Source organism: Dakarella massiliensis, from assembly GCF_001182045.1.
Lineage (GTDB): Bacteria > Pseudomonadota > Gammaproteobacteria > Burkholderiales > Burkholderiaceae_F > Mesosutterella > Mesosutterella massiliensis.
This window is the reverse complement of sequence record NZ_CVTY01000006.1, coordinates 345,180-460,522: the sequence shown is the minus strand read 5'-3', so window position 1 is coordinate 460,522 and position 115,343 is coordinate 345,180. Positions and strand designations below refer to the sequence as shown.

At 54.7% G+C, this 115,343-nt stretch carries 100 protein-coding genes, 2 pseudogenes, 1 CRISPR repeat array and 1 riboswitch (2 of these 104 cut by a window edge); of the genes and pseudogenes, 58 read left to right on the top strand and 44 right to left on the bottom strand.

What is annotated here, in order from left to right; all coding sequences use genetic code 11:
• The 6 genes from BN1936_RS05890 to BN1936_RS05865 form a co-directional block, all read left to right on the top strand.
• On the top strand, nucleotides 1-380 hold the 3' portion of the coding sequence (locus BN1936_RS05890; RefSeq protein WP_049686867.1) for a LysR family transcriptional regulator. 292 nt of this gene lie to the left of the window's left edge; only the last 380 of its 672 coding nucleotides appear in the window; its start codon lies off the left edge, out of view; its stop codon occupies nucleotides 378-380.
• A gap of 22 nt (nucleotides 381-402) precedes the next feature.
• Nucleotides 403-654: a LysR substrate-binding domain-containing protein gene (locus BN1936_RS11835; protein ID WP_049686866.1), complete on the top strand. Its 252-nt coding sequence runs from the start codon at nucleotides 403-405 to the stop codon at nucleotides 652-654.
• Nucleotides 655-852: 198 nt separating this feature from the next.
• Complete coding sequence (locus BN1936_RS05880; RefSeq protein WP_049686865.1) at nucleotides 853-1,347, top strand: GNAT family N-acetyltransferase; 495 nt, start codon at nucleotides 853-855, stop codon at nucleotides 1,345-1,347.
• A gap of 544 nt (nucleotides 1,348-1,891) precedes the next feature.
• Nucleotides 1,892-2,401: a hypothetical protein gene (locus BN1936_RS05875; protein ID WP_022444775.1), complete on the top strand. Its 510-nt coding sequence runs from the start codon at nucleotides 1,892-1,894 to the stop codon at nucleotides 2,399-2,401.
• A 189-nt stretch (nucleotides 2,402-2,590) separates the two neighbouring features.
• Nucleotides 2,591-3,262 carry a type 1 glutamine amidotransferase gene (locus BN1936_RS05870; RefSeq protein ID WP_022444774.1) on the top strand — a complete coding sequence of 224 codons (672 nt, stop codon included), beginning with the start codon at nucleotides 2,591-2,593 and terminating at the stop codon, nucleotides 3,260-3,262.
• A gap of 121 nt (nucleotides 3,263-3,383) precedes the next feature.
• Nucleotides 3,384-3,656 (top strand): DUF1902 domain-containing protein, encoded by a 273-nt coding sequence (locus BN1936_RS05865; RefSeq protein WP_022444773.1) that lies wholly within the window; start codon nucleotides 3,384-3,386, stop codon nucleotides 3,654-3,656.
• Nucleotides 3,657-3,766: 110 nt separating this feature from the next.
• Here the strand turns inward: BN1936_RS05865 and brnQ are convergent, their stop codons facing one another.
• A complete protein-coding gene (gene brnQ, locus BN1936_RS05860) occupies nucleotides 3,767-5,098 on the bottom strand; it encodes a branched-chain amino acid transport system II carrier protein (protein WP_022444772.1) in 1,332 nt (443 codons plus the stop codon).
• A gap of 592 nt (nucleotides 5,099-5,690) precedes the next feature.
• Here brnQ and BN1936_RS05855 point away from each other — a divergent pair.
• From BN1936_RS05855 to BN1936_RS05840, 4 genes are all read left to right on the top strand, one after another.
• Nucleotides 5,691-6,188 carry a MarR family winged helix-turn-helix transcriptional regulator gene (locus tag BN1936_RS05855; protein ID WP_022444771.1) on the top strand — a complete coding sequence of 166 codons (498 nt, stop codon included), beginning with the start codon at nucleotides 5,691-5,693 and terminating at the stop codon, nucleotides 6,186-6,188.
• A gap of 197 nt (nucleotides 6,189-6,385) precedes the next feature.
• Nucleotides 6,386-6,997, top strand: coding sequence for a helix-turn-helix domain-containing protein (locus tag BN1936_RS05850; protein WP_049686864.1), 612 nt, complete (start codon nucleotides 6,386-6,388; stop codon nucleotides 6,995-6,997).
• A gap of 422 nt (nucleotides 6,998-7,419) precedes the next feature.
• Nucleotides 7,420-8,838 (top strand): hypothetical protein, encoded by a 1,419-nt coding sequence (locus tag BN1936_RS05845; RefSeq protein WP_049686863.1) that lies wholly within the window; start codon nucleotides 7,420-7,422, stop codon nucleotides 8,836-8,838.
• A 245-nt stretch (nucleotides 8,839-9,083) separates the two neighbouring features.
• Entirely contained in the window at nucleotides 9,084-10,292 is a 1,209-nt protein-coding gene (locus BN1936_RS05840; RefSeq protein WP_049686862.1) for a restriction endonuclease, read from the top strand.
• Between the two features lie 54 nt (nucleotides 10,293-10,346).
• On the opposite strand, the gene BN1936_RS05835 is transcribed toward BN1936_RS05840, so the two are convergent.
• From BN1936_RS05835 to purB, 3 genes are all read right to left on the bottom strand, one after another.
• On the bottom strand, nucleotides 10,347-11,075 hold the full coding sequence (locus BN1936_RS05835) for a GntR family transcriptional regulator (RefSeq protein ID WP_049686861.1): 729 nt from the start codon (nucleotides 11,073-11,075) through the stop codon (nucleotides 10,347-10,349).
• Nucleotides 11,076-11,233: 158 nt separating this feature from the next.
• Nucleotides 11,234-12,658 (bottom strand): DASS family sodium-coupled anion symporter, encoded by a 1,425-nt coding sequence (locus BN1936_RS05830; RefSeq protein WP_022444766.1) that lies wholly within the window; start codon nucleotides 12,656-12,658, stop codon nucleotides 11,234-11,236.
• A 129-nt stretch (nucleotides 12,659-12,787) separates the two neighbouring features.
• Nucleotides 12,788-14,146 carry an adenylosuccinate lyase gene (purB, locus tag BN1936_RS05825; protein WP_049686860.1) on the bottom strand — a complete coding sequence of 453 codons (1,359 nt, stop codon included), beginning with the start codon at nucleotides 14,144-14,146 and terminating at the stop codon, nucleotides 12,788-12,790.
• A gap of 547 nt (nucleotides 14,147-14,693) precedes the next feature.
• On the opposite strand from purB, the gene cas3 reads away from it, so the two are divergent.
• Genes cas3 through cas2e form a run of 7 tightly spaced genes read left to right on the top strand, consistent with a single transcriptional unit; the run spans nucleotide 14,694 to nucleotide 22,983 of the window.
• Nucleotides 14,694-17,342 carry a CRISPR-associated helicase Cas3' gene (cas3, locus tag BN1936_RS05820; protein ID WP_082164489.1) on the top strand — a complete coding sequence of 883 codons (2,649 nt, stop codon included), beginning with the start codon at nucleotides 14,694-14,696 and terminating at the stop codon, nucleotides 17,340-17,342.
• A gap of 5 nt (nucleotides 17,343-17,347) precedes the next feature.
• The gene (casA, locus tag BN1936_RS05815) at nucleotides 17,348-19,366 is read left to right on the top strand and encodes a type I-E CRISPR-associated protein Cse1/CasA (protein ID WP_187367753.1); all 2,019 of its coding nucleotides are present in this window, start codon (nucleotides 17,348-17,350) and stop codon (nucleotides 19,364-19,366) included.
• A 3-nt stretch (nucleotides 19,367-19,369) separates the two neighbouring features.
• On the top strand, nucleotides 19,370-19,999 hold the full coding sequence (gene cas6e / locus BN1936_RS11285; RefSeq protein WP_022444762.1) for a type I-E CRISPR-associated protein Cas6/Cse3/CasE: 630 nt from the start codon (nucleotides 19,370-19,372) through the stop codon (nucleotides 19,997-19,999).
• A gap of 10 nt (nucleotides 20,000-20,009) precedes the next feature.
• Entirely contained in the window at nucleotides 20,010-21,119 is a 1,110-nt protein-coding gene (gene cas7e / locus BN1936_RS05805; protein ID WP_022444761.1) for a type I-E CRISPR-associated protein Cas7/Cse4/CasC, read from the top strand.
• Between the two features lie 10 nt (nucleotides 21,120-21,129).
• Nucleotides 21,130-21,840 carry a type I-E CRISPR-associated protein Cas5/CasD gene (gene cas5e, locus BN1936_RS05800; RefSeq protein ID WP_022444760.1) on the top strand — a complete coding sequence of 237 codons (711 nt, stop codon included), beginning with the start codon at nucleotides 21,130-21,132 and terminating at the stop codon, nucleotides 21,838-21,840.
• Between the two features lie 4 nt (nucleotides 21,841-21,844).
• On the top strand, nucleotides 21,845-22,702 hold the full coding sequence (gene cas1e / locus BN1936_RS05795) for a type I-E CRISPR-associated endonuclease Cas1e (protein ID WP_049686856.1): 858 nt from the start codon (nucleotides 21,845-21,847) through the stop codon (nucleotides 22,700-22,702).
• Nucleotides 22,699-22,983: a type I-E CRISPR-associated endoribonuclease Cas2e gene (gene cas2e / locus BN1936_RS05790; protein WP_022444758.1), complete on the top strand. Its 285-nt coding sequence runs from the start codon at nucleotides 22,699-22,701 to the stop codon at nucleotides 22,981-22,983. The genes cas1e and cas2e overlap by 4 nt, the downstream gene beginning before the upstream one ends.
• A gap of 89 nt (nucleotides 22,984-23,072) precedes the next feature.
• Nucleotides 23,073-26,889: a CRISPR direct-repeat array (repeat unit 28 nt; unit sequence CTTTTCTCTGCCTACGCAGAGGTGTTTC).
• A 443-nt stretch (nucleotides 26,890-27,332) separates the two neighbouring features.
• Here cas2e and BN1936_RS05785 read toward each other — a convergent pair.
• The 5 genes from BN1936_RS05785 to BN1936_RS05770 form a co-directional block, all read right to left on the bottom strand.
• Nucleotides 27,333-28,346, bottom strand: a complete 1,014-nt coding sequence (locus BN1936_RS05785) for a hypothetical protein (RefSeq protein WP_049686855.1) — start codon at nucleotides 28,344-28,346, stop codon at nucleotides 27,333-27,335.
• Nucleotides 28,347-28,510: 164 nt separating this feature from the next.
• The gene (locus tag BN1936_RS05780; protein ID WP_187367752.1) at nucleotides 28,511-29,821 is read right to left on the bottom strand and encodes a ferric reductase-like transmembrane domain-containing protein; all 1,311 of its coding nucleotides are present in this window, start codon (nucleotides 29,819-29,821) and stop codon (nucleotides 28,511-28,513) included.
• A 231-nt stretch (nucleotides 29,822-30,052) separates the two neighbouring features.
• Nucleotides 30,053-30,700, bottom strand: coding sequence for an aldo/keto reductase (locus tag BN1936_RS05775; protein ID WP_198290750.1), 648 nt, complete (start codon nucleotides 30,698-30,700; stop codon nucleotides 30,053-30,055).
• The gene (locus tag BN1936_RS11580; protein WP_022444877.1) at nucleotides 30,630-30,896 is read right to left on the bottom strand and encodes an aldo/keto reductase; all 267 of its coding nucleotides are present in this window, start codon (nucleotides 30,894-30,896) and stop codon (nucleotides 30,630-30,632) included. The genes BN1936_RS05775 and BN1936_RS11580 overlap by 71 nt, the downstream gene beginning before the upstream one ends.
• 21 nt (nucleotides 30,897-30,917) lie before the next feature.
• Nucleotides 30,918-31,769, bottom strand: a complete 852-nt coding sequence (locus tag BN1936_RS05770; protein WP_049686853.1) for an aldo/keto reductase — start codon at nucleotides 31,767-31,769, stop codon at nucleotides 30,918-30,920.
• Between the two features lie 252 nt (nucleotides 31,770-32,021).
• Here BN1936_RS05770 and BN1936_RS05765 point away from each other — a divergent pair, with 252 nt between their 5' ends.
• Together BN1936_RS05765 and BN1936_RS05760 are read left to right on the top strand one after the other, a co-directional pair.
• A complete protein-coding gene (locus BN1936_RS05765) occupies nucleotides 32,022-32,933 on the top strand; it encodes a LysR family transcriptional regulator (RefSeq protein ID WP_049686852.1) in 912 nt (303 codons plus the stop codon).
• Nucleotides 32,934-33,193: 260 nt separating this feature from the next.
• Entirely contained in the window at nucleotides 33,194-34,744 is a 1,551-nt protein-coding gene (locus tag BN1936_RS05760) for a C69 family dipeptidase (protein ID WP_232422072.1), read from the top strand.
• A 324-nt stretch (nucleotides 34,745-35,068) separates the two neighbouring features.
• Here BN1936_RS05760 and BN1936_RS05755 read toward each other — a convergent pair whose 3' ends face one another.
• From BN1936_RS05755 to BN1936_RS05735, 5 genes are all read right to left on the bottom strand, one after another.
• On the bottom strand, nucleotides 35,069-36,247 hold the full coding sequence (locus BN1936_RS05755; protein ID WP_022444873.1) for an iron-containing alcohol dehydrogenase: 1,179 nt from the start codon (nucleotides 36,245-36,247) through the stop codon (nucleotides 35,069-35,071).
• A gap of 358 nt (nucleotides 36,248-36,605) precedes the next feature.
• Nucleotides 36,606-37,784 (bottom strand): iron-containing alcohol dehydrogenase, encoded by a 1,179-nt coding sequence (locus tag BN1936_RS05750; RefSeq protein WP_232422071.1) that lies wholly within the window; start codon nucleotides 37,782-37,784, stop codon nucleotides 36,606-36,608.
• 211 nt (nucleotides 37,785-37,995) lie between these two features.
• The gene (locus BN1936_RS05745; protein ID WP_232422070.1) at nucleotides 37,996-39,177 is read right to left on the bottom strand and encodes an iron-containing alcohol dehydrogenase; all 1,182 of its coding nucleotides are present in this window, start codon (nucleotides 39,175-39,177) and stop codon (nucleotides 37,996-37,998) included.
• A 424-nt stretch (nucleotides 39,178-39,601) separates the two neighbouring features.
• The gene (locus tag BN1936_RS05740; RefSeq protein WP_232422069.1) at nucleotides 39,602-40,780 is read right to left on the bottom strand and encodes an iron-containing alcohol dehydrogenase; all 1,179 of its coding nucleotides are present in this window, start codon (nucleotides 40,778-40,780) and stop codon (nucleotides 39,602-39,604) included.
• A 365-nt stretch (nucleotides 40,781-41,145) separates the two neighbouring features.
• Entirely contained in the window at nucleotides 41,146-42,318 is a 1,173-nt protein-coding gene (locus BN1936_RS05735) for an iron-containing alcohol dehydrogenase (protein WP_022444867.1), read from the bottom strand.
• A gap of 714 nt (nucleotides 42,319-43,032) precedes the next feature.
• On the opposite strand from BN1936_RS05735, the gene BN1936_RS05730 reads away from it, so the two are divergent.
• Nucleotides 43,033-43,959, top strand: coding sequence for a DMT family transporter (locus BN1936_RS05730; protein WP_022444866.1), 927 nt, complete (start codon nucleotides 43,033-43,035; stop codon nucleotides 43,957-43,959).
• Here the strand turns inward: BN1936_RS05730 and BN1936_RS05725 are convergent.
• Nucleotides 43,956-44,909 (bottom strand): LysR family transcriptional regulator, encoded by a 954-nt coding sequence (locus BN1936_RS05725; RefSeq protein ID WP_022444865.1) that lies wholly within the window; start codon nucleotides 44,907-44,909, stop codon nucleotides 43,956-43,958. The genes BN1936_RS05730 and BN1936_RS05725 overlap by 4 nt on opposite strands.
• 173 nt (nucleotides 44,910-45,082) lie before the next feature.
• Here BN1936_RS05725 and BN1936_RS05720 point away from each other — a divergent pair, with 173 nt between their 5' ends.
• From BN1936_RS05720 to BN1936_RS05705, 4 genes are all read left to right on the top strand, one after another.
• Nucleotides 45,083-45,748: a thioredoxin domain-containing protein gene (locus tag BN1936_RS05720; RefSeq protein WP_022444864.1), complete on the top strand. Its 666-nt coding sequence runs from the start codon at nucleotides 45,083-45,085 to the stop codon at nucleotides 45,746-45,748.
• Nucleotides 45,749-45,842: 94 nt separating this feature from the next.
• Nucleotides 45,843-47,684 carry an arylsulfatase gene (locus BN1936_RS05715; RefSeq protein ID WP_022444863.1) on the top strand — a complete coding sequence of 614 codons (1,842 nt, stop codon included), beginning with the start codon at nucleotides 45,843-45,845 and terminating at the stop codon, nucleotides 47,682-47,684.
• A gap of 95 nt (nucleotides 47,685-47,779) precedes the next feature.
• A complete protein-coding gene (dsbI, locus tag BN1936_RS05710) occupies nucleotides 47,780-48,451 on the top strand; it encodes a protein-disulfide oxidoreductase DsbI (protein WP_022444862.1) in 672 nt (223 codons plus the stop codon).
• 219 nt (nucleotides 48,452-48,670) lie between these two features.
• A complete protein-coding gene (locus BN1936_RS05705) occupies nucleotides 48,671-49,666 on the top strand; it encodes an alpha/beta fold hydrolase (RefSeq protein WP_198290749.1) in 996 nt (331 codons plus the stop codon).
• Between the two features lie 92 nt (nucleotides 49,667-49,758).
• Here the strand turns inward: BN1936_RS05705 and BN1936_RS05700 are convergent, their stop codons facing one another.
• From BN1936_RS05700 to BN1936_RS05660, 10 genes are all read right to left on the bottom strand, one after another.
• Nucleotides 49,759-50,508 (bottom strand): HIRAN domain-containing protein, encoded by a 750-nt coding sequence (locus BN1936_RS05700; protein ID WP_022444860.1) that lies wholly within the window; start codon nucleotides 50,506-50,508, stop codon nucleotides 49,759-49,761.
• A 19-nt stretch (nucleotides 50,509-50,527) separates the two neighbouring features.
• The gene (locus tag BN1936_RS05695; RefSeq protein WP_022444859.1) at nucleotides 50,528-50,731 is read right to left on the bottom strand and encodes a hypothetical protein; all 204 of its coding nucleotides are present in this window, start codon (nucleotides 50,729-50,731) and stop codon (nucleotides 50,528-50,530) included.
• 25 nt (nucleotides 50,732-50,756) lie between these two features.
• Nucleotides 50,757-51,080, bottom strand: a complete 324-nt coding sequence (locus tag BN1936_RS05690) for a hypothetical protein (RefSeq protein WP_022444858.1) — start codon at nucleotides 51,078-51,080, stop codon at nucleotides 50,757-50,759.
• 450 nt (nucleotides 51,081-51,530) lie between these two features.
• Nucleotides 51,531-52,913, bottom strand: a complete 1,383-nt coding sequence (locus BN1936_RS05685; protein WP_022444857.1) for a DUF2142 domain-containing protein — start codon at nucleotides 52,911-52,913, stop codon at nucleotides 51,531-51,533.
• Nucleotides 52,914-52,979: 66 nt separating this feature from the next.
• Nucleotides 52,980-53,180 (bottom strand): hypothetical protein, encoded by a 201-nt coding sequence (locus BN1936_RS11930; protein WP_407919251.1) that lies wholly within the window; start codon nucleotides 53,178-53,180, stop codon nucleotides 52,980-52,982.
• Entirely contained in the window at nucleotides 53,177-54,235 is a 1,059-nt protein-coding gene (locus BN1936_RS05680; RefSeq protein WP_325058612.1) for a glycosyltransferase family 2 protein, read from the bottom strand. Before BN1936_RS05680 ends, BN1936_RS11930 begins: the two co-directional genes overlap by 4 nt.
• Nucleotides 54,236-54,917: 682 nt before the next feature.
• The gene (locus tag BN1936_RS05675; protein WP_022444855.1) at nucleotides 54,918-56,807 is read right to left on the bottom strand and encodes a rhamnan synthesis F family protein; all 1,890 of its coding nucleotides are present in this window, start codon (nucleotides 56,805-56,807) and stop codon (nucleotides 54,918-54,920) included.
• 130 nt (nucleotides 56,808-56,937) lie between these two features.
• Nucleotides 56,938-57,273, bottom strand: a complete 336-nt coding sequence (locus BN1936_RS05670) for a hypothetical protein (protein WP_022444854.1) — start codon at nucleotides 57,271-57,273, stop codon at nucleotides 56,938-56,940.
• Nucleotides 57,274-57,646: 373 nt separating this feature from the next.
• Nucleotides 57,647-58,105 (bottom strand): peroxiredoxin, encoded by a 459-nt coding sequence (locus BN1936_RS05665; protein WP_022444853.1) that lies wholly within the window; start codon nucleotides 58,103-58,105, stop codon nucleotides 57,647-57,649.
• Nucleotides 58,106-58,269: 164 nt separating this feature from the next.
• The gene (locus tag BN1936_RS05660; RefSeq protein ID WP_049686850.1) at nucleotides 58,270-58,458 is read right to left on the bottom strand and encodes a hypothetical protein; all 189 of its coding nucleotides are present in this window, start codon (nucleotides 58,456-58,458) and stop codon (nucleotides 58,270-58,272) included.
• A 396-nt stretch (nucleotides 58,459-58,854) separates the two neighbouring features.
• Between BN1936_RS05660 and BN1936_RS05655 the strand changes: the two genes are divergently transcribed.
• The 4 genes from BN1936_RS05655 to BN1936_RS05640 all read left to right on the top strand — a co-directional run bounded on the left by BN1936_RS05655 (nucleotide 58,855) and on the right by BN1936_RS05640 (nucleotide 65,874).
• Nucleotides 58,855-61,371, top strand: a complete 2,517-nt coding sequence (locus BN1936_RS05655) for a ribonucleoside-diphosphate reductase subunit alpha (protein ID WP_022444852.1) — start codon at nucleotides 58,855-58,857, stop codon at nucleotides 61,369-61,371.
• Between the two features lie 17 nt (nucleotides 61,372-61,388).
• Nucleotides 61,389-62,426 carry a ribonucleotide-diphosphate reductase subunit beta gene (locus BN1936_RS05650; RefSeq protein WP_022444851.1) on the top strand — a complete coding sequence of 346 codons (1,038 nt, stop codon included), beginning with the start codon at nucleotides 61,389-61,391 and terminating at the stop codon, nucleotides 62,424-62,426.
• A gap of 337 nt (nucleotides 62,427-62,763) precedes the next feature.
• Nucleotides 62,764-63,888, top strand: coding sequence for a putative lipopolysaccharide heptosyltransferase III (gene rfaQ / locus BN1936_RS05645; protein WP_049686849.1), 1,125 nt, complete (start codon nucleotides 62,764-62,766; stop codon nucleotides 63,886-63,888).
• 309 nt (nucleotides 63,889-64,197) lie between these two features.
• Nucleotides 64,198-65,874 (top strand): LTA synthase family protein, encoded by a 1,677-nt coding sequence (locus tag BN1936_RS05640; RefSeq protein WP_049686848.1) that lies wholly within the window; start codon nucleotides 64,198-64,200, stop codon nucleotides 65,872-65,874.
• A 112-nt stretch (nucleotides 65,875-65,986) separates the two neighbouring features.
• Here BN1936_RS05640 and BN1936_RS11925 read toward each other — a convergent pair whose 3' ends face one another.
• The 7 genes and pseudogenes from BN1936_RS11925 to BN1936_RS05610 all read right to left on the bottom strand — a co-directional run bounded on the left by BN1936_RS11925 (nucleotide 65,987) and on the right by BN1936_RS05610 (nucleotide 72,822).
• Nucleotides 65,987-68,026 (bottom strand): glycosyltransferase, encoded by a 2,040-nt coding sequence (locus BN1936_RS11925; RefSeq protein WP_407919250.1) that lies wholly within the window; start codon nucleotides 68,024-68,026, stop codon nucleotides 65,987-65,989.
• A 120-nt stretch (nucleotides 68,027-68,146) separates the two neighbouring features.
• Nucleotides 68,147-68,425: pseudogene (locus BN1936_RS11920) on the bottom strand (glycosyltransferase); the annotation flags it as partial.
• A gap of 12 nt (nucleotides 68,426-68,437) precedes the next feature.
• Nucleotides 68,438-68,842 carry a glycosyl transferase family 2 gene (locus tag BN1936_RS05630; protein WP_022444844.1) on the bottom strand — a complete coding sequence of 135 codons (405 nt, stop codon included), beginning with the start codon at nucleotides 68,840-68,842 and terminating at the stop codon, nucleotides 68,438-68,440.
• A gap of 355 nt (nucleotides 68,843-69,197) precedes the next feature.
• Nucleotides 69,198-71,105, bottom strand: a complete 1,908-nt coding sequence (locus BN1936_RS05625; protein ID WP_049686846.1) for a tetratricopeptide repeat protein — start codon at nucleotides 71,103-71,105, stop codon at nucleotides 69,198-69,200.
• A gap of 5 nt (nucleotides 71,106-71,110) precedes the next feature.
• A complete protein-coding gene (locus BN1936_RS05620; RefSeq protein WP_022444841.1) occupies nucleotides 71,111-71,791 on the bottom strand; it encodes a hypothetical protein in 681 nt (226 codons plus the stop codon).
• Complete coding sequence (locus BN1936_RS05615) at nucleotides 71,788-72,027, bottom strand: SHOCT domain-containing protein (RefSeq protein WP_053101826.1); 240 nt, start codon at nucleotides 72,025-72,027, stop codon at nucleotides 71,788-71,790. Before BN1936_RS05615 ends, BN1936_RS05620 begins: the two co-directional genes overlap by 4 nt.
• A gap of 24 nt (nucleotides 72,028-72,051) precedes the next feature.
• Nucleotides 72,052-72,822 carry an SPFH domain-containing protein gene (locus BN1936_RS05610; RefSeq protein ID WP_049686960.1) on the bottom strand — a complete coding sequence of 257 codons (771 nt, stop codon included), beginning with the start codon at nucleotides 72,820-72,822 and terminating at the stop codon, nucleotides 72,052-72,054.
• Between the two features lie 1,016 nt (nucleotides 72,823-73,838).
• Between BN1936_RS05610 and BN1936_RS05605 the strand changes: the two genes are divergently transcribed.
• The 7 genes from BN1936_RS05605 to BN1936_RS05580 all read left to right on the top strand — a co-directional run bounded on the left by BN1936_RS05605 (nucleotide 73,839) and on the right by BN1936_RS05580 (nucleotide 78,653).
• A complete protein-coding gene (locus tag BN1936_RS05605; protein WP_049686845.1) occupies nucleotides 73,839-74,756 on the top strand; it encodes a fumarate hydratase in 918 nt (305 codons plus the stop codon).
• 2 nt (nucleotides 74,757-74,758) lie between these two features.
• The gene (locus BN1936_RS05600) at nucleotides 74,759-75,352 is read left to right on the top strand and encodes a FumA C-terminus/TtdB family hydratase beta subunit (RefSeq protein WP_022444838.1); all 594 of its coding nucleotides are present in this window, start codon (nucleotides 74,759-74,761) and stop codon (nucleotides 75,350-75,352) included.
• Between the two features lie 123 nt (nucleotides 75,353-75,475).
• On the top strand, nucleotides 75,476-76,207 hold the full coding sequence (locus BN1936_RS05595; RefSeq protein WP_022444837.1) for a FadR/GntR family transcriptional regulator: 732 nt from the start codon (nucleotides 75,476-75,478) through the stop codon (nucleotides 76,205-76,207).
• Nucleotides 76,208-76,305: 98 nt separating this feature from the next.
• Complete coding sequence (locus BN1936_RS05590; protein WP_022444836.1) at nucleotides 76,306-77,421, top strand: cation diffusion facilitator family transporter; 1,116 nt, start codon at nucleotides 76,306-76,308, stop codon at nucleotides 77,419-77,421.
• Nucleotides 77,422-77,585: 164 nt separating this feature from the next.
• On the top strand, nucleotides 77,586-77,768 hold the full coding sequence (locus BN1936_RS05585) for a hypothetical protein (RefSeq protein ID WP_022444835.1): 183 nt from the start codon (nucleotides 77,586-77,588) through the stop codon (nucleotides 77,766-77,768).
• 258 nt (nucleotides 77,769-78,026) lie between these two features.
• Entirely contained in the window at nucleotides 78,027-78,152 is a 126-nt protein-coding gene (locus tag BN1936_RS11820) for a hypothetical protein (protein WP_022444834.1), read from the top strand.
• Nucleotides 78,153-78,371: 219 nt separating this feature from the next.
• The gene (locus BN1936_RS05580; RefSeq protein WP_022444833.1) at nucleotides 78,372-78,653 is read left to right on the top strand and encodes a helix-turn-helix transcriptional regulator; all 282 of its coding nucleotides are present in this window, start codon (nucleotides 78,372-78,374) and stop codon (nucleotides 78,651-78,653) included.
• 293 nt (nucleotides 78,654-78,946) lie between these two features.
• Here BN1936_RS05580 and BN1936_RS05575 read toward each other — a convergent pair whose 3' ends face one another.
• Both BN1936_RS05575 and BN1936_RS11460 read right to left on the bottom strand, forming a co-directional pair.
• Nucleotides 78,947-79,204, bottom strand: a complete 258-nt coding sequence (locus BN1936_RS05575) for a hypothetical protein (protein WP_022444832.1) — start codon at nucleotides 79,202-79,204, stop codon at nucleotides 78,947-78,949.
• 53 nt (nucleotides 79,205-79,257) lie between these two features.
• Nucleotides 79,258-79,446 (bottom strand): hypothetical protein, encoded by a 189-nt coding sequence (locus BN1936_RS11460; RefSeq protein WP_148521187.1) that lies wholly within the window; start codon nucleotides 79,444-79,446, stop codon nucleotides 79,258-79,260.
• Nucleotides 79,447-80,219: 773 nt separating this feature from the next.
• Between BN1936_RS11460 and BN1936_RS05565 the strand changes: the two genes are divergently transcribed.
• Nucleotides 80,220-81,110, top strand: coding sequence for a DMT family transporter (locus tag BN1936_RS05565; protein WP_022444830.1), 891 nt, complete (start codon nucleotides 80,220-80,222; stop codon nucleotides 81,108-81,110).
• A gap of 140 nt (nucleotides 81,111-81,250) precedes the next feature.
• On the opposite strand, the gene BN1936_RS05560 is transcribed toward BN1936_RS05565, so the two are convergent.
• Nucleotides 81,251-82,390, bottom strand: a complete 1,140-nt coding sequence (locus tag BN1936_RS05560) for a porin (RefSeq protein WP_022444829.1) — start codon at nucleotides 82,388-82,390, stop codon at nucleotides 81,251-81,253.
• Nucleotides 82,391-82,513: 123 nt separating this feature from the next.
• Entirely contained in the window at nucleotides 82,514-84,454 is a 1,941-nt protein-coding gene (locus BN1936_RS05555) for a flavocytochrome c (RefSeq protein WP_086936877.1), read from the bottom strand.
• Between the two features lie 154 nt (nucleotides 84,455-84,608).
• Here BN1936_RS05555 and BN1936_RS05550 point away from each other — a divergent pair, with 154 nt between their 5' ends.
• Nucleotides 84,609-85,622 (top strand): LysR family transcriptional regulator, encoded by a 1,014-nt coding sequence (locus BN1936_RS05550; protein WP_053101822.1) that lies wholly within the window; start codon nucleotides 84,609-84,611, stop codon nucleotides 85,620-85,622.
• Nucleotides 85,623-85,690: 68 nt separating this feature from the next.
• Here the strand turns inward: BN1936_RS05550 and BN1936_RS05545 are convergent, their stop codons facing one another.
• The gene (locus BN1936_RS05545) at nucleotides 85,691-86,674 is read right to left on the bottom strand and encodes an alpha/beta hydrolase (RefSeq protein ID WP_022444341.1); all 984 of its coding nucleotides are present in this window, start codon (nucleotides 86,672-86,674) and stop codon (nucleotides 85,691-85,693) included.
• Nucleotides 86,675-87,496: 822 nt separating this feature from the next.
• Here BN1936_RS05545 and leuE point away from each other — a divergent pair.
• Both leuE and BN1936_RS05535 read left to right on the top strand, forming a co-directional pair.
• On the top strand, nucleotides 87,497-88,135 hold the full coding sequence (gene leuE, locus BN1936_RS05540; protein ID WP_022444342.1) for a leucine efflux protein LeuE: 639 nt from the start codon (nucleotides 87,497-87,499) through the stop codon (nucleotides 88,133-88,135).
• A gap of 210 nt (nucleotides 88,136-88,345) precedes the next feature.
• Nucleotides 88,346-88,777, top strand: a complete 432-nt coding sequence (locus BN1936_RS05535) for a hypothetical protein (protein WP_022444343.1) — start codon at nucleotides 88,346-88,348, stop codon at nucleotides 88,775-88,777.
• 92 nt (nucleotides 88,778-88,869) lie between these two features.
• Here BN1936_RS05535 and BN1936_RS05530 read toward each other — a convergent pair whose 3' ends face one another.
• Complete coding sequence (locus BN1936_RS05530) at nucleotides 88,870-89,505, bottom strand: LysE family translocator (protein ID WP_049686842.1); 636 nt, start codon at nucleotides 89,503-89,505, stop codon at nucleotides 88,870-88,872.
• A gap of 383 nt (nucleotides 89,506-89,888) precedes the next feature.
• Between BN1936_RS05530 and BN1936_RS05525 the strand changes: the two genes are divergently transcribed.
• From BN1936_RS05525 to BN1936_RS05505, 5 genes are read left to right on the top strand one after another with little or no spacing between them, the layout of a single operon-like run.
• Nucleotides 89,889-90,662: a DUF4198 domain-containing protein gene (locus BN1936_RS05525; RefSeq protein ID WP_022444345.1), complete on the top strand. Its 774-nt coding sequence runs from the start codon at nucleotides 89,889-89,891 to the stop codon at nucleotides 90,660-90,662.
• Between the two features lie 39 nt (nucleotides 90,663-90,701).
• Complete coding sequence (cbiM, locus tag BN1936_RS05520) at nucleotides 90,702-91,355, top strand: cobalt transporter CbiM (RefSeq protein WP_049686841.1); 654 nt, start codon at nucleotides 90,702-90,704, stop codon at nucleotides 91,353-91,355.
• Between the two features lie 59 nt (nucleotides 91,356-91,414).
• Nucleotides 91,415-92,176, top strand: a complete 762-nt coding sequence (locus BN1936_RS05515; RefSeq protein WP_049686840.1) for a hypothetical protein — start codon at nucleotides 91,415-91,417, stop codon at nucleotides 92,174-92,176.
• Entirely contained in the window at nucleotides 92,173-92,931 is a 759-nt protein-coding gene (cbiQ, locus tag BN1936_RS05510; RefSeq protein WP_049686839.1) for a cobalt ECF transporter T component CbiQ, read from the top strand. The genes BN1936_RS05515 and cbiQ overlap by 4 nt, the downstream gene beginning before the upstream one ends.
• A 43-nt stretch (nucleotides 92,932-92,974) precedes the next feature.
• Nucleotides 92,975-93,739, top strand: coding sequence for an energy-coupling factor ABC transporter ATP-binding protein (locus BN1936_RS05505; RefSeq protein ID WP_049686838.1), 765 nt, complete (start codon nucleotides 92,975-92,977; stop codon nucleotides 93,737-93,739).
• A gap of 70 nt (nucleotides 93,740-93,809) precedes the next feature.
• Here BN1936_RS05505 and BN1936_RS05500 read toward each other — a convergent pair whose 3' ends face one another.
• Nucleotides 93,810-94,733 carry a LysR family transcriptional regulator gene (locus BN1936_RS05500; RefSeq protein ID WP_148521186.1) on the bottom strand — a complete coding sequence of 308 codons (924 nt, stop codon included), beginning with the start codon at nucleotides 94,731-94,733 and terminating at the stop codon, nucleotides 93,810-93,812.
• Nucleotides 94,734-95,037: 304 nt separating this feature from the next.
• On the opposite strand from BN1936_RS05500, the gene BN1936_RS05495 reads away from it, so the two are divergent.
• The 6 genes and pseudogenes from BN1936_RS05495 to BN1936_RS05470 all read left to right on the top strand — a co-directional run bounded on the left by BN1936_RS05495 (nucleotide 95,038) and on the right by BN1936_RS05470 (nucleotide 101,839).
• Nucleotides 95,038-96,291: an MBL fold metallo-hydrolase gene (locus BN1936_RS05495; RefSeq protein ID WP_049686836.1), complete on the top strand. Its 1,254-nt coding sequence runs from the start codon at nucleotides 95,038-95,040 to the stop codon at nucleotides 96,289-96,291.
• A gap of 110 nt (nucleotides 96,292-96,401) precedes the next feature.
• A complete protein-coding gene (locus BN1936_RS05490; RefSeq protein ID WP_198290748.1) occupies nucleotides 96,402-97,052 on the top strand; it encodes a DUF2238 domain-containing protein in 651 nt (216 codons plus the stop codon).
• A gap of 48 nt (nucleotides 97,053-97,100) precedes the next feature.
• Nucleotides 97,101-97,218: riboswitch (TPP riboswitch) on the top strand.
• Nucleotides 97,219-97,419: 201 nt separating this feature from the next.
• Nucleotides 97,420-99,210 (top strand): annotated as a pseudogene (thiC, locus tag BN1936_RS05485) (phosphomethylpyrimidine synthase ThiC); the annotation flags it as partial.
• Nucleotides 99,211-99,531: 321 nt separating this feature from the next.
• Complete coding sequence (locus tag BN1936_RS05480; RefSeq protein WP_049686835.1) at nucleotides 99,532-99,777, top strand: AbrB/MazE/SpoVT family DNA-binding domain-containing protein; 246 nt, start codon at nucleotides 99,532-99,534, stop codon at nucleotides 99,775-99,777.
• A gap of 596 nt (nucleotides 99,778-100,373) precedes the next feature.
• A complete protein-coding gene (locus BN1936_RS05475; protein WP_022444355.1) occupies nucleotides 100,374-101,189 on the top strand; it encodes a hypothetical protein in 816 nt (271 codons plus the stop codon).
• Nucleotides 101,190-101,209: 20 nt separating this feature from the next.
• A complete protein-coding gene (locus BN1936_RS05470; RefSeq protein WP_022444356.1) occupies nucleotides 101,210-101,839 on the top strand; it encodes a hypothetical protein in 630 nt (209 codons plus the stop codon).
• Nucleotides 101,840-102,120: 281 nt separating this feature from the next.
• Here BN1936_RS05470 and BN1936_RS05465 read toward each other — a convergent pair whose 3' ends face one another.
• Entirely contained in the window at nucleotides 102,121-103,296 is a 1,176-nt protein-coding gene (locus BN1936_RS05465; protein WP_022444357.1) for an HNH endonuclease domain-containing protein, read from the bottom strand.
• Between the two features lie 75 nt (nucleotides 103,297-103,371).
• Nucleotides 103,372-103,830 carry a Panacea domain-containing protein gene (locus BN1936_RS05460; protein ID WP_022444358.1) on the bottom strand — a complete coding sequence of 153 codons (459 nt, stop codon included), beginning with the start codon at nucleotides 103,828-103,830 and terminating at the stop codon, nucleotides 103,372-103,374.
• 288 nt (nucleotides 103,831-104,118) lie between these two features.
• Here BN1936_RS05460 and BN1936_RS05455 point away from each other — a divergent pair, with 288 nt between their 5' ends.
• From BN1936_RS05455 to rhuM, 6 genes are all read left to right on the top strand, one after another.
• Entirely contained in the window at nucleotides 104,119-105,906 is a 1,788-nt protein-coding gene (locus tag BN1936_RS05455; protein ID WP_053101818.1) for a flavocytochrome c, read from the top strand.
• Nucleotides 105,907-106,068: 162 nt separating this feature from the next.
• Nucleotides 106,069-106,458, top strand: coding sequence for a hypothetical protein (locus tag BN1936_RS05450; RefSeq protein ID WP_022444360.1), 390 nt, complete (start codon nucleotides 106,069-106,071; stop codon nucleotides 106,456-106,458).
• Between the two features lie 421 nt (nucleotides 106,459-106,879).
• On the top strand, nucleotides 106,880-108,511 hold the full coding sequence (locus tag BN1936_RS05445; RefSeq protein ID WP_232422068.1) for a molybdopterin-dependent oxidoreductase: 1,632 nt from the start codon (nucleotides 106,880-106,882) through the stop codon (nucleotides 108,509-108,511).
• A gap of 27 nt (nucleotides 108,512-108,538) precedes the next feature.
• Nucleotides 108,539-109,270, top strand: a complete 732-nt coding sequence (locus BN1936_RS11720) for a molybdopterin dinucleotide binding domain-containing protein (RefSeq protein WP_232422067.1) — start codon at nucleotides 108,539-108,541, stop codon at nucleotides 109,268-109,270.
• Between the two features lie 14 nt (nucleotides 109,271-109,284).
• The gene (locus tag BN1936_RS05440) at nucleotides 109,285-109,863 is read left to right on the top strand and encodes a DMSO/selenate family reductase complex B subunit (RefSeq protein ID WP_022444363.1); all 579 of its coding nucleotides are present in this window, start codon (nucleotides 109,285-109,287) and stop codon (nucleotides 109,861-109,863) included.
• A gap of 217 nt (nucleotides 109,864-110,080) precedes the next feature.
• Nucleotides 110,081-111,010, top strand: a complete 930-nt coding sequence (gene rhuM / locus BN1936_RS05435) for a RhuM family protein (RefSeq protein WP_049686834.1) — start codon at nucleotides 110,081-110,083, stop codon at nucleotides 111,008-111,010.
• Here rhuM and BN1936_RS05430 read toward each other — a convergent pair.
• The gene (locus tag BN1936_RS05430) at nucleotides 111,007-111,423 is read right to left on the bottom strand and encodes an HIT family protein (protein ID WP_022444365.1); all 417 of its coding nucleotides are present in this window, start codon (nucleotides 111,421-111,423) and stop codon (nucleotides 111,007-111,009) included. The genes rhuM and BN1936_RS05430 overlap by 4 nt on opposite strands.
• A gap of 157 nt (nucleotides 111,424-111,580) precedes the next feature.
• Nucleotides 111,581-113,041 (bottom strand): aminotransferase-like domain-containing protein, encoded by a 1,461-nt coding sequence (locus BN1936_RS05425; protein ID WP_049686833.1) that lies wholly within the window; start codon nucleotides 113,039-113,041, stop codon nucleotides 111,581-111,583.
• A 144-nt stretch (nucleotides 113,042-113,185) separates the two neighbouring features.
• Between BN1936_RS05425 and BN1936_RS05420 the strand changes: the two genes are divergently transcribed.
• A complete protein-coding gene (locus BN1936_RS05420) occupies nucleotides 113,186-113,842 on the top strand; it encodes a pyridoxamine 5'-phosphate oxidase family protein (protein WP_022444367.1) in 657 nt (218 codons plus the stop codon).
• Between the two features lie 187 nt (nucleotides 113,843-114,029).
• On the opposite strand, the gene BN1936_RS05415 is transcribed toward BN1936_RS05420, so the two are convergent.
• Nucleotides 114,030-114,458, bottom strand: a complete 429-nt coding sequence (locus BN1936_RS05415) for a TM2 domain-containing protein (protein WP_198290747.1) — start codon at nucleotides 114,456-114,458, stop codon at nucleotides 114,030-114,032.
• A 727-nt stretch (nucleotides 114,459-115,185) separates the two neighbouring features.
• Here BN1936_RS05415 and BN1936_RS05410 point away from each other — a divergent pair.
• On the top strand, nucleotides 115,186-115,343 hold the beginning of the coding sequence (locus BN1936_RS05410; protein ID WP_022444369.1) for a helix-turn-helix domain-containing protein. It continues 739 nt past the right edge of the window; 158 of the gene's 897 nt are visible here — the first part of the coding sequence; its start codon is at nucleotides 115,186-115,188; the stop codon falls past the right edge of the window.

The following is a 115,343-nucleotide window of genomic DNA, read 5'->3' as shown; positions in this document are numbered from 1 at the left end:
GCAGCGTGTCCTTTGGCCAGACGTATCTCGCGGGGGCGCTCAAGCGGTTCCTCGCCGAGTTCCCCTCAATCAATATGGAACTCACGCTTCTCGACCGCCCGGCGCATCTCCTCACTGACAACATCGACCTCGCGCTTGAAGTCACGAACACCCCGGAGCCAGGACTCATCGCGCGCCGGCTCACGTCCTGCGGGTCGCTCCTCTGCGCCGCCCCGGCGTTTCTCGCGGACCGGCCGCCCGTCACGGCTCACGTCCTGCGGGTCGCTCCTCTGCGCCGCCCCGGCGTTTCTCGCGGACCGGCCGCCCGTCACCGCCCCGGCGGAGCTCGAGCGCTTCCCGACGCTCGTCAGCACCCGGTTCGGGAGCCGGTGGAAGTTTGAGCGGGAGGGCGAAAGTTCTGAAGTGGAAGTGAAGGGCCGGATCCGAACAAACGACACGCAGGTGATTCTGCGGGCGGCGCTCGACGGTCTCGGGATCGCGCTGCTTCCGGATCTCACGATTTCGGACCCGGTGGAAAAAGGGGAATTGACGACTCTCCTCCCCGATTGGAAAACGGAATCCGTCGGCATTTATGCCCTCTACGCGTCCCGCCGCTACCAGCTTCCGGCGGTCCGCGCCTTTATCGACTTCCTCGTCGCGGATATCCGGAAATAAGCGCTGTTCCAAATAACTCTTTTATGTCGCGGCGTTATGGTTAAAAGAGCATCCCCTCATTTTTATACAGACTCTCAGGGGTCGCCCGAATGCGTGACAGACTTTACCCGAAGAATTAACAAATTAACGCAACTATCTGATTCTCGAAGTCTATTATTGAAGGATTGAAGGTTTTTGAAGAGAAGGAGGGAGTCACCCATGCTGACACCGGTTCTGCTCTCGTCGCATCCCGAATACGTCGGAGCGGCGCGTACGCTTTATGAAGAATCGTTCCCGGAGTCGGAGCGTGTACCGTTTGAGGCTCTCATCCGAAGCTGCACGATGGACGGGCGCTTCTATGTCTTTACGGAAGGGAAAGAAGTGAAGGCGATGGCGGCGCTCGCCGTTGGTAAGACCATCATGTCGCTTGTCTACTTCGCGGTGGTGCCGGAAGCCCGGAATCACGGGGCGGGGTCTGAACTCCTCCGCTGGTTGCTATCGAAACGCGAAGGCCGCCGTCTCTTTATCGACGCCGAAGATCCGGAGCCGGGCGCTCCCGCGGACGATATCCGCGTGCGGCGGCTCGGGTTCTATAAGAGAAACGGCTTCACCTCCTGCGGCTTTGTCTCCGAGTGGAACGGCGGTCGCTATCAGATCTGGTCCGCGGGCGGCCTGATCACAAAGGAAGAGCATGACGCCTTCTGGGAGAAGTGAAGCTCGCGTAGCCCAATTCCAAAACCAAAGGCTTAAAAGCCGATCTCCCCTTCTGTGAATCAAAAAGCGGGGGCAGACTAAAGCCGCCGGATCATGGGAATTTTTTCCGTGATCCGGTTTTTTTCGTCCCGGTATCCCGTCCGACCCCCAAAAATACCCGAACGGGTGACGCCAAAACGGCTCGCCTTGCGGTACTATTTCGAAGGTTCCGGACGCGGGTCTTATTGCGAACAAAAGACACCTCTCTCCGGAAGACCGCGGGGGAAAGCCCAAGCGCTGTGGTTTTTCTTAAGAAACACGCATTTCCCGTGAATCCCCCGGCAGATAATAATGTTTAGCAGGCGGTCCATTGGATAAGGCGGGACCTCACAATTCCCCGATCCCCCTCATATATCCGCCTCACCCGCAGAGGAAAAGAAGAAGAAAAGCGGCCAGTCTATGGCAGCCCCCTCTTTTGATACCTAGAGAATTTAAGCAGGCCGCTCATCAAACCGCGGCCCGCCTGAAAACCTTTTGCAGTTCACTTTTTGCTGGAGCTATTGAAATGGCACTTCCCTACGACTGGGATATTGCAACAGTGGAAGAAGTTATGGAGTACTACGCGGATGTCGACGGTGTCGACCTCCCGAATCTCACCGATCGGCTGGGGGATGAAAACGCCCCGGTGCCGGTGCGCGTGGATAAGTTCCTCGACTATAACGGCACGTGGGTCGAGAAGAAGTACTACCCGGTGGAGGCCCTCAAAGTCCTCCTCTGGAAGGAACCGCTCGTCGCCGCGAGCGATCTCGAGAACTGGCTCGACATGCCGCGTGAAGAGATCGAGAAACTCCATAAGTACGAATTCTGCCGCCCGGTCGGCATCAATAAGAAGGGCGAATGGATTTTCGACGCGGACTACATGCTGAAGTGCAGGAAGGCCTGGAAGTCTGAGCAGGAGGGCGGTGACACGCGCGAGGCGCAGCAGATGACTGCCCGCCCGCGGGAAGCGGAATCGAACTGGTTCTCGCTTGACTTCAGGGCCCGCCCCTACGACTCCGTTCCGGAAGAAGCCTGATTCCTCGAAAGGCCTGAGGGATCCTGAAGGGGCAGTCTTTCGCTCTCCCCCTACCCTCAATTCTCCCTTTCAGACCGCCTCTCACGTCTTTCCGTGAGAGGCGCGCCGTGTCCTCACTCACGCCGCTCCCCGCGGTTAAGATGAGGCGAAACGCTTTTCTTTTCTCCCCCCGATAAAAAGAAATCGATCATGATCATTCATCTTCTGATTACGGACTGGTTTAAGGGTCTGCTCCCCGCGGATACCCCGACCCACGCGGATCTCTATAAGAACCTCTTCGCCCCCGTGGTGCCGGACGCCGAGTACAAGGTGTACGCCGCGATGGAAGGGGAGCTTCCCGATCTCACGAACCCGGAACCCGGGCTCTATGTGATCACCGGAAGCCAGGCCGGAGCCTATGAGACAGACGCCTGGATCGGAACGCTGCTGCAGTGGATCCGTGACGCGAAGACGGCCGGCATCGCGCTTTCGGGCGTCTGCTTCGGCGCTCAGGCGATCGGTCAGGCGCTTGGCGGCCGCGTGATCAAGCACCCGAACGGCTGGGGCCTCGGGCTCCGCAAGAGCCGCGTGGTCTCTGACCGCCTCCGGAAATACCTCCCGTCCGACACCCTGCTCCTCGCCGTTAACCATGGCGATCAGGTGGTGGAACTGCCGCCTGACGCTGAGCTCCTCTCGACAAGCGACTTCTGCGCGAACGACGCCTTCGCGATCGGCGACAAAATCCTCGCGTTCCAGGGACACCCGGAATTCACGATCGCGTACCTCGAATTCTTCCTCACAGTGGGTGTGAAGGGACAATCCCCGGAATTCGTGGAAAAGGTCCGCGAGAGCTTGAAGCTCGGGAAACCGCGGGTGAAATGATCGCCCGCATGATGGTGGATTCGGTGAAAGCGTAACGTTTAAGACCGCTTTCGTTCTGTCCCCAGACACGCCTTCGATCCTTAAAATCGAAGGCGTTTCGTTTGATTAAGGAACGATTTTTATGGAATATCGGGTTGGATCTGAAGGCTGGACCGCGGCCGCGAAAGCGGGGCTCCCCCTCATCTGTGAGGTCTCCGCGCGCTGGGATCCGGAAGCCGGTGTCTTTGTCGCTGAGAGCGAGGATTTCCTTCCGGCGTTCGCCTGCGTCGCTGAGTCTCCCACCTGGGAGGGACTCGGGAAAGAGCTCGACGCCGTTTTTTCGGACGCCCTCGAATCCGTTTTGGGATTCCAGCAGCCGCTTCCCCGCGTCACACCCCGCATCCGGGCCGCATGAAAAAGAACGGGGGCTCTCCCTTATTCTTTCCCCATAAACAGTTCGCCCCGGGGCGAATCGTTATTCAGGAGTCAGGCGGCACCGACATTTACCGCCTGAAAGCCTCTCTCTTACGCGGCAGCCTTCTTCTCCGGCACCGCGGCCTTCCAGATGAGGCCGATCACGAAACCGACAGCGGCGAACGGGATCCAGCCCATACCGAAGGTGTGGAGCGGAACGTAGGTCTGAAGCATCGTCTCAAAGGAGCCGAGGTTCACACCGGCGGTCTCAAGCAGGTTGATCGTCGCCATCACGAAGGTGAAAGCGATGGTCCAGGCGTACACGCACTGACGGCCGCCGAAGAACTTATCGAGGAAGATAAGGCAGATCAGCGCGACGAGCAGCGGGTAGATGAACATCAGGACCGGAATCGTGGACACGATGATGGTCTTAAGACCGAAGAGGCCGACGAGGTACGAGATCACGCAGAAGATCACGGCGTAGGTCTTGTAGGAGAAGTGGCCGAGGAGCCGCATGAAGTACGCGGCGCAGCAGGTCACGAGGCCGACCGAGGTCGAAAGGCACGCGAGGAGCACGATCACAGCGAGAATCGCGGCACCGAGGTTACCGAAGAGGATCTTCGCGGAACCCGCGAGCACCGGAGCGCCGGTTTCGAGAATACCGAGCTGCGTGACGGAATCCGCGCCGATCTTCGCGATGAAGATGTAGATGAAGGCGAGGAGCGCGACCGCGATCGAGCCGGAAAGCAGCACCTGCTTCATGATGGCTTTCGGCTGCGTCACGCCGCCCTCCTTCACAAAGCTGATCACGAGCGTCGCGAAGATGAAGGACGCGATGGCGTCAAGGGTGTTGTAGCCATCGAGAATACCCTGCATCACAGCGGTAACAGGCGTCGCGTAGTTCTTCGTCGGGGCCTGGGGAACACCAAGCGGGCTGATAAAGGACTGCACGATGAGAAGCAGAATAACAGCGAGAAGCGCGGGGGTCAGGATCTTGCCCACACGGTCAACAAGCTTCGAGGGCGTCGCCGCGAGCCAGTACGTGAGGAGGAAGAAGACGAGGAGGAAGATCGGAAGCGCGATATCAGGCGAAATCGACCCGAGGAAAGGCTTCACGGCGATCTCGAACGACACCGTGCCGGTACGGGGAGCTGCAAAGCAAGGTCCGATCGCGAGGTAGGAGACGACGGAGTAAAAGACGCCGTACCAGGGGTGAACGCGGCCCGCGGCCTCTTCAAGGTCCAGACACCCGGAGTAACCGAGCGCGGCGATCGAGATGAGGGGCAGACCCACACCCGTCACGCAGAAACCGAGCACGGCGTACCAGACGTTGACGCCGGCGTTCTGACCCATAGCAGCCGGGAAGATGAGGTTACCGGCACCGAAGAGGAGCGCGAAAAGCATGAGGCCGATCGCGATATATCTGTTATTGCTGTTTTCCATGGTTCACAGTCCGAAACCGTTCATCCGTTCCCCTTTGGTCAGGAGAACGCAGAAACAGTTCCTTTCTTTATCGAAAGAAATAAAAAGTTGCCATGCGGTGAGAAGGTTTTTCTCGCCGCCCGGACGGGATGGATTGAGGCACAGGCCGATGAGGCACCAGAAAAGCCACTGGCTTCACGGGGTAGGCGAAGCCATTCATCAGAGAGGATTTATGTCTCTCACCTTCCTGGTTTTCGCTCTCATGCGTCCTGTTTGTCGGCATGAACCGGCAGCGCCGATCGGGCGGCTGCCGAACGCGCGGCGGGTGAGCCGCGGTTATTTGATAGAGCTGGAAACTGAAGGCGGGTAGCCCCCGGGTTCCAAACTGAAGTCGGGATCGAGTGCAATTTGCATCCTTGTAATCAATAGTAACACGCGGAAAACGCCACTGCGTCGGGCGTAATCCCCTAAGTAAAGGAGAGGATAGGCGCTCAGACTCCAAAAGCCTCTCAGAAAACGGCGTCCCGCTGTACCATAGCTGTATACATTTATTGCCCCCCTGGCGGCCGGCGGCAGTGCCCTCCGGTCTCCGGGCTTCTCTGGACAGATCCCGATGGACGACGACATTTCCTTTATGAAGATTCTCGCGCAGGCGGAGCAGCTGATCCGCTTCGTGAATGATCTGATCGAGGGCGAGCTCACACGGAAAGGCGTGACCGATATCGCGCCGTGCACCGGGGACATTTTTTTCTACCTCTATGAGCACGGGAGCTGCACGCTCACCGAAATCGCGGAGCAGACGTCGCGCGCGAAGCCGACCGCCTCTCTCACGATGAAGGCGCTCGTGGGCCGCGGCTATATTGAGAAGCGGAAGTCGGAAGAAGATTCCCGCTGCTGCATGTTCTATCTCACGGAAAAAGGGCTCGCGCTCCAGCCGACCTTTGAGAAGATTCGCCGGAAACTGAACTGCCGGACGCGCTGCGGGCTGTCGCCTGAGGAAATCAGGACGCTTGAGACCCTTCTCAACAAGTCCTACATCACGCTCAGCACCCCGAAGCCCAAATGCAACTGCGGCTGCGACTGCGGCTGCAACGATCCGGATTCGCTCTGAGACGCCTCTTATATATAGAGAGTGACGATCTGAATACCCGGGGCCAGACGGCTCCGGTTTTTTTATGCCTCCGGTCACTTCACTCGCCCGCGGAAGGATCCGCCGCGCTTCCCTCACCGCTCTTCTCGCCCCCCGGATTGACGGAAGCGGGGCGGATCCTGATAATCGGAAAAACTCCTCACTTTCTCCAAACGTCTATGACTTCAGCAAAATCCTCAGTCACTATGCCGACCCAGGCCGAGGCGGATGCCGCCCGGGTGAATGAAGCGGTCGCCCGCCGGATCAAAGCGTACCGGAAGGAGAAGAAGCTGTCGCTTGATGAGCTTTCGCGCCGGGCGGACGTGAGCAAGGGAATGCTCGTTGAAATTGAGCGCTGCCGCGCGAACCCGAGCATCGCGCTCCTCTGCAGACTCGCGGCGGCCATGGGAGTCGCGGTCGCGGATTTCGTGAATGTCGACACGGGACCCGAGGTCCGCGTGATCGAGGGAAAAGATATCCCGGTGCTCTGGACCGGAGAAAAGGGCGGCACCTCGAGGCTTCTCGCCGGGTCCGCGGGTCCCGAGATGACAGAACTCTGGGCCTGGGAAATGAAGCCCGGGGAAAAATTTCAGGCGGACGCGCATTCAGCCGGGACGCTGGAGCTGCTTTACGTGGAATCCGGGACGCTTACGCTTGGGGTCGGAAGCGGGGTCTTTGAGGTCAAAGCCGGCAATTCCGCCTCCGCCCGAACGGATGTCCCCCACTTTTATGAGAACCGCGGGGACTCCCCCGTCACCTTCAAAATGGCGGTGCATGAGAAAGCCGCCTGAGACCCCGCTCCGCTTCCTCCAATCCGACCTGACGCTTCTGTCAGGTCTTTTTTTGATCTGAACTCAGATTGACGGTCATCAAAACGACCGGATAAAGCCATTCAGAACACGGCAAGACCGGGGTTCTCTTCCGGTTTTCCCCCTCTTTCCTCTCCGTCTCTTTGCGGGTTTTAAGGCGGAGTCCGCTCTTTCTTCTGCCTGAAAAGGGCAGATTCCTTTGATGAAAGTTAATATTTTGTTCTGATTAGGTCAATATAATTGACCTTCGATAACACTCAAGGTTATCCGCGCTCAATTCATATTCCGCTCCGGGAGGCCGTTTTTTCAGCGAGGCTGAGCCGGCCCCGGGAACCGGAAGGAGAACAACATAATGACCGAAATTCTACAGCCGGATGCTTCCGGCGTAAAAGGAGAGTCCCGCTATGACGACTGACAATCAGGAAGATCTCATGACGATAGGAGGCCATCCCTGGCCTCAGGTGGTCCGGTGGCTTCTCGCGCTTCTCGTCCTTTACACGATCGGAAGCGTTTTTATTTCGAATCCCTTCTCGCTTTTCGTCGACCGGACAACGCCGATCGATTACTCCCGCGCCATGTATTTCCACGGCATGGCGGTGGGGCTTGCCGGCATCACGTCACTCATTCTCGCGGAAGTTTTCACGCTTACCAAAACCTGCCGCAAAGTGATTCTCTTCTGCACGGTCGCCGCGGTTCTCATCGGCGTCACAGGGGGCGCTGTCAACCGCTCGATGGAAGAGACAAAGCTTTTTATCTGGTATCAGATCTTTTCCTTTTTCGCGCTTGACGCCATTCTGATCACGCTGACTTACGGCCTTCTCACGACAAAGGACACCGCGCTTCGCGGCACCCGCGCGTGGTACCTTGTGCTCGCCGCTGTCATCACAGGACTCATCGGAGCCCTGATCGGCGACCTCGCGGGCTTCATTCTTGACTTTGGGAAGTGGCCCGGCATCCAGGTCTGGTACGCGAACCTCATCGGCTATTCGCTTCAGGACTGGCAGGATAACCTCCTTCGCTCCCACTCTGACCTCATCGTGGTCGCGGTGATCGGGCTTCTCCTCTCCGTGATCGACTGGAAATACGGGCGTCACCTTGAAGGGACGGCCGCGCGGGTTCAGGCTTTCGGCGAGTGGCTCGCGATCGCGGGTCTCGCGATCCTCACGGTAATCATGGTGGTGAACGCCTTCGGGGGCGTCAATTGCCAGATTCCGCATATCTTCACGGAAAAGGGCTTCTACGCGCCCCGCGGGACGAGCGTCGCCGGCATCGATCTCGGTGACTTCACGATCGGCTCGCTCTTCTTCCCGGGCGGCATCCTCGTGCTCGGGGCCATTCTTTTCGGCAAGAAGGCCGCGGGCTTCAGCCTCAGCGCCGCGTCGAAGCGGACCCTTGCCGGGCTCTTCATCACCTGGTGCAGCATTCTCGTGACAGTGGGCGGCATGGGATTCCTCGAGGAATACCGGGCTGATCTCTATAACTCCGCGAAAGACGTGGTGCTTGGGAACTTCGGCTTCGCCTTCAAGATGCTGCATGTTGACGTGAGCCTCATGATGCTCCCCGCCCTGATGCTCGTGATGATTCTGTCGCAGCACTTCCTGAAAGACGCCGTGAATAAAACGGTGCAGACGCTCCTTCTCGTCTCTGTGATCCTCTGCTCCATCGGCTGCTTCGTCTACATGGTGGTGAACCCCTCGCTGCTGGGCCCCGGCTACTGGGTGATCGCGGCAGGATTCGTCTTCGTGATCGCCGCCATGGTGATGTTCTTTAAGAAAAGCGGCGCTCAGCTCGAAGAGTCGTTCCGGAAGGAATCCGTGAAGTAACGCTTCAGTTTCCGCATTGACAGGGGGAAGGGGATCGGCGTCAGGCATGACGTCGGTCCCCTTTTTTCTCAGTTCGGTTGTTCTTCTATATAGAAGGACATCGTTCCTGGTGTTCTTCCGGGCTTCTGTGGATTCGCAGCTAAAAACGCTGCTATTCTTTCTCTCATCCGCCCTTACCCCCGCGGCGCGGCCCGCGCCGCCTGCTTTACGAGGGAGTAAGGGCCTGACGTCCTGAGAGGTCCGGCATGGAAGTTCCCTATCAAGCGCTTGAAGAGAGCGATCTTTTTGTTGACTGCGTCTATAAGGCCGGTCCTTACCCGAATCTCGCGGGAGAGGTGATCACGAAGCTAGTTCCGGGGTGCCCAAATCTTGGAGGCTTCCGTAAGGTCTATAACCAGCGGACGAAGCGGATCGCTTATATCGTCCTTTACACCTCGATGTGTGAGCTCGCCTGGCCCGACTATCTCGATACCGAAACCGGTGTCCTCCGCTACTACGGCGACAACCGAAAGGCCGGGAGATCGCTTCTCGATACCAGGGGGAAGGGGAACCTCCTCCTTCAGGAAGTGTTCGGGAAGCTCCACGCGGGTGACCGGTCTGAGATTCCGCCTTTTCTTATCTTCAAGCGCCATGGCACGGGGCGCGATATGCGTTTCCTCGGCCTCGCCGCTCCAGGGGCTGCCGGGCGGCCGCCGGACCGGGATCTCACCGCTCACTGGAGAACCGTGGACGGTGAGCGGTTCCAGAATTACGAGGCGTACTTCACGATTCTTGATACCGGGAGTCAGCCTGTTTCCAAGGCGTGGCTTCGGGCTCTCTGGCACGGGGATCCGGATAGCCTCAGGCTCGCCCCGCGCGCCTGGCGGGATTTCGTTCGGGAAGGCCGCCCGGGGCTTCACCCGCTGAAGGCCCCAAGGCTTTCCGAATTCCCCTCTCCCTTTGATCAGCTGCAGAGTGACATGGAGGGGCTGCAGTGTCTCAGCCTCATCCGGGAACGCTTCAAAGATGATCCTCTGGGGTTCGAGCAGTGCGCGGCGGACCTCGTCTCGAAACTCGATCCTCACTTTGAAGGCTTCACCTTCAGCCGCGAGTGGCAGGACGGCGGCCGGGACACCGCGGGCCGCTATCGGATCACGACGGGCGGCACGGTTCACCCGGATGTCAGACTGAGCGCCGCGCTTGAAGCCCGGTGCTATGGGGCGGAAAAAGGGGTTGAAGTGTCTGAGATGACACGCCTGATTTCCCGAACGCAGCGGCGTGACCTCGGGGTCATGGTGACGACAGGCTACATTTCAGAACCCGCCTATCGGGAAGCGATCGACGGGAAGCATAAAATTCTGATTCTCACCGCCACTGATATCGCGCGGATTCTCCGGGATAGGGGGATCACGGCAAGCGGGGTGCCCGCATGGCTCGATTCCCTGACCGCCAAATATCATCGGATGTCGCTCTGACCCTCCCTTCGCATGAAGGGGATCAATCAGCTGGGGATTGCTTGAATCTGTCCGCTACTTCAACTCAATCGTGAGATTGAAGGCGTAGCGCTCGCCCGGGTGATAGCTCACGGTGATGAGGGTCACCTTCCCCTTCGGATCAAAGTAGCGCCGGAGAATCCGAAGCGCGGGCTCTCCTTCTTTCGCGTGAAGGGCTTCCGCGGGTTCCGCGGGGAGCTTTGTCGCCTCAATTGTCTGGCGCACCTCAGCGCACGTGTCCCCGTAAACCGACTGAATGAGTTCAATCATCAGGATATCGGGGTGAGCCGGGGCCTCGGTGACGAGTTCCTGCCGATCGCGGCTCACATATTCGCTCGTCCACGCGACCGGCGGTTCCCCTGCCCTTTCCCCTACGCGCACCATCGTGAAGCGGATCATCTTTTCACCCGGCACCGCGTGAATCCAATCAGCGCGCTCTTTGCTGATCACCACTTCCTCGATCTTGAGGATCCGGCGCTTGTTATTCGACGCGAGGCGGCCGAGATCCGAGAGCGTTGAGAGCCGCTGCCCGAAGCCCTGGGTGGATCCGCGGCTGATCACACGTGTCCCGACATGCGGCGTCCGGCGGATGAGACCGTGGCGCTCAAGTTGCGCGAGCGCCGCCCGCACCGTGAACCTAGAGACCCCTTCCCGCTTCATCAGTTCCATTTCGCCTGGAAGGAGAGTACCCACCGGATAGAGACCGCTCGCGATCGCGCGGGTCAGTTTATGAGCCAGTCTGTCCTTCAGCTGTACGCGAGTCATCGTCCCATCCTCTTTTCTAGTGTGCATAGGAAACCGGCCTCTATTGTAGTCGCGGAGAAGTACGGGTTTGTGAAAAAAACCGGAAGGAGCCTTTGCGGACTCCCTCCGGGAACAGAGAGAAACAGTAGAGAGTTAGTTTGGATTTCTGTCAGGTCTTCTTAGTAGAGGCCGATCAGCTTCCACCAGGCCATGCCGGTGATGAAGACGAGGAGGACGTTAAGCGTCACCACGCAGAAGTTGATCTTGTAGAAGCGCGGGCGCTCGAAGTAACCCTGACCGAAGTAGATCGGGCCCGGGCCGCCTGCGTATTCCGTGATGCCCCACATAAAGTTCGAGAAGATACCGAAGCAGACCGCGACCATCAGAGCCGGAGCGCCGCAGCCAATAGCCACCGCGCAGAACGGGACATACATGGCAGCCACGTGGCCGGAAGCGGTAGCGAAGATGTAATGAAGGTAGATGTAAGCGAAGCCGAGAACGATGAAGGCGATGAGCCAGTCCGTGCCGACAAGCTGCGCCGCGACCGTCGCGGACATCCACTTGATGAAGCCAAGCTTCGTGAGACCGCCAGCGAGAGAGATGATGACGCCGAACCAGATCACGGTGTCCCAGGCAGCCTTTTCAGAAAGGACGTCCTTCCACTTCACAGCGCCCGAAATCAGGAGGTAAGCCACCACGCCAAGGCCGATCGCGTTAGCGTCGTAACCCGTGAGCATCGTGGTTGCCCAGCCGACGAGGGCGAGGATGAAACCGACACCGACAAGCTTCTCCTGGTGCGTCAGAGCGCCAAGCTCACCGAGCATCTTCTTGCCGAGAGCCTTCGCTTCCGGAGTCTTCGTCATCGTGGGCTTCACGAGGAACTTCGTCACGTGCGGGAGAATCACAAAGCAGATGGCGGCGGGGAGCAGAGCGGCCCAGAGCCAGGTGCCCCAGCTGATATCCACACCGAGGCCTTCCTTCGCGAGGTGCGCGCAGAGCGGGTTCGCGGCCATACCGGTGAGGAACAGAGCGCCCGTGATCGGCGTGAACTGGAAGCACGTCATGATGAGGTAATCACCGATCTTTTTACCGGACTCACCCGGGGTGGAACCCATCACATCGTTAATGGACTTCGCGATCGGGAGAATGATGCCGCCGGAACGAGCCGTCACGGAAGGCATAGCCGGAGCCATCACGAGGTCAGCGCAGCCCAGCGAATACGCGATACCGGTGGAAGAACCGCCGAACTTCGAGAGCATCAGGTACGCGATACGGCGGCCAAGACCGGACTGGACGAAGCCGAGCGACAGAACGTACGCCGAGAAAATCATCCACACCGTGCCGGACGCGAGGCCGGAGAGTGACTGGCTGAGAGTCAGCGTGCCTGAGAAATAAGAGACCGCGAGCGCCGTCATCATCACAGCGCCGGATGGCATCGGGTTAGTCAGAATCGCGGCGATGGTGCCGAGGAAGATTCCGAGCATATGGATCGCCTTCGGGTTAAGACCCGCAGGCACCGGGAGGAACCAGATGATGATACCGACCGCGATCGGTACGATCCAGCGCCAGAGCTGGACTCCAGAGGTTGCAGAAGCTTTTGGCATGATTGTGTCCCCGCTTTGAACGGTGATCTTTGTAATGCAGTGATAGGCTGCTGAGGTGCTGCTTCGCCCCAGGCGGAAGAGGATCCCGCCTGAGGCGCGGCCCCGGAAGAATCCGGGGCGGAGAAGGAGTTAGGAGTTCGCCTTCGCACCGAACTCGGCTTCGACGCGGTCCACGAATTCGGGGGCGAGGCCGATGTAGGTGAGCGGGTTCAGCATGTGGTCGAGCTCATCCTCGGTGAACGCGGCTTCCACTTCAGGCGTACGCATCAGGACGTCCTTCAGCGGGATTTCCTTCTGATAGGCTTCCATACAGGCCTTGTAGACGATGGAGTGAGAGGTCAGGCGGCCAAGCTTCGTCGCGAGGTGCATCATCACGCATTCGCTCATCATCAGACCCTTCTGCAGGAAGAGGTTCTTCTCCATGTGCTCCGGATAGACGATCAGGTTCTCAAGGATGTACTTCGATTTCGCGAGAGCGCAGCCAAGGAGGTGGCAGGCGCGCGGGATGCCTTCCCACTCGGAGAGGAAGCAGCCCCAGTCGCGCTCAGCTTCGCTCACCATCGACTCGACGATCGACGGGGCGATCGAACGGACGTTGCGGCAGAGGGCGAGAACGTTTTCGCAGACAGCGGGGTTGCGCTTATGCGGCATCGTGGAGGAACCGACCTTACCCATGAAGAACGGTTCTTCGAGTTCCAGGACTTCAGTACGCTGCTCAGTCAGCACTTCGTGAATGATGCGGCCGATGGTGCCTGCGCAGATTGCCAGCGTGCTGACAAATTCAGCCTGATTATCACGCTGGACGTGCCAGGCGATCGTGGGGCAGCGGAGACCGAGGATCTCAAACATGCGCTTCTGGGTTTCCAGTCCCTTCTCAGGCTGAGAGGCGAGCGTGCCGACAGCGCCGGCCATTTCACCGACAAAGACTCGCGGAGCCATCTCTTCAAGACGGGTGATGTCGCGGCCGAGTTCGTCAGCCCAGACAGCAGCCTTGTAGCCGAAGGTGATCGGCACGGCGTGGACAACGTGCGTACGGCCGGCCATCGGGGTGGTGCGATACTTCTTCGCGAGAGCGAGACAGGCCTTCAGGCAGGCCTTCATGTCGCGGAGGATGACCTGATAGGCGTCGCGTTCGAGAAGGACCATGCCGGTGTCGACAATGTCCTGGCTCGTGGCGCCCCAGTGAACGAATTCACCGGCATGATCGGGAAGGACCGCCTTGAAAGCGCAGAGCAGCGGCACGATCGTGATCGAGGACTTATAGAATTCGCCGATCGAAGGGATATCAAGGAGTTCAGCCTTTGCGTATTCATTGATCACGTCAGCCTTATCCTTCGGGATAACGCCGAGCTCACCCTGAGCCTTGGCAAGAGCGGCTTCCGTGTCGAGCCACTTCTGGGCCCAGGACTCATCGCTCCAAATCTTGCGCATTTCGTCCGTGCTGAACATCGAACCATGGATCTGGCTATCAATTGCGGTAGACGGCATTTTTTGTCCTCTGTCTTACAAAGTTTAGGGGAGAAAAGCTGATCCTTTCAGCTGATCCCTTACCCGGTTATTTGGATGAGGACATTGTTCCGCTTTGTCTGGTTTCAGACCATGAAATCAGATATTTGAATTGACTTTAATCAATTTTTAACGATTGGTAGAATTTTTTAATTACTTTTAATCAATCATTTATAATTTTGTTCTGTTTTTAAAATACAAAAATAAATACCGTACAAATATCGTATTAATAGTTTTTGCGTGTATCCACGCTTGAATGATGCGATCTTAGTTTCCATGACCTCTAAAAATTTCCGTATTCCTTTGCCACAGTTTCATTCCCGAGCCGTTGTATCTTTTTGCGGACAGTGTATGTTGCTCTCTAATTTATAAACGCTAGCTCAATCGATTTCCACACGGCGAATTCGATAACAGAAACCAACGACCTAAACCATCACTCCTTACAGCCGGTCGTTTGCATTTTAATTACTGATATGATAATTTTAAGAGCGTTGGGAAATTTAAATTGAACACTAGAAGGTATATCTTCATGACTTCTTTTATTCGAGTTGCACCACCTGCCGAACAATGTCCGGCTAAAACCTGGATAGATGAGTCAGGGATCAACCGACTTGGCAGATCGGTTGCAGATCATTGTCTGATAGTTGGTACGATCGCCAAAGAGCTGCAAAAACTATTCCCGGAAACGATATCTTCAATCTTTCCATCCGGTTCTGCCCTTATCGCCGCATGCCACGACGTGGGAAAAATCTCCCCGACCTTTTTCCTTCGCCTTGAACTGATGGCGGGAATATCAGACGGCACTGTAAAGGAATTGCTGCAGGAAACCTCTTTCACCGATAATCCTGAAGCTATAAGACAGTATGAATCCGAGCGCTGGGGAGGACACCCGGGGGTCAGCTTTGTGACGATGATGGAACTGACTCACGATCATAACATTGCGACTGTGGTCGGACAGCATCACGGGTCTCTACCCAAGAAAGATCTGCAATGGCAGCGTGCCGATGATGAAGATTTTGGGGGCCCTCTTTGGGAAAAATCCCGCGAAAAATTTATCAATGAATGCGTGAACGAACTTAAAGAATCCTTTCCCGCCTCCATGACTACTGTGCAAAGGCAACTTGTGTCTGGCCTCACTACCGCGGCAGATTGGATTGGTTCGGGCTCAATTTTCGATAATCCAGAATCTCCATGGCAGCCTCTGATATCACAAGCTACCGCAGACGCAGGAATGAGTCCGGTAAGCATAAAGGGATCACTAACCTTTGGAGAAATTTTCAAAGATAACGACGGCACTCCTTATTCTCCTAATAAATTTCAGGAGGCTTTAGGCAAAGTCGCCAGTGAACCAGGTGTTTATATCCTTGAAGCGCCAATGGGATTAGGAAAGACTGAAGCCGCACTCTTCGCGGCTTACCTAGCTCTCTCTTCTGGTCATGCCCGTGGCATTTACTTTGCGCTGCCAACGCAACTCACCGCGAACAAGATCTACGAACGCTTCGCCAATTTTCTAAGCGCCGCTGCTCCGGACTCGGATCTCCCCGGACTTCTTCACGCTAATGCTGAGGATTTTTTTGAGCACCTTGATATGGGGGGTGGGGAGTTTACTCCGGGAAACAGCTGGTTCTCTGCAAAAAAGCGGGGACTTCTCGCACCTTTTGCGGTCGGTACTGTTGATCAGGCACTCCTTTCTGTGATGGCTGTGCGTCACAGTTTTGTACGGCTGTTCGGTCTTGCAGGCAAAGTCGTCGTAATCGATGAGGTTCATAGTTATGACGCCTACACTGGATTCCTTCTGAAGGAACTTATAAATGAACTAGCTGCCTTGAAGTGTACGGTTATCCTTCTCTCCGCAACTCTGACACGATCAAGCCGCCATCAGCTTCTTTTCCCTGAAAAAGCAAAATCATCAAGGGGGAGAAGAGAACTGTCAGAGGATGAACGGCAAGACTTCGGGTATCCGGTCATTTCTTATCGAAAAAATGGCACTGTGGGGCACATCTCGTTTCCTCCTCAGCCCGATTCAACTGTTTTTGTTTCATTGCATCACGAAGAACAAGGTGAACGGGACGCTATTGAGGAAGCACTAAAAAGGGCTGAAAACCATCAGCAGGTACTCTGGATAGAAAACGATGTCGCGACCAGTCAAAGAATTTACCGGTTGCTGGCAGCACGAGCGAAGGAAATTGGTGTGGACTGCGGGTTGCTTCACTCCCGATTTACACGGGGCGATCGACAAAACATTGAATCCGCATGGGTTCCCCGCTTAGGGAAATCAGGATGGGCTCACCGTCTTGATTGCGGCCGTATCCTGGTTGGCACCCAGATTCTTGAACAAAGCCTGGATATCGATGCTGATTTCATGGTATCCCGGATTGCGCCTATCGATCTGATTTTTCAGCGATCAGGCAGACTCTGGCGTCATCAAAAGACTCCTCGTTCTGATGCCGCTGTGCGTGAAATGTGGATACTTTCTCCCACACTTCAGGAAGCCCTGGAGAATCCTCGGCAGAACCTAGGATCTTCCGCGGCTGTCTATAGTCCTTATACGCTTTGCCGGACACTGGAAACTCTGGAACCTGTTTCTGAATTAGCAGTCCCCTCCGACATTCCCCGGCTGATGGAAGCCGCTTTGGGTGACAGACCCGAAACAGGCCTGTTTGGGAATCTGAAGAATGACCTTCTGTATGGGACTCCCAAATGCCCGGGTATTTATCGCCTGATTGAGGACGCTAGGAAAAATCTCAATAATCCTTGCACCTCAACGGAGGATGACTCAACTGCGCAGACCCGGCACTCAGAAATTCCCACTGTGGATATGCTTCTTATCCAAAACATAGCTACCGAGAATGGCAGAACGGTACTGACTCTCCTGAATGGAGAAAAAGTAACATTCCCCCATGAGCAGAAGGACTTTTCCAAATCCCAGTGGAAAAAAATCGCCTCTTCTTTGAGAAGCAGTTTTATTCACCTCTCAGTTACCCGTGCGAAAGGTTTTTCTATCAGTTTTGAAAAAGCCAAAGCATTCGGTTTCGGAAACTTCATCTACTTAGGCTCACCGAATTCCGAGAATCTTTTTATAGCTTTAATTGATCAATCCGGCACCGCTTTCAACCTGTCACGCGACTGCACGCAGTACTACGACTCGACGATTGGATGGTGCCTGGAAAAGGAGTAGCGCCAATGAGTTACAACTTGCTTGACGAGCCTTGGATTCCAGTTGCCGGTCATGAACCAGTCTCTCTGCAGGCGATTTTTTCTGACGAATCGCTCCGCCATTTAGGAGGAAATCCCGTTGAGAAAATTTCCGTAATGAATCTCCTGCTGGCGATTTCCCAGGCCGCGTGCACTCCGGATAATGAGGAGGAGTGGAGACAACTGGGAGCCGATCTGAAAAAATTTGGAGAACGATGTCTCTCTTACCTCAGATCACGCCGGGATCTTTTCGAATTATATGGGGATAAACCTTTTCTTCAGTTTCCCGCAATTAAACTGAAAATTTCGGAGCCGCAGAAAATCGGCGGTTTATACCCTCATATAGCGACAGGTAATACGACTGTTCTTACCCAAAGACAGTTGGATCATTCGTTTACCGATGCTGAAAAAGCTGTGGCACTGCTAGTGCAGATGAACTTCTCCTTAGGAGGAAAGCGGACTGATAACTCTTTTTCTCTGTCAGCCGGCTACAGCCTGAAAAAAACTTCTGCAAAACCAGGGTCGGGGGTCGGTTATAACGGTTTTCTTCACACCTATTGCTTCGGAAAATCCATTCTTGAAACAATTTGGATGAATACCTTTACCGAAGAGGAAATCGAAGATTCGAATCTTTTTCCTTCAGGCGTCGGTACGCCTCCCTGGGATGCCATGCCAAAGGGAGAGGATGATGAAATCGCTCAGGATTTAAAGGAATCTCTTGAGGGGCAGCTCCTCTCAATGAACCGATTCTGCCTGCTCGATAAAAACGGCATCTATATCACCGAAGGTATTGTCCTTAATGATGGCAGCGTTGATCCGTCAACCCTCCTGAAAAAGAACAAGAAAAATGTCTTCCGCTGTGAAGAGGTTCATCCAGAGAAGAGACCGTGGCGGGATCTGGTTGCTCTGACTTCATGCCTGGATTCTCAAAGTGACAACAACAGTATCTGCTGGCGTCTGAATCTCGCGCTTTCTAAGCTGGCGTACGCCCGTGAGAGCGTTGGCATCTGGTCCGGGGGGCTGCAGGTCACTTTCAGTATGGGAACTCAGAAAGTTTCTTCTACCAACGATTACGTGGAATCCGCTGTAGAGATTTATCCGCATGAGCGCTGGTTCAGAACCTATAAAACTGAATTCGCATATCTGGAAGAAATGGATAGGACACTTCAGAGAAGCGTCCGCGAGTACGTCATGCCTTATGGAAGCAGCTCAGGAGCCGGAAATTTAGCTGACGCGTCAAAACTCGCCGGGCGGGCCTCGCTTCTTTTCTGGGAACGTTGTGATCCTCTGAAGCAAAGAATCATCAACCTCTGCAGAAACAATGAATCTCCAAAACTGCGCTCCAGAATAGATGACATTGTTCTGGATATTTTCAATATCGTCTGCCCCAAAACGTCCAGCCGTCAACTACTGGATTGGGCAAGAGCGTATCCATCTGTCGGCCGTGCCCGCTGGGCGCGGTCCAGGAGTCCGAAAATGGAAGTTTTTATTTCCCGTATTCTTCAGATCATCAAGCAAAGCAAGGGAGACGCCGCCGCTTTGAGACGCGCGTTCAACCCCGCGACGCAGTATGAAGCCTGGCCGATTCTTATTCCTATCCTCACTCAGGAGAAAGTGGATCTAAAGAGCGACGAAAAAGACGCTTATTTCCTGGTCGCCGCCGCGCTTGCTCAAAGTAAGGTGGAAACCGATGGAAATCAGGATCTGGGCAAAGCGCTTGCTGTCTGTTTCGCTAATTCAGGAAACGGCGGGGAATCATCTCATTCTCCTGGAGCGCAGCGCCTTCAGAGGCTTCTCTCCTGTGACTCCCTGAGTGAGGCCTGCCGGGTGCTTCGGCCGATGCTTCATCTGATCCAGAGTCAAGGAAACGCACACCTTTCCTACTCTCAGCTCCTTGAGGATCTGCGGGATTTCCGTTTTGATACTGGAAGAGAACGGGTCAAGATGCAATGGGCGATTTCTTTCTATGGGAGATCGGCCGATTCCTCCAACGAAGAGGCTGTATAAGAAATGACGACAAAGTTTTATCTCAGCCTTCTTACGCTGAGTCCTATCGATCTCGCATGGAATCGAGTAACAGACCCTTACAGCCTGCACCGTATTATCTGTGGGCTTTTTGGATTGGGCGGTATCGAGAAAAAAGGATCTGCTCCCTCAGGCATTCAATGGCGACTCGCAGAAGGACATCGAGATCAGACACGTGTTCTGATTCTCTCTAAGGTGCCCCCATCGACCCCCATGTTTGGGAGTCTCGAAACCAAAGAACTGCCTGATGGATTTCTTGACAGTCGGTATTACCGATTCTATGTGAGAGTCAATCCGAGCATCTTCCACCACGTTTCCAGAAATGTGGAGCCTGTACGCGGAGATGAAAACATCATTCAGTGGTTCGCGGACCGTGCACCTCGCTGGGGTTTCTCAGTCGATCCGGGCGCTGTGGAAGTTACTTCAAAAAAGGTCGTGACTTTCAGAAAAGATAACAGCAAGGTCACGCTCTCACAAGCCGATCTTCGCGGCACGCTTGAGGTCACCGACAAAGACATTTTTTCTGAATCTTTTGCAAATGGAATTGGCCGCGGGAGAGCTTTCGGCTGCGGCCTATTACAGATTATTCCCGTTTCTCTCTCTTCTGAGGCTTAAGAGGCAAACTATGAAAAAGAATCCCTACACTGGCAAGATCGTTGAATACCATATTCTTCAGAGCTTTCCTGTTACGTGTCTGAACCGTGATGACGTTGGTTCCCCGAAAACAGCCCTGATTGGGGGTGTCCCCCGTTCCCGAGTCAGCTCTCAGTGCTGGAAGCGCCGCGTGAGAATGGATCTTCACTCTCTTCTTGACAATAACAACAACGATGCCGAACCCCAATTCCAGCTCGGTATTCGTACGAAACATATTTCGGATCTTGTCTCTGAAGCCTGCAAGAAACTGGGTGCGACTGATGAACAGGCTGCCGTCAGCGGCGACACCATTTCTCAGGCTCTGGCCAAAGACACGCTTGTGTTCATCAGCCCTGCAGAGTGCAACTCATTTGCCGAATATGCCAAAGAGAAAGGGTTTGACCTCCAGATTCCGGCAGGGAAAGAAGGGGCTAAAAAACTGAAGAGTATTACCCAGGAGCTTGTCAAGCTGTCGAAAAAGATTCTCGACAAAAACTTCAATGTGCTTGATATTGCGCTCTTTGGCCGCATGGTAGCCCAGGCACCTGAGATGGAGGTACAGGCAGCAGCCTCTTTCTCCCACGCTATTTCCACGCATAAATCTGTTCCCGAAATTGATTACTTCACGGCTCTTGATGACATGAGAAAACCTGAGGAACAGGGCAGCGCTCATCTTGGACCGATTGAATACAACTCAGCCACGTACTACCGCTATATCAGCCTGGACCTGGGACAGCTCGCGGACACATTCGGCATTGAAGAGGAATCTGACGAAGAAATGAAGAAAGCCGTTGAAATTTTCACGAAAGCTCTCTTCGTTGCCGTTCCCACAGCACGTCAGCACTCCTGTTCCGGTGCCAGTCCCTGGGACTATGCCAGAGTCTATGTCCGCAAAGGGCAGCGCTTGCAGGTGCCCTTTGAGACCCCTGTACGCTGCGATAACGGCTATTTGAATCCGAGCATCAAGGCATTGGACTCCTATCTTGATAAGAAGGAAAAAATGTGCGGATCGCTGTTTGGCAAAATCGCTGGTTTCGAGTGGGGAAAAAACGAGGATTATTCCATTGACGATCTGATCCACGGAATTCAGGCGGCCATCTAGGAGAGCGGTTATGAAAACTCTCTTGCTCTGGCTGGAAGGCCCATTGCAAAGCTGGGGGCACGACTCCCAGTTTGATCGGAGAGACACGCTTCCGTTTCCGACCTTATCCGGCATCTGCGGAATGCTTTGCGCAGCCCTAGGGGCTGGCGGACCCCAAACGGAACTGCTCTCCCGTCTTTCCAAAGCAAAATGGGAATGCCAGTCGTTCATACTGGATAAGAAAACGCCTTCGCCTATGCTCGTCGATTTTCAGGGAGTCGGAAATGGATATGACGGTAAGGACCCGTGGGAGAATCTTTTCATCCCAAAGACGGACGAAGGGAAAAAGCCCGCGATGGTGACGGGTTCCAAACTGACTTATCGGTTTTACCTGCAGTCGGCCGCGTTTTCTGTTTATCTGTCGTTTGACGATGAAGAACTCGCGAATACTCTTTTCAATGCTTTAAAGTCTCCTGTATGGGCGCTTTCCCTGGGACGGAAAAACTGTGTTCCTTCCGAGATTATTCCTCAGGGTTTATTTGACACGGCGGAAGAAGCAAAGAAAGAAGCGGTATCGCTAGCTGAAAGGAAAAATAGAAAACCTCAATTCACCGTTACTGAGGAGGAAGCTCCGGAAAAAGGAACTGTCATGCTCCTCAACGATGTACCAGTCTCCTTCGGTGTTATGAAGAAGTATCGTGACAGAGTGGTTACTGTGATTCCTGCAGCTCCCGAAGGTTAGTGCTATGGGAACTGGCCCCAGACTCTATGTCAAGATAACGAGAGACACGCTTCCAAGGGTAAAGGATAAGTATCCATTCCTATACCTGGAACATGGAAGACTCGCTATTGACGACAGCAGCGTGAAGTGGATCGATTCCGATGGAAACGTCGTGAGGATACCTATTGCTACAATCTGTTCGCTGTTTCTGGGGCCAGGCACCACTGTAACTCATGAGGCTATTAAGGTTCTCTCGGCTGCCAACTGTTCAGTGAGCTGGATGGGAGAAGATAGTCTTCTTTTTTATGCATTCGGTGATTCGCCGACTGCAGATACAAAAAATTTCCGCTTTCAAATGAAAGCGGCTGCTAATCCAACAACTCGTTTGTGTGTGGCAAAGAGAATGTTTCAGGATCGCTTTCCAGGAGAGGATCTGACAAACAGAAACCTCAGTGATCTGAGGGGTATGGAAGGCAGACGAGTCAAAGCCTTATACCTTGAAAAAGCCATATACTACCGGGTGGGATGGAGCGGTCGGTCTTTTGTCCCAAATCACTTTCAACTATCCAGTACAACGAATCAGATTCTTACCGTATGCAATGCAGCTCTATATGGGGTTACAGCATCTGTCATACATGCATTGGGATACTCCCCTCACATTGGTTTTGTGCATACCGGTTCACCATTACCATTTGTCTACGACATATCCGACCTATATAAAGCTGAGGTATCGATTGATCTAGCTTTTGCTCTGACACGGCAACTAAACGGAATATATGAAAGAGAAAAAGTTTCTGATGCTTTCAGACAAAGGGTGATTGATCTGGATCTCCTTAAACGGATGACGCTCGATATACCGCGATTATTGGGGAAGAACGAATGATCGTAGTGATTGCAAATAGTCTTCCTGACCGAATACGTGGAAGAATGAAATTGTGGTTTATTGAGCCGAAACCCAATGTCTTTGTTTCAGGCGTCACTGACCATGTAGCCGACAAGGTTGTGTCTTATCTTCTCGATAATTGCCCGTTAGAGTCCGGACTGCTGGTTTTTAAAAGCGTGGGCAAAACACCCTATTACAAGATTTTCAATCTGGGTTCCACCTCCAAAGAACTTATTACAATATCTGGAATTCAGCTTGTTATTGAAAAGAAAATCTCTTGAGTACGTTCTTTAACAATCTGGAATCATATGGTCTTTTTTTGATATACAAAATATTGATTTAATCATCAAAAAATATACCAAATGTCGGACTTTTCTCTGCCTACGCAGAGGTGTTTCTCTGGATATCCTGCGTGACAAAATTATTCCGGACTTTTCTCTGCCTACGCAGAGGTGTTTCTCGTTGGACGCTCAGCAAGGAACACATCCAGCTCTTTTCTCTGCCTACGCAGAGGTGTTTCCCGGTACGCTGGCTTTCGACGAAGAACGGTGTGCTTTTCTCTGCCTACGCAGAGGTGTTTCTACGGGGAAAAACGCTCAAGGGACTATCGGGTACTTTTCTCTGCCTACGCAGAGGTGTTTCTATCGGGGCGTATTTCCCACGGGGCAATCCCCGCTTTTCTCTGCCTACGCAGAGGTGTTTCCGTGAGAGACAGGGTTCAGGGCCGTTTTACCTTCTTTTCTCTGCCTACGCAGAGGTGTTTCTAGTCGCGTTCAAGCTCAAATTATTTTTCTACTCTTTTCTCTGCCTACGCAGAGGTGTTTCCGAGTTACCCGAAGACAGTTGTTAATGTGGCCGCTTTTCTCTGCCTACGCAGAGGTGTTTCCTATTTCTCCCGGTATGCGAGAAAGCTCCCGGACTTTTCTCTGCCTACGCAGAGGTGTTTCCTCCGTCCGGGTTCATAGCCAGCCAGAGAGCCGCTTTTCTCTGCCTACGCAGAGGTGTTTCCCGGAAAGAATTTACAAGATCAAGAGAGAAAATCTTTTCTCTGCCTACGCAGAGGTGTTTCCCTCTTTCCATCCTGTATAAATTTTTCCACCAACTTTTCTCTGCCTACGCAGAGGTGTTTCCAAAAATATCGACTTTTTTGCTTATGGCTATCCCCTTTTCTCTGCCTACGCAGAGGTGTTTCTTGCGGACGACACGGATTCCTCAGATCTCCAGAACTTTTCTCTGCCTACGCAGAGGTGTTTCTCCGTGGACGGCGCTTCCGTGTCTTTTGATACGCTTTTCTCTGCCTACGCAGAGGTGTTTCCGCCTGAGCCACATGGATCGGGCAACCGCGAATCTTTTCTCTGCCTACGCAGAGGTGTTTCCGCGGGATGAAAAATCAGGGATCAGATCCACCACTTTTCTCTGCCTACGCAGAGGTGTTTCCCATTTCCCGAGAAGAAGCCCGGCGGATCCTCTCTTTTCTCTGCCTACGCAGAGGTGTTTCCTGGGGGGGGTCTGTCCGGCCTGAGGTCATACGCTTTTCTCTGCCTACGCAGAGGTGTTTCTAAAGGTCTCTTGAAGGCTCAGGGGCTTGCTGACTTTTCTCTGCCTACGCAGAGGTGTTTCCCTTAAGCGTGCAGGCGACGCCGACACCGCTTCCTTTTCTCTGCCTACGCAGAGGTGTTTCCTGAGTGCAACCGCTCAGTTACAACAGCACCCACTTTTCTCTGCCTACGCAGAGGTGTTTCTCGCGATTAAAAGCAGGCAAGCCGATGTCATACCTTTTCTCTGCCTACGCAGAGGTGTTTCCCATCTATAGAGCCTCAGCCGGGCGACGAAGTGCTTTTCTCTGCCTACGCAGAGGTGTTTCCACGATGTACCGGAAGAACGACTCCTTTGGTGACTTTTCTCTGCCTACGCAGAGGTGTTTCTCCTCTACCCGCAGTGCAAGAGGTGCAAAGACTCTTTTCTCTGCCTACGCAGAGGTGTTTCCGTATACAGATCTTAAAGCTAAGGTCAAAGAAGCTTTTCTCTGCCTACGCAGAGGTGTTTCCCCCTCGCGACCTCACGGTTGTGGAGCTCGTCGCTTTTCTCTGCCTACGCAGAGGTGTTTCTCAGGCATTCGATCAGCCGATCACCCCACCAGGCTTTTCTCTGCCTACGCAGAGGTGTTTCTATGTCTAAAGGCTCTTTGATTCTTACTTTGGTTCTTTTCTCTGCCTACGCAGAGGTGTTTCTGATCCCAGAGCGAGATAGATAAACCTTTCGCCCTTTTCTCTGCCTACGCAGAGGTGTTTCTTGGAAAGGTCTGCCTACTCGGGAAAGATGTCCGCTTTTCTCTGCCTACGCAGAGGTGTTTCCAAAAATGCTAGCGTTTAGTGAATTCAAACCATCTTTTCTCTGCCTACGCAGAGGTGTTTCCATCCCTGGAGCTATCTGGTTAGCCATCCGGAGCTTTTCTCTGCCTACGCAGAGGTGTTTCCTTTGGCTGTGGACGCCCCGGCGGCTGTATTTTCTTTTCTCTGCCTACGCAGAGGTGTTTCCCAGACCGGGGAGTTTCTTGCCGCCGGCATAGACTTTTCTCTGCCTACGCAGAGGTGTTTCTATCGGCAGAGTTGATGGCTTTGTTCTGTTCAGCTTTTCTCTGCCTACGCAGAGGTGTTTCTCACCGCCTCCAGCTTCGGGATCATCGTTCCGATCTTTTCTCTGCCTACGCAGAGGTGTTTCTAGGCTCGAACGCCGTGGACTTCTACAAGATTCCTTTTCTCTGCCTACGCAGAGGTGTTTCTCATTGGAGACATCTTTTCTGAAACCCACCATGACTTTTCTCTGCCTACGCAGAGGTGTTTCTTCCTGACTCTTTATAAAGCCTATAAAGTTGGGCTTTTCTCTGCCTACGCAGAGGTGTTTCCCAGTACTACGGTCTGGATAAGAACGGTGTCATCTTTTCTCTGCCTACGCAGAGGTGTTTCTTATGCCCCGGCAACTTCATTTTGTGAAGAGTGCTTTTCTCTGCCTACGCAGAGGTGTTTCCTTGTTAGCCTGAGTAATATCCTGAGCTGCCCGCTTTTCTCTGCCTACGCAGAGGTGTTTCTTCTTGGGAAAGACGGTTTTGTCCGTTCAGTGCCTTTTCTCTGCCTACGCAGAGGTGTTTCTCGATCCCTGCCACTTCTTTGCGGCACTGATGTCTTTTCTCTGCCTACGCAGAGGTGTTTCTGCATATGACGCCAACCAAGGGGCGTCCAGGGGCTTTTCTCTGCCTACGCAGAGGTGTTTCCATGGCATTCTTAAAGGCGTAGCTCATTGCTTTCTTTTCTCTGCCTACGCAGAGGTGTTTCCCCTCACTTTCTCTGGGACGGTCACGGCGGCGGCTTTTCTCTGCCTACGCAGAGGTGTTTCTTCACTATGCCGCGTTGTGACTAGGCTCGCGCGCTTTTCTCTGCCTACGCAGAGGTGTTTCTAATCAGGTTCCCCGCCATATAGCCTCTGTCAGCTTTTCTCTGCCTACGCAGAGGTGTTTCCCTGATATGACGAGTCGCGGATTGAGGTCTGGCCTTTTCTCTGCCTACGCAGAGGTGTTTCTAGGTCTGTAAAAAAGCGCTCTCCATTCTGAAACTTTTCTCTGCCTACGCAGAGGTGTTTCCTTCCCAAGGCCGAGCGGGAGCGTGCGTGGAAGCTTTTCTCTGCCTACGCAGAGGTGTTTCCGTGCGTTCAGCAGGAACTTCACGCCATTCCATCTTTTCTCTGCCTACGCAGAGGTGTTTCTGCCAGGAGATGGGGGAGGAGTCTGTCGTAATGCTTTTCTCTGCCTACGCAGAGGTGTTTCTTGCCCTCCCGCAGTCCAGCTCGGCTTCCATCCACTTTTCTCTGCCTACGCAGAGGTGTTTCTCCACCATTGGCGCCCCGGCCTCGCTCAGCTCACTTTTCTCTGCCTACGCAGAGGTGTTTCCTGAGTGCAACCGCTCAGTTACAACAGCACCCACTTTTCTCTGCCTACGCAGAGGTGTTTCTCCACCATTGGCGCCCCGGCCTCGCTCAGCTCACTTTTCTCTGCCTACGCAGAGGTGTTTCTCGCTCTGGGGGACCATGCGTCCTCACGCGATGCTTTTCTCTGCCTACGCAGAGGTGTTTCCTGCCGGGCTACGTGGTACCGACGCGAGTTTTTCTTTTCTCTGCCTACGCAGAGGTGTTTCGTGGTCTCCGGATGTCAACGGACGGGAAGTGTTATCAAGAGCGATAAAATTTGACCAAGTAAATGAACCGACCCCTAAGCCAAGATCCTTCACAATCCTGAGGATCGCCGTGTCGGAACAGACCTTGGCGGCATAAAAGATTTCAGTATGGGGATGGCTGCTGAAAGCTTCCTGGATTTCTTGAATGTACCTTCCTATCTCTTGTTTCGAATGAACGTAGATAGGAGTTGGATTCCGATTTGCAAACCCATCGAAGTTCGCATCGTCAAAACAAAACTTTCCACTCCTCTCAGAAAACCGGCAGTCTTTTAAAAACAGGTCTTTCTTCAGTTCATTAAAGTTATGGATCACCGGGGCTGACATCCTGTTCTATCGGAACTGGTAAAAAATGGTCGGACGGGTTTCTAGAGCTTTATGTTGGGAACCGTTGACACGCGAAATTTCTACGGTGCCGGCTCAAGCGTCTCAATAATGAGGTTCTCAAGCTCCGATAGCCGCAGCTCCGGATCCGGCGTCTGCTCCGATGCCTGGAGGGCGTTCCGCACTGAATGCGTCGAACTCTTGATCACGAGAAGCCCCCAGCCGGGCAGCGACTCCCGCACAAAGTTCCTATAGGCGTCCTCAAACCCGGTCGGCACCGCGAGCCACCGGTAGTCGTACGGCGTCGCTTTCTCCGGTTCCTTCGCGAGGTAAAGCCCATCCGGGCGCTTCGGCTCAACGGAGATTCCGTGGAGCCTCAGGGCTCCGGTCTTTGTGCTCCGGTTCTCGATAATCACGCAGTCCACCGATCCGGCGGTCTCGGTCGACACTGGCTCGGTGCTCGAAATCACGCGGAACCGCGACCGCTTCGGGCGGCTCGCTCCGACAAGAAAGCCGCCTGAGTCCGCGGAGAGCGTGAGCACCGCCTCAAGCTTGAAACTGTTCTTCCGGTAGAACGCGGGCGGAATCCCCTTCTTCTTTTCCTCGGGGCGTTTTTTCTCGCGCGCCGCCTCGCTCTTCGCCTCTTTCACGGCTTTCCAGGCGTCGTTGAGATCGGCGCGCCGGATTTTCCCGTCGAGGATATCCGTCATCAGGCTGTCCGCGAACACCCAGTTCCCGTCACCCGCCAGGCGGTAGGCGAGCGCGATCGTGTTCGGGCTCGCCTCCACGGTCTCAATACTCGGGTGGCTGCGGCCGACCTGCGCCTCGCGCTTCAGATATTCCTCATAGTGACGCCCGGCCCCGAACCGCTTCCAGAGCTCGCTCGCGTGCATGCCGCTTTTTTTCGCCGCTTCCGCGAGCCAAAGCGTGTAGTTCTGAAACCCGCCGTTCCGCCAGAATTCTCCCTCGCGGATCCGTTTCAGGATCTGATAGGTGACACCCCAGTGATCGCGCGAACGTTTCAGCTCTTCTTCGAGCTTCAGGAGATTCGCGGCGTTTTCGGGTGACACCGCGTCCGGGGTCTCTTTTTCAGTCATTTCCAACTTTCTCCTTTGGCGGCAGAGCAAGGCTAATTGATCATTTTATAGGAGAAAACGCCCGGCAAACCGCCGCTTCCGACGAACCGCAGGCATAAAAAAACCGCCCGGGGAAGCGTGATTCCTTCAGGCGGCTGAGTACCGTTTATAAAAACGGAACCGGATTAATAGACTTCGCTTGTGAGATTCTCGGGGGCTCCCTTCCACGCTGCCTTGAAGGCCTTCGTGAGACCCGGGCGGCCGCAGACCGCGAGGGTCGCGGGGTGCTCAGCAAGAACCGTTTCGGGTTCCAGGTGATCGTGATTCTCGCCCGTCTCGTGAACCCGGAGATCAATACCGAGCTCGCGGCAAAGCGTCTCAACGCGTTCAAACCCGCCCTCAGACCGGTTCTTCACGGACCACCAGAGCGTGATCGAGGGAACGGGTTTCCCAGCCTCTTTATCCCGCTTCAGCTCTTCCATCCAGCCAAGGAACGGAGCGATACCAGCGCCGCCTGCGACCCACGCGGCGGTCTTCCCCGGAATGAACTTCGGGAAGAACGCGCCCCACGGGCCTTCGACATAAATCGTGTCACCAGCCTTCATCAACGCGAGGTTCTTCGTCCACTCACCCGCTTCCTTGATCCAGAAAGTGAGGAGGCCGGTCTTCTTATCCGCTCCCGCGACCGCGAACGGGTGAGAGTCTTCCTTGTCACCCGGGCGGGAGAGGTAAACAAAACGACCCGGTCCGATCGTGTCCGCGAGCTCCGTCTTCACGTCAAGCTGCAGAACGCCGCCGTCCGCCTTAATGGAGTCGAGCGCGCCATCGTAACGCATCGCGGAGCCCTTGCGGCCGCGGATGATGTTGACCGAGGCCCAGACGCCGAGGATCGCGGCGATCGTCGTGACCCAGCCAAGCGGCATCATGAGTTCGGTTTCCTTAAGCGTCCGCAGCGCGTGGAACGCAAGGAAGATATACATCCAGGCCCACATCAGATGCACCTTTTCCCACTTCGGCCACGAAATCTTCTTCTTCGCGTGCTTGATATCGCGCCAGATGACGGAAAGCATATAGAGCGAGACGAGAATGCCCGTGAGACCCGCGATCGGGTGCGAATACACCCAGACCCCGCTCCAGAACCCGTGAATCGCGTGCTCTTCCATCATCGGCACTTCAACGACCGGATAGAACGCGGTAATGATGTCGCGGACAAACGGAGCGAAGAAGTGAATGAACGCGAATCCGACCATCCACCAGCCAAGCGTCTTATGCGCCTGCATCAGTTTCCCAAGGGGCTCCCCTGCCACGCGCTCGATCCAGGACGGGCGCGCCGCGATCACGATCGCTTCCGTCATCAGGATCCATGTCACGACGCCTGAAATCACCCAGACCTGGTGCAGGACGTCGCGGCTCGTCAGCATGAAGGGGAAGAAATAAATCCCGATCAGGTAGGCGATTGCCGTGAGAATAAAAACAAAGAGATTGATGCGCAGCATGTTGTTATTCGTCTCCGGGGAAAAGAGACCTGAAATCATCGCTTCAGGTCTTTTTGAGAGCCCTAAGGCATTTTAAGTAGCTTTAAAATGCATTCAAAATACATCTTTTACCTGAACGCTATCTTAAATCAATCTTAATAGGTTGGTTTTGTATCGCGCTTAACAAAAAGCCCCGCCGGGAGCGTATCCGAGGCGAGGCTGTCACTATACCGACCGAACCCTAAGTGAAGCTTAACTGTAGGTCTCGATCAGCCACTTGATGAATTTCGGATCATCAAATGGAACGGTGCCGGCATCCGTTCGGTTGAGCCCCGCGATCGCTTTCATGTCGTCTTCTGAAAGCGTGAAGTCGAAAAGCTGGAAATTCTCTTCCATCCGGGCGCGGTGCGTTGACTTCGGGATCACGGCAATCCCGCGCTGCAGGAGCCACCGGAGCGCGACCTGCGCGACCGTTTTCCCGTGGGCTTCAGCGATCGAGGCGAGTGTCGGGTTCGTGAAGAAACCGTCCGCGGACTGCGCGAGCGGGCTCCACGCGGTGATCGGGATCGAGACCGAGTCGCAGAACGTCTGGAGTGCGTTCTGCTGCGTGAAGACGTTTGCCTGGACCTGCAGCATCGCGGGTTTCACGGTGTTCGAGAGCATGAGGTCGGTGATCCGCGCCGGATCAAAGTTCGAGAGCCCGATCGCACGGACCTTCCCGGCCGTCAAGGCGGTCTCCATCGCGCGCCACGTGCCGTAGTAGTCGCCGTAGTGCTGGTGAATGAGAAGGAGGTCAATGTAGTCGGTGCCGAGTTTCCGGAGGCTCTCATCAATCGACGCCGCGGCATTTTTTGTCGCCGGCGTTCGAGATCCAGACTTTCGTCGTGAGGAAGATCTCATCCCTCGGAATCCCGGACTTCGCGACCGCGGCCCCTACGTCCTCTTCGTTGTAGTAGGCCTGCGCCGTGTCGATCGCGCGGTAGCCAACGGCAAGGGCGTCAGACACGCACCGCTCCGTTTCTTCCGCTCCGATCTGGAAAACGCCGTACCCCACCATCGGCATCTTCACGCCGCCCTCAAGTGTCAGATAGTCCATATCCGTAACTCCTCCAAACCGTTAATCGTGAATCTTCATCGTGCCGATGTAGCGGACGTTCTCGAGCGCCCGGTCGTCGTAGAAGCTGCTGCGCCCGGTATCAAGCTCCGCGATCGCCTTCATGTCAGACGCGTCAAGCTCGAAATCAAAGATCGAGATGTTCTCAATCATCCGGCTCTTATGAACGGACTTCGGAATGACGATGACGTTTCTCTGGTGCAGCCACCGGAGCACGACCTGGCCCACCGTACGGTCATGCTTCTCCGCGATTTTCACGAGAACAGGGTTCGTGAAGAGCCCGTCATGCCCCTCCGCGAACGGAGCCCACGCCTCGTGCGCGATGCCTTCTTTCGCGAGGAACGCCCCGGTTTCCTTCATCTGGCACCAGGGATTCGTCTCTACCTGATTAACGGCGGGTTTCACTTCGTTATGAAGGAAGAGGTCAAGAAGCCGGTCATCCGGGAAACTCGTAACGCCGATCGCGCGGATGCGGCCTTCTTTATAAAGACGCTCCATCGCGCGCCATGCGCCGTACACATCGCCGTAGGGCTTATGAATCAGCCAGAGATCCAATTGATCAAGCCCCAGCTTCTTCATCGAGGTGTCAAACGCCCGCAGCGTATTGTCGTAGCCGTGGTCCTGCGTCCAAAGTTTCGTCGTCACGAAGAATTCGCTTCTCGGGATCCCGGACGCGCGGATCGCGGCCCCGACCGCTTCTTCGTTCTTATAGGCCGCCGCCGTATCAATCAGCCGGTAGCCGACTGAAATGGCGTCCTCCACCGCTTTCTGGCACACCGCGAGGTCCGGCACCTGGAATACGCCAAACCCCACCATCGGCATCTCAACGCCGTTATTTAACTTGATCGTCTTCATCTCTTGCTCCTCGGTTCAAGAACATTCAGTCACCGCCCCTCGCCTCCGATCTCTCCCGCGGTCTCCCCGCCGCACCACGAATAAAAGCGTCGGGGAGACCGGAGACGGAATAGGAAAGGGAACCGGGTGTCGGTCTCGTTTAAGAGTGACTTCATCCTAGGGCAATGGGTGCCGCTTTGAGATAACATGAGATTAATGGAGTGTGAACTCTTAGTTCATATTAAAATTCTCAGAAAGTATTCAGTTTCAATCATGTTCCCGATCCTCAGCCCTGAAGTCGAAACGTTTCTCGCCGCGGCCCGCGCCGGAAGCTTCACGAAGGCCGCGGACGCGCTTTTTATCACGCCGACCGCGGTGATGAAGCGAATCGATAAGCTGGAGAAAGGAATCGGGGCGGAGCTCTTCCGCCGCTTCAAAACCGGGGTGGAGCTCACGGACGCCGGGGAGCTCTTTTTCAAGTCGTGCGAAGCGATGGAAGCGGACTCCCTCAAGGCTCTGGAAAAAGTCCGGAACGCCGCGGATGCCGAAACACAAACCATCCGGCTCGGAAACTCAATCCTCAATTCCTGCGAACCCTTCCTTCCCCTCTGGGACGCGGTGTCGGACCGCTTCCCCGGGTGGAAACTCCGGATCGTGCCGTTTGAGGATGACCGAAACGGGATCCTCCGAAAGATCCGGGAACTCGGGGAAAAGTTTGACTTTATCTATGGGCCGTGCGATTCGCTGATCTGGCTTAACCGTGTGAACCTGATCCCGGTGACGTCTGTCAGGCTTGAAGTCGCGGTGGCGCGCACCCACCGCCTCGCGAAGAAAACGCGCGTGACGTTTGAGGATCTCGCGGGGGAAACGATCCTCATGCCGCTTCACGGGGACTCGCCTCGGAATGACCGCCTGAGAAATGAATTTATAAAGCGCGGGATCCGGGTGATCGGAAACTCCCCCTTTTACGATCTCGAAACCTTTAACCGCGTGACCGATGGAAAAACCGTCCTCATCACGCTCTCCTGCTGGAAGTCGATCCACCCGTTTCTCGTGACGATCCCGGGGGAATGGAGTGACGCGGTGCCGTACGGCCTCATCACGGAAATCCACCCCAGACCCGCCCTTCTCCCCGTGATCGACGCGATCCGGACGGAAGCCGTGAGGCAGCGGATCCGGTTTTGATCGCCTCACGCCTTTGGGCAGCGTAAAGGGTACAGCCGGGATGCGGTGAGCACCGCCGTCCCCAGTCGCTTACACACCCCGTATTGAAAACCTTCACTTAAACCTTTCTTTCATAATCTCTATTTGAAATATAGGTAAATTTACCTAGGGTTATTACCGTATCGATTTTGCAGATCCGGGCAGAGAATGGTCTCCGATATGGCTAGTCCGAAAGAACGAGAGGCGAAGGATACTGACCCGCGATACCGAACCAGCCATGGATGAAGTCAGAACTTAAAAAACACACGTTTAAGGATCTTCTCATCATGATGCATGGATTCAGGCTCGCGGCGGCAGCGGCCGCGGTTTCTCTCCTTCTCTCAGGCACCGCGTACGCGTGCACGACGCTCCTCGTGGGGTCGGGGGCCTCGGCGGATGGCTCACTCATCATCGGCCGGAACGCGGACTCCAACGCTCTCAAGGCGCAGCACATGGTGGTGCATCCCGCGAAGACAAACCAGAAGGGGATGTACCGGACCGCGGACCATCACGGCGCGAATAACTTCGAGTATCCGCTCCCCAAGAACTCTCTTCGCTACACCACGGTCCCGAACTGGAAGACCGGGGTGCACGGGGCGACGGGGTTCAATTCCGCCGGGGTCGGTGTATCAGGGACGGAATCGATCTTCGCGCGGGATGACGCGCTGAAGCTTGATCCCTATGTCGAAAAGACCGGGATCACGGAAGACGACATCATGGAGGTGATCCTCCCGCGGGCACGGTCCGCGCGCGAAGGCGCAGCGATCCTCGGCCATGTCGTTGAGACAAAGGGCGCGGGTGAAGGCTTTGGTGTCGCGTTCGTCGACGCGAAGGAACTCTGGTATCTCGAAACCGGGACGGGCCATCAGTGGATCGCGGTCCGGATTCCGAAGGACGAGTATTTCGCGTCGGGAAATCAGGGGCGGCTGCAGCAGTACAAGGCGGGCGACCCGAACTTCATGGGAAGCCCGACCGTAGTCTCCTGGGCCGAGCAGCATGGGTTCTACAACCCGAAGGACGGCGCGTTTAATTTCGCGAAGGCCTACACCCGGGACGATGGCCGGGATCGGCTTTATAACGACCCCCGCGTCTTCTCAATCATGAAGACCCTGACTCCGACGCTTTCGATCGAACCCGAAGCCGGCCGCGCGTTCCCGGTGTTCGCGAAGCCCGCGGAAAAGGTTTCAGTGGATGAAGTGAAGAAGCTCCTCAGAAGCCACTTCGAGATCGCGGGGCTTGAGTCGCATGACCCGTATACGAAGGGCCTCCGCGGGGACGAACCTTACCGCCCGATTTCGGTCTTCCGCACGTACGAGTCTCACGTGATGCAAGTGCGCCCGAATCTCCCGCGCGCGATCGGCGAGGTGACGTACCTCGCGATGGGCATGGGGGACCTCGGGGTCTATGTGCCGTTCTATCAGGGCCTCAAAGCGTTCCCGAAAGAGTATTCAATCGGCACCGATAAGGCGGATAGCAACTCGGCCTATTGGAAGTTCCGCAAAGTGCAGACGCTCGCGATGACGGACTACCCGAAACTCGCGCCCGTGGTGCATGAACGCTACGCCGCCTGGGAAGCGGACACCGCGAAGAAGATGAAGGCCTTTGAGGCGCAGTACCTGAAGACCGTGAAGACGAACCCGAAGAAAGCGGATCAGATGCTGCAGGACTTTAACCTCAAGGTGATCCGGAGCGCGGAAGCGGCAACTGAATCGCTCGAGAACGAGCTCTACACGATCCGGACCACGGATATCCAGAAGAGCATCTTCTTCTCGAATAACAAGAAGAAGGACTGAGAGTAGTTCAGAATTCCGGCTTTCTCCCATAAAACCCATCCGATCCATCGGCACACAGAGTATCTCCGGGGGAGGAGGCTGGATACGCAGGACCCGTCACGGGGGCCTTCCGGAGGCAGATCGGTGTCTCAAAAGAAGGCGGAAGCGTCTTCCGTGGCGGCTATCAGCAGGACCTGAGTCACAGGTGAAGAAACAGGTGAAGGGAATATAGGCAATATAAAGGCGGGGCACCCGGGTAAGGTGCTCCGCCCTTTTTTGGTCTTAGTTCAGTCCGCCCGGCATGTTACCGGACGCCTGAAGAAGACACCGTCACTCGCCCGGCACTCAGAGGCTCGCGCGGAGAACGGCGAGCACCGCTTCCTTATCCATCGGGACGAAAGCGTACTTGTAGTCCCCGACCCAGGCCGTGGTGACGTGTTCCGCCATCGCTTCAAAGTGCGAATCGTCGATCCCGAAGTCCGAGAGCGTCTGCGTGATTCCGATCGAGCGGAAGAATTCCGCGGTCTTTTCGATCGCCTTCGCGGCGTTCACATCAACGCCATCCGCCGGATTGAGGCCGAAGACATTCACGCCGTACTGCGCGAACTTCGGAGCGACGAGCGCAGGGTCCGTATCCAGGCACCACTGCATCCAGTGCGGGGTGATGATCGCGAGGCCGACGCCGTGCGTAATGTCGTACCAGGCGGAGACTTCGTGCTCAATCCCATGGCAGGGCCAGGGGGACGGGGAGCGGCCGAGACTCAGCAGCCCGCAGCAGCCAAACGAGGACGCCGCGAAGATCTCGCCGCGCGCCTCAAAGTTCGTCGGTTCCTTGATCGCGATCGGACCGAAATGCATCACGGTCTTCAGCATGGATTCGCAGAAGCCATCCGAAAGCATCGAGGCCTCACGCACGAAATACTGCTCAAACGTGTGCGACACGATATCCGCGACACCGGCCGCGGTCTGGTTCGCGGGAACGGTGAACGTGTACTCCGGATCCATGATGGACGCGACCGGGAAGCAGCCGTTCACGGGGAGCTTCTCCTTCGTTTCCTCATTCGTGATCACGCCGCCGAAGTCGTACTCGGAGCCCGTCGCCGCGAGCGTGATGACGTCAAACACCGGAAGGGGCTTCCCGACACGCTCCGGGTGCTTCACGAGATCCCAGGGGTCGCCGTCATAATTCGCGCCGAGCGCGATCGCCTTCGCGCAGTCGAGCACCGAGCCGCCGCCGATCGAGAGGATGAATTCAACGCCCTCTTTCTTACAGAGCGCCACACCTTCCCGCACCGACTCAATCTTCGGGTTCGGGGCGATGCCACCGAGTTCCACGATCTCGCAGCCAGCGTCCGCGAGGATCTTCTTCGCTTCGTCGTAAAGACCGATCCGCTTCACAGAGCCGCCGCCGTAGGCGAGCAGCACCTTCTTCCCGTAACCCTTAATGAGGTTCCCGAGTTCCGCGATCCGGCCCTTGCCGAACACGAGGTGAGTCGGATGGTAAAGGTCATAAGACTGAATCATGTTCTTTTCCTCTCTCTTATTCCGACACCGGTTACTTTTCAGACCCCGGCGTCACACATCAAAAAATGTCACCGGCCGATCCAAAACGGATAGATCACGCGGCGGACAGCGGTCACTCTATAGGCAATAGCAGAACGGTGTGAGGCTCTGAAGTGGGATTTTGGTCTTACTTGCCTGATTTTCTCATCTATTCGCCCGAAACCTCAAAAAAAGAGAAAAACGGGCAATCGATAAAGATTGCCCGTTTCTCTTCAGAAGAGGGTTTTTCTCCGCGCCGGTTCCTCAGCTCTCCCCTCTCCCCAACTCTCAATAAGGCAGAAGGGAAAAGACAAAAAACCGCGCGGAGTGGAGCCCGAAATCAGAGGCTCGCCTTCAGGATCTCAACGACCGCTTTGTGATCAAGCGGCGCGATCGCGGTGCTGAAGTCACCGAACCAGGCCTTCGCGACGTGATCCGCCATTTCGTCGAAGTGGGTGTCATCGATCCCGAAGTCCTTAAGGGTCTGCGTGATCCCGATCGAGCGGAAGAATTCCGCGGTCTTTTCGATCGCTTTCTTCGCGTTCACTTCCACCCCGTCCGCCGGGTTGAGACCGAGGACATTCACGCCGTACTGCGCGAGGCGAGGCGCGACAACCGCGGGGTTCGCTTTGAGCGAATACGCCATCCAGTGCGGGGTGATGATCGCGAGACCGACGCCGTGCGTGATGTCGTACCAGGCGGACACCTCATGCTCAATCCCGTGGCAGGGCCAGGGGGACGGGGTGCGGCCGAGCCCAAGGAGCCCGCAGCAGCCAAAGGACGAGGCGGCGAGCACTTCACCGCGGGCCTCAAAGTTCGTGGGATCCTTGAGCGCAATCGGACCGAAATGCATCACGGTCTTCAGCATCGACTCACAGAAGCCATCCGAAATCATCGAGCCTTCCGCCACGATGTACTGCTCAAAGGTGTGCGAAAGGATGTCCGAAATTCCGGCCGCGGTCTGGTTCGCGGGGACCGTGAACGTGTATTCGGGGTCGAGGATCGAGGCCACCGGGTAGCAGCCGCCGACAGAGAGCTTCTCCTTCGTTTCCTCATTCGTGATCACACCGCCGCCGTCGTACTCAGACCCCGTCGCCGCAAGCGTAATCACGTCAAAGATCGGGAGGTGACGGCCGATACGGTCGTTATGGATCACGAGATCCCAGGGGTCGCCGTCGTACAACGCGCCGCAGGAGATCGCTTTCGAGCAGTCGAGGGTGGAACCGCCGCCGATCGAAACGATGAACTCAATCCCTTCCTTCTTGCAGATCTCAACACCCGCGCGAACCGACTCGATCTTCGGGTTCGGGGCAATGCCGGAAAGCTCAAAGATGTCGCAGCCGGCATCCGTCAGAATCTGCTTCACGGTGTCGTAGAGCCCGATACGCTTGACGAATCCGCCGCCGTAGGTGAGGAGCACCTTCTTCCCGTAGCCCTTGATGAGGTTACCGAGTTCCGAAACACGGCCCTTCCCGAAAACGAGATGAGTCGGAAGATACAAATCGTAAGACTGAATCATGACTATTCCTCTCAAATGCCGGCCGTGTTCCGTCAGACCACAAACGGAAGAGAGCCGGCGGTAAAACAAAAAATGATTGGGTTCCATCCCCTCTCTGAACCCAGCGTCACTGTAGAACGATTAAAAAAATAACGCGAGACGGAGCTTCTATTCATCTCCCGGAGGGGCGGACATGCTGATTCGGAACCATCCCCTCCCGGAAATCGATCCCTCAGAGCGAGGCCTTCAGAATCTCAAGGATTCCCTCGCGGCCGAGCGGCGCGAAGGTGTAAGGGGGACGCCCCGCGAACCAGGTGGTCATCGCGTGATCCGCCATTTCATCGAAATGCGTCTCATCGATCCCGAAGTCCTTAAGCGTCTGCGTGATCCCGATCGAACGGAAGAATTCCGCGGTCTTCTCGATCGATTTCTTGGCATTGGTTTCCACGCCGTCCGCGGGGTTGAGCCCGAGGACATTCACGCCGTACTGGGCGAACTTCGGAGCGACGACCGCCGGGTTGTTCTTCAGGCAATACCGCATCCAGGCCGGCGTAATGATCGCGAGACCGACGCCGTGCGTGATGTCGTACCAGGCGGAGAGCTCGTGCTCGATTCCGTGGCAGGGCCAGGCACCGGCTTCGCGCCCCACGGCAAGGAGCCTGCAGCACCCGAAGGAACTCGCCGCGAGCAGCTCACCGCGGGCCTCAAAGTTCGTGGGATCCTTGATCGCCACGGGGGCGTACTTCATCACGGTGCGCAGCATCGATTCGCAAAAGCCGTCTGAGAGCATCGAGCCCTCGGATACAAAGTACTGCTCAAAGGTGTGCGAGATGATGTCCGCGGACCCGGCTGCGGTCTGGCTCGCGGGAACCGTGAACGTGTACTCGGGGTCGAGGATCGAGGCCACCGGGAAGCAGACCCCGACCGCGCGCTTTTCGTTTGTGGCGTCGTTCGTGATCACGCCGCCGCCATCGTAGTCCGAGCCCGTTGCCGCAAGCGTCAGCACGTCAAACACCGGGAGGTGACCCTTCACGCGGTCCCGGTGGATCACGAGATCCCAGGGATCACCGTCATACTTCGCGCCGAGCGCGATCGCCTTGGAGCAGTCAAGGGTCGAGCCGCCGCCGATCGCGAGGATGAAGTCGATCCCCTCTTTCTTGCAGATCTCGACCCCGGCCCGCACAGACTCAATCTTCGGATTCGGCTCGATCCCGGAGAGCTCAAACACCGTGCAGCCCTCAGCCGCGAGGAGCGCCTTCACCTTGTCATAGAGACCGATTCGCTTAACCGAGCCGCCGCCGTAGGTAAGAAGCACTTTCTTTCCGTACCCTTTGATCAGTTTCGGAAGCTCGGCAACGCGGCCCTTCTCAAACACGAGGTGTACCGGCATGTAGAGGTCATACGACTGAATCATGAGACTGTCTCCAATAGAAGTCTGAAGCGGTGAAGGAAAAGAAGGTTTCACGCCCGAGGCGCTGAAACCTGATTTCTCCTCTCCGTCAGACAGAGAATTCGCCCGAAGGAACACGGGAACCCCAGGAAGCCATCGAATCTTCAGAGGCAAAGCGTGGAACTCCGTGTTCCCGCACGACTGAAATTTTACGAAGGATAGGAAGAGAAAGTTTCTTATTTCTCTATTCTTCTTGCCTCTTTGGATCACGGGGGAGGAGATCCGGGCGAGAAAAACCGATGTCGGAGGCCGAGAACCGGAGAGTAAAAAAACGCCCTGGGCGGGCTGAAAGCGCGCACCAGGGCTGAGAATGCGGCGTCTGAATCAAGTTCAGAATGATGAGCCGCAATGAACGCAAAGGAGAGAATTAAGAAAGTGTTTTTGTTATTCAGAGGCTCGCTGTCAGAATCTCGATAATCCCGGCGCGGTCAATCGGGGCGAAGGACTTCGAGTAGTCCCCAAACCACGCGGTGAGGACGTGATCCGCCATTTCGCCGAAATGCGTGTCATCGATCCCGAAATCACGAAGCGTCTGCGTGATGCCGAGTGACCGGAAGAAGTCCGCGGTCCGCTCAATCGCTTTACGGGCGTTCACGTCCACGCCATCCGCCGGGTTGAACCCGAGGACATTCACGCCATACTGTGCGAACTTCGGGGCGACGACCGCGGGGTTGTGCTCGAGGCAGTAGCGCATCCAGTGCGGCGTGATGATCGCGAGACCGACGCCGTGGGTGATGTCGTACCAGGCGGAAAGCTCATGCTCGATCCCGTGGCAGGGCCAGGCGGACTTCGTGCGGCCAAGCGCGAGAAGCCCGCAGCAGCCGAACGACGACGCCGCGAAGATTTCTCCCCGCGCCTCAAAGTTATCCGGCTCCCGAAGCGCGATGGGACCGTAGTGCATCACGGTCTTCAGCATCGACTCACAGATGCCATCCGACAGCATTGAGCCTTCCGCCACGAAATACTGTTCAAACGTGTGGGAGATGATGTCCGACACCCCGGCCGCGGTCTGCTTCGCGGGAACGGTCATCGTGTACGTGGGATCCAGAATGGAGGCCACGGGGAAGCAGCCGCCGACTGAGAGTTTCTCCTTCGTTTCGTCGTTCGTGATCACGCCCGCGCCGTCGTACTCAGACCCCGTCGCCGACATCGTCATCACGTCAAACACCGGGAGCTTCTTCCCGATCCGGTCGCGGTGAATCACGAGATCCCAGGGGTCGCCGTCGTACCCCGCGCCGCAGGCGATCGCTTTGGAGCAGTCAAGGACCGAGCCGCCTCCTATCGCGACGATAAAGTCGATCGCGTTTTCCTTTACGATCCGGACGCCTTCCCGCACCGACTCGATCTTCGGGTTCGGGGCGATTCCGGAGAGCTCAAAGACCGTGCAGCCTTCCTGATGCAGGATCTCCCGCACGGTGTCATAGAGTCCGATCCGTTTCACGGAGCCGCCTCCGTACGTGAGCAGCACTTTGCTCCCGTACCCCTTGATGAGACGCCCGAGTTCCTTGACGCGGCCCTTCCCGAAAATGAGATGCGTGGGGAGATAAAGATCATAAGACTGAATCATTTTTCATTTCCTCTCAAAGAAGAGAGTGAGGAGAAGGGAAACTCGTCCTTCAAATCACTCCATTCCGTCTGGTTTTCATTCTGCGCGGAAGAGCGGGTTCGCATGGAAATCCGATAACTCACCGCCCTCCGTTCTGATGTAAGAAATTCTAGGAAGCGGATGGGAAAACTCCGTCGTGAACTGATCGGATTTCTGCGAAATCCAATCAAACGGGTGACGAATCCATAAAAGAGAGATGAAAACGATTCAGGCCTGAGAGGCGAAGAAACCCCCCGCGGACCTGGTGAGGTGCCGCGGGGGTTTGTGTGAAGGGAGGAAGGCGGGATCCGGCTGGACCGGATCCCTGACATCAGAGTTTCAGAGTCTCAGAGGCTCATCCGGAGCACCGTGAGGATGGCGTCCCGGTCCATCGGAACGAAGGCCTTGCCGAGATCGCCCCAGCAGGCTTTGATGTGGTCCGCCATTTCGCCGAAGTGCGTGTCATCGATCCCAAGCGCTCCAAGGGTATTCGGGATCCCGATCGAGTCGAAGAACTTCCGGGTATTCGCGATCGCGTCTTTCGCGTTTTCCATCGGGTCGTGCCGAGGGTTCAGCTTCCAGACATTCACCCCGTACTGCGCGAAACGATTGACGGTCGTGGGATCGGTCTCAAGGCACCAGCGCATCCAGTTAGGCGTCAGGATCGCGAGCCCGACGCCATGCGTGATGTCGTACCAGGCGGAGAGCTCATGCTCCATTCCGTGGCAGGGCCAGGGGGACGGGTTGCGGCCGAGCGCGAGGAGCCCGCAGCAGCCAAACGAGCTCGCGGCGAGAATCTCGGCCCGCGCCTCGTAGTTCGTGGGGTCTTTCACCGCGATCGGCCCAAAGTGCGTCACCGTGCGGAGCATCGATTCGCAGAAGCCGTCAGAGAGCATATTGCCGTCCCGCACGATGTACTGCTCGAAGGTGTGCGACATGATGTCCGCGATTCCGGCCGCCGTCTGGTTCGCGGGCACCGTCATCGTGTACTCGGGGTCGAGGATTGAGGTCACCGGGAAGTTTCCCCAGATCGTGAGCTTCTCTTTCGTCTCTTCGTTTGAGATCACGCCCGCGCGGTCGTACTCAGACCCGGTCGCGGCAAGCGTAATGACGTCAAAAAGCGGGAGGTACGCTTTGATCTTCTTCGCGTCAAGCACCAGATCCCACGGATCTCCCGGGTACATCGCGCCGCAGCAGATCGCTTTCGAGGCATCCAGAACCGAACCGCCTCCGACCGCCACGACGAAATCGATCCCTTCGTCCTTGCAGAGGCTTACACCCTCACGCACCGACGTGATCTTCGGGTTTGGCTCAATCCCTCCGAACTCCGAAACCGTGCAGCCCGCGCTTTCAAGCAGCTCCTTCACCCGGGGGAAGAGCCCTGAGCGCTTCACGGAGCCGCCGCCGTACGTAATCAGCGCCTTCTTTCCGGCTCCCGCCACCGCGTCCTTCAGTTCCGAAATCCGGCCCTTTCCGAAGATCAGGTGGGTCGGCATGTAGAGATCGTAAGACTGGATCATGTTTCGCCTCTTCCGCTGTAGTTGCTGAATTTTGAATCACGGGAATTACTCTAACACATTGATATACCGTAAACCCGTGAGTCAGGATAAAAACCTCCGTATGTTGCTCCTTCGTCATGTTAAACGGTTTATCAGAAGAGCGGGGCTATAGGGGCGGAGGCGGACGGGAACCGTCTGATCGAGGCATAAAAAAACCGGGGCTCTTTCCCCGGCAACGAAGTTAAAAGTATGCCACAGTTCATTTGTTTTAAAAAGAGAATTTTCACTGAGGCAGAAAATTTTTGGGACAGGCAAAATAGATCCCGTAACAGGAAGACTGCAAGGCAAAGTTCACAGCAACATGCCAGCCTTCCATCCCAAAAGCCCCGGTGAAGAAACGGCCATGTCGGTACGTTGTAAGAACACCGGGGCTTTTTCATGGCTCCTGTTTTTCAGAAAAGTATCCGCTTTTGATAATTTATTGTATTACATAAATAAAATCTGGCTCGTTTTTCCCTAAAAATATCCTGGACGTTATTGTTTTCCTCAAAATCTGGTAGCAGAATGAAAATTCTGTATCACACAGATGCCGGAAAAAGTCACCCTTTTCAAGATTAAAAATCTGATGCGGGATCACATTAGAAAGCTGATTTCCTAATGAAATGACATCGGCGTTCTTCCAGGACCGCTATTAACGGTCTTCGTAATTTGTTAACGGAGCTGAGTAACTTAAGGATGGCCGCGTCAAGTTCAATTCAGGAATCTGGCTCCTTCGATTACCGATCGTTCTGGATGCTTGCCGTTGCGGTTATCACCCCGATTAATTCGATCGCTGCCCGAAGTCTCCTGATTACCCTGACACCAATTCAGCTGATTGTTATCCGATCATCTTCAATCGCTGCCTGCATTCTGCTCTGGGCGATTTTCAGGCGCCGGCCCCTTGCGACACCCTGCGCAGGTCATCAGATTCTGAGGGCCTTTTTCGGGGTCCTAGCTATGTGCTGCTGGTTTTGGTCACTCAATCGGCAGCCTTTGGCCAACGCTACCGCGCTTTTCTATACTTCACCGATTTTTCTGGCCCTTGGAGCCTTATGGGGATCCTTAAAAAGAAAACAGGACTTACCGTGGGGATCGCTGGGCAGCATTCTTCTGGGGTTCATCGGGATCGTTTTGATCCTCAGTCCCTGCATCCACAACTTTAACCAACAGAATCTCCTTCCAATGCTGGTTTCACTCTTTGGAGGTTTCTGTGCTTCGCAAGCAATTCTCAAAATCCGTCATATGAGAAAGTGGAAGGAGCCCGCCTGGCGTACGGCCATGTATTTTTCGGCAATCAGCGCGTTCGGCGCCGCGTTCCTGATTGACTTTGATGATCTCTTTTCTGTTCTTCGGGCAAATGACGCCAGTTTGCCTTATGCGATGCTGATTCTGGTCCTGGTGTGTCTTGCCCTGATGAAGCAGCTGTTTTTCACAATGGCTTTTATGGCGAAGCATATGCTTCTGTCTGCCGTCTTCGAGTACTTCACCATCGCGATTTCTGCATTATTCGGGCTGTTGTTTTACGAAGAGCATCTGTCCCCTTCCGAAATTACCGGCATCTTCGCCATCATGCTCGCCGGCATCGGCGCCTCTTATCGAACCAAAACAGTCAGCACAAATTAAAGCAAAGGTTTGCTCAAATCCATAGATGAGGCGTGAGAGATGATCTTTGATCTGACCCATTGATGCAGAGGATCATTCTCCAGCCTTTCGTGCCAAAAGAGCTTCGGGACAAACTCCCCCTTCTTTTCACCAGGGAGAGAAATCACGCCCAGTCGTCCGCCTGAATTTGCCTCCAGATAACGCCCTGACGGCTCAGGGATCCAACCCACCGCGTTTGAACCTTCGATATAAAAAGAATTCGTGTGAAAGAAGGGACTTTCTATCGTTCTCATACCCTGCTCAGCAAGCTGAAGCCAGGGACGGTAATAGCCGATTTTGCTTGAGGACGGAATAAATTGCGTATAAGGAAGAAGCCAATTCAGCTGGAAACGATGTGACTCTTTCCATCGCCTGTAAATCGGGTGTGTGCTGCTCAAAAGAAGCACATATTTCAATGTTGTCAGAGGGTGGATATGGATTCCCTGAACTGTTGGCGGAATCGGATTCAATCCAAAATCGGCAAATCCATTTTTAAAAAATTCAACCGCCTTTCCATCCTTTGGATAGAAGTTAATACTGAGATGAAGCCCCGGAGCTTCAGCGAATAATTCGGAAAGAATCGGAAGAATAAAAGTGAAGTACCCGACCCCATAACAGAGGATTCTCATCTGTCGTTTGACCTTTCCTGGGTCAAACGACTCGTCCTCGTTCAAAGCATCCAGTCCATCAAGCACCTGGATGATTCGAGGCAGCAGATCACCCATTCTGCTGTTAGGAATCAATCCTCTGCCTGACCTCTGAAACAGTTCGTCCTTGAAGAAGTCCTTCATCACAGCGAGCTGATGGCTGGCTGCCGATATCGACAGTTTCTGCTCTTCAGCGGCAGCAGAAAGAGTACCAAGTCTGCATATAGACCTAAGAAGACGTAGACCGCTGATATTTTCCAGCCTTCTGATATCAATTGATTCCATTTGAATTTTTTACAAAAATAGTTCTACAGAACTAATACTTTAGAATCACAAGAACTCTGATTTGCAAAAAACAAGAATACACCCATTGAAATTCTCTATTTTTTTCAAATCATGAACGACTACATTTTTCTTATCAGGGACAAATAGTCCTTTTATCAATGAATGGAGAGAATATGCAGCGTCGTTCACTTTTCAAAGTTTCTTTAACCGCCGCTCTCGCTGCGGCTGTTCCTGCTGTCGCGTTTGCTGCCGATTTCAAAGAAGGCACCGATTACGTCAAACTCGCCAAGCCGCTCGCTAACGCTAACGGCACCGTCATCAAGGTTTTTTCCTATGACTGCCCGTTCTGCTTCCGCTACGACATTGGCGTTGACCCGACCGCTATCCCGAAAATCGAAAAGCTCGGTCTGAAATTCGAGCCTCGTCATCTGGAAACCAAAGGCAAGTACGGACGCTGCGCGTCTGAATTCTTTGCCATGTGCATCCTGATGGATAAGAAAGCCGGCCGGTCTCTTGAAGCCAAGGACTCGCTCTTCAAGAAAGCCAAGGATGCTGTCTATCAGGCCTATCACCGTCACTCCGAACGTTGGACCAAGGGAGAAGGCGCCTTCATCGAAACCATGACGAAAGCCACTGGCATTTCTGCCGATGAATTCGCGAAGGAACGCAAGACGGCAGCCGTTCAGGCTCTCGCCAATTCCTGGAAGCCCGTCTATGACGTCGCGAAGATCCAGGGCATTCCGGCCTACGTCGTCAACGGCAAGTGGCTGATCATGACGAAGAACATTCAGAGCATTGATGGCTTCGTGAATCTGATCGCAGTCCTCGCGAAAAAGTAATTCAGTTTTCTCCGCAGTTCGCTTTTCTCCCTGAGGGAATCATCCCCTCAGGGTAGGGGAAGCTTTGTCTCGAAACAATTCAAAGGGGAACAATATGAGTATCACCCGTCGTCAGCTGTACAAAATGACCATCGCCGCAGCAGCCGGCATTTCTCTTCCGACGGCCGCCTTCGCTTTTGGCGGTCCGTCCGGCGCTAAGACCATCTATAAGGTTCAGGGTCATATCGGCGAGATTCAAATGAATCCGTATAAGATCGCGCCGCTCACCGCCATCATTCATGACGGCGGCTATGTGCTGAAGAATGTCCGCGTCCGCATCGTCCCGAAGACCGGCGGTCAGGAAATCGCCTATCACGTGTCCGACAGCCAGGTGATGACTCACGGCGGCATCCCGGTTTTCGGTCTGTACCCGGACCACGTCAACCATGTTCAGGTGAGTTACGACCGTATCTGGAACAATAAGACGGAACACTTCGACGAAACCTATCAGATGTACGCGCCTCCGGCCTGGCGTGATCTGGCTGGCTCCAAGAGCGAAAATGCCATTTTCCCGAAGACGACTGTCATTAAGCCCGCAACCGGGAAGTTTGCGAATCGTCTGTACTACGTGAATAACATTGGCGGTGTTGCCGGCGGTACTCGAAAGGCCGTTTGGAACAGCCCTGAAGGCGGCGCGCTGCAGTGGTCCTCTGACCCGATTAACTGGATTACCGATACCAAGGGTGAAATCCGCTGGTACCTCAAGGCTGATCCGATTTTTGATGTGAACTCCCTCTGGAACGGCGGCATCATGATGGGCGTTCAGCAGAATGATGACGGCGCTCTCACCTGGGGTTACGGTCAGCATTATGTGAAGTACGACATCATGGGCCGTAAAGTCTGGAACCGTCGTCTCCCCTTCGCCTACAGTGATTTCAGCCACTCAATGGACGCTGCCCAGAACGGTCACTACTTCCTTCGTGTGGCATCTGCCAACCTGAAACGTACCGATGGCCGCAACGTGCACACGGTCCGCGACCTGATTATTGAAGTGAACCAGGATGGTCAGGTGGTTGATCAGTGGCGTCTCTGGGAAATTCTTGATCCGTATCGCGATGTCGCCATCAAGGCACTCGATCAGGGCGCTGTCTGCCTGAATATTGACGCAAGCCTCGCCGGCAAGACGGTAACTACCGAGGAACTGCAGAAGCTCGATAAAGCAGGAAACTTCGGCGACATCGTCGGCACTGGCCCTGGCCGCAACTGGGCTCACGTGAACTCTGTCGACTATGACCCGACGGACGACTCCATCATCATTTCGTCCCGTCACCAGTGCGCGGTCATCAAGATCGGCCGCGATCACAAGGTGAAGTGGATTCTGGGCGGTGGCGCCGGCTGGAAGAAGCCCTACCATGATCTGCTTCTCACCCCGGTTGATAAGAACGGCAAGAAACTCGACTGCGATGAATATGTCTGCCACGACACGAACTTCGACTGGACCTTCACGCAGCACACGGCCTTCCGTATCGACGAGATGTCCGATAAGAACACCTTCTGGCTCTCCGTGTTCGATAACGGCGATGCCCGCCACTTTGAGCAGCCCGCCCTTCCCTCTCAGAAGTACAGCCGCGCGGTGATCTATAAGATCGATCAGAACAAGCGCACGGTTGAACAGGTTTGGGAGTACGGCAAGGAACGCGGCCATGGCTGGTTCAGCCCCGTTACCTCTCTCGTGAAGTACATGAAGGACAAGAATTCTGTCCTCGTCTACTCCGCTACGGCCGGTGCTAACTATGACCTGAAGACCGGCGGTCTCGTATCTGCCCCGAACCCCTATCTCGAGGAATTTGAGTGGGGTGCCAAGGAGCCGTCCGTGGAACTCCAGTTCCATTCGACGACAGGCTATCAGGCAATCGTTTTTGATCCTGAAAAGGCCTTTAACAGCAAGGTTCATTAACTGATTGAGGAAGCCTGAGAGAATCTTCTCACAGGCTCCCCGGCTGCCCTGCCGGTATCGCCTATTGGCAGGGCAGATTTTTAGGCAGACTAAAAATGTCCTGGTTTGATCATTTGAAAAAGGATCCTGTCGGCGCAATTGCAGACTGGCAGGATATGCGCTGGCCCTGGGTTCTGATGGCCGCAGTCTGCGTCCTTCTGGTTTTGGTTGCGCATTACATGTTCCAGGTGTGGCTTTACATGGCACCCTGTGAACAGTGTGTTTACATCCGATTCGGCTTTCTGGTGATGGCGATCGGCGGATTGATCTGCGTTATCAATCCAAAAAACCTGATCCTGAAGGTGCTGGGCTATGCCTTTGCTTTTGCCGGCGCGATATACGGTCTTAAGTGTTCTGTGAAGCTTGAGGCTATCCATCATGCTATTCACAGTGACGATCCGACCGCGATGTTCGGTATGCAGGGCTGCTCGACGGATCCTCACTATCCGTTTGATCTCCCGCTCGCCCAGTGGGCTCCTGACTGGTTCAAGCCGACTGGAGACTGCGGGTACGACCTCGCGGTGGTTCCTGACGGTACACAGCTTTCGAGCCTCCAGCAGTGGTTCATCGATATGTACAACAGCTCGGACTCCTGGTATCTGATTCCGAAGTGGAAGTTTATGAGCATGGCTCAGTGCTGCGAGCTCGCCTTTGGCTTCATGCTGGTGATTCTCGTAATCATGGCTCTGTGCTTTGTTTATTGCCTCTTTATCCGCAAGAACAAATAAGTTTCGGTTTCACCATTATCTCCTACTGTCGGTTGCACCGATCTCTCATCCCGGACTCTCTCTCCTCCCGGGTGGAAGATCGGTGCTTTTTTGCCCTTCTTCCCCTCCTCCAAAACCTGCAGTATCAACGGCTCGCTTTTTTCTTTTTTCAGAATAAAATAGTTAGACATCTAACTAATTCAGTCCGAAAATGGACCGTCAGAAAGGACACACAGAGTCATGATGAGAAATCTGCTGTTTTCCGCGATGATCGCGGGACTGGCGTTTGGATCCGGCGCGGCATACGCCGCGGTGTCGGCTTTCCCCGGGTCGCCATCCCAAGGGCCTGTCTCCGCGGCTCACACCGGCACCCAGGGACCACTTCGCTGGTTCACGGAGCAGCCAGGCGCTGCCGCGAGCCAAACCCCGTACGGCAATAATCCGTCGGTTGGTCACACGGTGCAGGCCGGTGACGCGAAGATCTATTACGAGATCTACGGGACGCCTCAGACCGGAACGCCGGTGTTTGTTTTCCACGGGGGCGGTGTCGGCGCTCCCTACGAGTTGGGGACACTGATCGACCATCTGCGTCCGAACCACGAGGTGATTGTGGTGTCGACGCGCGGCCACGGGCGGTCTGAAATCGGACACTCCCCGATCACGTACGAGCAGAAGGGGCGCGACATGCTAGCCGTGATGCACGCGGTCACCCGGAAACCCGCGATGATTATTGGGTTCAGCGACGGGGCGTACACCGCGTACGAAGTGGCGAAATTGGAGCCGAAAGCTGTGGACCGGATCGTCGCGATCGGCGCGGGAACGCTTAAACCCGGGTACTTCAAGCCGGGTCTCAAGGTCTCGGACCTCCGGAAGATCGATAACGCCTTTGTCGAGCAGCAGCTGAAACTGATGCCGGAACCGGGTCGCTGGCAGGAGTTCCTCACGAACTACATGAATTTCTGGAGCCGGATGTCGGTCGGAGCCGAAACCTTCAAAGCGGTGAAAGCTCCGGTGCTCCTGATTGTGGGGGATGAAGATGACCACGCGCCGGTGATCACGGTGCTCGAAGCGCATCAGATGCTTCCGAATTCGCGACTCTGCGTGGTTCCGAAGGCGTGGCACACCGCGTTTATCGATAATTTCCCCGAGACCTGGGCCGCGATCCACCCGTTTATTATTGAGGCGGACCATAAGGCGCTCGTCTCAAGCAAGAAGCTCCCATATAACAACAGGTAAGCTCTTAAGCGCCCGGGAGCCAAAATGCCGGTCTCAATAAAGAGATCGGCATTTTTTATCGGGCGATGAAAAGCCAGAGACTGGAGGTTATCTCAAGGGGGAGTCTCCAGACCGGTTCGCTTAAAACTCTCGCGGAACGCCTTCGCCGAAAGCCCAGACTCATAGTAAGCGCCTCGGATATCTGCGAAGACAAGGTCGAGCTTTGACTGATCTTTCCAATCAACAGGCTTTGGAAGGACAACGACGTCAGCAAGCCCCGGCTTCTCCCTTGACCGCCAGCCATGAATGGAGGCTTTAAGCCGCAGTCCTTTATCCATCGTGGGGCCGAGGAACCGGGAAACAAAGGGCGGCAGGTACCCAATCGTCTTTCCCCGCCAGACGCAGGCGATGGCAAAGGGATCCGTCGGGTGATTAGGGTCACGGATGAGTTCCGCGTCCCTCACCACCTCGCGGTCACTCATGAGAAACGCTTCCCGGTCCCCCTCTTTCCAGCCTTCCGCCTTGAATTGCCCGGATTCGAGTTCCTTGAGAAGGAGGATCTTCGAAGCCACTTTATTCGCCTCTTCCAAAGCCGCCTTGGGGTTCCGGCGGAAGTCAGGACTGCCGGCCGCGTCCCGAACGAACCTGAGATACCCCGGAATCACGTAGAAAATCAGCGCGCCGAGGATGAGGGTGATCCCCATATCACTGTAAGGTGGTTGCTTACAGATAATGAGGATGAGAGAAACGACGAGAAACGGTTTCCAGGCCGCCTTCCCGAACGCCGGAAGAGCGACCCCAAGCGTGATCTTGTTATAGAGTTCGATCGATCGCCAGCCTGTCGGTTCACTCGGTTTCGTCATGGGAATCCTCCCGAATCGCTTATTTATCCGAGTCAGGCTCGCGGCCGCTCTTATCCGCCGCGGCGTTTCCCGGCACAATCCCCCGCTTCCGGTTCAGTTCCTTCAGACGATTGATCGTCTCCCGGTCTTCTGGCGTTTCTTCGGTTCCGAGCCCCCAGGTTTTAAGAAGGTGAACGCCTGCCGGGCTGTTCCAGATCTTCCGTCCTTCATCACTCATCGTCATCAGAGGAACTCCTTGTCTTTAGGGGTCAGGGTTTATCAGTCGGGGAGACCTTCTCTTTCTCATCCGTGTCTGAAGTCTTTTCTTTTGAATCGTCGAGCAGAGCTTCTTTCGCGGACTCCCACTCCTTTTCTATCTTTGTCTTCTGTCCCTTCTTCAACCGGGCCGGATTCCAAAGGAAACCGATCACAAAGAACGCCGCGACACCGATATAGCCGCCTGGGTACTGCGGCTGCCCGAGAAAGAAAGCGGCAAACGCGTACACCCCGCCCCAGAGGCAGTTAGCGGCAAAGGGGTTTGGATTATCTGCCGGTTTCGGGGTTTCAGTCGGTTTTTTATCAGTGTCAGCCATGCGTACGCCTGGAAAAAGGATGCATCGGGAATAGAGAGCTTCTATAGCTTACCTGCCTATTCCCAGATCGAGTCACTCTGAGTAGTCGATGAAGGGATGCAGAAAATTTATCATTGCGCCTGACACTCGCTCAGTGAAATGCAATATAGGCTGACGTCTGTATTCTCCGCCACCGGATGAATGCGGCACATCCATCCGTTCGGTGGCGCAATCATCTTTCTGATCGCGTTACCAGAGTTTCAGAGAAGGTAAGCAATGACATACATTCTTCAGTTTTTCAAGAAGAGGAACCATGGTTCCAAACTCAAATGTATTGCCAGGGTACAGCTCATAATGAACCGACCCTCTTGTCCGTTGGCAAACTAATTCTACGACTGGTCGTAGGACGAGTTTTTAAAGTTCCCTCTTTTTTCATGATTGTTATAGTCTTTCCCCTAAAGAAATTTTAGGTTAGAGAAAGTGTCCTGTGATCAATGGGGCCGGTACATAAAAAATAACGATTAATAGTGAAATGCATCGAAGAATAAACAGCAACAATAAAAAGAATAATAATAAAAATTGGATTTCTTTTGTACGGATATTATTTGAAAAATTTATATTATTTGATATCGCATATCCAAACAAAATAGCTGGTATCAAAAAATATCTTCCTTGAACTCCAAGAATCTGATGTGCAGGATGAGGAGTCCATGTAACTAGCATAGCAAAAAATACAAGCAATAAAGTTGCTACTGAGGTAATAAACAACAGAAATCTTGGCTTCCAAGTATTATTAATATTTTTTAGAGAAACAGATAAAAGCACTATTATAGAAAACAAAATTGAGATGATTTTATAATATTTATCGCTTAGTGGGATATCAAGCCAACCCAAAATTCCAATAAATGATTTGAAATAAAAAGATCTATTTTGTTCGTTAGATAAGGTATTCCCAACAACATTAATGAAGTCAAATGGATGTGTTATGTAATAATAAATTATGCTAGATGATGAATGTCCTAAAGTTACTCTTAAATCGACTGTGGTTTTTAATGACAGCAATGTCCATATCCCAATGAATAATGTTGTCAGTATAAAAAGAAATATTGATTTCTTATTCTTGATATAAAAAATTGAAGCACCAAGCAACAAAAGCATCGGCAATGTGTTTGGACGGCTTGTAACAAGGATAGCAATTGATAATGCCAGTACATATTGAATACTGTCAGAAGTGGCGTTTTTATCTTTTGATATTCGCATAAAGGCTGATATCGCTAGAACTGTAATAGCAATACAAATACCATCTAAACTTGCAGATGCCATTTGAAAAATAGTCATGGGCAGAGCCAGGATTGCTAGCACTATGCCATTTGGCGAAAAGAGCCTAAAGGAAAGATAAAGAATCAAGATTATCGCCATCAGAGCAAATAAGCGAGCAAGACGATACGAATGATCAATATTTAGTCCAATACTTTCCCCAAGCATGAGACCTAGAGCCTGGGGAGTATAAGCAGCAGGAAAATAATATCCAGTACCGGGCAATTCTGCGTACACCCGATTTCCACTCCAATTAATTTTTTCCGCCTTATGAATCATTTCTGGCTGCAGTTTCTTCTGAAACGGATTGTAGTAGCCAAGGTAATCCAATAGACCTGTGTCAATATATCCGCCGCTTGAATTCCCTTCCTTTCTGTCCAATACAACTACACCTTTTTCTAGGAGATAGGCTCTTTCAATATGATTTGGTTCATCAGGCGACATGAGAGGAGGGATGACTGAAGATAGGAAAAAATATCCTATTGATAGAATGGCGAGAATAAGCCAATTTTTCTTTTCGGAAGTCAATTTGAACATTTTTGCTGTTGCTTTTACGGCATCTAATAATTAATACAAAAAAATAAATATAAAAATTAAATATATTTACTTACAGTAAACCCAATAATTTAATAAGACGAACCCATTTACAGCAACAACCGGTAAAGATATTATCTTCCCCATCATCGGCAGATTAAAAAATTGTTCAAATATATAGGTAAATATCAGAGTTAATAGATAGTTAATTGCTACAACTATTGAATATTTAAATAAATGTTCGTTGGAAAGTGTTGATCTAAAAGTTATCTTAGTATGTAAAAAATAATTAACAATAAATCCAGCAAAAAACCAATAGTAGCCGCTAGAAAATAATTTATGTGTTGATGGATTAATAGTCCCATCAGCCCTATATCGATTACGGCACAGATAATACCGACTAAAATATAAATAAAGAATCGATTATTGGCCATTATTTTATAGTGATTATGGACGTGAACAGGTCTATTAGGAATGTTGGCTATATCATAAGACAGAAATGCCAGCACCAGTTGAACTCCCATCAGAATAGTTAAGGCAGCGATCATTACTGTTCCAACTGGAGTCGTAATTCCCAGTGTCGTGGAGTGTACCCAATGATATATACCGTATATAGTTCCAAATAGCAGGAGTGATAGACCGACCGGCAACTCAATCGATGCCAAGGACATATCTCTCAGATAATAGTTATAAAAAATTCTTTTTATAAAATTTTTTGAATGCTTAACTAAAAATTCACCGACTATTCTAGAAATTTTTAAATTACTTATCTCATCTCCATATTTAGCTTCCATTGGGATGTCAATCACAACGGCCCTCAGTGTATTTAAACGGAATAATATATCGCTTTCGAAGAAATACCTTTTACTTATACTATTAAAAGGCAACCGACGTGCTACATCAGCATGTATGGCGGTAAATTCATTCGTAGGATCAAATAGGTTCCAATATCCAGATGATAGCTTACACATAAAAGAGAGAATGGCATTCCCAATCAGTCGGATTCTTGGCATGGATTTTACCTTCTCTAATTCGAAGAATCTGTTTCCCTTAGTGTAATCTGCTTCTCCGTCTACTATAGGACCAACAAAATCAATTATTAATGCGGGGGCCATCTGCCCATCACTATCTATCTTAACAATGATATCGATTCCGTCTTTGAGAGCCGCTCTATACCCTGTCATCACAGCTCCACCAACACCTTGATTTACACTATTTCTAATAACAGAAACTCGCTGATCAGAGCAATTTTTTTCGACAAATGCTCCTGAATTTTCTGGGCAACAATCATCTACAACATAAATTCTGTCAACTTCAGGGCCGATCCTATCAATTACACCTAATATATGCTTCTTTGCTTTATACGTCGGTATTACTACGCAATTTTATGGTCTGCATCAGGACTCTGCTCTCTTGCAATCACGTTGAAACCCCGAATTTTATTTAAAATAGGAATAAAAAATCACAAGTATCACTATTAGCAACGCTGTTTATAGCCTAAATTCCCGATATGTTATCTGTACTTTTAACCCAGATCTATTAATTTTATAAATAAAAATAAGCTATCTGAGCGGGAATTTAGGTAGTCAGACCTGGCATGCGATTGATGCGTATGGTGTAATTATAGGAAAACTTTTATTAAATCTCATCAAAATCGACAGCCTCCAGGAAATCTTGATTGAAAAGAAGTCCCCTTTTATGATTCTGGGCTCCTTGCACTTAGTGGATCTGACCAAAAACACATACTTAATATCCTCTGATCGAATCGATCAAACAGCGCGTCACTCCCCGGCAGGACAACATAAAGAATGTGAGCAAAATGAAAAAACATTCTTCCAGCTCCAAAATTCCTTGAGATGATGAGCTCCAAATGTAAGACCAAGGGCATACGGCATCATAAGAGCGGTGCCAATCAGTTCAGCTACGCCGAGAATGTCAGTGAATCTGACTTATTTTAAAGCAGTCAAAAACGACTGAACCTATGATTTCATCAGCACCGATCCTCTGTCAGGCAAATTTTGCAAGATATTTGGTGAGCTTCTTCTCATAATGTTTTCTTCTATTTCCGTGAAAAATTTTTGCCATCAGACGGTACTTGACGATTTTCTTAATCGAAATATTTTTGGCGGGCTCTTTTATAGCCGTAATCTTAACAGGCTCTATAGGCGTTCTGATCAAATCAATTAAACGTCTATGCAAGTTGATTCCATATTTTTCGAATAAAGCCGCATTAAGATCTCTCAGCTGCAGAAGAGCATCCCCGTAATAAATTTCTCCTAACGAAATAGGCATTGCAATTACTGGATAAAATCTATCATTCTGAGCGGCATACGCCCATATTCTTTCTAAACCATGCAGAAGCGTTCCATCCGGTCCAATTGGTTCAGGCGGCATCTCCTCATATGTCCAATTATGGGGAAGCAGTGTCCTTGCGGTGGCGCTTTTAATCCAAAAAATAGAACCAAAAGGAGCAACCAACTCGCTTTCCTCCTTTGGAATGCGGAGTTTCAACTCTTTCCATAGATACGAAATATGCTCCTCATTATGGCTCATCTCATTTCCAACCGAGGTGTAAGGACCAAAGTTAGGCGGAGGAGAAAAAATCATGCCTGCGGAGAGGTTGTCATAAAGCAGCCGGAGGCAGTTATTAACATAATCTCTGGAAAAGAGCACACTATCCCAACACTGTTTATCAAAAGACTCCGCTATCAGAGACGAAATCTGAGGGGATTTCTTATCTTTTACACAGCAAATGTAATCATATTTATCAAAAATATCTCTTGCTGTAATACAATACGCCGCAAAATCGCGTCCCTTATTAGGTTTAATCCGACACTCAAAATCGAGATCATATTTCCTGAACAGTTCAGAATATGAATCCAAAGTGTCCTGTCTAGTAGAAATTAAGCAAATATGCGCTGTTTTTGGCAGATTCAGAATGTAAGGCAGATACCTGCTTGCAATGTCAGGATAATACGCAAAAAACACAACCGCTATTTTCTTATCCTTCAGCACATCATCAATATCTTCACTGGAATTGTCAGGAATAAACTTATTAAAATGTATATCCCTATTCAATACGCTTAGACAGCTGGTTCCAAGAAGATCCTCAAATATTTCGTCGACTGGATAATCAAGTTTTTCAAGCTTTTCAAGTACCTTACTGGGTGTATCTCCTCTGGTATGATCGGTCCAAACAAAAGAAGGAGAATTAAAAAGTTTCCTTTTCACCAAAGGATATCCTGCATCTATATATTCTGTTGCCTGATAAAAACTGGGATTAAATTCTCCCTTCGGCTTAAATACAGTATCCCAGCTGAATCCTGCAGATTCCAGATATTCTGTGAACTTTGTTTCGTGTTCACAGATCTCTTGTTTCAGGTTCTCTGCCTCAACACGGTCAGCCCAGTAAGAGGAAAACTTTTCAGACAGGATGACTTTCTGTCTGATTACTATGAAGAAAGACTGAATGTGCCGTCTGATATAAGAGTCTTTGTCTCCCGCAATGATTAGGGCGTTTTTCACCTCCTGGTGCTGTGTCAGACCCCAAAAATCGCAGAGGTTATTTTCCATTCTCCTAAAAACTCCAGAGAAAGGGTACACAGGACTATAATTGCTACAATTTGTGAGTACCAGTTCATCAAACTTCAGTACTTCGTCCCAGCCAAGGAACTCAAAAGCGGCTTTCCAGGCCCCAAAATCAAATCCCTTGTTTTCTCGCTGCAAGACGGTAACGCCTAGCTTTTCAAGCTTCTCTTTACCCTCGGAAGAAAGTTTCCCATTGGCAATAACTATAATTTTGTCCGCAACTTCCTGAAGGCCTTTCAGGTACGTGAAGACATATTTTCTGACAATGCCATCTTTTTCCCAAAAAGTATAAAAAGCGAGTCTTTTCATTTAGCGGCTATCTTTTAATTCAACTAGGGAAATAATCCCTACTGGTTGCATATTGGAGATCAACTTTGGAAGATACCAAGTGCGGGTTGAAATGCCTTGCCACTAATCAAAGCTGACAATTCTTATCATTTCAGAGTCTTCGAAAGTTTTCCCGATATTTCCTCTTTCTCTCTTTATACCTGCCGCCCGGCCCACCAAAAGTCAGGAAAGCGAGCATCTGAAGATACCAATCTTCAAACGTGGTGATTTCCTCATCAAAGCCTGTCCGACCGTCTGATGTCTTCGGAATATCCCAGACTTCGCAGCCATACGGATCCCCGGAGTCAAGCCTTTTGCCGGCAGCGTCGTAATTCATTGTCAGAAATATGACTTTTTCCTTTGTGGCAGCAGCAAGATTCGGAATGATGCAGCTTCTGACATTCTCGATGTCGTCATCCCCGTAGACGCATTGAACATTAATCGTCATTTTTTTCTGAGAGCTTTTGACAAAATCTTGACGGCCAATTATACAAGAATGGGGGGTTCTATTTTCCGTACTACTAAAATAACTATTTTTTATTTTTTCATTATGTTTTGCGTATTTATCAGCGTCAAAATTATTAAACACCCTTTAATAATTTTGGATAGCGCCGTTAAATCATTAAGTTACAACAAACGACAAAGCAACTCTAAGTCGTGAAATTATGTAATAGCAAAAACAAAAGATGAGAATAACGCTACTTTTCAGAAAGCCTCTTACTCGCGGGCTCCGCACGAATCCTGTCATTACGCAAACGAAAACCCGGACGGCTCTCTTGAAGAACCCTCCGGGTTTCTGTTTGAATCAGGACTGATTACGGTCAGGCGTTGGCCGCTTCCGGATTCTTAATGAAGTCGAGAACCGCCTGGGCGTGGCCAGCCGCCTTCACCTTCCGCCATTCCTTCACGAGGTTTCCGTCTTTATCGATCAGGAACGTGCTGCGGACAACGCCCATCACCTTCTTTCCGTACATGTTCTTCTCTTTGATCACGTCGTACGCCTTGCAGGCTTTTTCTTCCGGGTCCGAGAGGAGCGTGATCGCGAGGGTGTAGCGGCAGATGAAGTTCTGGTGGCTCTTTTCGGAGTCACGCGAGACACCGACAACGTCGTACCCGAGCTTCTGGAACTCCGGGATCAGAGCGGTGAATTCCTTCGCTTCTGTAGTACAGCCGGAGGTGCTGTCCTTCGGGTAGAAGTAGAGCACCATCGGGAAGTGATCTTCCATCTTGAAGGGCTTGCCGTCTGAATCATTGATCTCGAAAATCGGGGCTTTCGTCATGTCTGACTCCTGTAATTTGTGAGTTTTGTGCCCCGAAAGAGAGGAGCCTCCCGGGGCGCTCTGTGTCTCAACCATTATGGCGCAGCGGCGGGTAGTCTGAGAGCTTCAGTGCGGATCTTTATTTTTATTTATTTTCAACAGCATTTCTTTTTATTATCGCATTCTTATCCGAGTCTTAAAAGCGGATTTTCCTTGATGCGTTTTTCTTCGAAAAGAGCGATACTTTTCTTGCGATCGGAAGAATCTCCAGTCGGGCCGGTAAAGCCCGAAACCGCGAGCATCTCTTCCAGCAACAGCCCCAGGAAAAGTCCGCCTATATGGTCCGTGACATCTAACCCCTGGGGCTTTTTCATTACCTGCGTTTTTCAGCGTTCCCACATTTCTGTAGTCTGAAATTCATCCGGCACTTTCTGCCTTCAACCGCAATTCCCCCTCGGTTCTACCCCTTGAGGAGGGTGAGAAACGGTGTCAGTTGTGAAGAGAATGTCTTTTGAGATGTCGCTCTGAAGAAGTCACGTCTCAAACCGCATCCCGCTGTTTTTCCGTCCCTTATCGGGTCACGCAGCCGGGCTCAGTTCCGTAGTGAAAGACATCTCTTCCGTCCCTTTTCAGTTGGTGCCTGATCCGCTCCCATAAGCACTAGATCTAGGTTTTATTAAGCGCGGATTAACATTCCCTAGTAAAATGCTCACTCACACACAGCTGAAAAGCCAATTCTCATCCTAACCACTCTGACAGTAGGTTACTCAATGCTGATAACTAAAAGAAGCGGTCAAACCGAAGAGTACGATCGCAAAAAAATTGCCCTTGCTATTACGAAAGCGTTTAAGAGCACAGGCATTGAACAACCCGACGATCTCGACGAGCTGCTTGATCTCGTGGAAAAGCAGATTCTCGTGACACCGGGCTGCTCCGTAGAAACCATTCAGGACCGTGTCGAAGAAGCTCTGATGCAGCGCGGCCACTACCAGGTCGCGAAGAACTTCATTCTGTACCGCGAAAAGCGGACGGAACTCCGTACCTGCCGCCTCGCGCTTTCTGTTGCGACGGGTGACAGCGACCTCGATGGCTGCCTCTTCGAGATCCAGAATGACTTCAAGGCGCCTGAGTATTCGCTTGAAGTCCTCACCGCGAAGTTCAATTCCCAGGTGTCGCCCACCGCGAGTGTCGACGAGAAGCTCGACACCCTGATCCGTTCCGCCGTGGAGCTCACGACGCAGAACGCGCCCCGCTACGAGCAGATCGCCGGGCGGCTCCTCTGCCACAGCTTCAAGCGGAAGCTCGCGCAGCGTAAGCAGAACCTCGGTCTCACGGACTTCTACACGAAGCTCATGTTCCTCACGGAGCACGGCCTCTACGGGAAGTACATTCTCGAGAACTACACGAAGGAAGAGATTGATGAGGCCGCCGGCCTGATCGATGAGAACCGGAATAAGCTCTTCAACTACTCCGGCCTTCAGCTCGTGCTCGAGCGCTACGTGATCAAGAGCCACAATAACGAGATCCTCGAGAGCCCGCAGGAACTGTTCCTCGGCGTGGCGCTTCACCTCGCGATGCCGGAAAAGAAAGACGTCCGGATGCAGTACGTGAAGCGGTTCTACGACATGCTGTCGAAACTCGAAGTGACGATGGCGACGCCGACTCTCGCGAACGCCCGTAAGCCTTATCACCAGCTGTCGTCCTGCTTCATTGACACCGTGCCTGACAGCCTCGCCGGCATCTACCGGAGCCTTGATAACTTCGCTCAGGTGAGCAAGTTCGGCGGCGGCATGGGGCTTTATTTCGGCAAGGTCCGTGCCCGCGGAAGCGACATCCGGGGTTTCAAGGGCGCCGCAGGCGGCGTCTCCCGCTGGATCAAGCTCGTGAATGACACGGCGGTCGCCGTGGACCAGCTCGGTGTCCGTCAGGGCTCCGTGGCGGTTTACCTCGATATCTGGCACCGCGATATCCCCGAGTTCCTCCAGATGCGGACGAATAACGGCGATGACCGTCTGAAGGCGCATGACACCTTCCCCGCGCTCTGCGTCCCGGATTACTTCTGGCAGCAGGTCCGCGATAACTTTAACGGTGTCTGGTACCTGATGTGCCCGCATGAGATCAGCCAGGTCCGCGGCTACAACCTTGAGGACAGCTTTGGCGAAGAGTGGACGAAGCGTTACCTCGAGTGCGTGCACGATAATCGCATCACGAAGCGTGAGATCAGCCTGAAGGATCTGGTGCGTCTGTTCCTGAAGTCCGTGGTGGAAACGGGCACCCCGTTCATCTTCAACCGCGACCTCGTGAACGCGATGAACCCGAACGCCCACTGCGGCCACATCTATTCCTCGAACCTCTGCACGGAAATCGCGCAGAACACGGCTCCGATTCAGAGCGTGAGCCGCGAGATCAAGACGTCTGAAGGCACGGTTGAAGTCGTCACCACGACGAAACCGGGTGACTTCGTGGTCTGCAACCTCGCGAGCCTCAACCTCGGCCGCATTCCGGTGGATGAGCCGGGGTATCTAGAGCACCTGACGTCAAGCGTCGTCCGCGCGCTCGATAACGTGATAGACCTCAATTTCTACCCGACCCCGTACGCCGAGATCACGTCGAAACGTTACCGCGCGATCGGGCTTGGCGTAAGCGGCTATCACCACATGCTCGCGAAGCACGGCATCCGCTGGGAGAGCGAGGAGCACCTTGCCTTTGTCGATAAGGTGTTTGAGCGTATCGCGCACTCCGCGATTGAGACGAGCGCTCTGAACGCCAAGGACAAGGGCACGTACGGCATGTATAAGGGGAGCGACTGGGACACCGGCGCGTTCTTCGAGAAGCGCGGCTACAACACCCCGTACTGGGATGATGTGAAGGCCGATGTCGCGAAGTACGGCATGCGAAACGGCTACCTGATGGCGATCGCGCCGACCGGAAGCACGAGCATTATCGCCGGCACCACCCCTGGCATTGACCCGATCATGAACCGCTACTTCCTCGAAGAGAAGAAGAACGGGCTGCTCCCGCGCGTGGCGCCGGATCTCTCGTCCGACACCTGGTGGCTCTACAAGAACGCGCACCTCATCGATCAGAACTGGTCGATCCGGGCCTGCGGCGTCCGTCAGCGTCACATTGACCAGGCGCAGAGTATCAATCTCTACATCACGAACGACTTTACGATGAGAAAGGTGCTTAACCTCTACCTCGAAGCGTGGAAGTGCGGCGTGAAGACGATCTATTACATCCGCAGCAAGTCGCTTGAAGTTGAAGAGTGCGAGTCCTGCTCGTCCTGATGGAGTGAGTTAAAGAAATGTTCAAGAAAAAACCGTTGTTCAACCCCCAGGGGGATACTGATATCGGCGCAATTCAGATCGTGGGCGGAAACCCGACGAACCTGAACGACTTCAATAACCACAAGTACCCGTGGGTCTCTGACTGGTACCGCCAGGCGATGAATAACTTCTGGGTGCCGGAGGAAATCAATCTCGCGCAGGACGTGAAGGACTACCCGAATCTCGAGGAGCCGGAGCGAAACGCCTATAACAAGATTCTGAGCTTCCTCGTGTTCCTTGATTCGCTGCAGTCCGCGAACCTCCCGAACATCTCGAGCTACATCACGTCGAGCGAAGTGAACCTCTGCCTCAACATTCAGACGTTCCAGGAGTGCATCCACTCGCAGAGCTACAGCTATATGCTGGACACGATCTGTTCGCCTGAAGAGCGGAACTCGATTCTCTACCAGTGGAAGGAAGATAAGCATCTCCTGAAGCGGAACACCTTCATCGGCGAGCAATATAACGAGTTCCTGAATCACCCGGATGAGCACAACTTCATCCGTGTCGTGATGGCGAACTACATCCTTGAAGGCATCTACTTCTACTCCGGCTTCTCGTTCTTCTATAACCTGAGCCGGAACGAGAAGATGCCGGGTTCCGCGCAGGAAATCCGCTACATCAACCGCGACGAGAACACGCACCTCTGGCTCTTCCGGAATATCTTCCGTGAGCTCCAGAAGGAGCACCCGGAGTGGTTTACGGACGACTTGAAGGCCGAGCTTCTCGATATGCTGAAGGAAGGCGTCCGCCAGGAAATCGAATGGGGTCATTATGTGATCGGCGACAAGGTCCGCGGCCTCACGCCCGGCATGATCACCGACTACATCAATTACCTCGGCAATCTCCGCTGGATGACGCTGGGTTATGAGCCCTACGATCCGAGCCACGCTCAGGAACCGGCTTCCATGCAGTGGGTCAGCCAGTACGCGAACGCGAACATGGTGAAGACCGACTTCTTCGAAGCCCGTGTCACCGCTTACGCGAAGAGCTCAGCTCTGGTGGATGACCTGTAAGGCATCCGCTTAGAGCGAGACGGCGCTGTCTTCCTCCCTGGAGACAGCGCCTTTTTATTACCCCGAAGGGGAGCGTCAGCTCTTTGACTCAGAACCGTGAAGAGCGATTTCTTCAAACGTTCGTGCTCATATGGCGCGCGAAATGAGCACGAAAAGCAAATCCCGATTTGAGAAGTACGAGAGTCTGTTCTCCCCTCCCTCATTGAACCGCGGGATAGCGTCCGCCGTCACTCTTTCCCGTATCTATTAAAATCGGGGAACTCTGCGGACAGAGAAGAAACAAAAGATCTCTCCTGCCCCGCCGTCCCTCTTTCTTATCAATCCGGACCGCACCGCTGTGGAACTCGAACGCATACTGATTACGGAACTCCGCTACTTCGGAGACGTCCTCCTCACCACGCCGCTCATCGGCTTTCTGCGGAAGAAGTACCCGAACGCGAGGATCGACGCTCTGGTGTATCACAGCACGCGTGAGATGCTGACCGGGAATCCGGATCTCGATAACGTTTACACGATCGATCAGAAGTGGAAGAAGATGGGCGTGAAGAAGCAGCTCGCGGCTGAAATCAATCTTCTGAAGACGCTGAAAGCGAATCACTACGACACGCTCCTTCACCTCACGACGCATAACCGCGGCATGTGGCTCGCCCGCATCCTGAAGCCGAAGCGGAGCATCTCCTGCCCGAAGCATTTCGGGGGGCTGAATTTCTATAACAAGAGCTTCACTCACATGGCGAGCCTTGTGCTCCCGCGTGAGCGCCACATCGCGCAGTTCAACATGGATCACCTCCGGGCGCTTGGCGTTGTGGTGCCTGAGGAAGAAGTACCGGGGCTGAAGCTCACGATCCCGGATGAAGCGCGCGTGGAAGCCGCAAAACTCGTCGGGGGGCTCAAGGACTATGTGCTCGTCCACCCCGCGGCGCGGTTCTTCTTCAAGTGCTGGACCGAGGAACGGACGGCTGAAATGCTCGATCGCCTCGCGAGCCAGGATGAAAAGATCGTGATCACGTCGGGGCCCTCTGACGAAGAACGGACGATGATTGAAAAGATCGTCTCGCTTCTTAAAGTCGCGAAGCCGATTGTTCTGATCGGCAAGACCCCTTCCATGAAGACCTTTACCGCGTTGATTGATGACGCGAAGCTCCTTATCGGGGTTGACTCCGCGCCGGCTCATATGGCGGCCGCCCTTCAGACCCCTGAAGTGATTCTCTTCGGTGCGACGATTCCGGGCCGCTGGAGACCGTGGGAAAACGACGCGAGCCGCGTCGTGATCAGCCCCGGGCGATGCCACTTCTGCGAACAGCGCGGATGCGGCCGCTGCGGTATCAGCGAATGCATGCGGGAAATCCGGGTTGAGGACGTGATGGAAGCGGCGAACGAACTCCTTGAGCACCGAGATATTCCGGACGCCTACCGGAAAACAGTCTACGGGCCGGATGATCGCTTCCCGACGTATTCCTGAGTCGAGTAGATGCTTAACGGCAAACCCCGAAGGTGTGAAAGCCTCCGGGGTTTTTAATGCCTGCTTTAAAGATCCAAATTAGTCGTACCCAAAACGAGTCATTCCGCCAGACTCTGTTATTACTGATTTGCTACCGCTTCAAAGCCAATTTCTCTTAAGAAAGCCGGGATCCACTGATTCCGAATCAGCCAAAGCGAAAATTATCCGACCCCCAGTCATATTGATCATTTACATCTTTTTTATAACGATTTATGATCTAACGCTTTGTTCTTCAGTTCACTTCCTGATCTCTGATCATCTGCTTCACTCATGTCTCTTCGATCCGAAATCTGCGCCAGGCTGCTGCTTCCTTTAATCGTCACGTTTCTCACAGTTCTGACGGTTTTCAAGCTTTCAGGAACTGACCTCCACTTCGCCAAATACTGCGCGGAGGCGACCCTGGTGTACGCGGCGGTTCTGCTCTTCCCGTTCATCATCCGCGCCGCGCTCTGGGGCATCTTTCAGTTCATCGTCGCCCTTCAGATGTGCTCTATCGTGTCAACCGGCATCTATATCGTGCCGCTCACCGTGATGAATCTGTCGTCCCACAATGCGATCGGGGTGAAAGCACAGATCTGGCTCGCTTTTATTTTCGCCATCGTGTTTTTCCCCTCGTTCTTCGCCATTTTCTCCACGAAAAACGTGAAAGTGAGGAAGAAAATCTACGTGGCCGCCGGATCCGTGGTCGGTGTGCTGATGATCGTTCTGGCCTTCACTCAGAACAGCGTTCTGAAGAGCACCAAGCACCTCGCGAAAGCCGTGATTCACGACGTTTACTTCGTCCCCAAACAAAATGCCGCCATCCGTGAGCAATATCGGAAACCTGCGGTCGTCAGCCAAAGCCTGCTCGAGACCGCCGGGGCGGATTATTTCTCACCAGACACACCGATCAAAAATGTCATCGTGATTTTTGTTGAGGGGTTTTCTGCTGAGGTCATGGATTACAAAAATCATTCATCCCGCAATCTGACCCCCACGTATGACCAGCTCTATAAAGACAGCCTGGCATTTGATCATTACTACAACCACACCTACGCTACCTATCGGGGGCTGCGGGGGCAGCTGTATTCGTTATGGCAATATAAAGCGGGTTTTTCCCCGGATGTCGGTAACCAGGGGTTCGGTCAGATGGATCACGATAAGATCAAAAAATTATCGAAATCCGGTTTGGTGTCAGTGCCTGCGATTCTGAATCAGCATCATTTCAATACGTACTTCCTGTCGAACGAACTCAGTACGGGCAACATGACCTCGTACTTAAAAACTTTCGCCTTCACCCGTGTGTACGGCGCTGATGACCTGGGCTGGACGGGAGAACCCCCGCGGAGCGATAAATTCGCTTTCCAGAGTCTGAAACAGGTGCTCTCCGACTACAAGGACAATAAGCCCTTCTTTATCGGCATGTACACCGCCGGCACTCATCATGGCGTTGACAGCCCAGACCTGAAATACGGCGATGGGTCAAACAGCTACTACAACAAATTCCATAACCTCGATCACTGGCTCGGGGACTTTATCTCCTGGTTCAAAACGAGTCCGTATTACGACAACACGCTCCTCGTCATCACGTCAGACCATGGAGTCGTGATTCCGACCCCCGAATACCGCAAGTCCTTCCATCAGAAGACTGAACGGTCGAACTTTGAGATTCCGCTCATTCTGTATGGAAAGATGGTGAAGCCGCAGATTTTGGACGCCAAAGGCACAACCAGTATCAGTCTTGCCCCGACGCTCCTTGACGTGCTGGGAATCCGAAAGACGGAACAGTATTTCCTCGGGTGCTCGCTCTTCGAAACCCAGTGCGATGAGAGAAGCAGCCGTCTGATGCATCATTTCGCGGCAGGCACTGATTCCTTCCGCATCTCCGCAAACGAGGGCGGAAAATACATCATCCGTCCGGAAAAAGAAGATGCGGAGTTCCAAAAGATTTACCGCTTCACTAACTGAGATTCGCCGTAAACCGTGCAGGTATCCAAGCCCCGGAAGCAATCACGCTTTCGGGGTTTTTGTTTCCACTTTCCTGCTCGGAAAATCAGCCACCCTGTCAGAAACACCGGCACTACTCACCGATGTCTTTCCCCTCCTCTGACAGTTCAGCAATAAATTCAGCGATCCTGTTATCCCACCTGAACCCCTTGCAGACACTGCCGTTATCAAGCTTGCAGGTCAGAGAATTGCAGGGAGCCAGTTCACAGCTGGAATCAATCACCAGGTACTTGGACCATCCCGCCTCAAAGTGCTCCCTTGAGGAACAGTGCCGCGCGGAGGTGGAGCCATAAAAAGTGATTGAGGGGAAATCGATAAAGGCCGCGAAATGGCTGAACCAGCTGTCGCAGCACACAATGCAGGCGGAGTCCTTCAAGAGCGAGAACCAATAAACAACGTCTTCATTCCTGAGGCAATAGTCATCAAATCCTGCGATTTTCTTATCCGAAGCGCCTCCCACCTGAGTCACCGAATACCCCTGCTGATGAGCGATCTCAATGATTTTTTCTATCGTCTCCAAAGGCAGAGTTTTCAGTTTCCATGAGCCATAAGGATGGATGAGGATCCTTTTTTTATGTTCTCTCTTCCGGGGAACCCTGAAAGCAGACAGCCTTTTCAGCCGTGTATCAGCAGGAAGTCCAAGCCCAAGCAGCATGCTCGTGACAATGTCAGTCCCTGTCTGCTCAAAGGGAAGAACATTATGAGAGGTCGCTAATTTCCCCGAAAAATCAGGTCTTGTGACAACCCTTTCCATCGCTTCATTAAATTTTCCAAACGTTTCCGCGGCAGCAGGCAACCCTGTTTCATTTCTGATAATTCTGAACAGACCCGAATACAGGAAAGGCGCAATCCAGTCATATAAATCCCTGGATATATGGAAAGACAGCTTCTTATCGGATAGCGCGCTGTAGGTTACCGCCACTGCTAATCCGACAATCACGTCACCGCGGTGAAACGGGCAGAGAAAATCGATACTGTCTTTTCTCCAAGGCTTCTGCTTCCTCGGGAAATGGGTAAATTCATAGCCTTCAGAATCGAGGGATAAGTTCGAGTTATAAAACTCGTCAAAAAAGAGACTGTCCCCGTACCGCTCGAGCATGGCCTTCCGTTCATTGAAGTTCACCAGCTTTTTCTTCGGCGTCTCGTCCTTTCCTCTCGTCTGGCTTTCATAGTGGTTCAGAATGACATCCGGCGTCCACAGGATGTGGTACCCACGTTGCTTTACCTTCAGGCATAGATCCACGTCGTTAAAGGAAATCCGCAATTTCTCTTCGTCCAGCCCGCCTACCTGATCAAATAAGCTTTTCCTGATGATCAGACAGGCCCCGGTCACCGCACTGACATACCGGTCCAGACTGCAGTAGCCAAAGGAAGGATCGTTTTTCTGGAATCTGAACGGATGAGAAGCCACCTTGTAGATTCCCGTCACAACACCCGCATGCTGGATCGAACCATCGGGGTAGAGCAGTTTCGCGCCAATCACACCGACGGTCGGATCGGCGGCGAATCTCTTAATAAACGAGTCAAGCCAATCGCCGCTGATCACCTCGGTGTCATTATTCAGCAGCAAGAGATAATCCCCTTGAGCGGAACGGGCGGCAAAATTATTTATCTTTGAGTAATTGAACGGCTCATCAAAATGCAGGAGCCTGACTTTTTCTTTTCCGCTCAGCTCTTTGTAATACTCAATGGTTGATTCTTCTTCACTCTTATTATCCACAATCAGAATTTCATAATTCTTATAAGTGATTTTGGAGAGAATACTGTCAACACATCGTTTTATTAGTTCCACATGATTTTTGGTGGGATTAATAATGCTGATCAGGGGTTCGTCCGCAGGCTCCGGCAGCACCCAGTGCCAACAGCCAACCATCGTTTTGGATGGCTCAATTTTCCATCCCCGAGGGGCGAACAGCTCTTCCAGGCTCCGCTTCGCGGCCGCGTCAGATTTATCCTGAAAATCAGTGCTGAACGAATGATGCTGCGGAACCTTGCGCCAATGGTACAGAATCCGGTCGATGTGGCTGATTCCTGACTCTGAAATGCGAGCGATAAACCGAAGCGCGAAATCGTAATCCTGAGATCCTTCAAAACCGGCTCTGAATCCGCCGATCTCTTTCGCGATAGCGGTTCTGTAGCATCCGAGATGCGCAATAAAATTCTGCTGGAGAAAGAGCGCCCGGTTCCAATCCGGTTTGAAGTAGGAATTAAACCGGTTTCCGTCTTCATCTATCTTGTCTTCATCGGTATACAGCAGGTCAACCTTACCGCCGAGGGCGTTTATCCTCTCAGCCAGGCAAAACAAGGCTGATATATCCAAAATATCATCATGATCAAACAGGACGATAAATTCCCCGGTCGCCAGATTAATCGCGTCATTCGATGAAACCGAGATATTCCCATTTTTCTTACGGAAAACGTACCTGATCCGGTTATCAATTGCCGCATAGCTCGCGATACAGTCTCGGACTGTTTGATCAGGAGACGCGTCGTCCGCAATGCATAATTCCCAATAAGGGTAGGTCTAATCCAGAACGCTATGGATAGCTTTCTCTAAAAATCCTATGTCGGTGTTATATACCGGCATGACAACACTGAATTTAGGAAGCAATTTAAATTTGGAAATTGCCTCCTTCATCATCACCACGTCCTGATCGTAAATAGTATCAAGACGCCTGACCCATTTCTTGTATGGGTCTTCCGGGATGGGCTTAGCCGCCTGCGGTATGGGTTCGACCGCTTGTTTAACGGATTTTCCTTCAATTAATTCCGATTTTTTCTGCTTGAAAATACCCCATTTTTTCCCGAAGAAAGCATATTTCTTAATGGCGTCATTCTTTTCTTTCCTGAGAACGGTTTTACCCAATATCTGATAACACTTGACGCTGTTCTGACCTTTCCTGATGCTTTTCTTCTTATAAATCTTCATGATCTAGGATGAATTGAGAGATATTTCGATGGGTTTTAAGCAATGCTTTACGCGATTTATTCTAATCACCTGTGCCGCCTTCATTGATTTCAGGGCTTCTGCGGGAGGAGGTCCACTCTGATGGTGAGGTCAGAACCGTGTTTTTTAACTGATTCGCATCTCGCCGCGCCCGGAATACAGCAAAGTGGTTCCCCGACAGCATAACAAGGACCGAAGAAAAGACGTACCCATTACCCTCAATTCCTCATAGCGGTGAAAAAAACAGGAGCCCTGAAGATAATCCTCAGGGCTCCCGTTTCCTGACACTGACCAGTCAGGTCATTGCCTTCTTTTACTGCTGACCGCTTTCACGCTGCTAAATCGTGCTCAGTGCAGTGACCATAGCATCAGCCACCTTAGGATTGGTGCTCGGATCTGAAATCAGACGATTCCAAAGCTGCTTCGTTTTCTGCTTGCGGTTGTCGTTGCAGAACCTGTAGCCCAGCATCATGGCTTCAGGCGCGCCCACAAGCCCCTGTTTCGCCAGGGCATCTCCGAGGTTAAACCACCCTTCCGCCCGAGTTGGATTAAGCGTCAAAGCGGAATAGAGAACAGATTCAGCCTCTCCGTCACGCTCATCTTTAAGAAGCGCAAACCCCAGATTATTGACTGCTTCAATATCCGTCGGATCAGCCTTGACAGCCTCTGCGAATTTATCGATCGCCGCATTTGTCTGACCACTATGAAGAAGCTCCAGTGCTTCACGATTGAAGGCCCGTGAAGCTTTCCGATCGCCCTTAGGCGGAACCGGCAATCCCCGGATTTGGTTTATGTAGGTCTGAACACGGGCAGGATTTGTCTTCATGCTATCTAGAATCTTGTCGAAAATCCCGGAAGCTTGATCCATTGGGTAGGGATGAATTGCCTCAGCAATATTCAAGGCAATTTCATCAGCCCCATGACCATGATGAATGAGAACGTCATCCTCCTCTTTCTTCTCTTCACTGGAAGCAGCCGATGAACTGGCGGTTTCAGCAAGCGCCGCGGTTTTCGGCGCTCTCGCCGGAGCGGACGTCGTCACAGCGGTGCCGCTCCCCGTCGTTTCCACCGCGCCAGGTCCCACGATACAGGCCAGACCCGCGATTGAAAGAATCGGGAGGATAAACTTGTCGTTCGCCGTATTCGCGATGAACGGCTTCTCGGGGAGCTTATAGCTCTTAGAGATTTCCGCAAGCTGCTCCTGAGTGGCGTGCGATGTATCAATATCCGCCGCCTGAACCTGCGTGAGAAACGCCTTCCGGAGTTTCTTCGAGTAGGAGCTCATCACGAACTTCCGGATCAGGGCATAAAGCGCGGTAAGAAGGAGCGCGGCTCCCATCCAGCCCGAGGCGTGCGCGGCGTCTTTCCCGAAGAGATACGCGATTGAGAAAACCAAGGTGAGACCAAACGAGATCCAGCCATAGTAAGAAGACTTCTGCTTCTTATCGTCTACCGGAAGAGGATCCCCCGTGAACCGAGTGGGATCCACGCCGTCCACCCAGACCTTGTATTCCTTCCCTTCGTACTCAAAGACACTGAGACCAACCGGGAGGTAAAGCGTTTTCGTCTCGTAAGACTGAGAGCCGCTCCAGTGCCAGTCTTTCTGCTCATCGCCCTGCGCGTTGGCCTTCACTTCAGAGGCCACCAGGGCGGCAACCCGATCTTCGACATACGTCTGATAGGCTTCACGCTCCGAAAGCGCGAATTTGTCGTTCGGGAACCCCGTCATGAATTTGGCGTCATACGGCACGAGTTTCGACCGGTCCTGATCCGCGAGAAGATCAGCGCAGTTCCTGTCGACCTCGTTCCCCGCGTAGCCGAGGAGACTGAAGGGGCCGCTCACGGTGCCGCTCGCCGGACGCCAGTCTGTCACAGTGCGGCTGTTGCTCCCGGATCCTTCGCGGCGGTTATAGCCAAAGGACGCGGTCCAGTTCGCGTGGAATTCGCCGTGATAGAGATAGAACGGCACGTACTTCAGCCACTGCTTCGTGATCGTCGCCTTCTGCACGAGATCATCCGGCGTGAACTGGCCCTGTGTCATATACACCCGGGTAGCGTTCGTGAGGGCATCCCCCTGAATCTGAAGCGGGATGATGAGGTCGGTATCCGTAATATCTTCCGGATTCACGACCTGGGTCGGGATTCTCACCGTATTCCCGCAGTACGCGCAGACCAGCGTCTCGGTGCCGGGCTTATACGTGAGTTCGGATCCGCATTTGTCGCAGCGGATTTTCAAGTCAGCCATGTCACTCAGCCTTTATTGAATTCGTTTTTGACGAGAATGTTCCGCTGATTGAAGAGCCGGAAGAGGGCCTGCGCCTTATCGTTCAGGGCCTTCGCGTCACCGAGGCTCGATTCGAGCTCGCCCACCGCGGCGACGATCTGCTTCTCAAGCGATTCGGAGGCCGGATACTGCTTCGGGTTCGAGAACGCGGCGGCGTCAATCAGACGCTCGAGGATCTTCTTATCCTCGTCATCCTTCGCTTTCGCCTGAATCGTGCGGAGATCGGACGCGACCTGCTTATTCCACGGGAACGCGTTCGTTTCCTCGGCGAGCTTGGACACCTGCTTCATCGTGACATTGCTGAACACGAAGTGGCAGCCGAGCCCAAGCACCCAGAGGGCGTCGGTCGCGAGCGACAGCTTCAGGAACCCGCAGAGCGAAAAGACAAGCGAGAGCAGCGCGACCCCGGCGAGCAGCCCGCCAAAGAAAATCCCGATCCCGAGCCCCGCGAGCGCCGAATCCATCCCCTTCTTCCCCGGGCAGGTCGGAATGATGAAGAGGTACGCGACACTCAGCGCCGTGAGGAACGCCGCGGCGTAGAAGTACCCGTTCCGAAGGTCAGACGGCACGAGCACCGCAAGAATAAAGATCACCGCGACGAACGCGAGGATCGACAGAAATACGAACTTCAGCTTGATGTCGTTCATCCCAGAATCCTTTTCTTTTCAGTCGCAAACTCTTCTTCGGTCAGCACGCCCTGGGCGCGGAGTTCCCCGAGCTGCTTCAGCATCTCAATCTTTTCCTTGAAGCTGATCGTTTCAGCCTTAGGCGCGGCGGGAGCCGCCTCTGGAGCCGGGGGCGGATTCGTGTTGATCACCGCGCCGGCACCGGAACCCTGTGCCATCGGGTTCATCGCGCCGCCGAGCCCTGTTCCGAGCCCCATTCCGACAAAGGCTCCGGTGGTCCCTTAGTTCTTCGCCGCGGCTTCCAGCACGTCAAAGCTCCGGGCCTGCTGATAGTTGTTCCCGAGGATCCCGAGCTCGGCCCTGCGGGCGAGCGCGGCCTTAAGCGATATCACAGAGGGGTCATCCTCCGGCACGCTGATCGACATCACGTCGAACCGGACAATCTCAATCCCGTACTGATCAAGCTCTTCCGCGAAGAGATTCCGGAGGCTATCCGAGATCTCATCGAGATACATCGAGATATCGAGGACCGAGATCTTTTTCTGAATGATCGTTTCAGAGATCAGGGTCTTCGTTTTCCGAATGAAGATGCCCTTGAAGTAGTTGTTGAGTGACTCGGCGTCAAAACTCGGGAGCGTCCCCACGAGTTTCAGGAGGAACTTCTTCCCGTCCCGGATCCGGATACCGTACTGTCCGAACGCCCGCACCGGCACCATCACGCCGTAAAGCGGATCCTTCAGCTGGATCGGGTCCGGTGTTCCCCACTTGAGGTCGAGGATCGCGGCTTTGTTGATGTACCAGACCTCAGCCGTGAAGGGCGACTGCCCTCCGAACGGGATCCCGAGGAGATTCCGGAGAATCGGGATATTCTGCGTCGAGAGGGTGTGGCGGCTTCCCTCATACGGCCCCTCGTAGACGCCGCCGCTTACGAGATACGCTTCCTGCGTCTCGTTAACGATCAGCTGCGTCCAGGTGGAGAGTTCCTGTGACGGGAATTTCCACGCGAGAAGCTTCGGGTTTCGTGTGTCCCACTTGACTAAGTCGATAATCATTTTCGGTTTCAGCTTCAATGAAAAGGGGTTGATCGGGTCCGGGATCGATAATTCCGGAACCGTATTCCAATGCTACTCCGGTTAGTACTGATTTTCACATCTTCAAGGAACCGGAACGGGAGACATTCCACCCCCATCTCTGTCGGTTCCTGCGTGCGTCGGAAAGCTTGGGACTCGGTATAACTTACCCTGCGATTTTAACCCGATTGACGAAGTTAAAAATTTGTTACATTTCACGGAAACCAGCGTTATTCCGGAATCTTCCGCGGTCACTCAAAACGGGAGAAAACACCTCTCCGCTCCTCGCGGCTCTTCCTCTGATATCGAGACATAACTAAGAGAATTGATTTCGTAATCTGACCCTGATATTCAGTTCAATAACGGACTCTGGAATAACGTTTTCGCGCTCTTTCGTATTACGGTCTACGGGCTAACGAAAATCGATTTCGGGTTCGTGTTGAATTTCAGACGGTTATTTAAACCGCAAACTTCAGTTATCAAATATTATTTGATAACTGAAGTTGTTGATGTAATACAGAAACCGGTTTCCCCCGTTTCATCCCCTCTTCCCGGGAGTCAGCGGGAAGGTCCGGCCCTTTTCCGTTTCAAAAAGTTTCTGAAGGGGGATTTCTTCCGTATTACGCAAAACGGATTGAGAACGATCTTCATTCGTCTGAAACCCCCAATACTCGGGGATCAACGCTATACAAAGTCACATTTTCCGTTCTCATATCATTCTTTCGGGCTGGATTTTCTAATCCTTTCGAGCTATATTGAGCGTGCGCCAACTGGTATACCGGTATCCCATAAAGGGAAAAAACAGGCATACCGGCGACGGGAAGTCTGTGTATTCTGTGCTTTAAGCCTGTCCGGGCGTACGAACCGGACAGCGGTCTCAGAGCCTGCGGCCCTGATTCACACGCTGGCCTTCTGAGGCAGGAGAAACACGCTGTCTGGAGTCACACACCTCCTCTCAGCTCCGCTGACAAGCCTCATAACCAACTAGAAGAGACACTATGGCTAAATTAGAACTGCCGTACGAGCAGGTCTTCGACCTGACTCACAAGATGTGCACCCGTATTTCGCCGGACGTCCTTTACCTGCTCAAAGAAGCAGCGAAGAAGGAAACGAACCCCGCGGCGAAGACATTCCTCGAAACGATGGTGGAGAACGAGCGTCTCGCCGGGATCGAGGATAAGCCGGTGTGCCAGTCGCCTGGATACCCGTCTGTCTGGATCCGCTGGGGCGAAGCCTATGAGCCGAACCTCTCGAACCTCATCGATAACATCACGCGGTCTGTCGTCGACGCGACGAAGCAGGGCTACATCCGCCCCTCGATCGTGCATCCGCTCACCCGTTTCAACCCGGGCGATTCCACGGGCCGCGGCGTTCCGAATTATGAGCTCCGCTACGAGAAGGACCTCCCCTACTGCGAAATCATCGTGAGTGCGAAGGGCTGCGGCGCGGAGCTTCCGAATGTCGCGAAGATCCTGACGCCCGCGACGCTTGGGAAAGACTACAAGGGCCTGAAGCAGCTCGTCCTCGACACCGTCACCGGCGCCCGGGGCCAGGTCGGCGCGCACGGCTACCCCTGCCCGCCGTTCTCCCTCGGTATCGGTCTCGGCGGCCAGATGGACGTCGCGGCGAAGCTTTCGCGTGAAGCGATCTCGACCCGCAACTGGCTCGACCACAACCCGGATCCGCTTTTTGATGAACTCGAGCAGGAACTGCTCGCCGACATCAATAAGCTCGGGAACGGCCCCGCGGGCATCGGCGGCGACACGTCGGCGCTTGCCGTGAAGATCGGCTGGGCTTCCACCCACACCGCCATTCTCCCTGTCGTCATCAACTTCCACTGCTGGGTCGCGCGGCGCTTCGGCATCCGCTTCTACCCGGACGGTCACACGGAAGAACTCTTTCAGGTTGGAGAATAAAAATGGCAGTGTATGAACTGACGCTCCCCGTTGATAACGAGACGATTGAGAAGCTGCATGTCGGCGACATCATTTATCTGAATGGCCAGGTCTGTACGGCGCGCGATCAGGCGCACCTGCGGCTTAAGGCGCTGGATGAAGCCGGAAAGCCTTTCCCCGAAGACCTGAAGGGCGCCGCGATCTTCCACGCCGGCCCCGTGATGAAGAAGGATGAGGCGGGTCACTGGTATCTCTCCGTGATCGGCCCCACGACCTCCATCCGTATGGAACCGTACGCGGACTTCATCGGCCGTATCGGCGTCAAGATCCTGATCGGCAAAGGCGGCATGGCGGAAGGCACCCGGAAAGCGATGCAGAAATATAAGCAGGTCTACGCGCAGGCCGTTCCTGGCTGCGCCGTGGTGCTCGCGAAGGGCGTGACCGGAACAAAGGACCCGTACTGGTACGAGTGCGGGATGCCGGAAGCCATGTGGCCGCTTCAGACGAAGCACTTCGGCCCGTTCCTCATCACGATGGACTCTTATGGGAAGAGCCGCTATGACGACGTGCAGGCGCACGCTCAGGCGGTTGAGGAAGAAATCCTCAAAACGCTCTGACCGCCGTTCTCCCCTTAGAATGACTTTCTGAGGAAGGACAAAGAAAAGCCCGGCAAACGCTTTGGACCACCCCAAAGAAGCCGGGCTTTTTTCATCGATAAAAAATAAGAGAGAGTAACAACCATGAGTGAAACCACCACACCGGCTCTGCACCGCGAGAGCGACACGCTGTACCGTCAGATCGCGGAGATCTGGCGCGAGAAAATCGTGTCAGGCGAATATAAACCGGGGGACGCGCTCCCGAGCGAACGCGATATCTCGGAGTCTCTCGGCGTCAGCCGCATCCCGGTCCGCGAAGCGATGAAGTCGCTTGAGTACCTCGGAATCGTGAAGCAGGTGCGGGGAAAAGGCGTTTTCGTGCAGAAGACGGATCCGGGTGAGGTGCTCGCTAAGATCGGGCCGTTCCTCGCGCCGCCGGATTCCGCGACGCTCTCTGAACTCTTCGACCTCCGGATTTTATTTGAGGGGTACGCGGCGGAGCTCGCGGCGAAAAACCGGACCGAGTCGGACCTGAAGACCCTCCAGGCGTCGCTCGACCTGCTGAATGACTCCATTACGGATGAGAAGTCCGCCGAGGAAGCCTCTCACCGGTTTCATCAGGAAATCGCGGTGATGGCGGGGAACCGCCTCCTCATCATTCTCTGGCACTTCTTCGCGGAGCTCCTCGAAGCGTCCCGGCGCCTCACGCTCTGGAGCCCGGAGCGACGAGAGGAATCGCTCACCTTCCATCAGGCGATCTTTGACGCGATCCGGGATCAGAGGGCGGACGACGCCCGAAGCCTGATGCAGCGTCACCTCGCGAACGCGAAGCTGCGGCTCACGGAGCGCGAAAAGACGCTGGGCGCGGCGGAATAGCGGAATTTCCCCCGGCATCCCCGGGAATCTGTTCACTCTTCGCCCCGCTCGCTACAATGCCGAGACAATACGGAAGTGATTGAAAAGAAGGGCGCTGCATGAGCATGAATAGAGAAGCCGTTATTGTCCGCACCGGGATTGTCGGGATCGTCGTGAATGTCCTTCTCGCGGCCTTCAAGGCCGCCGTGGGACTCACCGCGAATTCGATTGCCGTGATTCTCGACGCCGTGAATAATCTCACGGACGCGATCTCGTCGATTGTCACGATCGGCGGCACAAAGCTCTCCGCCCGGAAGCCCGATAAAGCGCATCCGCTCGGGTTCGGGCGGGTTGAATACCTGACCGCGCTTATCGTCGCGGGGCTTGTGCTCTACGCCGGCATCACGTCAGCGGTCGAATCCGTTAAGAAAATCATCAATCCCGCGACGCCGGACTACAGCGCGGTGTCGCTCCTCATCATCGCGGTAGCGATCGCGGTGAAAATTTTCCTCGGGCGCTACGTGAAGGCGAAGGGGGAATCCGTGAACTCGGGGGCGCTGAAGGCATCCGGGGCGGACGCCATGTTTGACGCCGTGCTCTCGGCCTCGGTCCTCGCCTCCGCCCTTTTCTTCATCGCGACCGGGATTTCGCTTGAAGCCTATGTGGGCGCGGTGATTTCGCTTGTCATTATCAAGGCCGGTATCGGGATGATCGTGGACACGCTGAACGACATCCTCGGGAAGCGTGAAAACTCTGAACTCACGGACGAAATCACGAAGATCCTCTGCGAGGAACCGAAGGTGCATGGGGCGTACGACCTCGTGGTCTACAACTTCGGCCCGAGCAAAAACCTCGCCTCCGTCCACCTCGAGCTCCCGGACACGATGACCGTGAAGGAAGTGGACGCATTGACGCGCCGCGTCGAATCCCGGGTGATGAAGGAAACGGGGGTGCTGCTCGCCGGAGTCGGCGTCTATTCCTATAACACCCATGACGACAAGGCAAAGCGTATTCGGGACGATATCCGCAAGCGCCTTGCCGCTCACCCCTGGGTCGTGCAGAGCCACGGGTTCTACCTCGATGAAGCGAAGAAAGCGATCCGGTTTGATGTGGTGCTGAGTTTCGATATCAAGCCGGAGGATGGGCTGCGTGAGATTTATGACGAAATGCGCTCCGCCTACCCTGAGTACAGCTTCCAGATCACGCCGGATGTGGATGTCTCGGTTTCAAAGTAGTCCGTCACTGCGAAATCGCGCATCTTTCGTTACGGGACACGTTTCGTACAGAAGCGGAACCGATTCCCTCCGTTCTTATTTTTATAATGAAGAGAAAGGATGGGATGCAAGGGCGCTCTGCCCTCATCCCGCCTGCACGTTTTTCTTCATGGAGGCTCCGCGTCATGAAACCCTGGATTCTCTTAAGCGCCGCGCTGATCGGCGTAAGCCTCGCGCCGGCTCAGGTCTCGCTCGCGAAGGGCTACGACGCGTTTTCGCCGCTTGAATCTGCCCGGGCCGTGATGGGCGGCTACAAAGCGCCGGCACCGGAGAAACGGACATACCTGAATGTCGCTTATCCGAGGTAGGACACCGCGAGCATCAAGAACTTCCGGATTCAGTATCGGGAGCCCTCTTCAAGCTGCTGCCTCGACGACAAATACGAAACCATCACGACGTACGATAAATTCGGCGGCATTCACGATAAGAATGTCCGCCTCACCGCCGCGCGACGCCGCTACTGGAACGAAAGCTACATCCAAGGCACCGCCTATACCCGGACTCCGGAGTATCAGCTGGAGCAGCTGAAAAAGCAGGCGGAAGAGAATCAGCAGAAGCTTGAAGAGATGATCAAGAACAGCAAGTTCCGCGCGAATGGTGAAGTGAACGGGAAACCCGCCTACTACAACCCGGTGACGAAGCAGAGCCTCACCGCGGATTCGAACGGCAAATACGAGCTGCACGACTGGTAAGAAGAAAATCCGGATGAAATCGGATTGAGAAAACGCTATAAAAGCGGCATCAGGAAAATCTTTGGGCGGGGCTATACCCTCGCCTATTAACTCTCTTACGAATTACCTTTCGGGCTTCTGGCCCGAAACAGGGCAGGCAACGCTCGCCCTGGAAGGCCGCCTGTCAGATTGGGTTTTGATTCCCTGACAGGCTTTTTAATCTGAGTAAGGAGAAGTTAAATGAAAAACACTGGATTTTCCGCTTCTTCCAAGGATTCCCAGCCCTCTGCGTGGAATGCCCTTGACTATGTCACTACAGATTTCTATGAAAAACTGAGAGAAGAACATCCCGGTCTGATGCGGATAAGAGAAGTGGTCCGGCTCACCGGCAGGAGCAGAACCTCAATTTACATGGATTCCATAAGAGGCAGATTCCCACGCAGTTTAAAAATCGGCATTCAGTCCGTCGCTTGGCGCGCGGCTGATATCTACGCCTGGATCGAATCCCGCCCTTACGCCTGACAGGCTTGCCTGTATTCTTTTCAGCTTTTCCGTATAACCTAAATCTGTCTGGATACCTCAATTTTTTAGCAATTCCGGTACAGCAAAGGTAGACTACGGATATGGCTGTCTCAATAGATAAATTTCTGAGAGGCAGTTCTTCCGGGTGCCTAGAAAGGCGTTAAAACCGCACGCTGACACGCCTTTCTGCACGTGAAGACCTCCATCCCCTGATTACTCACGGAATGGAGGTTTTCTTTTTTACTGACACAGATAATTGTCTGAGGAGACGGGGTCAGTCTTTGACGCCGTCTTTATTTTTTGAGATCCGAGCGGTAGCTCGCTTCAAGTCCAAGCCAGAAGTGCGCAGGGAGATCGAGAAGCGTCTCCAGCTTCTTCGCGATCGCGTCCGTGAGCGGCAGGCTGCCCGCGAGGAGCGATTCGGCATCGGTTTCAGTCATCTCAAGCGCTGAGGCGAAGCGGGAGAGCGAGATCTGCTGCATCGCGAGCATCTCTCCGATCATCGATCCGGGCGGCAGCGCGGTTTTCTCGGGAATCGGTTTTACCTTCATTCTCTTTCTGCAGGGTTTCAAGTGCTGGAGCCCGTCATCATAATCCGTGGGATTCAGGAGAGGGCTTTCCTCTTCATTCGGGCGTTTTCCTCTTCCACTTCTTTGAGGTCCTCGCGGTAACAGCTCTCAAGCCTGAGCCAGAACCCCTTATCAATAGATAGCGCGGATTCCAGCCGTGAGGCGACGTCCGGCGTCAGCGCCATGTCGCCTTCGAGAAGCGCCTCGCCCTCATCTTCTGTCATACCCATCCGGGAAAGAAATTCAGCCTTTGTGACCTCCCAAATCTCCAGCTGTTCCTTGATGGTTTCTCCTGGCGGAACTGCGATGTGATGTTTGCTGATTTGATACATACGGGACTCCGTCATTAACGAGGTAACTATTTTAATTTCTTTGAATGAAAATAGATGATGTATTTCAATCGCTTTCTGCCTACACACCGCAGATAAAAACGTTATGCCAATTGGAGACCTCCGATGGCAGCGGCGGGTGATACCGGCTTTTCTGTTTCCGGTTCCGAGGGAAGAAGACACTGTCTGAAGACGCTCTTCCCGAATCGGTCAAATCGGTAAAAGTCCTTTTACCGATTTATCCGATTCACATTCTCTTTTTTACCGATTCGGGACTGAAACGGCATCGCGCGAGCCGCAATCCTCCTAAAGACAAAACCGCTAAAAACGCTGAAGAACCCTGATTTCCACGGCTGATAAGAAGGTGCCGGCGTTTTTCGTCTTCAATTCTGAGAAATGGTGACGCTCTCTCAAAAGCCGCTCGCCGAATCGAGCAAATCGGCTAAAGCCCTTTTACCGATTTATCCGATTCACATTCTCTTTTTTACCGATTCCGCGGACAAAATCCGATCCTTCTCTGTGGCGGAAAGGCAAAGATGACGGTCACTCCCTGACTTCCCGCAGAGACTTCCAAAGTCTTTTCTTTCCTGCATGGACTTTACGAAATACGTCGTTATGATTAAGTCCTACGTCCATAAAACTCTTCCTGGTTCCCGGAGCCAATCCCCGTGCAGTCTTTCTGGTTGCTGCTATCCACGTTTCTCACGACGCTCACCTACGCGCTCGTGAAGCTTGCGCCGGAAGGGACCGCGTTTTATGACATCTTTCTCGTCCGCTCCGCCTTCATGGCGCTCGTGATCCTCGTGATCGCGGCGGTATCAAAAACGAGCCTTAAAACCCGTCACCCCAGGCTTCAGTGTTTCCGGATTCTCTGCGGCGTCACCGCGCTCTGCGTGAATATCATCGCGGTGCAGCATATGTCAGTCGTCCTCTTTCAGACGCTCGTCTTCACAGCTCCGCTCTTCGTCGCGGCGTACGGGATGGTGCGCGGCGTCCTTCTGAAGCGTTTCCCGGATCCGGGGCTGCTGCTCTCGATCGCGGCGGGCTTCATCGGGGTGCTCCTTGTGATGCGGCCGGGGGGCGAAGACGGATCGCTCCCCTTTATCGCGCTTGGGCTCTTTTCCGGACTCTGCTCCGCCGCGACGGGCCTCACACTTTGGAAACTTGGGTCTCTCGGTGAACCCATTATCCGGACCGTTACCTGGTTCGCGATCGGATGCCTTGCGGCCGGGATCGTGATGTTCAGTCTCTTCTCCACGGAATCCGCCCTTTCGCTCTTCACCGAACCCGTGATGCTCGCGATCGGGCTTACGACCGTCGGAAGCCAGCTCGCGCAGACTCAGGGCTGGGGCCACGGGAAACCGCTTCTCTCAGCGTCCCTTCAATTCTCCGCGGTGCCATTTGCCGCGCTCCTCGGGTGGGTGATCACGTCCGACACCCCGCAGGCGCTCACCTGGGGCGGGATCGCGCTCATCACCGCGGCGGAGCTCGCCTCCGGCCTCATCCAGTACCGGCTCATGAGCCGCAAACCCACCTTCATTCACCACACACCGCTCTGATTCCCCGGCAACTATACAGACAAACCGTCAGCAGAAAACGCGGACAAAAAAGGGGCTCCTTCCTGGGATGGGACTGGAAGGAGCCCTTCAAATTTGCTGCTCTTTACTGCTAAGGAGAGATGACTCTTAGTGGTCTAATTTCAGAACTTGTGGACGAGACCCGCGGTCACGCCGTAGTTATAGGCGGAGCCGACGGTGGTCGCGGCGAAGTCGTCATACTTGTCGTGCATGTAGCCAGCGCCGGCGTAAACGAGGGTCCGCTTGGAGAGCGAATAGTCGTAGCCGAGGGACACCGTGTAGCGCTTCAGTTTACCGGCGGTGTCGTCTGAATGATCGGCATCCATGTAGCCGACAGCGGCGTAGAACTTGCCGCCGAAAGCCGGAGCCGTCGCGCCGAGGTTGATGCCCCAGCCGTCTTTGGCGGTGGAGTTCCCGAAGACCGAAGCGCCGGAAACCGTGTCGTTAATCGCGGCCTTGCCGAGGTAACGCATGTCCTTGAAGTACTGGCCGGCGAGGAACACCTTCGCGACATTGAAGTCGTAGGCGACACTCAGGTTCGCGGTGTAGCCCGCGTCATCCTGCGTATTCGCGTAGTGATACGTATCGACCACGCCGATCGTGCTGAAAGCGCCCTTCATGTAGCGGGCACCGATCGCGCCGTTGCGGGTGGTGGATCCGGTGTTTTCACGCCCCGTCGGGGTTTCGGACTTCATATCAATGCCGCCCGAATACTGCAGATGCAGATCAAAGCCGTTCCAGGTCGGGGTGGAATAGTTGATGACGTTATCAAAGCGCCCGAACTTGCCCGCGAACACGGCGTTGTGGCCATAGACAATGCCCCAGCCAGTGCTGAGCGCGGAGAACTTCCCGCCCATGATGCTGGAAGAACCGGTAGAACCGGAGAGCTGCGTGAGACGCCCGAACCGGAGGGTACCGAAATTCGTGTTCTTCGCGTAGAGGGACGCCTCACGGCCGAAGATCCGGTTATCGTCCGACCCCGTACCGGTGTCGCTCGAGAAGCCGTTTTCCAGGATGAAGCCGACAGACGTCGTATCCGTAATCTTCTCCTCACCCTTCAAACCGAAGCGGCTCCCGAGGTAGTTGCCGCTATCCATCTGAACCGTGTCGGTTGACTTACCCGGGGCGGTCTTCTGATGCGTATAGGTGAGACCGGTATTCACGATGCCGTACAGCGTGACGGTCGGGCTCGCCGCGAAGGCGGAGCCGCAGAAAAACGCGGAAGCAATGGCCGCAGCGGCCGCAGTTTGCATGAAGCGCATGATGACTCTCTTCTCTTGAATGTTTTGGTGGTGGTTGCTGCTACACCCCGGCGGGTCCCTGGTCCTCTCCTAAGGTATCCCGCCGAAGTATCTCTATTATGCACCCGAATTAGGACTATGGGCTTAGGGCTTAGGGCTAACCTGCATGCCGGCGATGTGACCGAACACGAGGAGGTCCGTCAGGGCATTGCGGCCCAGGCGATTGCCGCCGTGGATGCCGCCCGTGATTTCACCCGCGGCGTAGAGGCCGGGGATCACGTGACCCTTGGTATCGAGCACCTGAGTCTTCTCATTGATCCGGAGACCGCCCATCGTGTGATGGATCGTCGTCGTGATCGGGACGCAGTAGAACGAGGCCTTATCGACCGGCATGCCGATCAGGATCTTCGGCACCGGAAGCGACTTCGTGTTCTGGGTGCGGGAGGCCTCGTTATAGGCCGCCATGGTTTTCGCGAACTCCGCCTGGTTGATGCCAGCCGCCTTCGCGAGGTCGTTTAAGTTATCGGCCTTATAGGCATAGCCGTGGCCGAGCGCGATCTGCATCAGGTCGTCACGCACTTTCTTCTGATCAATGGTCTTCTGATCGAAGATCGCGTAGACCACCTGACCGGGCTGCGCGAGGATCCCGTGCGAGATGTCGTCACGACGCCCCGTCTCATCGACAAAACGGTCGCCGTTCACGTTGACGTAGGGGGTGTCAGACGGCCGCCCCGCGATCGCGGATTCCAGTTCACCGTTCTTCGGGTTCCCGTGCGGATGGATCTGAATCCACTTCATGCCAGTGAGGCCGGCACCGACCTTCACCGCTTCCTCAAGCACCTCACCCGTGGTGCCAGGCTGGTTAGAGGTCGCGATCACGTTGATGTTGTTGTACTTCTTCACCATCTTGAGATTCGCGCCGTAGCCGCCGGCCGCGAGAATCACGTTTTTCCCGTTAAAGGCCTGATTCTTGCCGTTCTTATCAACAGCGATCACGCCCGTCACGCGGCCGTCCTTCCCTCGCACAATCTGCATCACCTTCATTTGGGTATAAATATGGCCGCCCGCCTTCGTCACCTTATCCGCGAGCGGCGAAATGTAGGCGTCGTAGGTCGAGATCGGGGTCTTGCCGTCCGCATGACGGGGCCACTGGCCGCGGGGATAAATGCCGCCGATACCGACGTCCACCCAGTAGCGCGGCACGTGGTACCACTTCATATCGGACTGCTTCTCAAGCCACTCCATCGCGGCCGTCGCGTTCCGGGTCATCGTGAGAACGAGTTTCGGGTCGTTATGGCAGTCGCCGCCTTCAAGCGTCTGAAGGGCGAAGAGTTCAGGAGAGTCGAAGATGTACTTCTTACCCGCGGCGTTATGCGCCTTCAGCTGATCTTTCACGGTCTGCTGAAGCTGGGCTACTTCCTTCGTGCAGGGCTTCTGATCGGTGTACTTCTTCACGATGTCGCGGACCGCCGGGGTCATCGGAAGGAGCTTCTCGGGCTCCGGATCCATCGCGGACATGTTGCCCTCCGAGCGCGCCGTGTTCCCGCCGATCATCGCCATCTTTTCAAGGACGATCACCTTCGCGCCGCCATCCACCGCGGTCGCGGCTGCCACCATGCCGGCTCCGCCGCCGCCAACGACGATCACGTCAGCTGAATGCACGAGCGTCTGCGCCGCGGCGGACTGCTTCTTGATCGCTTTGCGATCCAGCATCGAGCGATCCGCGCCCGCCTTCACGAGCGCTTCGCGGATTCCTTTGCGGAGCGCCTGAGACGTGATCGACGCGCCCGAGACGTTATCCACCTGCGCGGTCTGACCCGCGACCACGGCTTCCGGAATGCTCTTCACGGCAAGCGACCCGATCCCGGGGGTTTCTTTCTGATCGGTCACGCGGACGCTTTCGATCTTCGTCGCGCTCACCTTCACTTCGACCGTGATATTGCCGTTACGGCCCTGGACCGTCGACGTGTAGGTGCCGGCGGTCATCGCGGAGGCGCTCCCCGCGGTAAGGACTCCGGCCGCGACGACGAGCGCCGCGATCCGTTTCAGCGTTTTCGGTTCGCTGAAATTCTGAATGGCTGTCATTTCTTCCTTTCTCCTTTGGTTGCCTGAGGCAGCGGGGCGTTTCCTCTCATCCGCCCCGGCCTTTTCTATGGTTCGGAAAAAATTCTAGGGATCGGCTCCCTCTCTGAAAATCCGTTAATCTTCTCTTCTCAATGTCAGAAATCGAAGTGACTCCATGTCAGAAAAAACGGTACTGAAGAAAAAGGACGCGGAAAAAACGGATCTGAACCCTGCTGCCGGAGCCCTCCCCGCCTATGTCCGGGGGATCGACGCGGAGTCGCTCTACTTCTTTCTCACGCTCTACCGCGCGGGGTCGCTCCCGCGGGCCGCGGAGCAGATGGGGGTGAGCCTCTCGTCCGCGAACCGGATGCTCGCGAAACTGAGGACCTACTGGAACGACCCCCTTTTCACCCGAAGCGGGTTCCTGATGCAGCCGACTGAAAGCGCGAAGAAGCGCTATGCCCGTGTCCTCGGGCTCATGAATACGCTGGAAGACCTCCAGCATGAGGACCGGATCGATCCGCTGCATCTGAAGCGCACCGTGCGGCTCGCGACGTACGACAACGCTTTTACGCTTGGGATCGCGTCCGTTTTCGCGGAGTTTGAGAAGCGCCTGCCGCTCGTCCGCTTCCATGTGACACAGGCGGACGAACACCTGTTTGACGATCTCCGGGCGAACCGGCTGGACCTTGTTTTCTTCGCGCGTCAGGGGCTGCACCCGCAGCTCCGTTCCATACCGCTCGTCACGGAGCCCTATGTATGCGTTGTGCGGAAGGGGCATCCGTTAAAGAAAAAAGCTGAGAAATTCGGGAGCCTCGATAAGGCGGATCTCGACCCCTGGCGTCAGGTGCTGATCAACGCCCAGCCAGACCGCTACCGCGCGCCGAATAGCCCCGCGAACGGGTGGTTTAACCCCACGGATCCGGAAAAAATCGCGCTCGTCGTGCCTTTCTTCCTCTCGGTCCCGCTCTGCCTCTATGAAACGGACTGCTACGCGATCGTGCCGAAAGCGACCGCGGAAATGGCGTTTGACGGGAGGAAGCTTGATTTCCTCCCGATCACGGACAAAGCCCCGAAGCTCACGGTTTACATGGGGTGGCACGTCAGGACACACACCGACCCCGGGATGCAGATCATCCGATCGACACTGAAGGAACTCGTCTCCGGGAAGCTGGGGCGGGAGAAGTAACCCCAGAAAAGAACGCATGGATGGGGCGGGTATCCGACCTCCCGCCCCTCGGTCTTCCGGATCAGGATTTATTTCGCGCGGTCGATCCGATTCACGAAATCGCGGATTTCCTTCATCGAGTCGATCGACTCCTGGAGCTCCGGGAGGCAGAGCGCGAAGTCGTGCGACATCCCGGGGTAGACGGTGAGCGTGGTCAGCACGCCCGATTCCCCGGCCTTCCTCGCGAAATCCTCGATTTCAGAGAGAAACACTTCATAGCCCCCTGCCTGAATCAGCATCGGAGGGAGTCCCCGGAGATCGGCGTTCACGGGGGAGAGCCGCGGATCATCCACCGGCAGTTTCCCCGCGTACGCCGCCTCGACCACAGGACCGCTGAAAGGCGTCCCCTCTCCGAGAATCAGATCCTTTTTGAAGTTCGTGACGCGGGACGCCCGGCTCGTTCCCATGTCGGTCCAGGGGGACTGAAGAATCAGCGCCGCGGGCTGCGGGAGTCCCTTTTCTTTGAGAGCGAGAGAGAGTTCCAGCGCGAGGTTCCCGCCCGCCGAGTCGCCGACCACGATGATGTCAGCCGGTTTGGCACCGGTGTCCAGAATCCCGCGGTACGCGGCGAGCGCTTCCTCGAGCGCCGCCGGGTAAACCGCCTTGGGGGCGACGCGGTAGTCAAGCGAATAGACCGTCCGGGCAGAGATCAGTTTCCCTTGTGTCAGCGCCGTGATGCGGTAGAGGTCATCAAGCTTCTGCACATACGCGCCGCCATGGAGCTGCAGGAGCACGCGATTCGTTTTCGCGGCCGGATAGTCATAGCGCTCGAGGTCCGCGCTTCCCGCCTTCAGCATCTGCTTTTCCCAGCCGTCCGTGACCGAAAACGTGATCTTCACTTTCCCGGATCGAAGGTCATGCATCCGTTGATTGATATAAGTCTGCTGCGCTGTCCCGGTGAGGATTTTCCCTTCTGACGGGAGGTCAAAAGCTCCCGCCCAGGCCATGGACGACACGAGTGACGCGCAGACAGTAAAAACCGCGGCTTTCGCGAAACGATTCATAAAACGCATGGATATTCCTTCAAACGAGGCTCTCTCCGGACGGAGAGACGAGAGCGGAATGGGAAAGGTCTTTCCTGACATAGTAGGAAAACTAATACGGTTCCGGAGAAAAAGAAACTGTTCTGAGGACTCTTCGGTCGGTCCGCCGGTTTTTTCTACTCGGCCGGAAGGACAGCGATCTTCTCCCTTCCGATCACGGAAATGGTTCCAGAGGTAGGCGCTGAATGAGGCAATGTCTCACCTCCCGCCCCTCCCCCCAGCACAGGGATCATTCTCTCAGCCCTTGTGAAACCGGTGTCCCGGAGACCGGGGCCCCTTGAGCGTGTAAAGAGGAAATGGGTCTTTTGACGCAGGGCAAATGGAATTTCTGATCTACGGGGGGAGCGCCGGGTTAAGCCTTCCGCATCAGGCTGATTTTTGTATAATTCACCTCGCTTGCTTCCCGCCACCATTCTCGCGGGGAGCGGGTTTGTAACACTGGAAGACAGAATGGGGCTGCGTTTTTGCTCTCCTGCATGCATCTAGTTTCGAACAACCTCTCTTCAAGGCTGTCCCGCGACAAGACGCATTCTGGATTGCGGACAGACTTAAAGAGTTTTCGCTTGAACCAAGGTGAAGGCATGACTCACGACACAACCCGTATTTACGCCGCGGCGATTCCGCCCGGTCACGGATCCACTTCCGTCCGGTCACTGAAGTTTCCGCCGTTTCAACCCGACTGAATGCCTCTCGCGTCCGCGCGTGTTTCTCGCGTATGGGCTTCGTGCTCGCCTGAGTCTCGGTTCAAAAAGTTTTTTCTCTTCACAAAACACTTTTTCGGTTGAAACAGAAATGCTGGAAAGCTTTGGTGTCATGAATGCCGGGCTCTACGCCCTTGGGGCTCTCGCGCTGATCCTCGCGCCGGGTCCGAATTCCATTTTCGTTTTCAAGACCTCGACTCAGTACGGGTCGAAGCCCGCGTTCCATGCGGCGCTCGCGGTGTTCCTCGGGGACGCCGCCCTCATCTTCCTCGCGTACCTCGGGGTCGCGGCGGCGCTTACCTCCCACCCGCTTCTCTTCACGGCGGTCCGGATCGCGGGCGCGGCGTACCTCGCTTACCTCGGGCTCTCGGTGCTGATTTCCACGTACCGCGGAAAGAAAGCAGGCCAGGCAAAACCGGAAACACTTCCGAGTTCCGTGAAGCCCTTCCGCACGGCTCTGGTTCTTTCGCTTACGAACCCGAAAGCGATCCTCTTCTACGTGGCGTTCTTCTCCCAGTTCATCAACCCCGAGTTTGAACACCCCTGGATCTCGTACCTCGTGATGGCGTCGATCCTTGAAGCGTTCAGCATCTGCTGGATGTCGACGCTCGCACTCTCCGGGGCCGCGATCCAGCGCTTTGTGAGCGGCAGCCCCCTGATGTCAAAAGTCGGGAACACGCTCCTCGGGAGTCTGTTCCTCGGGTTCGCGGGGAAGCTCGCGGCGCTCTGATTGGTTTTGTTGTTTGTCTTTTCTTTTTTTGTGTTTGTTGTATTTAAGTCTATTGGGTGGACTTCTCCCGGCGGCTCATCAGAGCCTCCGGGATTTTTTTGTCTGCTGTTCCGGGGATACGCGGCGCGAAAGGCTCGGAAACGATAAAAAGCGCCGGCCGGGAACCATTCCGGCGCATAATCGCCTGAAAACCGATTGAAAAAACTTGAGATGGAAGACCTGAAAGACTATCCGCGCCTCATTCCGATGAAGCTTGATGAAGAGGCGTATGAACTGATCAAGCTCCACTGCCCGTTCTGCGGGGCAGAGGCGAAGGACGGCTGCCGGCATCGGCTCCTCGTCCTCGGGGACACGTATTTTGAAGCGCTGTCCCCTGAATTCATCGCCTTTACCCGGCGGCTCTTTGGGTTCAAAGATGATGAGGAACTGACGCTCGGCACCCTCATCCCGATCCGACTTTGGGGCACGGTGAAGCATAATGAGGACATGGCGCTTGCCTCTGCCTACGCGATCAACCGGGTGCTTCCGAATGGGGACGCCGTGGCGTTCTTCCGGATCCGGAGCCGGGCGCGGCACGAAACCCGGTCCGCCGCCTTTATTTCGGACCGCGGTCTCGCGGAACTTCGAAAAGCGCTCCGATGAAACCCCGACACACGGTCAAAGGGTCAAAGAAAAAGAGAGTCCGTTCACACAAACCGGACTCTCTCTGTTTTTTCGGCAGATGGAAATAGGCTTCAGGATGCCCTGGCGAAGAGGACGTTGAGCCCGAGGAGACAGTAAATCGCGGCCGATGCGTTTTTGGTGCGGCGCGCAGCTGTGGCGCTCCGCTCCAAGAGTTTCTTTAAGGCAGCTCCCGCGGCGACGAGCACGAGGCACCAGAGCGTCCCCGTCACGAAGAACGTGAGCCCGAGGAGCAGGAACGGGAGCGGCCCGTAGGTGTTCGTGGGGGACACAAAGGCCGGCATGAAGGCGAGGAAGAAAAGCGCCACTTTCGGGTTCAGGGCGTTTGTGAGGAACCCCTGCAGGTACGCGCCCCAGAGCCCGGTCTTTTTCGGCTCCGCGCTTTCTGTCGGGATGATGCTTCCCTTCTCCCGGAACGTTTTGATCCCGAGCCAGAGAAGGTACGCGGCTCCGGCGAGCTTCACGGCGAAAAACGCCTTCGGGCTCGCGGCGAGAACCGCTGAAAGCCCAAGCGCCACGAGCGTCGTGTGGAAGAGGACGCCTGACGAGATCCCAAACACCGACGCGACCCCGACCCGCTTCCCTTCCGCAGCGCTTCGCGTCAATACATAGACCGAATCCACGCCCGGGAGCATATTGAGGAGCACCCCGGCCGCGAGGAACCCGGCGTAATTTTCAATGCCAAACATAAAGTGGGAATCTCAAAAGAATAAAAAAGACAGTCCGGACCCTGACGATCCTTTCGATAATTGAGATTCTATGCGCCAGACGGATCAAAAATAGCGTTTCATTCGCAGAAAATATTAATTTATTGCGCAAAAATATTTTCCGACACCGAAACTACCTCTTTTATGGCAACCCTCCCGCGGTTTTTTAAACAGATACGGTAAAGCGGCGCGGATCGAAGTGAATACTTTTCTGGAAATCGTATGAAAACGGTGCTATAACGACGGTGTTCCGGCAGCAGGACCCATCGCCCTTTGCTCTTCTTCATGGTGATCTCCATGGATTCCCGTCTGCCGGATCTCCATTTTTTCCTTATTCATTTCCGTCACGAAGGAGACCTCCCGTCATGCGACTCCGCGCTCTTGCCACAGCTGCCGCCATTGCCCTTACCGCTCTTCCCGCCTACGCGCATTTCGGTGTGCTGATGCCGGGGTCGGAACTCGTGAACCGTCCGAAGACGCCGCTCGAACTCACGCTCGCGTTCTGCCACCCGGTGGAACAGAACGGCATGAATCTCGCTAAGCCGGAAGCGTTTGACGTGTGGCAGAACGGGGAGAAGACGTCGCTCCTCAATACCCTCAAGGAAACCCAGGTCCTGAAGCACGAGGCCTGGAAGTCCACCTTCACAGTGACGCGCCCGGGGACGTATACGTTCGCCTTCACGCCGAAGCCCTACTGGGAACCGGCTGAAGATAAGTTCATCGTTCACTACACGAAGGTCGTAGTGGGCGCGATGGGGGATGAGGAAGGCTGGGAGAAGCCCCTTGGGCTCCCCGCCGAAATCGTGCCGCTCACCCGTCCTTTCGCGAACTGGGCCGGAGCCGAATTCCGGGGCCGCGTGCTTTTTGATGGGAAGCCCGCGCCTGAAGGGACGCCAATCGAGATCGAGTTCTGGAACGGCTCAAAAGCGAAGCTCCCGAACGATTATCTGATTACACTTCAGGCCGTGACCGGCGCGAACGGTGAATTCGCTTTCACCGCCCCGTTTGCCGGCTGGTGGGGATTCGCCGCGCTCGGCGACGCCCCGAAGATGGCGAAGGACGGAAAGATGAAGGACGTGGAGCGCGGCGCTGTGCTCTGGACTCACTTCACGAAGGTTCCGTCTCAGCTCGCGAAGTAACGCGCGTAAAACCTTTTCCGATTAGGGAAGCTCGAAGAAATGCATATCGCTGAAGGCGTACTTTCCGCCCCTGTCCTCATTACGGGTGCCGTCGTGGCAGCCGGTGCCGTGGCGTACGGTCTTAAGAAACTCGATCCCCGGCAGGTGATGATGGCGGCGATTCTCGGCGCGGCGTTCTTTGTCGCTTCCCTGATTCACATCCCGGTGGGGCCGAGTTCGGTGCATTTGCTCTTAAACGGGCTCCTCGGGGTGCTGCTCGGCTGGAGCGCGGTCCCGGTGATTTTTGTGGGGCTGCTCCTTCAGGCCATTCTCTACGGTTTCGGCGGTCTCACGGTGCTCGGTGTCAACACCGCGACGATGGGGCTCGGAGCCGTGCTCAGCTGGTATATCTTCGGCGGCCTCCTCTCCGTCCTTAAGCCGCTTGGCGCGAAGAAAGCGGCGGCGGTCTCGGGGTTCGTGTCCGGTGCCTGCGGTGTCGCGATCGCCGCGATTCTCACCGCGCTCGCGCTCGCGTTTACGGATGAAGGCTTCAAAGCGTCCGCGCTGATGCTCCTCGCCGCTCACCTTCCCGTGATGCTGATTGAGGGGATCGTGACCGCGGTCGCGGTGTCCTTCATCGCCCGCGTCCGCCCGGCGCTGCTCCCGGAGGCGACGCGGCTCAAGCTCGCCGATATGATTCCGCCCGCTGAGTAACGCGAGAACGGAATAACGAATTTATTTAGATTTAGTTATTTTCTACAAAGGTCTTTGCCGTGAAACCGATTCTGAAGCACACCGTCGCCCTCGCCGCCCTCCTTACCCTGTCGTTCTCGGCCGCGGCGCACCGCGTGAATCTTTTCGCGTGGAGTGAAGGGAACGCCGTCCAGGTGGAGTCGAAATTCAGTGACTCGACTCCGGTAAAGGGCGGAAAGCTCACCGTCACCGATACGGCGACCGGGAAGGTGCTCGCGACCGGGAAAACCGCGGATAACGGTACCTGGCGCTTCACGCTCCCCGCGGGCTACCACTCGGAAAAAGGCGTGACGGTCGCAATCGCTGCGGGTGAAGGCCACGCCGCCACCTGGGAAATGACCCCGTCGGATCTCCCGAAGACCGTGACGGCCGCGCCGACTCCGAAGCCCGCGCCCGCCGCCAAACCCGCGGTGAAACAAGAATTGAAGACTGAACCGAAGGCCGCTCCCGCGAAGGTCCCCGCGAAAACGGAAGCGAAGGCTCCGGTAAAGGCTGCCGCCCCGGCCGCCAAACCGACCCCTCAGCAGGTCGAAAACGCGACGGTCCCGGTGGAACCCGGACTCACAAAGGACGAAATCACGCTGATCGCCCAGTCCGCGGTGGAAGAGAAGGTCGCGCCGCTGCGTCAGAAGATCGCTGAGCTCTCAAACCCGAACCCGTCCGCGAAAGACGTGATCGGGGGCCTTGGCTGGATCTTCGGTATCGCCGGTGCCGCGGCGCTCGGCTACAAGAAGGGTAAGGAAAAGGGCGAAGCGGAAGGTAAGAAGGACAGGAACGCATGACCACCGACGGCCCCGCCTCCTCTGTCCGCCACACGGATCCGAAAACCCGGTTCCTCGCGGCTGCGCTGATTTCTTTCTCCGTCGCCTTCGCGACCGGTATTCCGGCCGCGGTCGCGGCGGTTTTGCTGTCTCTTGTTCTCATCGCGCTCTTCCGCCCGAACGGGAAAGAGCTGAAGAAGCGGCTTCTCGCCGCGAATGCCTTCATTCTCTTCCTCTGGGTCTTTACGCCGTTCACGACGCCGGGAACGCCGGTGTGGTCGATCGGTCCGCTTGAGGCGACGGACGCGGGGGTGCGGCTCTCGCTTCTCGTGACCCTCAAATGCAACGCGATCATCGCGTCGCTCTTTTCGCTCACCGCCGGGCTCACGCTTTCTGAATCCGCGATGGCGCTGCAGAAACTCGGTCTCCCCCCGAAACTCGTGATGCTCCTCCTCTTCACGGGGCGCTACATCGAGTCGTTCTCGCAGGAATATAAGCGGCTCCGGGACGCCGCGCGGCTCCGCGGCTTTGCCCCGAAAACAACGCTCTTCACGTATCGCGTCTACGCGACCCTTATGGGTCAGCTCTTCGTCCGCGCGTTTGACCGGGCGGAGCGGACGGGAGAGGCGATGCGGCTCCGGGGGTTCGACGGTGTGAACCTCCGGTGCCTTGAATGGGCTGGGACGTCAGACGCGCGTCAGAACCTTGCATTAATATCCTTCGCGGTGCTTGAAATCGCGATTCTCGCGTCTCTTATGATCCTGCGGCCGTTCTGATAAAAGAAAAATTGGCTGTCAGGAACCCTGGACACATATTCAAATGACTCCCTCTGCCCCTATTTTTGAACTTCGGAATCTCGCGTTCTCGTGGCCGGACGCCATGGGAAACGCCGGCCGGGGGAAGCCGGTTTTCCGGGATCTCAACTTCTCACTCACGGACTCCGAAAAAATCGGTCTCTATGGACCGAACGGCTGCGGGAAGACGACGCTCCTGAAGCTCATCACGGGGCTCCTCACGCCGCAATCCGGGGACGTCTGTTTTGAGGGGAAGCCGGTGAAGACCGAAGCGGAATTCCGGGGCCTCCGCTGCGCCGTGGGGTACGTGCTTCAGAACGCCGAGGATCAGCTTTTCTTCCCTGAGGTGATTGAGGATGTGTCGTTCGGCCCCCTGAACCTCGGGCGATCCCAGGCGGAAGCGCTGAAAGACGCCGAGGAGACGCTGGAGACCCTCGGTCTCTCCGCCTTCGCGCACCGGTCGAGTGACCGCCTCTCGGGCGGCGAAAAGAAGCTCGTCTCAATCGCGACGGTGCTCGCGATGAAGCCTCGGGCGCTGCTCCTTGATGAACCCACCACCGGGTTGGACGAAAAAGCGCGCGAACAGCTGATCCATGTTCTCAAAATCATCAACCTCCCCCGTATCGTCGTGTCGCACGACTGGGATTTCCTGATGGAGGTCTCGGACACCTTCGCGACGATTGAGTCGAAACCCGAAGGGGGTCAGGTCGTCGCCTGCGGGAAACCGGAAACCCATACCCACCGCCACACGCACCCGGGCGGCTTTGAGCACCACAATCACGAAGAGTGAGACTGGGACTCGTGAGGTAAACAAAAGGCGCTTCATCTGAAGCGCCTTTGCTGTTTCTGGAGCGACCCGATCAGTCCTCGATCGGCGTGATCGTCCTTCTCACACAGTCAATGAAGGCCTGCGCGGCTTTCGAGAGATACCGGTCCTCGCGCCAGAAGACCGAGAAATCGAGCTCCGGGGATTTCCCGGCGATCGTGAAGAACACGACACCCGTCGGTTTCTGATTCCGGACCACGGCGTCCGGAATGAAGGAGAGCCCCACCCCCTCACGCACAAAGGAACTCACGGCGGCGACGGTCTCCGTTTCGACTACGGGGTTCGGGTGGACGCCGGTCTCCTGCACCAGCTGATCGAAGTAGAGGCGCATCACCTGCTCTTTATTGAGAATGATGAAGGGTTCGCCCTCCAATTCGTTGAAACTCACTTCCGGGAACGGCGGCTCAAAGGGATCACCCTTTTTCGCGCGTTTCGCGAGGCGATGCCCCTCAGGGACCGCGAGCAGAATCTTTTCCCGTTCGACCTTGAACCCGGTGAGACCAGGGCTCTTCAGCGTACTCGCGAGAAACGCGCAGTCCACTTCGCCGTTTGTCACCGCTTCCGCGAGCTGCCCCGACGTGAATTCCCGGATCTGGATCCGGACTCCCGGGGCTTCGCGCCGGAACGCGGGGAGAATATGAGTCAGCACCGCGACCGTCCGGTTCTGTGTCGACCCGATCACGACTTCCCCCGACTTCACATCCCGGCGGTCCTCGTAATAGTGCTTCCGCTCCTCTTCGATCGCGTCGATCCGGCGCTCCGTCTCAACGAAATACTTCCCTTCCTCCGTCAGTACCCAGGGCGACTTCGAGCGGTCAAAGATCGGGCAGCCGAGCGTGTCCTCGAGCCGCTTCACGTACTGCGAGAGCGACGGCTGCGACACAAACAGCCGCCTCGACGCGCTTCGGATCGAACCGCTTTCCAGAATCGCTTCAATATGCATCAGGGCTCGGCGCACGGGGCTTTCTCCATAGAATTAACTTTTATGTTTATTTTATCAGTCAGAAATAATATTAGATTATATAGGGTGATTTATGTAGTATTTATCTCTGTTCTACCAGAATAGAACGGAATCATTTTTCTCCGGCAGGGTCAGTTTTCTGCCGGATTTTTCTTGCCTGGAGCTTTCCCGCCCGGAGTCCGGGGTTTCCTCCCTGGCCTGTCGCACTTTTTCACGTTTTTTTAACGTTTAAAGATCAGCGGAAAACGCCGCCTGCAGTAGCATAAGCGGAAATCCATCATTGAATCATTTCTGAGCCGCTATGCATGAACCGTTTAAACAGAGTCCCGTCGCGAAATGCACGCGCCGGGCGCTCTTCGGCGGCGCGATCGCGGGAGCCGTCGTGATGACGCCCGGCTGCTCCTTCGTGAACCGCTTTGGCGAGATCCCTGAGGGAAAGCTCGCGGAGAGTATCCATACATCCCCCAACTGGATCGACGGGGAATTCCGTAACCAGCAGCCGACGTCTGTCATGGTCGGGAAGGACGGGTTTATTGAGGCCTGGTGGAAGTTTCTCACAAACTCCATCCCGGATCTGAAACCCGCAGCGCCGCTGCCCTGCACGCACACCGATCTCTCAAAACTCGACCCGAACCGCGATATCGCGGTGTGGCTCGGGCACTCGGGGCTCTATTTCCAGCTCGCCGGTCTCCGGTTCCTCGTGGATCAGGTGTATTCGGCGTACGCCTCTCCGGTCTCATTCGTGAATAAAAGCTTTGAGTTCCGGGGCGGCTATCCCTTTACCGCGAAGACCACGCCTCCGATCGACCTCCTGATCCTCACGCACGACCACTGGGATCACCTCGACTGCGAGACGATCAAGGCGCTGGACCACAAGGTGAAGCGCTACGCGGTGCCGCTTGGCGTGAATTCGCATCTTCTCGCCTGGGGCATTAACCCCGATAAGATCCTCGTTTTCGACTGGTACGACGCCGCGCGGTTCACGGATCCGAAGCCTGAGGTGCTGCATCCGTTCCATAAACCGGAAAAGCGTCTGCAGCCGGCTGAATGGAAGTCCGGCGCTCTTCAGGCCCCCGCGATCTACTTCTTCCCATCCCGCCACTTCTCAGGGCGGACGCTGAAGCGCGATCAGACGCTCTGGGGGTCTTACGTGATTGAGGCGGGCGGAAAGCGCCTTTACCTCTCAGGGGACGGCGGAAACGGTTCGCACTTCAAGGAAATCGGCGACCTCTTCCGCGATTCCGGGGGCTTCGACCTCGCATTTATCGAGGACGGCCAGTACAACGCGGACTGGGCGGAAATTCATATGGCACCGGAAGGATCCGTCAAAGCCGCGACCGAGGTCGGCGCGAAATCCGTGATCCCGATCCACAACTGCCGCTACGCGCTCGCGCGGCACGCCTGGTTTGATCCGCTGGAGCGGTTCCGGATGGCCTCTCACCTCGCGGACTGGAAGCTCCTCACGCCGAAAGTCGGGGACGTGGTGCCGATCGGCGATCTAACGATCGAGTTCCCCGCCTGGTGGCGTGACGTCCCGAAGGGCGCTTCCGCGTAAAGTTCCGAAAAGACCCGGATTTTAAGGGTCTAAAGAGCACACCGCGCTGCGATTCCCCGTGCCGGCGCTTCTTTCCCGTGATACGATTCGACGGAAAAGGAGTCCGGCTTATGGATTGGTACGAAAAAGGAATGGGGGAACGGTTTTCGACGTTCCACGCGGTGCTGCTCGCCATCTGGCTCGCCGTGCTCGTCTGGTCCGGCATCAATCCGCATGACCGACTCACCTGGTGGCTCGAATGCACGCCGGGGCTGATTGGCTTCGCGCTCCTTGCCCTCACCTGGGGGAAATTCCGCTTCTCTCGCTTCTGCTACGCGCTCATCGCGATCCACTGCGTGATCCTCTTTATTGGCGCGAAGTACACGTACGCGGAAGTCCCGCTCTTCACGTGGCTTGAGGGACCGCTTCACTTCGCGCGGAACAATTACGACAAGGTTGGTCACTTCGCTCAAGGGGCGTTCCCCGCGATCATCGCGCGCGAAATCATCCTCCGGACGCGCGCCGCCCGCTCTAAAGCCTGGGCCGCGTTTTTCTCGATTACGGTGTGTCTCTCGATCGCCGCGCTCTACGAAATCTTCGAGTGGGCAACCGCCGAAATCATTCACGAGGAAGCGGACGCGTTCCTCGGCACGCAGGGCGACCCCTGGGACACGCAGAAAGACATGGCGTGGTGCCTCGTGGGCGCGGTTTTCTCGATGCTCTTCCTCACCGGGATTCACGACCGCTCGATCAGGCGGCTCGTCTCGCGGCGAAACGAGTAAAACTTCGTTTCCTCCCCTCCTCTCGGATCTCAACCCCGTTTAGAATGGTGCGCACGTTCGGGGTATCAGGGCACGCGGCCTGTCACTAAAACGCGTTCCTGATTGAGAAACACCCGTGGAACCTGATGCGGCTGATACCGTCGGAGGGAAACGAATATGCAGCGGTGCGGGAGCCGGGACGCTTTCCGGAATTAAGAGAACTCCCGGAAGGCGTTCTTTTTGAGAGACGTCTCAAGACCCCACCCTGCATACCGGCTGTTATTCCCTCCGTCTTTCTCGCCGCCTATAAAGAGGACTAGGAGCTATGGATAGCCGGAAGATTGAAATTGCAGAAGACACCCGCGACACGCGTCCGGATGAGAGCCTGATGGCGGGGCTTGATCCCCTGCCCGCGAGCCGCCGCATCTATGTTGAGGGGTCGCGCCCCGATATCCAGGTCCCGATGCGGGAAATCACGCTCGAGGACTCAAGCCTCCCTGAGGGGAAAACCGAAAAGAATCCCCCGATCTTTGTCTACGACACGGCAGGCGACTTCGGTGATCCCGCGAAAAAGGTCGATATCACGAAGGGCCTCCCCGCGCTCCGTGAGAAGTGGATCGAGGAACGAGCGGACACCGAGGTGCTCCCTGGTTTAACCAGCCAGTATGGCCTCGAGCGTGAGGAAGACCACTCAACGCTCTCCTACCGCTTCCACCGCACCCGTCCGGTGCTCGCCGCGAAACCCGGCAAAAAGATCACGCAGCTCGACTACGCCCGAGCCGGGATCGTCACGCCTGAAATGGAATTCGCCGCGATCCGCGAGAATCAGAACCGCGCGGCTTACGTGAAGAGCCTTGACGCGGTTTCGCCCCGCTCCCGCCGCATTCTCCTCGCGCAGCACGCGGGGACCCCGTTTGAGATGCAGATGCCGGAAACGGTGACGGGGGAATTTGTCCGTAAGGAAATCGCGGAAGGCCGCGCCGTGCTCCCCGCGAACATCAATCACCCGGAATCGGAACCCATGGTGATCGGCCGCAACTTCCTCACGAAGATCAACGCGAATATCGGTAACTCCGCCGTGAGCTCCGGCATTTCGGAAGAGGTGGAAAAGCTCCTCTGGTCGATCAAGTGGGGCGCGGACACCGTGATGGATCTTTCGACCGGCAAAAACATCCATGAAACGCGCGAGTGGATTATCCGCAATTCCCCGGTGCCGATCGGCACGGTACCGCTCTATCAGACGCTTGAGAAGGTGAAGGGGGACGCGTCGAAACTCTCCTGGGAGGTTTACCGCGACACGCTGATCGAGCAGGCCGAGCAGGGTGTTGACTACTTCACGATCCACGCGGGTCTCCGCTTCAGCCATATTCCGCTGACGGTGGACCGCCTCACCGGCATCGTTTCCCGCGGCGGCTCGATCATGGCCGGCTGGTGCATCACGCATCATGCGGAAAACTTCCTCTACTCGCATTTCGACGAGATCTGCGACATCCTCGCGAAGTATGACGTCGCGGTGAGCCTTGGGGATGGACTCCGCCCGGGCTCGATCTACGACGCCTGCGACGAGGCGGAGATCGCGGAACTCCGGACGCTGGGTGAGCTCGCGAAGAAAGCCCGCGCGAAGGGCGTGCAGGTGATCATCGAAGGTCCCGGCCACGTCCCGATGCAGCGTGTGATGGAGAACGTGGAAGAAGAGATCGAGGCCTGCGACAGCGCCCCGTTCTACACCCTTGGACCGCTCGTCACGGACTGCGCTCCGGGCTACGACCACATCACGAGCGCGATCGGCGCCGCGATGATCGGCTGGCGGGGAACGGCGATGCTTTGCTACGTGACGCCGAAGGAGCACCTCGGTCTCCCGGACCGTGACGACGTGAAGGCCGGCATCATCGCCTATAAGATCGCGGCTCACGCCTCTGACCTCGCCAAAGGCCTCCCCGGCGCTCAGATCCGCGACAACGCGATGAGCAAGGCGCGCTTCGAGTTCCGCTGGGAAGACCAGTTCAATATCGGCTTCGACCCCGAGACCGCGCACGCGATGCATGACGAAACGCTTCCGAAGGACAGCATGAAGAAGGCGCACTTCTGCTCGATGTGCGGCCCGAAATTCTGCTCCATGCGGATCAGCGAAGAAGTCCGTGAATGGGCGAAGAAGGAAGGCATGACCGGCAAAGCCGCCGAATAATGGGCGCTTTTCCTTAGAGTCTCTACGACAAAAACCTTATCCGAAATCAAAATTTTGACTTTTCAAAATTGCTCGGGTAAGGTTACTTATACGTTTTTACTTGTTACAGGAACTTTTCCAAATGTCTAACCAGCTGTTCATCGTTGACAGCATGTGCATGCGACTGACGCGGCTCTCCAGAGCTAAGGCGTCTCGTTCTGCACACCCGTTAGAAAGATAAGTTCCGCAGAACAGAGATTCAACTTAGACAGAGCCGCAAACAAAATTGCGGCTCTGTCTTTTTTTATACGTGTAAATCGAAAGGGAAGAAATAAAATGGCAAATCGTCTTACTATCAAGGGTCAGGTCACTATTCCGAAGGAAATCCGCGATTTCCTGAATCTCGCGAGCGGCAACCAGCTTGAGTTCCGCATCGCGGCCGACGGCTCCGTCACCCTCACCAAGGCGGAAACCCAGACGAAGAGCACCTTCGCCTCCCAGACCCACGAACAGGCCGCCGCTCCCCGCAAGACCCGCCAGGGTATCGACGTTCTGAGCCTCCTCTCCGGTGTCTGCATCTAAGACCGGATCGACAAGAGACTTTCGTAAATAGGAGCAGCCAAAATGAAGTGTCACAGTAAAACGATCGATTTCCGAATGTGCCTCAGCCTTGAAGCGATCTTCATGGCGTAGAGGGAACGGCACAAAACTTAAGAGTTCCCTCGTTACTTCCTTCTAAGATTTACGCTTCACACGTTTTCCGCTTTACCGCTTCATCAGGCACCGAACCTGATAAGCGCGTTTCAAAAAAGACCCGCGGCACCCCTGAATCCATGCGCGCGATTCCGGATGTCCCCCGTCTGAATCAAAAAGAGACAGAGCTTCGATTGCGAGCTGTTGTCTTCGACTCCCTTGAGCCAATGCCATTCTCCGCATGACTATGCGTCATGAGGCGGTTTTCTGCTGTCCGGATCCTTCGTACCCGGCACCTCTCTTCCCATGCCGTTTCTGCCGCGGCCATAAATTGACCCGTTCTTTGAACCGATTTACCTTGATTCATAAATGACGGGCGAGTAGACTCTTTACGTACTCTTTTTACATACTTGATTTTCACTCGTGAACGCTCTGGAAGCCCTGAAATCGGTTCACGAGGACTATCAACATCACGAGGAGCTGCGATGCTGCAGGCGATTCTGCATGGCAAGGCTGGCCGTATCGAGCAGGACGAGGAATCTATCAGCTGGCGTGACGCGTTCAAACGAAGCGAGGATCTGCTGACTGCCGTCTTTTTTGGACGTGTGCCCTACCTCTCTGACAGCGCTCTGGGTGCCCTGCTGCGCTTCCTGCTTGGTGCCGACAATCCGATTGATCCTTCCACCTTTGACAAGCTGGAGCTGTGGCCATACCTGGAATTGAAGCCTGAACATGCTGACCCCGAAAAGGAGCCTAAACATGTTGAGCCCGATGTGATACTTCGGTTTAAAAACTCATTGGTGGTTATCGAGGTCAAGCCCCCGTTCGGGGGCGACCAGCATCAGGACCAGTGGAAGGACCAGGTCGATGCTGTGGTTAGCAATACCGACGTTAAGACCTATGGAGACCGGCTCTACTATGTGGCGCTCGGCCATACTCCTGCCGCCCCGCTGACTCATCCGGAGCTGCCCGAACGTTTTCGCCAAATGACACTGCGTGAATGGGGATCGCTCCGCCACTTCCTGCAAACCGCCCCCGAGTTTGACTCCTGCCGACAGGATCGCGCCATTCGCGAAGAGTGGATGCGGGCATTTGAGCTCTTTGGTATGGCACCAGTAATACCCGAGTGGAAGCTCTTGTTTGACTACCCCGCAGAAAAAAAGGTGCACTTGGATTGCGGGGTGATATCAGGATGGGAAATGACCTCACCGGCTGAACACACTGCTGGCTGGACCGCGCTGCTTAAGTATGCCGGGACATTGCGCCTCTCCTCCCACGATTTCTCCTTTTTGAATCACTGACTTTGGATAAGGATGCCGCTATGACATACGATCTTCAGCAAACCACCAAGCTGGTTACCCAGCTGCAGCAGGCCCACAGACTCGCGGCCGCTTTCTACATGCGTATCCTCCCGCTATTCGATACGATCGCCTATCAGACGCTGTACACCGAGTTCTGGTACTGGAAGCCCACCGAAACTTACACCCCTCCCCGCGATACATACCCCCCATCCGACACTTCGGCATGGGACTATCTGCCGCTATTTGCTTCGACTCATGCTTACCGGGACAAGACACACAACAAGGCTATCAAAGGCGATAAAGCGCTGATTTTACGCAACTATATCGACTACGATTTCCGCAGTGACTCAGACTTGTGTGCAGGTAAGAATACCAAGCCCGATCCTTTGGAAATGTCTGGCAAGGAGGCAGTGGTTGAAGTCAATCTGTACCGTTGCCTGCAGGAAAGCGACTGGAAAATGGTTAAAGAAGCTGACAGGCCCCCTCTTCAACCTGATTGGCAGCAAAGTGGCAAATGTCCTCAATTTGAGTTCTGCTCCAAGCATTGGCCGCTCGCCGAGTTCCTTGCTGACCCGGATATCGTGACCAATTGGATCAAAGAGAAGAGTGCTATCGCTAAGCCGGTGACTGGTCCCGAACAAGCCTCGTAACCTGGCAGAGCCTGGTGACGTTATCTACGGTTCCCCGCCGAAAGGGTCATCAGGCTCTGACAACCTACGTAAGTGAGCCTCCGAATAAACCCATAAATCAGGCTTAGAGACTATCTTCGCGCCAGAACTACCGGGCAGAGAATTCCACTGACTTCCTCAGTCATTGATGCTGGCACATCTGCCTAGTGAATTGGCATCCCCAATCATCTTGCGGACAGGATCTGACCCACCTGTAATTAGATTTCCGTCAGTTTATGGATGGTTTATGCCTCGGGTCCGCTCTAAATTTCCCGGTATGAATTGTTCCAGTCGGAGAAGCCTTGATTTTTTGCCTGAAGCAGCAGCGGAATAATGGCGTTCTTTAACTGCAGGCTGAACACGTCTTTGTTTTCGAGAATCGCCACAAACTTTTCCGCGTCGGGTATCACATCCCGATAGGCCTCGATCAGATGAGAGAATTGGTTAGTGCGGCGAATCGTTGAAAGACCGAGGAACTGCACCGAGCAAAAGTCATCCAGGTAGGCGAAGTCCGGGAGGTTGTCGCTTTTGCTGCTGTTTGGGCTCCTGAACGTAGGAACCAAATTCCAGATCTGGTCATGCAGCACGAACTTCCAGGGGACAAAGTGGTCAACAGACATCGGCCCCAGGCTATCAAGTGCGTCCTTTGTGAAGTGACGCATGGTGTAAATGTCATACACGTCCGGATTCTTATCAATCACCAGGCTCCAGTAATCCCGCGCCTTATCAAATTCCGGACTGCTGCGCTTTGTCGGCTGAATCAACTTTTCAGAGATGGCGGGAACACTGGGATTCCGACGCTGAATGTACTGAGTGAGCTTGAAGTACGTGCTTTCCGCAATAATCTGGTTGAAATCGTGGAAGAACTGCGTCCATTCCGGGGTCAGCGTGATGCCCTCGTCTCCAATCACGTAGGGTGTCCGAAGTCTGTTCCACTCTTTCTGACTGAGTTCCTTAACGGTCCTGTTCTTTCCCGCATCAAACTTACTATTGCTCCCGCAGGTTTTTCTAAATTCCTCGAGCTCATCACTGAAAACAGGCACGATGAAACGCGGGCAAACATATTCTGTCAGCTCTTCTATCTGGGCAGCCAGCTTTTCATTTTTTATTGCCATAACAGCCCGCACAATTTCATCATACTTCGCGCCATCGGGGAGGCCGCACTCGGCTTTCACATCGTGAATAGCATCGGCCAGGCTGTCCGCATATCCGAGGTTAAGCCGAAAGTAAATAACCGGATACCAGGCTGTGGCTATCATTCGCGCTGACATTTCTTTGAAAGAAATGTATTCGCGCTTTTTCCCGGAGACGATTTTGAGAATAGAAAGAAGCCAGACGAACTTATAGCAATTAAGGACTTTCGCCAGCATCCGTTCCAGCATGCGCCCCTTCGGGGACGCCGTCACGATCGCGAATGAAAAAGCGTTATCTGCTGCCATAGATGGATTGCCCTGATGAATACCGGATGCTGAAAGTGCCTATTTTAGGGCGTTTGGCGGTCTTTTCCTCTCGCTCTAGAAATCCGCCTCGTACGCGCCGCTCACCTCGAGCCTCGCGAGAAACGCGTCTCTCATCGCGGCTTTCGGAATCACGGACCGGATCGGAGCCCCGGCGATCAATGGATCCGCGAGAACCAGGTCTCTCAGTTTCCACCCGGAAAACTGCCCATAGACGAAATACACCTGATCAAGCACATCCTTCTCCTCCTCCGTGAGTCCCGGGTCTCCGGTCTCCGAGGGGTTCAGAATCCCGAACGCCGGCTCTTTCCCATATTTCTCATAAAGCGCCGGAATCACTGGTCCCATCTGCCACACCTCGAAATCCTCTTCGAAAAGCGGCTTTCCGGTAATCGCCAAAGAAAATCCCTGACTGTAATAGAGGAGTTTCTGAAGCACCGGAAGCGTCATGACATCCCCCGCCTCCTCATCCATTTTGGCGAGCAGGTACCGGATCGCTTTCTCACAGGCTGTCATCACGGGATCCTCCCTTTCATTCATCCGCGTCACAGTAATGGTTTCTGAGCCGGGGCACCCGGATCCACTCCGCAGAAACCGCTGATTTCCCGTGGATTCCAGAGAGCTCTCTATCCCCCATTCTGTCAGGAAAAAGCACAGTTCATTCTCCCAAACACGTTTTGTTTCGATTTACCTCTATCACTAAAGAGATAAGGATATTGACTTAGGCGGTTAACTGTCTTTTAATGACGTTGCAATCAAAAATTGACAAGTCAATTTGACAGGTTTGAGGGGAGAAGCAGCGTGATGAATACCAAATCCATTCGTTTTGCCGCCGTGATGGCGGCCGTGATCGGAGCCTTTTCTTTCCAGGCGTCCGCCGCGGCCGTAACCACGACCGGCACCGGTGTTGGGAAGGACGGCGATATCAAGGTTCAGGTGACCTTTGACGCAAATAAGATCCAGTCAATCAAGGTTCTCTCTCAGAACGAGAACCCGGTTCTCGCGGAGAAGGTCTTTACAGATCTTAAAGACAACGTTGTCAAAACGAATTCCACGGATCTCGACGCCATTTCAGGCGCTACGTTCTCGTCGAAAGGCTTTCTCGCGGCTGTGAAGGACGCGGCGAAGAAGGCGGGCGTCACGCTCACGAAGGACGGACAGAAGTCGCTTAAGAAAGCGGCCTCGATGATCCCCGCGAAGAGCACCTATGACGTGGTCGTCGTGGGTGCCGGCGGCGCTGGGTTCGCGGCCGCGATTGAGGCGAAGAACACCGGGGCGAGCGTCGTGATGCTGGAAAAGATGCCGACAGTGGGCGGCAACTCCCTGATCTCCGGCGCTGAAATGAATGCCGCCCGGAACTGGGTCCAGCCGAAGCTCGGGATTCTCGATGACTCCGCGGAACGCCACGCTCAGGACACCTATATCGGGGGCGACAAGAAGGGTGACCTTGAAGTGATCCGCACGATGACGGGGAACGCGCTTTCCGCCGCCAAGTGGGCCCGCGATTATATCGGCGTCCGGTTTGAGCCCGATAACCTCTTCATGTTCGGCGGTCACACCCGTAAGCGCGCCCTGATCCCGTACAGTCAGACCGGCACCGAGTTCATCACGAAGCTCTACGCGAAGGCGAACGAACTCAAGATCCCGGTGATCACCAATATGAAGGCCGTGGAACTCATCAAAGACGCCTCGGGCCGCGTGGTCGGCGTGAAGGCAACGATGAATGGGCTGAACTACGAGTTCGACGCGAAGGGCGGCGTGGTGCTCGCGACGGGCGGCTTCGGCCACAACGCCGCGATGGTGAAGAAGTACGACCCCTCGCTTGATGAACGCTTTAAGTCGACGGATTCGCCTTCCGCGACGGGCGAAGCGCTCTACATGGCGGAACGCGCTGGGGCTGAACTCGTCAACATGCAGTACATCCAGACGTACCCGATCTGCGACCCGGTCTCGGGCTCGATTGAACTGATCGCCGACGCCCGGTTTGACGGTGCCATTCTGATCAACCAGAAGGGACTGCGTTTTGTTGAGGAACTCGGGCGCCGCGACATGATCTCGCACGCGATCCTCGCGCAGCCGGGCTCTTACTGCTGGGTGCTCTGGAACGACAAGATCGGAAATATCTCAAAGACCGTCGAAGCCCATCCGGACGAATACTCCGTCTTCACGAAGACCGGCACGATGAAGACCTGCGGTGACCTGAAGTGCATCGCGGAATTCACGAAAATCCCCTACTCCAACCTCAAGGCGACGATTAACCGCGTGGATTCGATGACGGGGCCGGGGAACGACAAGGACTTCCATAACCGCGGCGGCCTCGTCGATATGTCGCAGGGCAAGTACTACGTCGTGAAGGCCGTTCCGTCGATTCACCACACGATGGGCGGCATCCGCATCAATCCGAAGTCCCAGGCGCTCGATAAGAACGGCAAGGTGATTCCGGGGCTCTACGCCGCGGGCGAAGTGACCGGTGTCACGCACGGCACGAACCGCCTCGGCGGCAACGCCTACGCCGATATCCTCGTCTTCGGCCGCATCGCTGGTGAAGGCGCGGCCTGGGACGCCCTGAGTCTCGGGAAGACCGCGAAGTAACCGGTAAGACAAAGACCGCCCGAAGGTCACTCCGGGCGGCAGGGGATAGCGGCTCACTCTAGCTACACACCACCGTTTCAGCCGCTCTCCCCGGCACCGTCCTTAAAAAAAGTTGCTGAGAACAACCTGACATAACAACAATCGCCACAGAGGAGTACATCAATGCCTTCTGAACAGCAGCTGACCAAAGCCATTATCAACATGGCGGTGGAAGCCTGGCATTTCAAGGAAGCTTTTGAGCAGATGATCGCGAAGGCAAAGCCCGAGGATCAGGTGCGCTATCGGAACCAGCTGAAATGGTCCCTTCAGAGAACAAAGGAAGCGCTCGCCACCGCGGGGCTTCATGTCGCTGACATTCCGGAAGGAATGCCCTTTAACCCAAGTCTCAGGATCACGGCTGTCAATATGGATGAGTTTGGGCCGGGGGATGGCATCGTGATCGAGCAGGTACTCGAACCCACGATCCTCACCTCGGATAACCGGATCGCCTATATCGGATCGGCGACGCTCGCGACAGCAGCCGAATTCAATGCCGCGTCAGAACCCGCCTGACCGCTTTTAAAAGAACACTGACACCCGCCGCGATTCCCCTAAGGAACCGCGGCGTTTCTTTATTCGCTCTTCCCTCTTCATAGATCCTGATAGTTTCTGATAGATCGTCTATAGGAACTCATATTTGCTATTAAAAGCGATCCCGGAAATCGGGCTCTCACTTTTCACTTCGCCGCACTTGGTTTCCGCCCTCCCGTATTTCCCTTTCTTTTCAGCGGCATCACCCGGTTTTCCCCTGTTTCCGGGGATCCCCGTAAATCGTTCTCATTTGATCAATTTTTATTTACTTGCTAAATCAGCAAGTTTTTGTTGTCAGCCTGTCATTCAAAAATCGGATCGCTCTCCATAGAATCCGCCCCCAGGAGATGAATCTCATCTCGTCCAGAACAGCAATTCATAAATAAAACAACAGGAAAACAAAATGACCTTCCAACTGACTCGCCGCGCCCTGCTGCAGGGCGCCGGCATCACGCTTGCCGGAAGCGTCTGTCCGCTTACCGCCGTGGCGTCAGGTGTCAAAAAAGCGATTGACGCGATGCCTGACATGTATTGGGGCGCCTGCGTGGTGAACTGCGGCAACCGCTGCGCCCTCCGTGTCTTTACGAAGAACGGCCAGGTGATCCGGATCGAGACCGATAACACGTCGAACCCGTGCTGCCCCCAGCCCTATCAGCTGCGGGCGTGCCTCAGAGGCCGCTCCATGCGGCAGAGGCTCTATAACCCGGATCGCCTGAAGTTCCCGATGAAGCGGGTCGGAGAGCGGGGAGAAGCGAAGTTCGAGCGGATCTCGTGGGATGAGGCCTATCAGCTGATCGCCGATAACTGGCAGCGGATCCTGAAGAACTACGGCCCGGACTCCGTGTACATCAATTACGCGACGGCGCAGCAGACGTCGGTCAGCGGTTCGAACTGCTGGAAGCGTCTCGCGAACCTCACGGGCGGCTACCTGAATTGGAAGGGCTCCTACTCCTCCGCCCAGATCACCGCGGCCTTCCCGATGACCTACGGCCGCAAGGTCGCGTCTTCCCCCACCGAAATCGCCCACGCGAAGCTCTACGTGTCGTTCGGCGACAACCTCTCTGTCACCCGGATTTCAGACGGCTCGATGTCCTGGCAGTTCCTGCAGGCGATTGAGAAGAACCACGTGAAGACGATCGTGATTGATCCGATCTGCACGGATACGGTGGCGGGGAAAGTGAATCAGTGGATTCCGATCCTCCCGGGGACAGACGCCGCGCTCTGCGAAGCGCTCGCGTACGAATTCATCACCCACAACTGGGTCGATCAGGAGTTCCTCGATAAGTACTGCGTCGGCTACGACGAGAAGACGCTCCCGAAGAGCGCCCCGAAGAACGGCGACTACAAGTCCTACATCCTCGGGAAGGCGGACGGCGTCGCGAAGACCCCGGCGTACGCCTCGGCCATTACCGGTATTCCTGAAGAAACGATCATCGCCCTTGCCCGCGAGATGGGAACGACAAAGCCTGTCTTTGTCGCCCAGGGACTCGGGCCGCAGCGCCGCGCGAACGGCGAGGAAACGGCACGGGCAATCGCGATGCTCCCGATTCTTCTCGGTCAGGTGGGGCTCCCCGGAACGTCAAGCGGCATGGAAGAGTGCGGCACCGACTGGTGGCCGATCGGGATCCCCCGCGGCAATAACCCCGTGAAAGCCTCGATCCCGAGCTTCATGTGGACGGAGGCGATTCTCCGCGGCCACGAGATGACGGCAACGCACGACGGTGTGAAGGGTGTCGACCGGCTGAAGAACGACATCAAGATGGTGATCAACTCGGGCGGCAACATCCTCATCAACCAGCATAGTGACTGCGGCCGCACGGATAAAATCCTCCGCGACACGTCGAAATGCGAATTCATCGTGGTCTGCGACAACATGATGACCGCGTCCTGCCGGTACGCGGATGTGCTCCTCCCGGATACGCTCGGAAACGAAACCGAAGACCTCGTCGGGAACGGCGACTCGATGGGCGAAACCGCGTTTATCACGCCGATCCATAAAGCGGTGAACCCGCAGTGGGAACAGCGTTCGACCTGAGAAATCTGCCGCAGGATCGCGGAGAAGATGGGCCTTGAAGCCGCCTACACCGAAGGCCGCACGCAGCGCGGGTGGATTGAGTGGGCCTACGAGCAGAACCGGAAGCAGAACCCTGAGCTCCCGGACTTCAAGACCTTCTGGGCCACGGGTCCGCACCAGCTCCTTCACCTCAAGTGGGACCGGATCGCGTTCTCGGACTTCCGGGCTGACCCCGCGAAGCATCCTCTGAAGACCCCGTCCGGAAAGATTGAGATCTATTCCGAGCAGCTCGCGAAGATCGCGGAGACGTGGACGCTTCCGAAGGGCGACGTGATCACGGCGCTCCCGAAATTTGTCCGCACGTGGGAAATGGCGGGAGACCCGAAGGCGAAGACCTATCCGCTCCAGTGCTACGGCTACCACGGTCACGGCCGCGTTCACTCCTCCTTCCATAACCTCCCCTGGGTGCGCGAGGCCCACCCGGACCGCGTGCTCGTGAATCCGGTGAACGCCGAGGAACGGGGGCTCTTTGAGGGGCAGAAGGTGCGTGTGTTCAATGACCGCGGCGCGATTGAGATCGCGGTTCACATCACGCCCCGCATCATTCCGGGTGTCTGCGCGCTCCCGCAGGGCGCGTGGTACCGCCCGGTGAAGAAGAACGGGAAGACGGTGGACGTCGGAGGCTGCATCAATACGCTCACGAGCCCCCGCCCGAGCCCGCTCGCGAAGGGCAATCCCTCGCACACGAACCTCGTGCAGATTGAACCGATCAGCGCCTGAACTGGAGAAACAACATGAAGCAGCTTGGATTTTTCTTTGACGCAAGGCGCTGCAACGGATGCAAGACGTGCGTAGTCGCCTGCAAGGACGCCCATAACCTGCCGGTCGGGCGGAATTTCCGCCACGTGCTGGAAGTGACGGATGGCAAGTGGTCGAAAGACCCGAAGTCCGGCGCCTGGAAGCAGAACGTCTACGCGTACTACCTCTCGATCGCCTGCAATCACTGCTCAGACCCCGCCTGCGTGAAGGCGTGCCCGACGGGCGCGCACCACAAGCGGACGGAGGACGGGCTGGTCGTCATCAACACCGATAAGTGCATCGGGTGCGGGAACTGCGCGAAGGCGTGCCCCTACGGCGCGCCGGAGCTTGACGAAAAGGCCCACAAGATGACGAAGTGCGACGCGTGCCTCAATCGCCTTGAGCAGGGCCTTCAGCCGATCTGCGTTGAGGCATGCCCGCAGCGCGCGCTCGAATTCGGGGATATTGAGGAACTCCGGAAGAAGCACGGGAACGTCGACACGATTTACCCGCTTCCGCAGCCGGCCTCGACTCGCCCGAATCTCGTGATCCACGCGCCGCTGAAGCACCCCTGATTAATTAACTAACCAAAGCATTACCCTTCTCTCCTTCGCCGCGGCTCTGAGTCCACCAGGGCCGCGGCGTTTTTTTGTCTTCATTCTAGGGAAACCCGACTCCGGATTAGAATACTTTTTAATAACGATAAACGCCATTCCGCTTATCTCCGGACCACCCATGAAAAGCCGCTCTATATCCACTAAACCCAGCCCTGGATCCCCTTCGCTTTATCCGATGGCAGAAATCCCTGAGGATGTGATCCTGCGGGACGGGAATCTCTGGATGACGCTCAGAACACTCGCCCGAATTTTCGGCGAAGAGCCTGAGACACTGAAGTCACTGGTTCTGGATGGGATCGCGGCTGGAGAAATTGACCCTGACGCGGTTATCAAAGAGTCTGCCGGCACCGCTCTCTTCGGGCTTGAAGCCGCCATTAGCCTCGGATTCCGACTGAAAACCGAAAAAGCCAGAGCGTTCCGCTGCTGGGCATCGCGTTTCTTCAGCAGCTTCGTCTCTAGAGGGTACGCAATCGACGCGGAGAGACTGAAACACCCCGAGTGGCAACTGACGGAAAAAAATTTCGAAGAGCTGATCCGCCGGATCCGGGAAATCCGAGCAAGTGACGCGCGTTTTCGGAGAACCATTGAGGATCTCGTCTCTCACCACCTGGCGGGACCGGTGGAAAAGAAGGTATTCGCGGAGCGGTTCTTCACCCGGGCGAGGACCCTTCTTTATCTCGCGTCGGTTCATGAAACGCCAGCCGGCATTCTTTTAACCCGTCCTGACCATCGGAAAGCCGGCATGCGACTTCGCGAGTCGAAAGACGGGAGAGAACGGCGAATCCATGAGCGCGACGCTCTCGATCCGGCTCGTTATCTGAATTCAGAGGAGTACACGACCCTCTGCCGCTGGATTGTGATGTTCATCGACTATCTGACGCTCCAGGCCGAGAGACGAGGGAGACTGACCACGGATGATTTTGATCATTGCCTGACCGCCTTCATGACGTTCCATGAATGCCAAGGACTGACAGCCAACGAAACAGATCTTGATGGCAGAAACGCCAAAGCCTTCGCGCTGAAGGAATTAAGGCTGTACCAGAAACGCGAACTGGCGATCACGGAGGTCAGCGCGAGACCCGACCTGGATCAGAACAATGCCTAGTAGGAGCCTTTGGACGGAATAACGTGCCGGACGCCGCCCCGAGGATTCTCAACATCGCCCTTCCGGCGTGGAATCAGGTGCACATGGCAGTGGAAGACCGTCTGATCGCTCACAAACCCATTATTGATCCCGATATTCCAGCCTTCGATCGTCGGGTCGTCGGTTTCAAGAATCTTTTTCTGCGAGTGAATCAGCAGATTGATCGCGTCACGCTCTTCCTGCGTAAGGCCGAAATAGTCCGGGACGTGGCGTTTCGGGATAAAAAGCGTGTGCCCCGGCGTCACCGGGAATCCGTCACGGATAGCGTACGCGTAGTCATTCTCTTCCACGATCCGCTTCCGGTCGTCCGTCTGAATCGCGCAGAAGAGGCAGCTTTCAGCCGCTCCCGTATTGCCGCTTTCTTTTTCTGACATCACTTCACCTCACCAAGCCTTCCCATCTTTCACTCCGGACAGTGTACCGGAGCCTCCGCGAAGCATAAAAAAACGGCACCCAAAGATCTCATTCCGGTGACCGGAATCTGAGCTTCTTATCTCAGAAAACTCCACCGCAAAGCGCGTGGCGATAGAACTAAGCTCGGATTGAATCCTTCAGGATCGAGATTAATAGTTCAACTGATTCCGCGATTGTCGGAGTCGGGAATGCTCCAAATCCCAGCATCAGCCCATTGATCCGATAGTCTCCGTCGAAACTCGAACAGGCGATGAACTCATGCTTCCGCTCAAAGGCCTTCGCCGCGATAGCCTTGTCGGAGATACTGTTCTCCAACAACGAGAACGTAATGTGTGAGCCGATGGCGTTTGATGAAACATGCCCCCATCGGTCCGCCTTCTTCTTCAGCAGATTTATCAGGAACTCCCGCCTCTGATTAAAGACAGTGGCGACCTTTCTGACATGCGTCTCGTACTCGCCTGAGCGAATAAACTCAGCGAGCGCCGCCTGCCGGCTTTCTGAAGAAAAGCGGTCGTTTAAGAAACGGCTTCCGGCTAACGCGTCTGCCAGTGTTTCCGGTACAACCGCGTAGCCGATTCGGATACCCGGGAAAATAATCGATGAAAACGTTCCGGAATAAATCGTGCAGTCTTCCGCCCCAGGAAGCGAACGAATAGCGGGCAGCGAGTCATTCAGCAGACCAAACTCGGTGTCGAAGTCATTCTCAATCAGCCAGACACCTTTATTCCTGCAGACTGAGAGAACTTCCTCCCGCCTTGCAAGAGACATCCTGATCCCTGCGGGAACCTGAATTGAAGGGGTCACCAGCAGCGCCGAAATATTTCCGGCTTCTGGGATCACGCCCTCAGAATCGCTCTTCAGCCACTGAATTTTCTTCCCATGATATCGGATGAGAGACGAAATCAGGTTATTCGCGGGAGACTCAAGCGCGATTCTCTGACCTGCCTCCAGTATCAGATCGATAACGAGGCCGATCGTATTGATCGTGCCGTTCGTGATGACGACGTTCTCAGGCTTCGCCGAAATAGAACGGTACTTGAAGAGGTTCCGGCAAATCATTTCCCGAAGCGGGAAGTAGCCTTTGGGATCCGAATAGTTGGTATAGAGCCAGGGAGATCTCGCTATCTGGGCATTGATCGCCCCCCAGCGCTTTTCCGGGAATATATCCATCACGGAACAGCGGCAGGAAAGAGGCCAACTGGTGTGACGCCTGAAAAAGGGAAGAGCGTCAGCCGCTTCCTTTGCGGCCGAAGTAATCGGCATTTTGACATGGGAGTCTTCCGCCGCGATAGCCCCGATCTCTGGCGGACAGATGACCGGAGGTCTCTCCGCCACCCAAAACCCGGAACCGGGTCTGACAGCAATAACGCCTTCGTCCTTCAGCTCAGCGTACACCCGCTCAACGGTGTTTTTGGATACGCCGCTCGACGCCGCCATCTGTCTCACTGATGGCAGCCGGGTTCCTTCAGGAAGCATTCCTTTCCCGATGAAACTAAAGAATTTCTTTTTAAGACCTTCAGCTTTAGGCTCATCCTCACCGATTTGCCAGTCGAGCGGCGGCAGAATTTTTCGCGGCATATTTCCCTCCAAGAATAATTCTGCCCAAATGGAAGACAGATCTCCGACTGTCCCCATCAAATTTTCAAAAACCGTCTAGATCTTTTGAATTAATCCGATGGTTCAATAAAGACAGAGTTTCGAGGATTTATAAAAGGAGAAAAGATGTCTACTCGAAGAGAAGTCCTTATTGCCGGCGGTCTTTCCGCGCTCAGCGCCGTCGCTTCCGCGGCTGAACCTGCTCCGGATGAGAAAAAATGCACCGCTCATCGTCCTCTCCGCCGCAAGGCCCGTGAACTGACCCTGGATCAGGCAAAAGAAGTGATCGATTTCACAGAGCACGCGGTTCTGAGCACCTGCGATCTGGACGGACATCCTTACGGAGTGCCGATTACCCCCGTGAGAGTCGGGAACAAAATTTATTTCCATGGAACCGGGATGCCGGGCGGTCGTAAGACCGACAACATGCTGATGAATCCCAACGTGTCGATTTCCTACGTTGGAAAGGCGACGACGCTGCCGGAGTGGTATTCCGTTGATTACGCCTCAGCGATTGTTACCGGGAAAGCCTATCCGGTCACGGATCCCAAGGAATTCGCGGATGCCTTCGCCGCCATCCTCAAGCGCCACGCGCCGAAAAACAGCGCGGTCCGCAATGAGGTTCAGATGAAAGTGCGCGGTCCCATGGCTCAGGTCTGGCGTGTCGATATTGAGGAAATCACCGGCAAGGCCCGCGGCGCTTCCAAGTGGGTAACCGGGAAAAGCATTCACGAAGTGCAGGATATGGGGCCTTCCAAGTGGCTGAAGGATGTCCCGCTCTGAGAATACAAAGCCTGGAAGCCTTTGATCCGCGGTTTCTTCTGAAATAGGTATCGCTCTCTCACTTAAAGGAGCGGCTTCAAAAAAGCCGCTCCCTTTTTGTTCAACGAAAGACCATCGCGCTTCCGCTTCCCATAAAAAAACGGCACCCGAAGATGCCGTTTATCACACACACTGGATCCTCTGTTTCTTACCTCAGAAGATTCCGCTCATAAACCATGCGGCGGTTATCGAGGTAAGCGCGGGCAAAGCTCGGAATACGGAAGATATCAATCAGAAGCAGCAGGCTTCCGATAACGAGGAACAGCGCGCCCACCGCGTTGATGACGCCGGGGCCGTCAGATCCAATCGCGAAGACGAGGATGATTCCAAGCCAGATCGACGCGATACGGAAGAGTCCGCTCATCGGCTTCCCGAGATAGAAGCAGTGGACACCGAAAGAACCAAAGAAGAACCAGAGCACGTAGGCGAGGAACCCGGACTTCTTCTCGTTTGAAAGACGCGTCTCGATCAGCGTCATCTTGGCGAGATTCTCCATCTTATTGCTTTCCTGGGGGATGGAGGTCGGAGCAGAAGACCCCTGAATCGGGGAAGAGTGGACGGTCGAAGATTCAGACATACGCTTATCCTGCATATTCAGTTAACATGGATAGCGTTATTTTATACATTCCTGTTTATTTTTATATCGATTAGATCAAAAAACAGTACTCATAAAAACATAACCACGGATTCAAAAATAAGCTATTTAAATAACGTTTTTAAAAGATAGCGTAGGCAAACTGTCGATAAGATTGCCTATTTAAAGGAAAGTAAGACAATTACACTACCAACAAAACGCTGACTGATCAGCAGGATAAAGCACGGTGTTCAAGCCGACACAGCTGATCCTATGACGTTATGTATCGACATAACGACAGTCCCAATTGCTGTGTCATTTTGTTTTGTTTAACTCCTCAGGCGAGCGTTTTTGTGCGGCTTTCCGCAGCTCAGTCGCCGCTCTTCCGGCACGCGGAGCGGAAACTTTCCCGCGTTTCTCCGAAATCCTTGCTATGGTGACTGTTTCCCGAGAGGTTTCTGAGCCCCCGGAGGTTATTTTTTTGTCGCTCAGGTAAATCCTCGTAAAGATCGCTAATCAGCCTCTCTGCCCCCGGAATTCCGAACAGAAATTAATACATAAAATCAGAGATATCCCCGCACGCCGGCTTTCTCGTACCTCCAAGGTAAGACACCGAAGCGCCCTAAGCCTCAGGCGGTTTCTTCTATTCTGGTATTCTTTCGACTGCCGCTATGGCTTTTAGGCTAAACGGTTATTATTTTCTTTCGCATTCGGAACTTTACCGCGACGCATGCAGATACCTAACTTTCCGATCGGTCCTGACCAGGAGGACAAAACTCCTCACGGATCCGATGAGTTTCCTTTCGCGCTCTATGAGTCCAAACTCTCCCGGAACGCGAGTCATCGGGCGGACTGGCACTGGCACTCTGAGATGCAGCTCTGTCTTGT

Excerpts from the sequence above, each read along its gene's own strand:
- BN1936_RS05835 (WP_049686861.1), bottom strand. The coding sequence starts at position 11,075 with ATGACTCGCGTACAGCTGAAGGACAGACTGGCTCATAAACTGACCCGC.
- purB (WP_049686860.1), bottom strand. The coding sequence starts at position 14,146 with ATGCCGTCTACCGCAATTGATAGCCAGATCCATGGTTCGATGTTCAGC.
- BN1936_RS05555 (WP_086936877.1), bottom strand. The coding sequence starts at position 84,454 with ATGACAGCCATTCAGAATTTCAGCGAACCGAAAACGCTGAAACGGATC.
- BN1936_RS05545 (WP_022444341.1), bottom strand. The coding sequence starts at position 86,674 with ATGCGTTTTATGAATCGTTTCGCGAAAGCCGCGGTTTTTACTGTCTGC.
- BN1936_RS05460 (WP_022444358.1), bottom strand. The coding sequence starts at position 103,830 with ATGACAGCCTGTGAGAAAGCGATCCGGTACCTGCTCGCCAAAATGGAT.
- BN1936_RS05525 (WP_022444345.1), top strand. The coding sequence starts at position 89,889 with ATGCGACTCCGCGCTCTTGCCACAGCTGCCGCCATTGCCCTTACCGCT.
- BN1936_RS05705 (WP_198290749.1), top strand. The coding sequence starts at position 48,671 with ATGATGAGAAATCTGCTGTTTTCCGCGATGATCGCGGGACTGGCGTTT.
- cas6e (WP_022444762.1), top strand. The coding sequence starts at position 19,370 with ATGACGACAAAGTTTTATCTCAGCCTTCTTACGCTGAGTCCTATCGAT.
- cas5e (WP_022444760.1), top strand. The coding sequence starts at position 21,130 with ATGAAAACTCTCTTGCTCTGGCTGGAAGGCCCATTGCAAAGCTGGGGG.
- BN1936_RS05725 (WP_022444865.1), bottom strand. The coding sequence starts at position 44,909 with ATGGAATCAATTGATATCAGAAGGCTGGAAAATATCAGCGGTCTACGT.
- BN1936_RS05445 (WP_232422068.1), top strand. The coding sequence starts at position 106,880 with ATGACCTTCCAACTGACTCGCCGCGCCCTGCTGCAGGGCGCCGGCATC.
- BN1936_RS05670 (WP_022444854.1), bottom strand. The coding sequence starts at position 57,273 with ATGACGATTAATGTTCAATGCGTCTACGGGGATGACGACATCGAGAAT.
- BN1936_RS05430 (WP_022444365.1), bottom strand. The coding sequence starts at position 111,423 with ATGTCAGAAAAAGAAAGCGGCAATACGGGAGCGGCTGAAAGCTGCCTC.
- BN1936_RS05590 (WP_022444836.1), top strand. The coding sequence starts at position 76,306 with ATGAGCATGAATAGAGAAGCCGTTATTGTCCGCACCGGGATTGTCGGG.
- BN1936_RS11720 (WP_232422067.1), top strand. The coding sequence starts at position 108,539 with ATGGGCCTTGAAGCCGCCTACACCGAAGGCCGCACGCAGCGCGGGTGG.
- BN1936_RS05750 (WP_232422071.1), bottom strand. The coding sequence starts at position 37,784 with ATGATTCAGTCTTACGATTTGTATCTTCCGACTCATCTCGTTTTCGGG.
- BN1936_RS05660 (WP_049686850.1), bottom strand. The coding sequence starts at position 58,458 with ATGAAAAAGCCCCAGGGGTTAGATGTCACGGACCATATAGGCGGACTT.
- BN1936_RS05585 (WP_022444835.1), top strand. The coding sequence starts at position 77,586 with ATGAAACCCTGGATTCTCTTAAGCGCCGCGCTGATCGGCGTAAGCCTC.
- BN1936_RS11460 (WP_148521187.1), bottom strand. The coding sequence starts at position 79,446 with ATGACAGAAGATGAGGGCGAGGCGCTTCTCGAAGGCGACATGGCGCTG.
- BN1936_RS05675 (WP_022444855.1), bottom strand. The coding sequence starts at position 56,807 with ATGAAAAGACTCGCTTTTTATACTTTTTGGGAAAAAGATGGCATTGTC.
- BN1936_RS05550 (WP_053101822.1), top strand. The coding sequence starts at position 84,609 with ATGTCAGAAAAAACGGTACTGAAGAAAAAGGACGCGGAAAAAACGGAT.
- BN1936_RS05605 (WP_049686845.1), top strand. The coding sequence starts at position 73,839 with ATGGCTAAATTAGAACTGCCGTACGAGCAGGTCTTCGACCTGACTCAC.
- dsbI (WP_022444862.1), top strand. The coding sequence starts at position 47,780 with ATGTCCTGGTTTGATCATTTGAAAAAGGATCCTGTCGGCGCAATTGCA.
- BN1936_RS05620 (WP_022444841.1), bottom strand. The coding sequence starts at position 71,791 with ATGAACGACATCAAGCTGAAGTTCGTATTTCTGTCGATCCTCGCGTTC.
- BN1936_RS05875 (WP_022444775.1), top strand. The coding sequence starts at position 1,892 with ATGGCACTTCCCTACGACTGGGATATTGCAACAGTGGAAGAAGTTATG.
- BN1936_RS05480 (WP_049686835.1), top strand. The coding sequence starts at position 99,532 with ATGGCAAATCGTCTTACTATCAAGGGTCAGGTCACTATTCCGAAGGAA.
- BN1936_RS05455 (WP_053101818.1), top strand. The coding sequence starts at position 104,119 with ATGAATACCAAATCCATTCGTTTTGCCGCCGTGATGGCGGCCGTGATC.
- BN1936_RS05695 (WP_022444859.1), bottom strand. The coding sequence starts at position 50,731 with ATGACGATGAGTGATGAAGGACGGAAGATCTGGAACAGCCCGGCAGGC.
- BN1936_RS05715 (WP_022444863.1), top strand. The coding sequence starts at position 45,843 with ATGAGTATCACCCGTCGTCAGCTGTACAAAATGACCATCGCCGCAGCA.
- BN1936_RS05830 (WP_022444766.1), bottom strand. The coding sequence starts at position 12,658 with ATGCCAAAAGCTTCTGCAACCTCTGGAGTCCAGCTCTGGCGCTGGATC.
- BN1936_RS05870 (WP_022444774.1), top strand. The coding sequence starts at position 2,591 with ATGATCATTCATCTTCTGATTACGGACTGGTTTAAGGGTCTGCTCCCC.
- BN1936_RS05560 (WP_022444829.1), bottom strand. The coding sequence starts at position 82,390 with ATGCGCTTCATGCAAACTGCGGCCGCTGCGGCCATTGCTTCCGCGTTT.
- BN1936_RS05495 (WP_049686836.1), top strand. The coding sequence starts at position 95,038 with ATGCATGAACCGTTTAAACAGAGTCCCGTCGCGAAATGCACGCGCCGG.
- BN1936_RS05530 (WP_049686842.1), bottom strand. The coding sequence starts at position 89,505 with ATGTTTGGCATTGAAAATTACGCCGGGTTCCTCGCGGCCGGGGTGCTC.
- BN1936_RS05625 (WP_049686846.1), bottom strand. The coding sequence starts at position 71,105 with ATGGCTGACTTGAAAATCCGCTGCGACAAATGCGGATCCGAACTCACG.
- BN1936_RS05770 (WP_049686853.1), bottom strand. The coding sequence starts at position 31,769 with ATGAAGACGATCAAGTTAAATAACGGCGTTGAGATGCCGATGGTGGGG.
- BN1936_RS05765 (WP_049686852.1), top strand. The coding sequence starts at position 32,022 with ATGTTCCCGATCCTCAGCCCTGAAGTCGAAACGTTTCTCGCCGCGGCC.
- BN1936_RS05630 (WP_022444844.1), bottom strand. The coding sequence starts at position 68,842 with ATGAAGATTTATAAGAAGAAAAGCATCAGGAAAGGTCAGAACAGCGTC.
- BN1936_RS05655 (WP_022444852.1), top strand. The coding sequence starts at position 58,855 with ATGCTGATAACTAAAAGAAGCGGTCAAACCGAAGAGTACGATCGCAAA.
- BN1936_RS05700 (WP_022444860.1), bottom strand. The coding sequence starts at position 50,508 with ATGACGAAACCGAGTGAACCGACAGGCTGGCGATCGATCGAACTCTAT.
- BN1936_RS05440 (WP_022444363.1), top strand. The coding sequence starts at position 109,285 with ATGAAGCAGCTTGGATTTTTCTTTGACGCAAGGCGCTGCAACGGATGC.
- BN1936_RS05785 (WP_049686855.1), bottom strand. The coding sequence starts at position 28,346 with ATGACTGAAAAAGAGACCCCGGACGCGGTGTCACCCGAAAACGCCGCG.
- BN1936_RS05415 (WP_198290747.1), bottom strand. The coding sequence starts at position 114,458 with ATGTCTGAATCTTCGACCGTCCACTCTTCCCCGATTCAGGGGTCTTCT.
- BN1936_RS05665 (WP_022444853.1), bottom strand. The coding sequence starts at position 58,105 with ATGACGAAAGCCCCGATTTTCGAGATCAATGATTCAGACGGCAAGCCC.
- BN1936_RS05735 (WP_022444867.1), bottom strand. The coding sequence starts at position 42,318 with ATGATCCAGTCTTACGATCTCTACATGCCGACCCACCTGATCTTCGGA.
- BN1936_RS05595 (WP_022444837.1), top strand. The coding sequence starts at position 75,476 with ATGAGTGAAACCACCACACCGGCTCTGCACCGCGAGAGCGACACGCTG.
- brnQ (WP_022444772.1), bottom strand. The coding sequence starts at position 5,098 with ATGGAAAACAGCAATAACAGATATATCGCGATCGGCCTCATGCTTTTC.
- BN1936_RS05580 (WP_022444833.1), top strand. The coding sequence starts at position 78,372 with ATGAAAAACACTGGATTTTCCGCTTCTTCCAAGGATTCCCAGCCCTCT.
- BN1936_RS05420 (WP_022444367.1), top strand. The coding sequence starts at position 113,186 with ATGTCTACTCGAAGAGAAGTCCTTATTGCCGGCGGTCTTTCCGCGCTC.
- cas7e (WP_022444761.1), top strand. The coding sequence starts at position 20,010 with ATGAAAAAGAATCCCTACACTGGCAAGATCGTTGAATACCATATTCTT.
- casA (WP_187367753.1), top strand. The coding sequence starts at position 17,348 with ATGAGTTACAACTTGCTTGACGAGCCTTGGATTCCAGTTGCCGGTCAT.
- BN1936_RS05470 (WP_022444356.1), top strand. The coding sequence starts at position 101,210 with ATGACATACGATCTTCAGCAAACCACCAAGCTGGTTACCCAGCTGCAG.
- BN1936_RS05865 (WP_022444773.1), top strand. The coding sequence starts at position 3,384 with ATGGAATATCGGGTTGGATCTGAAGGCTGGACCGCGGCCGCGAAAGCG.
- BN1936_RS05450 (WP_022444360.1), top strand. The coding sequence starts at position 106,069 with ATGCCTTCTGAACAGCAGCTGACCAAAGCCATTATCAACATGGCGGTG.
- BN1936_RS05465 (WP_022444357.1), bottom strand. The coding sequence starts at position 103,296 with ATGGCAGCAGATAACGCTTTTTCATTCGCGATCGTGACGGCGTCCCCG.
- BN1936_RS11820 (WP_022444834.1), top strand. The coding sequence starts at position 78,027 with ATGATCAAGAACAGCAAGTTCCGCGCGAATGGTGAAGTGAACGGGAAA.
- BN1936_RS05650 (WP_022444851.1), top strand. The coding sequence starts at position 61,389 with ATGTTCAAGAAAAAACCGTTGTTCAACCCCCAGGGGGATACTGATATC.
- BN1936_RS05690 (WP_022444858.1), bottom strand. The coding sequence starts at position 51,080 with ATGGCTGACACTGATAAAAAACCGACTGAAACCCCGAAACCGGCAGAT.
- BN1936_RS05755 (WP_022444873.1), bottom strand. The coding sequence starts at position 36,247 with ATGATTCAGTCTTATGACCTTTACCATCCGACTCACCTCGTGTTCGGC.
- BN1936_RS05685 (WP_022444857.1), bottom strand. The coding sequence starts at position 52,913 with ATGTTCAAATTGACTTCCGAAAAGAAAAATTGGCTTATTCTCGCCATT.
- BN1936_RS05780 (WP_187367752.1), bottom strand. The coding sequence starts at position 29,821 with ATGCTGCGCATCAATCTCTTTGTTTTTATTCTCACGGCAATCGCCTAC.
- BN1936_RS05745 (WP_232422070.1), bottom strand. The coding sequence starts at position 39,177 with ATGATTCAGTCGTATGACCTCTACATGCCGGTACACCTCGTGTTTGAG.
- leuE (WP_022444342.1), top strand. The coding sequence starts at position 87,497 with ATGCTGGAAAGCTTTGGTGTCATGAATGCCGGGCTCTACGCCCTTGGG.
- BN1936_RS05855 (WP_022444771.1), top strand. The coding sequence starts at position 5,691 with ATGGACGACGACATTTCCTTTATGAAGATTCTCGCGCAGGCGGAGCAG.
- BN1936_RS05840 (WP_049686862.1), top strand. The coding sequence starts at position 9,084 with ATGGAAGTTCCCTATCAAGCGCTTGAAGAGAGCGATCTTTTTGTTGAC.
- BN1936_RS05760 (WP_232422072.1), top strand. The coding sequence starts at position 33,194 with ATGAAGTCAGAACTTAAAAAACACACGTTTAAGGATCTTCTCATCATG.
- BN1936_RS05850 (WP_049686864.1), top strand. The coding sequence starts at position 6,386 with ATGACTTCAGCAAAATCCTCAGTCACTATGCCGACCCAGGCCGAGGCG.
- BN1936_RS05880 (WP_049686865.1), top strand. The coding sequence starts at position 853 with ATGCTGACACCGGTTCTGCTCTCGTCGCATCCCGAATACGTCGGAGCG.
- cbiM (WP_049686841.1), top strand. The coding sequence starts at position 90,702 with ATGCATATCGCTGAAGGCGTACTTTCCGCCCCTGTCCTCATTACGGGT.
- BN1936_RS05615 (WP_053101826.1), bottom strand. The coding sequence starts at position 72,027 with ATGGGGCTCGGAACAGGGCTCGGCGGCGCGATGAACCCGATGGCACAG.
- BN1936_RS05640 (WP_049686848.1), top strand. The coding sequence starts at position 64,198 with ATGTCTCTTCGATCCGAAATCTGCGCCAGGCTGCTGCTTCCTTTAATC.
- cas2e (WP_022444758.1), top strand. The coding sequence starts at position 22,699 with ATGATCGTAGTGATTGCAAATAGTCTTCCTGACCGAATACGTGGAAGA.
- BN1936_RS05775 (WP_198290750.1), bottom strand. The coding sequence starts at position 30,700 with ATGAGATCTTCCTCACGACGAAAGTCTGGATCTCGAACGCCGGCGACA.
- rhuM (WP_049686834.1), top strand. The coding sequence starts at position 110,081 with ATGGCAGAAATCCCTGAGGATGTGATCCTGCGGGACGGGAATCTCTGG.
- BN1936_RS05730 (WP_022444866.1), top strand. The coding sequence starts at position 43,033 with ATGGCCGCGTCAAGTTCAATTCAGGAATCTGGCTCCTTCGATTACCGA.
- BN1936_RS05535 (WP_022444343.1), top strand. The coding sequence starts at position 88,346 with ATGGAAGACCTGAAAGACTATCCGCGCCTCATTCCGATGAAGCTTGAT.
- BN1936_RS05475 (WP_022444355.1), top strand. The coding sequence starts at position 100,374 with ATGCTGCAGGCGATTCTGCATGGCAAGGCTGGCCGTATCGAGCAGGAC.
- BN1936_RS05600 (WP_022444838.1), top strand. The coding sequence starts at position 74,759 with ATGGCAGTGTATGAACTGACGCTCCCCGTTGATAACGAGACGATTGAG.
- cas1e (WP_049686856.1), top strand. The coding sequence starts at position 21,845 with ATGGGAACTGGCCCCAGACTCTATGTCAAGATAACGAGAGACACGCTT.
- BN1936_RS11580 (WP_022444877.1), bottom strand. The coding sequence starts at position 30,896 with ATGGACTATCTGACACTTGAGGGCGGCGTGAAGATGCCGATGGTGGGG.
- BN1936_RS05575 (WP_022444832.1), bottom strand. The coding sequence starts at position 79,204 with ATGAAGGTAAAACCGATTCCCGAGAAAACCGCGCTGCCGCCCGGATCG.
- BN1936_RS05845 (WP_049686863.1), top strand. The coding sequence starts at position 7,420 with ATGACGACTGACAATCAGGAAGATCTCATGACGATAGGAGGCCATCCC.
- BN1936_RS05610 (WP_049686960.1), bottom strand. The coding sequence starts at position 72,822 with ATGATTATCGACTTAGTCAAGTGGGACACACGAAACCCGAAGCTTCTC.
- BN1936_RS05720 (WP_022444864.1), top strand. The coding sequence starts at position 45,083 with ATGCAGCGTCGTTCACTTTTCAAAGTTTCTTTAACCGCCGCTCTCGCT.
- BN1936_RS05505 (WP_049686838.1), top strand. The coding sequence starts at position 92,975 with ATGACTCCCTCTGCCCCTATTTTTGAACTTCGGAATCTCGCGTTCTCG.
- BN1936_RS05490 (WP_198290748.1), top strand. The coding sequence starts at position 96,402 with ATGGATTGGTACGAAAAAGGAATGGGGGAACGGTTTTCGACGTTCCAC.
- cas3 (WP_082164489.1), top strand. The coding sequence starts at position 14,694 with ATGACTTCTTTTATTCGAGTTGCACCACCTGCCGAACAATGTCCGGCT.
- BN1936_RS05425 (WP_049686833.1), bottom strand. The coding sequence starts at position 113,041 with ATGCCGCGAAAAATTCTGCCGCCGCTCGACTGGCAAATCGGTGAGGAT.
- BN1936_RS05740 (WP_232422069.1), bottom strand. The coding sequence starts at position 40,780 with ATGATTCAGTCTTATGATCTTTATCTCCCCACGCATCTCATTTTCGGG.
- cbiQ (WP_049686839.1), top strand. The coding sequence starts at position 92,173 with ATGACCACCGACGGCCCCGCCTCCTCTGTCCGCCACACGGATCCGAAA.